The sequence below is a fragment of the Amycolatopsis sp. NPDC001319 genome (assembly GCF_042896185.1).
GTDB lineage: Bacteria > Actinomycetota > Actinomycetes > Mycobacteriales > Pseudonocardiaceae > Amycolatopsis.
Genome location: NZ_JBIAWY010000010.1, coordinates 166,451 through 280,608, shown reverse-complemented (window position 1 = coordinate 280,608; position 114,158 = coordinate 166,451). Strand labels below are relative to the sequence as shown.

Sequence of the window (114,158 nt, the reverse complement as noted above, 5' to 3'; positions counted from 1 at the left end):
GGGTTCGCGGCGCTGGCCGGGATCGTCGCGGCCGCGCTGGCCGGGCCGGTGCTCGGCGCACTGCCCGCGCCGTTCGTGCCGCTCGCGCTGACGCTCGGCCTCCTCTCGGCCGCGACGGCGCTGGCGACCAAGGCGCTCGGCACGTGGTTCGGCGCGATCGGCATCCCGATGTCGACGCTGCTGCTGCTCACCGTCGGCAACTCGACCAGCGGCGGCGTGCTCGGCGTGAACCTCCTGCCGGAACCGGCGCGGTGGGCCTCGGCCGCGCTGCCGCCGGGTGCCGCGGTGCGCGCGCTGTCGGACCTCGACTACTTCCACGGCGCCCACCTGCTGGTGCCGGTCCTGACCCTGCTGGCGTGGTCCGCGGGTGCCGCTTTCCTGATCCACGTGCGGGAACGCGGCCGCGCCACCGCCGCCGAGCCCGGGCAGCCGGCGCCGGCCGGGGAGATCTCCGGGCACGTCAGCGCCCCGGCGGTCCTCGTCGTGACGGATCCGCAGGGCGCCGTCACCGCGCGGTCGGACACCGACGGCCGCGGCCGGTTCCACCTGACCGGCCTGGCACCCGGCGCCGTGACGCTGACCGCCGTCGCCGAGGGGTTCCTGCCGCAGACGCGGGCCCTGACGGTGCCGGCGAGCGGCGCCGCGACCGTGGATCTGGCCCTGGCGCCCGCGTACGCCCGCGCGGCATGAGGCAGCCTGGGGCCATGGACATCGGACCGGACCACGACGTCGAGGACGGCGAGCGCCCGCTCGGCGACGCTCCGCTCTACCTGCTGCGCCAAGCCCTGCGCACCTACACCGCGCACTGGCAGGACACCGTGCGCGAAGTGACGCCGCCGCAGTACGTCGCGCTGCGCGTGCTGCGGGCCTCGCCCGATCTCGACCAGGCGGCGCTGGCCGAGGCGACGCGCATCGACACGGCCACGCTCACGCCGCTCCTCGCGCGGCTCGAGGAGCGCGGTCACGTCGTGCGGCGCGTCGACCCCGGCAACCGCCGGCGCAAGCTGTTGCGGATCACCGAGGACGGCGCCACGGTGCTGCGCCGCGTCGCGCCGCTCGTCGCCGAGACCGAGGACACGTTGCTGGGTGAGCTGAGCGCGGAGCAGCGCACGGCGTTCACCGACGTGCTGCGGCGGATCGCGCTCGCCTGAGCGATGTCCCTATCGGTGGGGTTCGTGGCCGGTCCGGGCACGGCGGAGGAGGGCTCGCACGCGGCAAGCTGCGAGGACCACACCGTTTCTCACCCAGGGAGTCGTGATGACCGAGACGATCGCCGGGATCACCGTGCCGGACACGGAGCTCGTCGCCGAGGTGACGGCGCTGATCCGCGAGAAGTCCACCGAGCTGCTGTTCAACCACTCGCGCCGCGTGTTCCTGTTCGGCAGCCTGCAGGCGCGGGCCCTCGGCATCGACCCCGACCCGGAGCTGCTCTACGTCGCCGCGCTGTTCCACGACACCGGTCTCGTGCCGCCGTGGCGCAGCGAGCAGCAGCGCTTCGAGATCGACGGCGCCGACCAGGCCCGGGAGTTCCTGCTCGCGCACGGCCGTTCGGCCGCCGACGCCGACCTGGTGTGGACGTCGATCGCGCTGCACACCACGCCCGAGGTGCCCTACCGGATGGCGCCCGAGATCGCCGCCACGACCGCGGGCGTCGAGACCGACGTGCTCGGCCTGCACCTGGACCGTGTGTCCGGCGAGGACATCGCCGCCGTCACCGCCGCGCACCCGCGCCCCGACTTCAAGCGCCGGATCCTGCAGGCGTTCAAGGACGGGTTCGCCCACCGTCCCGACTCGACGTTCGGCACGGTGAACGCCGACGTGCTGGAGCACTTCGTGCCCGGCTTCAAGCACACCGATTTCGTCGACGTGATCGAGAACTCCGACTGGAAAGAGTGACGCCGGCCGGCCGCTGCCGTGCGCCCCGAGGACACGGCGGCGGCCAAAACGCTTGCGCGATAACCCCGGCTGCTGTCATGATCGCGGTATGTCTGAAGGAAAGGGCGTGCTCGCCCTCGCGCGGTGACCGCGCCCCGCGGGCCGGGAGCCCGCGCTCCGGAACACCCTGAAATCGTTGACCCGCAACGGGTTCGCCGGCAGCTCGCCGAGGCGGCCCGAGCGGAGTGGCTCGGCCACGCCCTGTCCTGCGAGCCCGCCGACCGGCCGGCCGCGGAAGCGGCGATCACCGCGCTCTACGAGCTCGTCGACCAGCCTCCCCCGACGTTCGTGTGGGTGGATTCTCCTGGCGCGGCAGTGAAACTCGTACCACCGAGCCGGCCGCTGTCGGCCGGGTCGCCGACCTGGCTGGAGAGCCGCCTCGCCAACTCCCTGTCGGGCCTGCGTGCCCGGTTCGACCGCAGGATCCGCTCCTCCGGCAACTCGTGGCGACCGTCCGTCCTGCCCGAAGATCCCCCGGAAGCGCTCGATCGCGGGTCCCTGGACACGTGGCTGTACTCCGGCATCCTCTGGTCGGTGCGGCGCAGCATCCTCGATTCCGTCGCCGGCACGATCAGGGCCGCACTGCGCGCGCCGATCGGGATCGGCTGGTACGGCCAGCACGAGGCCCACTGGGTGGCGCACTACGACGCCCACCGCCGGCTCGGTGTCCACTTCGGACCCGAACCCGAACGGCAGCTGGACCTGTGGGCGGAAACCGTGCGCTCGTGCGGCTGGTGGTGGCCCCGCGACGACGTGTGCGTGCTCACCGAACGCCCGGTCGTCGTCCGCACCGAACCCGTGCCCGGCGCCGCGTACGGCGAGGTGCGGACGCACGCCGCCGACGGACCGGCGATCGCCTACCCCGACGGCTGGCGCGCGTATGCGTGGCACGGCACCCCGGTGCCGGCGTGGGTGATCGAAGACGTGACGGCCGAAGCCATCAACACCGAACGCAACGTCGAGGTCCGCCGGTGCGCCGTCGAACGCCTGGGCTGGGACGCCTACATCGAGCGGGCCGGTCTCACGTTCGTGGCGCGGGCACCGGATCCGGGCAACCGGGACTCCGAACTGGAGCTCTACGACGTGCCCCGGGCGCCCGGCATCATCGCGCGCCGGCTTCTCCTCGCGGTCAACGGATCCGTGGAACGCGACGGCACCCGCCGCCGCTACGGATTGTCCGTGCCGCCGTGGTTCGACGATCCCGTCGACGCCGCCGGCTGGTCCTACGGGCTCACCGGAGCCCAGTACACCGGCCTGCTTCGCCGGACCTGACCCAACCCTGCGAAACCCCAAGGTGATCACCATGACCGAAACATCCACAACGGACACCCGGACCGTCAGCCTCGCCGACCTCCTCGACCGCTCCGGCCTCGACGTGCTCGAGCACCTCGAACGGCAAGTCACCGTTCCCGTGCTCGACGGACTGCAGGCCCAAGGCGACCTCATCGTCATCCCGCACGCCCTTGTCGCCCGTACCGTCGTGCTGCACACCAACGCGTGGTGGCAGGACGTGCCGCGCGGCGGTGTCGAACTGGTGCGCGGCGTGGACGGGCGCAACCCGCACACCCTGGTGGCCGATCCGGACACCTGCCGGTGGACCTCGTCGGTCCGCGACCCGCTGAACCTGGGCATCGCGGTGTTCGAGAACTCCGCGCCCGCCTACCTCATCCACCCCGAGCACGGCGGCAGCGGGGTGGCTCCGGGCCGGTGGCTCGCGCGGCGCCAGCAGGAGCGCGGGGTGGCCTTGACCAGGCTGCTCATCGCCGACTGAACCCGGCCTGGACCTTCGAGTTGTACGTCCCTTGTATCCCGTTCCATGATTCTTTGCCCGGATTCATCCGCGGACGAGAGGACCAGGGATGCTCAGGAAGGTCGTCACACTGACCGCGCTCGCGGCGGCGGCGCTCGGCGTGGCCGCACCGGTTTCGGCCGGTGCGGCCACGCAGGCGCTGCCCGCGGCGAGCATGGAGGCCGTGCTCAAGGCCGCGCAGATCGACCCGCGCCGCGCCGACAGCACGCAGACGCCCGGCGCGCACGACAGCGTGCTGCTGGTGGAGCACGCGCTGCAGGCGATGGGCCTGCTCGACGCGAAGTACGTGGACGGGTACTTCGGCACCACGACCATCACGGCGTACTCGCAGTACCAGAAGTCGCTGGGCTACACCGGGATCGACGCCTCGGGCCTGCCCGGCCGGACGTCGCTGGAGAAGCTGGGCGCGAACCGCTACACCGTCACCGCCGTGATCGCCGCGGGCAGCCACGTGACCTACCACGGCGTCACGCTCAACACCCGCACCAAGGCCATGCTCGTGGCCGCCGAAGGCCTGCTCGGGCGGCAGCTGAGCCTCACGCAGGGCTCGTACAACCCAGGCGGCGTCGACGCCTCCGCCGGCACGCACGACGGCGGCGGCACGTTCGACGTCTCGGTGGCGGGCCTGTCCACCGCGACCCGCACGAGCGTGGTCAAGACCCTGCGCCAGGTCGGGTTCGCGGCGTGGCTGCGCACGCCGGAGCAGGCCGACTGGGGTTACCACATCCACGCCGTCGCGATCTCCGACCCGGACCTGTCCTCGGGCGCCCAGCACCAGACCGGCGACTACTACCTGGGCCTCAACGGCCTGGCCGGACGCGGCCCGGACGACGGCCCGGCGGTGAACCCGAAGAAGACCTGGGAGGAGTACCAGCGCGGCTGACGGCGACGTCCTCGCCGGTTCGCCCGAGAGCCGGCGAGGACACCCGCCGTGGTGGCACCCGCACCCCGGACGGTGGTTGTATCGGCGTCATCGACTACGGGGGTGTTTCCATGGCGAACAAGGCGTTCCGGTTCGGAGTGGTCGCGGCGGCCCAGGGCAGCGGCGCGCAGTGGCAGGCCACGGCGCGGCGCGCGGAGGAGCTGGGCTACTCGACCCTGCTCTCACCCGACAACCTCAACCTGCCCTCGCCCACGGCGGCGCTGGCGATCGCCGCGGCGGTCACCACGACCTTGCGGGTCGGCTCGTTCGTGCTGGCCAGCCCCCTGCGCACGCCGCGCGCGGCCGCGTGGGAGGCCCACAGCCTCACGCAGCTCACCGACGGCCGCTTCGAGCTCGGCCTCGGCACCGGCCTGCCCACGATGCGCCAGGCGGCCGACGAGCTGGGCCTGCCCTACGGCTCCGGCCAGGACCGGCTCGACCAGGTTTCGGAGACCGTCGACCACGTCCGGCGCCTCGACGGAGCCGCGCACACCCCCGTGATGATCGCGGCCGGCGGCCCCAAGGCCCGCCGGCTCGCCGCGGCGAAGGCCGACATCGTCACCCTCGCCGGCGGCGCGCTGACCACGCGCGCGGAGATGGCCGGCCACGTGGCGGAGATCCACGCGGCCGCGGGGGCCCGCGCCGGCGAGATCGAGCTGTCGCACAACATTTTCGTGGTGGGCACCGAGGCGCCGCCGTGGATGAGCGGGTTCCTCGGCGGCCTCGACGCGAAAACCCTCGTCGAACGCGATTCGCTCACGGTGCTCAACGGTGACCTCGACACGATGGCCGCCGAGCTCGAACGCCGCCGCGAAGAGCTCGGGGTGTCGTACTTCACCGTGAACAGCGCGTTCGTCGAGGAATTCGCCCCGCTCGTGGAGCGCCTCACCGGCCGGTGAGTCCACTTCGGACTCCGGCCGGCGGTGAAAACCTCGTGACCGCGTTGTGCCGCTGTGGTGTGTTCCTCTCACTCTTCCCGCTCTAACTTGAGTGGGAGGTGGGTGCCATGTCGATACGTCACCGGTTCGCCGTGCGGGTGGGTGCCGGTTCGCTCCTGCTCGCGAGCGCCGCGGCTTGTTCGGGGCCGGGTTCCGGCGCCGGTCCGGCAACGGAGGTCTCGACCGGCGTCGCGTCGACGGCGTCGTCGGTCGAGACCACCGGCTCGAGCCCGTCGACGGAGGGCACCGGCCCGGAGCCGCCGCGCTCGTCCGAACGCGAGGGCTCGGTGGCGCTGGCCGGCCTGCCGGTCGGGGGCGGCAACGACGCGAGCGGCGCGCAGGACTGCATCCGCGTGAGCCTGCTCGACAGCAACGTCCCCGAAGGCGCCCGGATCGCGGTGGGTGAGGTCGCCGCCGGTCCCGGGGACCTCGTCACCGGCGGCGGGGCCTGCGGCGGCCCTCCCGCGTGTTCGTCGTACACCTTCACGGCGCAGGACAACTCCTGCTCCGTCGCGCTCTCCTGGCACCGGCCCGGCGACGGCGCCACGCTGACCATGAAGGGCAGCTACGCCTGCGGCGGAGACCCGAGCGCGTGTGCGGAGTTCGGCAAGACGCTGCGGACCAACACGATCGACCTGACGAACCCGCTCGAGACCCCGGAAACCACGACGACGACGGAGGAGTCCGCCGTGACGACGACGGAATCCACGACGACGTCGGCCACGTCGGGCTGAGCGAGGTGCCCGAGGAGGGGGACGTCACCGGCCGGTTCGAGCACTGGGTGCGGACGGTCGGGAACGTCGTCGCCCCGGCGACCCTGCTCACCACGCTGCTGTTCTACTTCGGCTACGTCTCCACGCGTTCGCAGTACGAGTACTTCGGCATCGACGTGGACACGATCGGCCTGGCCACGCAGGACTACGTGATGCGCAGCCCGCAGCCGCTGCTGACGCCGTTGCTCGTGCTCACCTTCGCCAGCGTCGGCGCGCTGGCCCTGCATTCGGTCGTGCAGAAGCGGATCGCGGCGGCCGAGGACACCAGCCGGCTCCGGTCCACGGTGCGCACGCTCACCGCGGCGGGGCTGACGGTCCTGGCCGCAGGGGTGGTGTTGCTGCTGCTGTATGCGTTCGTGCGCGACTGGACCTTCTACGCCCTGGTCACTCCCCTGCTCATCGCCGCGGGCGGCGTGCTGGTGGTGTACGGCTTCCGGGTCCTGCGCCGCCTGGCCGGCAGCGCCCCGCCGCCGGTCTCGCCCGTGCGGCGCGTGTCGCTGGCCCTGGTGCTGGTGGTCGTGGCGGTGAGCTTGTTCTGGACCACGGCCACGGTCGCGCAGTGGTCGGGGCGCGGGCTCGCGATGGCGCAAGCGCGGTCGCTGGACCAGCTGCCGAGCGTGATCGTGGACACGAAGGAGCGGCTGTTCCTGCGCAGCCCGGGCATCGAGGAGACCACGCTGCCGTCGGCACCGGGACAGACCTTCCGCTACCGCTACCGCAACCTGCGGCTGCTCGTGCACGGCAACGACCGCATGTTCCTCGTGCCGCGTACGTGGTCGGCCAGCGACACCACGTTCGTCGTCCCGCTCGACGGGCAGGTGCGCGTGCAGTTCCAGTTCCAGAACCAGCAGCCCTAGCAGCGCTTCCCGAATCCCGGTTGTGGAAGCCTTCGCGGCGCGCGCCCGCTAACCTGGTGGGAACGGTGCTGACGCGATGAGGAGAACGAGTGAGCCGGGCGGAAGTTCGCGGGACGAAGCGGCAGTCCTCGCCGTCCGCGCGTCCCAACCGCCGCGCCGAGCTGCTTGCGGCCGCGGCCCGGCTGTTCCGCGAACGCGGCTACGGCGGGGTGTCCGTGGCGGACATCGCCGAGCAGGTCGGCATCACGGCCGGTGCGGTGTACAAGCACTTCCCCGACAAGCGCGCGCTGCTCGCCGAGCCCATCCGCGAGATGGTGCTCACCTGGCGCAACCGCGAGGTGCTCGCGCTGGCGCAGGGCGGCGACACCGACGAGGTGCTGCGGCGGCTCGCGACCTCCGTTGTCGGCGTCGTGCTGGAGCGACCCGACGTGGTGCGCCTGTGGCACCAGGAGGCCCACTACCTCACGAGCGAGGTCCGCGAAGAGCTGGTGGCGGTGCGTGTCGAAGGCGTCGGCCTCTGGCTGCGCGTGCTGGTGGACGCGCGCCCGGAACTGACCACGAGCCAGGCGGAGTTCCGGATCCGCGCCGCGCTGGGCCTGCTCAACAGCGTGCCCGCGTTGCCGCGGCGCCGGCTGTCGGCCCACGCGGCGACGCTGGAAACCGTGCTGCTGGCCACGTTGCTCGCGCCGGAACCGCCGAAGACCCTGCCGGAAATCCGCGTGGTGGACCGGGAATCACCGGCCGTGGCGGAGAACACGCGCAGCCGCGCGATCCTCGACGAGGCGGCGAAGCTGTTCCGCGAACGCGGCTACCACGCCGTGGGCATCGACGACATCGCCGCGGGCGTGGGCATCGCCGGCCCGTCGATCTACAGCCACTTCCCCAGCAAGGCGGCCGTGCTCACCGCCGTGGTCGAGGAGATCGCCGACGAGCTGTGCTGGGGCGGCGCGCTGGCGATGGCCTCGGACGGGACCCCGCACGAGGTGCTGGAGCGGCTGGTGACCACACACGTCCGCACGGCGATCGCGAAGAGCGACCTGATCGCGGTGTGGATGACCGAGGAGCACCACGTGCCCGAGGACCTCGGCGAGGCCGTGCGCCGCGACCGCAAGCGCTACCTGGACTACTGGGTGGGCGCGGTGCTCGCGGTGAACCCCGGCGTCGAGGAAGCGGTGGCGGAGACCGCGAGCCTCGCGGTGATGGAGCTGATCGACGCCGTGGCCCGGTCGAGGCGGTTCGCGGCGGTGCCGGAGCGTCCCGAGTGGACGGTCGGGCTCGCGCTGGCGGCGCTGACGAGCGTGGCGGTCTGACGCGTCCCCGGTTTGTACGGACGCAGTGATCTGTACAGACCGTGATCTGTACAGACAGCGATTTGTACCGACCCTGTTCCATACAGACACAGTGGACGGACACCGAGGGCGGGGGTGGACCTTCCCCCTCGGTCAGGTCCTTCCCCGCCCTCGGTGTTCTCAGCCGGTCGCCCTTCGGCTTTCTCCGGTGGCCGCACCCGTCCGGTTGCGCGGCCACAGGTGTCGCGCGCGCGGCTCAGTCGCTTGCGCGCTCGGTGCCCTTCCAGCGGTCGGAGCCCTTGCGGGCGAACGACCACAGCTGCGCGCTCTGTTCCAGGGGCACGGCCGCCTGCCAGCTCAACGCCGGCGGGCCGACCTCCGCCCGCAGGCTGCGGATCGCCGCCCGCGTGAGGGCCGGGTCGCCGCCGCCGCGAGCCGCGAGCGCGAAGGCCCGGGCCTCGACCTCCTCGTCGGGCTGCGCTTCGTAGGCGAGCCCGAGCTCCACGGCGCGGCGGCCGTTCACCGACTCGCCCAGCACGCCGAGCACCGTCGCGGCCTCCGGCGTGACGACCCGCGTCAGCAACGTGTAGTGCCCGCCGCCGGGGTGCACGCCCAGGCGCGTGAAGCCGGACGCGAGCACGGCGTCCTCGGCGACGACGCGCACGTCGGCGGCCAGCGCGAGGTTCATCCCGGCGCCCACCGCCCCGCCGCGCACGGCGGCGACCGTCGGCACCTTCAGCGCACCGAAACGCAGGAACGCGTCGTAGATCCGTTGCGTGGCGCGGATTCCCTCGTCCGACGCGGGGGCGGCCGAGATCGCCGCCAGCTCGTCGCGGTCGCCGCCCGAGCAGAAGTACCCGCCGGCGCCCTGGATCACGGCCGAGCCGATCGCGAGGTCGGCGTCGATGCGTTCGCACGCCTCGATCAGCGCGCCGGCCAGCTCGCCGTCGATGGCGTTGCGTTTGCGCGGCGCGTTGAGGGTGAGCACGGCGACGCCGTCGGTCACCTCGAACAGCACGGGTTCGGGTTCGGTCATGAGCGGGCTCCGCGGAGGTCGACGTCGTCGGTTTCGTGCGTGCGCAGCAGGGCCGAGCGGACCTTCTGCGTCGCCGTCTTGGGCAGTGCGGGGCGCACCGAGATGTAGCGCGGCCAGGCGAACTTCGGCAGCTTGCCGTCGAGGAACGCGGGCAGCCCGAGCGGGTCGAACTCGCCGCGCGGCACCACGACGGCACGGACCTCCTGGCCCACGACGTCGTCGGGCACGCCGACCACGGCCACCTCGTCCACCGCCGGGTGCTCGGCGATCGCCGCCTCGACGTCGGCCGGGCGCACGTTCTCGCCGGCGCGGCGGATCATGTCGTCGGCCCGGCCGTGGAAGACGAGGTAACCCTCGTCGTCGAGCGCGCCCAGGTCCCCGGTGTGGAACCACAGGTTGCGGAACTTCTGCAGCGTCAGCTCGGCCTTGCCGTGGTAGCCGTCGAAGAGCACGAAGGCCTCACGCGGGCGCACGCAGATCTGCCCGGGCTCGCCGGGTGCCACGGGCACGTCGTTCGCGTCGAGGATCGCCAGGTCCATGTCGGGCCGGACGGTACCGCAGGTGCCGCGGCGACGCTGCCCGGACCGGTTGGCCGTGACCCAGCCGCCGGTCTCGGTCATGCCGTAGAGCTCGTGGACCTCGACGCCCACGTGGTCCTCGATCGTCGTCCACAGCCCGACGGGCGCGCCGCCGCCGGTGCAGAAGCGCAGCTTGTGCGGCGGGATGTGCTCGGGCAGCTTGCGCACGAGCATCGCCAGCATCGTGCCGACGTAGGTGAACCCCGTGGCCTCGTACCGGATCGCCTGCTCCAGGAACTTCGCCGGTTCGAACTTCTCCAGCAGCGCCAGGGAACAGCCCGTGGCGATGGCGGTCATCACCGCGTACACCTGCGGGTTGGTGTGGAACAGCGGCAGCGCCACCATGATCCGGTCGTCGGCGCGGATCCCGATCGCGTCGGCCAGCTCCCGGCCGCCGGCGAGGAACGCGCCGTCGGACAGCACCGCCCCCTTGGGCGGGCCGGTGGTGCCCGAGGTGTAGAGCAGGCTGCTCTCGGCGTCGATCCCGGCCTCGTGCATCGGGTGCGGCGCGAGGCCGGCCACGGCGTGCTCCAGCTCGCCGGCCGTGGCGAAGCCGAGCGTGTGCCCGGGGTCGAAGCCGGCGTCGGCGACCAGGCGCGCGATGCTCGCGGTGTCGCCGACGGCGAACTCGATGCCCGCGTCGGCCACGACCTGGCGGATGTGCGCGCCGGTCGCCTGGTTGTGCAGCGGCACGCACGTGGCGCCGAGCCAGCGCAGCGCGAACCACAGGTAGGGGAACGTCGGCGTGTTGCCGCAGGCGAGCAGCACGCGGTCACCGGCCCGGACGCCGTTGCTCTGCAGCAGCGTCGCGGTGCGGGTGACCACGTCGAGCAGCCCGGCCCAGCTGATCACCTTGTCGTCCTGCAGCAGGAACGGCGCGTCGCCGCTGGTCTCGCACCGCTGCTTCAGTGTTGCCGCGAACATCTACCGATCCTCCACCCTGACGGCCTTGACCAGGCTCTTCGCGACGGTGTTCTTGAGCACCTCGGCCGATCCCCCGGCCACCTCGTACGCCTTGGCGTCGCGCAGGTACCGGCCGAACGGCTGGGTCTCGCGCGTGCCGTGCGCGCCGCACACCTGCACCGCCGTGGAGGCGACCTTCGTGGCGAGCGAAGCCGCCAGCAGTTTCGCCGACGACGACGAGCGCGCGATGTCGCGGCCGGCGTCGAGGTCGCGCGCGGCCTCGTAGGTGAGCAGCCGCGTCGCGTCGATCTGCGCGGCCAGCTCGGCGAAGTACCACTGGATCCCTTGGAAATCCAGGACCTTCGTGCCGAACGCCGAGCGCGTGTCCACGTACTTCAGCGCGCCCTCGAACGCCGCGCGCGCGATGCCGAGACTGATGCCGGCGGCGAGCGTGCGCGAGTTGGCGAGGGTGACCATCACCTGCTTGAGGCCGCGGCCCTCGGTGCCGATGAGGTGGTCGGCGGGCACCTCGACGTCCTCCAGCACCAGGTTGACGTGCGGGCCGTTGCGCAGCCCGAACGTCTCGGCCTCGTGGCCCTGGTAGCTGGACACGCCCGGGGTGTCCTTGGTGACCGCGAACGTCGAGACGCCGACGTCGGTCTCGGCGAGCACCACGAACAGCTCCGCGGCCGCGCCGGAGGTGATGAAGGCCTTCTCGCCGTTGAGGACCCAGCCCTTGTCGGTGCGGTGGGCCTTGGTGTCGAGCGTGCGGATGTCGCTGCCGTGCCCGTCCTCGGTCAGCGCGAACGACGCGGGCAGGCCGCCCGCGTAGCGCGGCAGGTAGCGCTCCTTGAGCGACTCCTCGCCGTAGAGCTCGATGCAGCGCTGGCTCTGGAAGATCGTGATGAGCGAGATGCCCAGGATCGCACTGGCGACCGAGAGTTCCTCCAGCACGGCGAGCAGTTCCGTCATCGGGCGGCCCTCGCCGCCGTAGCGCGGGTCGAGCGTCATCGAGTTCCAGCCGCGTTCGGCGGTGAGCCGCACGAGGTCGAGCGGGTAGCGGTCGTCGCGGTCGAGGGCGTCCGCGACCGGGGCCACGTGCTCGCGCGTGAACTCGCGGGCCTCGAGCGCGAGGCGCTCGTCGACGTGGTCCCTCCAGAGGTGCTGCAAGGCGTTCCCCTTCCTCATTCCGCCGCGGTGATGGCCCGGCCGGAGCGGTCGGCCAGGAACAGCGCGGTGATCATCATCAGTGCCACGGCGAACAGGCCGGTCGAGATGCCGCCGCCGAGGCCGTAGCGGGCGGCGAGCAGGCCGACGATCCCGGGCCCGAAGCTCGCGATGCCGCGGCCCACCGAGTAGCAGAAGCTCGAGCCCGTGGCCCGGATCGGCGTCGCGAACAGCTCGCCGAACCACGTGCCGAACACGGCGAAGTAGCCGAGCCCGAACGAGATCACGAAGTACATCGCGATCACCGACCCGGTCGCGGCGCCGGTGGCGATCAGCACGGCGAAGGCGATGAACGCGACCAGCTGCACCGAGGCGAAGGCGAGCAGCGCCTTGCGCCGGCCCCACCGGTCGCCGAGCGCGCCCGCCGCGACGTAGGAGACGAGCGAGATGGCGGCGCTGACGTAGAGCACCGTCTGCGTCGGTCCCGCGCCCAGGTGCAGGCCGGTCTTGAGGAAGGTCGGCATCCAGGACGAGTAGACGTAGTAGGAGTACTGCGCGCCGAACACCACGACGGTGCCGAGCACGACCATCTTCAGCGCGTTCTTCTTGAACAGCAAGGCGAGTCCGGCGGGCTCTCGGGTTTGCGCCGTGCCGGCCGTCCGGCCCTCCGCCTTGGCGCGCTGCAGTTCCAGCCACTGCTTCGACTCCGGGCAGGCGAGCCGGATCGCCACCGCGGCCAGCGCGGGCAGCGCGCCGATGGCGAAGGCCCAGCGCCAGTTCGGAACCGCGCCGGCGACGAAGATGCCGATCGCGTAAGCGGGCCAGATCGCGGCCTGCACCATGCCGCCGGCGAGCCCGCGGCGCTTGGGCGACCACGCCTCGTTCAGCAGCGCGAACCCGATGGCCCACTCGCCGCCGATGCCGACCCCGGCGAGCATCCGGCACACCACGAACAACCCGAAGTTCGGCGCGAGCGCGCCGAGCCCCGTGCCGATCGCGAAAATCCAGATCGTCCACGTGAGCACGCGGCGGCGGCCGAACCGGTCGGCCAGCGGGCCGAACAGGATGCCGCCGATCGCCGTGGCCGCGAGCTGCGCGGTGAAGACCGCGCCCACCGCGGCCGTGGAGACGCCGAACGTCTTCCCGACGTCGCCGGCCACGAGCGACAGGATCACGAGATCGAAGTACTCCATCCCCCAGCCGCTGACCGCGGCCGCGATGATCAGACCGCGCTCTCTTCGGGTGTAGGCGGACCCGGCCACGCCGGCCGGGGCGTTGGTCGCCACTTCGGACATGGGCCACCTGCTTCTTTGCGGGAGGTGAATACTGGTTAGGCGGACGGTAACTCGTCGTTAGCCAGAGTTCAAGGGGGTTCGCGGTCACGGTCCGGCGGCGCAGCAGCCGGTCACCGCCCCGGTACGCACCGCACCCGCGCCCGCCGGACGGGTTTTCCGGGCGCGCCCGGGCGGACCGGCCCCGGTAGCGTGAGGCCGGTGTCGGAACGGATCCGGGTGGTCGTCGGCGAGGACCAGGCCCTGGTCCGGGAGGGGATCGTGCGCGTCCTCGAACGCGCCGGCTTCGAGGTCGCCGACGTTGCCTCCGACGCGCCCGCCGTGCTGCGCCAGGTCCGCGCGCACCGGCCCGACGTGCTGATCACCGACATCCGCATGCCCCCGGACCTCACCGACGACGGCCTGCGCGCGGCGCTGGAGATCCGCTCCTCCGACCCCGACGTCGGGGTGATCGTCCTGTCGCAGTTCCTGGAGGACCGCTACGCCTTCGAGCTCGTCGGCGACCGCGCGGAAGGCGTCGGCTACCTGCTCAAGGAAAAGGTCGCCGACCCGGCTGTCCTCATCGACGCCGTCCGCCGCGTCGCCGCCGGCGACACGGCCCTCGACCCGGACGTCATCGCCCGCCTCGTCGGGCGCAAACGTGTCGGCAGCCCGCTCGACGACCTCACCCCCCGCGAGCGCGACGTCCTCGCCCTCATGGCCGAGGGCCACTCCAACGTCGGCATCGCGGAGAAGCTCGTGGTCACCGTCCCGGCCGTGGAACGCCACGTGACGGGGATCTTCAGCAAACTCGGCCTGCACCAGTCGGCGAGCAGTCGCCACCGGCGGGTGCTGGCGGTGCTGCGGTACCTGCGGAGCTGACGTCCCGGGGTCGTGCGTTCCGGAGATCGTGCCGAGGAAAATTTCGGCGACGCGGCCCGCCTTCGCCGGAGTCAAGCCGCTGTTCGACGAAGAACTGGAGCTGGTCGAGTCCGGTCTGGACGATCACGTGGAGGCCTGGGAACGGATCCACGAGCGCATCACGGGATCGCTGAGCCTGCTGTCGCCGCGTGGGCCGGTGGCCGAGTTCCTCCTCCACGTCGAGGACGGGAAAGCGTGGTTTCGCTGGAGCGACGAGCCCTTCGACGACCGAGGCTGACGTCCCCGCGCCGAGGGGTCAGGCGGCCGTGAAGCCGAACAGCGCCGGCAGGTCGGCCGTCGCGAGGTGGTCCTTGGCGACGAAGGCGATGATGCCGACTGCGGCGAGGTCGGCGGGGGTGTAGCCGGGCGGCTCGGTCGAGGTGACGAGGATCCGGGGCGCCGGGCCGGGGGCGGCGGTGAGGGCGCGGGCGGCCGAGAGGCCGTCGGTGTCGGGGAGGTGGAGGTCGAGGAGCACGCAGTCGGGGTGGTGGGCCCGTGCGGCTGCCAGGGCTTGCCCCGCGTCGGCCGCCTCGGCGACGACGGCGAAGCCCCGGGCGGCGAGCAGGCGCCGCGCCGCGCGCCGGAAGCCGGTGTCGTCGTCGACGATCAGGGCGGTGGGCGGCATAGCTCAAGGGTCCCCGTCCCGCACCCGGCCCCGCCATGGGGATGTCCCCACAGTTCGCGCGTTCAGAGGGGGAACTCCGCGCGCAGCACGGTTCCGCCGCCGGGCGGGGAGGACAGGGTGAGCCGGCCGTCGAGGGCGTCGACGCGATCGGCCAGGCCGGCGAGGCCGGAACCGGATCCGCCGGCGACGGCCCCGCCGACGCCGTCGTCGCGCACCTCGACCGTGAGCAGGGGCCCGGTCGCCGCCACGGTCACCGTGACCTGCGACGCGTGCGAGTGCTTGACCGCGTTCGTGAGCGCCTCGGCGGCGACGAAGTAGGCGCACGCCTCGACCCCTTCGGCGAGCTCGACCTCGACCGACCCGGTCACCGTCACCGGCAGCGCCGCGCGCGAGGCGAGCGCCTCGACGGCGAACCGGAGCCCGCGCGCGGACAGGATGGCCGGGTGGATCCCGGCGGCGAGGTCCCGCAGCTCGGTGATGGCCGCGCGCGTCTGCTCGACGGCCTCGTCGAGCAGCCCGGGCACCCGCTCCGGCGCGGCGGCGAACTCCTCACGGGCGAGCTGCAGGTCGATGAGCAGCGCGACGAGCCGTTGCTGCGCACCGTCGTGCAGGTCGCGGGCCAGCTGCCGGCGGGCGGCCGTCGCGCTCTCGACGATGCGCCGGCCCGTGGCGCGCGACTCGGCCGCGCGGATCCGCGCGGCGTCCCGCTCGCGCACGGCCTGCTCCGCCGCACGGCGCCGCGTGGTCTCCTCGAAGGCGAGCACCGCGCCACGGCCGCCGGGCAGGTCCAGCGGGGCCGACCACCACTCGATCGGGAACATCGAGCCGTCTCGCCGGAAGAACCAGTCCTCGTCGCTGTGCACGGTCTCCCCGGCCTGGCGCGACCGCAGCATCGGGCACTCCGACGCGGGGAAGGGCGAGCCGTCCGGATAGTGGTGGTGCACCGTCTCGTGGCTCTGGCGCCCGCGCAGCTCGGCGAGGTCGCCGTAACCGAGCGCGCCGACGGCCGCCGGGTTCGCGTAGACGATCGCCCCGCCGTGGTCGATCACCCAGACCGGCTGCGGAACCGTGTGCAGGATCAGCTCGAGCGTTTCACGGGGAGATTCCACGGCGCCCTCCCGACCGGGTCGGAGGCCTTCACCGTACCCACGCCCGCGCCGGTGTGGTCACCGTCGCCGGGCCGGGCGCCGCGAGCCGCGGGCCGGCCATGACGGGGGGGATGGCCGGCCCGCGGGTGCCGCCGCTGTGCGGGAGGGGCGCGGCGGCACGCCCTGTCAGTGCAGGGCCTCCCGCAGGACCGCGATCGCTTGCGCAGCAGCGGCTTTCGTCGCGTGCGTGTCCTGGACCGGGTCGAGCATGGTGAAGCCGGGCGCCGCGGTGCGCAACGGCGGGTTCGCCGTGGCGACGGACTGCGTCTGAGCCGCTCGTTCGAGGTGCGAATCCGGCGTGCGGTGGGTGGCCATCGTTCGCTCCTTTCGTCGGCGCTGCTCGTGTGTTCAAGCCTCGCGTGAGGGGCGCCGCGGAGCCATCGAGCAGCCACCACGGCCGCTCAGCCGCCGGTGTGGGGTAAACCCCACGCCCGGCGGGAGGAAATTCCGGCGGGCAAGGAATAGGGCCGCGGGGGTACGGGATTGCACGAGACATGAAGGCTGTCACGTTCACCCGCCACGGCGGGCCGGAAGTGTTGTCGCTGTCGGAACGGGACGTCCCGGAGCCGGGCGCCGGCGAGGTTCGCGTGCGGATCGTCGTGTCGGCGGTGAACCCCACGGACTGGAAGTCGCGCCGCGGGCCCGGGGAGCTCGCGGGCCCGGCGGTGCCCAACCAGGACGGTGCCGGCGTGGTCGACGCCGTCGGGCCGGGCGTCACGGAGTTCGCGGCCGGAGACCGCGTGTGGGTGCTGCTGGCCGCCGCCCACTCCCCCGCGTCCGGAACGGCCAGGAGTACACCGTGCTGCCCGCCGAGCGGCTCGTACGCCTGCCCGACGGCGTCGGCTTCGACGAGGGCGCCGGCTTCGCGATTCCCGCGCTCACCGCGCACCGCGCCCTGACCGTCGCCGAGGACGGGCCGACGCGGCTCGCCCCGGGCGCGCTCGCGGGCCGCACCGTCCTGGTCACGGGCGGGGCGGGCGCCGTCGGCAACGCCACCATCCAGCTCGCCCGCTGGGCCGGCGCGACCGTGCTCACCACCGTCAGCACCGAGGCCAAAGCCACCCTCGCCCGGGCGGCCGGCGCGGACCACGCGCTGCTCTACACCTCCGGCGACCTGGCGGCCGAGATCCGGGCGATCGCCCCCGACGGCGTGGACCTCGTCGTCGAGGTCGCCGCCGGCACGAACACCGGGCTGCACGCCGACGTCCTGCGCACCCGCGGCACCGTCGCGGCCTACGGCGACGACCGCGGCACCGGCAAGATCACCCTCGAGTTCGGCCGCAACCTGTGGCTGAACTCGCGCTACCAGTTCCTGGTCCTCTACACCGTCGGCCTGGACAAGCTGCGCGCCGGCGCGGAGGACGTCACCGCGGCCCTCGTCGACGGCGCGCTGCGCCTGGGCGAGGAGCGCGGCCTGCCGGTGCACCGCTTCGCCCTGGCCGACACCGCGAAAGCCCACGAAGCCTCGGAAAACGGCGCGACGGGCAAGATCCTCATCGACGTGACACCCGCAGGCTGAACCCCGCGCCGGTCACCGGACCCCGGTGACCGGCGTTTCCCGGGTGATCAGGCCTGGGGCCACCACGCCTGGTAGGGCGTGCCACAGTGCTTTCCGGACAGGACGTACACGCACGGCGTGACCTTGATCCGGTCGATGCCCCCGACCAGGTCGCGATCCTCGGCCACGAACGAAAATTCCTTGTAGACCGCGTACCGGCGCACCGTCCGCGTCTGCGCCGCACCCACCTTCGTGCTGCCCGCGTACGCCTCGAAGACCGCCTGCGTGTAGTCCGGCGCGTCCGACGTGGAGACCTTGCCCGTCGCGGTGCGGATTTCCTCCCCAGGAAAGACAGACCACCCGTCGGCCGGCCTCCCGCCGCCGATCACGTCGGGCACGACCGTAACCGAACCCCGCGCTTCACCGGCGCACATCGGGCAGCACCATCCGAAAGGCCCAATTCCCCTCATCGACCTCCCATCAGGGCGCGGTCACGAAGTCCGGGTCCACGCCCGCGAGTTCCGCGCTCGAGTCCCACAGCCGGCGGCCCGTCGCGGGGTCGGCGAGCGGGCCCTTCGGCGTTTCGAGGCGCGGTTTTCCGCGCAGCCCGAACGACCGCGGGCCCCACAGCTGTCCATTGCGGACGGACGGGTCGAGCGCCGCGTGCACGGCGGACCACGCGCCTGCGTGTTTTCCTTGCAGCAGCAGGCCGGCGGGAAGCGTACGGAGCAGCTGGGCAGTGGTGCGCGAGTGGACCGGCGGCCGCGACGGAGTCAGTGCGTCCAGCGCGCCGCCCGGGTGGACCACGACGCTGAGGGCCCCGCTGCCCGCCTTCTCGAGACGGTGGGCCAAATCGAAACCGAACAGCATCTGCGCGAGTTTGGCGCGCTCGTAGGCCCGCTTGGGGGCGTAGGCCTGAGTGCTCTGCAGGTCGTCGAGGTCGAGACGCGCGGAGCGGGCCGTGAAGCTGCCCGTGGTCACCACGCGACCGGCCGACAACCGCGGCCACAGCAGGGCCGTGAGGGCGAAGTGGCCGAGGTGGTTGGTGCCGAACGTCAGCTCGTGGCCGGCCGGGGTTTCGCGCCGCTCGGGACCGTCGAGGAGCACCCCCGCGTTGAGGACGGCCACGTCGAGCCGAGGCACGTCGAGGGCGTCGGCCGAGGATTTCAGCGAGGCGAGGTCGGCGAGGTCGAGGCGCACGGACGTGACCCGGGCGCCGGGCACCCGCGCCTGGATCGCCGCGGTCGCGGAGGCGGCTTTCACCGGGTCGCGGCTGCCGAGCACCACGGCGGCCCCGGCCGTGGCGAGCTGCTCGGCGACGAAGTAGCCGATGCCGGCGTTGCCGCCGGTCACCAGCGCGATCGTGGACTGGGTCGGCATGACGAGCCCTCGTTTCTGTAGTCACTCTGATTTCAGAGTAACTACAGTTTCGACTATCGTGAGATTCATGCCCGGACGACGCGAACGCAAGAAGGCCCGCACCCGGCAGGCGCTCGACGAAGCCGCCCTGCGCCTGTTCCTGGCACACGGCTACGACCACGTCACCGTCGCGCGGATCGCCGAGGAGGCCGACGTCTCCGTCGCCACGCTGTTCGCCCACGTGCCCGACGGCAAGGAAGCCCTGATCTTCGACGACGGCACCGAACGCCGCGAAGGTCTCGTCGCCGCCGTGCGCGAGCGGGAAGCCGGCGAACCCGTTCTCGCCGCCCTGCGCCGGTTCTTCGCCGGCCGCGGGCCGTTCGCGGCCGAACTGCCGCCGGAGTACGAACGCAAGCGCGCCCTGATCGTCTCCACGCCGGCCCTGCGCGGGTACGCGCGCAAGCTCTGGATCGCGAGCGAAGACGCGTTGGCGGAAGCGATCGCCGAAGCGAGCGACCTGCCTAACACCGAAACGGCCGCCAGGGCCCTGGCCCGCTTCGTGCTGGAGATCCCCGACCTCACGGGCACCGAGCCCGACCCCCTCGCCGCGCTCAACGCCGTGTTCGATCTCCTCGAGTCCGGCTGGCCGCCGCGGCGCGCCTGAGCACCCCGGACGCGCGAGGCCACACTTTCGCAGGTACCGCGCCGGACGGCACTGCCGGTATACCTGGTACCGATAGGTCTGGACCATTACGGCAGCCGACCGGGGTGTCGGCCCGGCCGCGCCCCGGCACCGTCCTTTGTGGAGGTACCATGCACCGGCTGGACGCGATCCGCGACCACGCGATCGGACTCTTCCGCATCGTCGTGGGGTTCCTCTTCACCTGCCACGGCGTGAAAACCCTCTTCGGCCTCCTCGGCGCCCACGCCCCCGCGCAGGTCGGCTCGTGGCCCGGCTGGTGGGCGGCGCTCATCCAGCTCGTGGCGGGCACGCTGGTGTGCCTCGGCATCGGCACCCGCGCGGCCGCGCTGATCGGCTCGGGGTCGATGGCCTTCGCCTACTTCACCGTCCACGCGCCGAATGACGTGCTGCCGATCCAGAACGGCGGTGAGCAGGCCGCCCTGTTCTGCTGGACGTTGCTGGTGCTGGCCTTCACCGGGCCGGGCCGGTTCGCGCTCACCGGGGCACTCGCGGCTTTCCGTGCCGCTCAACGGGAAGACCCCCGCGCACCCGTACGGGGGTGAGGTGCGCGGGGGTCGAGTCGCCCGGATCGGCAGCCCGGACCGAGAACGGATCAGCCGACCGACGGCCCCATCCCGAGCGACTGCGGAGTGCTCGCGTCGGGTGAAGGCTGGTGCAGGCCCTCGTCGAGCGGCCCGAACTCGGTCATCAGCGCCGCGCTGCCGCCCCACGGCGTCTGCTCCTCGGCGATCAGCGAGTTCGTCGTCAGCAGCAGGCCGGCGACCGACGCGCCGTTCTGCAACGCCGACCGGCACACCCGCAGCGGGTCGATGATGCCGAGCTCGACGAGGTCGCCGAAGCGCCCGACCAACGCGTCGAACCCTTCGTCGTCGCCGAGTTTCCGGGTCTGCGCCACGATCTCCTCGGCCGCGTACCCGGCGTTGCTGGCGATCAGCAGCGCCGGCGCGCTCAGCGCGCGCCGCACGATGTCGGCGCCGATGGCGTAGTCGCCTTCGAGGTCGAGACCCTCCAGTACCTTTTCGGCGTGCAGCAGGGTCGCGCCGCCGCCGGCGACCACGCCCTCCGCGATCGCGGCCCGGGTGGCCGAGAGCGCGTCCTCCACGCGGTGCTGCAGCTCCTTGAGCTCGGCCGGCGTCGCGGCGCCGACGCGGATCACCGCGACCTTGCCCGTCAGCGCGCCGATCCGCTCGGTCAGCACGTCGTCGTCGATGCCGAACTGCGCGCGCTCGCGCTCGGCCCGCAGCTGGTTCACGCGGAACTCGATGTCGTCGGCCGACCCCGCGCCCCCGACGATCTGGGTCGCGTTCTCCGTCACCCGCACCTGCTTCGCGCGGCCGAGGTGCTCCAGCTTCATCGTCTCCAGCGTGAAGCCCGAGTGCTTCGACAGCACGGCCCCGCCGACCACGGCCGCGAGGTCCTCCAGCTTGTGCAGCCGGCGGTCGCCGAAGCCCGGCGCCCGGATCGCGACGGCCTGGAACGTGCGGTTCACGTGGTTGTGCACGAGCATCGACAGCGCCGTGCCCTCCACGTTCTCCGCGATCAGCACGAGCGGGCGCGGGTTGCGCATCACCTTGTCCAGCACCGGCATCAGCTGCTGCACGTTGCTGATCTTCTCGCTGCACATGAGGATGTACGGGTCGTCGAGCACCGCTTCCAGGCGCCCGGGATCCGTGACGAGGTACGGCGAGAGGTAGCCGTTGTCGAACTCGAAGCCCTCCACGAACTCCACCGACATGCCGATGCGCGGCGACTCCTCGATCGTGACGACGCCGCTCTCCCCCACCGTGTGCAGCGCCTTGGCGATCACCGAGCCGACGGCCCCGTCGTCGTTGGCGGAGATCGCCGCGACCCGCGCGTAGTCCTCTTCGGACTTCACCGGATGCGCCATCGTCTCCAGGTGCTCGACGAGCCGGCCCACCGCCGCGTCGATGCCCCGCTTGACGAGCACGGGGTTGCCGCCGTGGGCGATCGCCCGCATGCCCTCGCCCACGATCGCCTGGGCGATCACGGTCGCGGTCGTGGTGCCGTCGCCCACCACGTCGTTGGTCTTGATCGCCGCTTCCTTCACCAGCTGTGCGCCCATGTTCTCGAACTGGTTGCGCAGGTGGACTTCACGCGCGATCGTCACGCCGTCGTTGGTGACCACGGGCGAACCGGTGATCTTCTCGATGATCACGTTGCGCCCCTTGGGGCCCAGCGTCGACTTCACGGCCTCCGCGAGTTTGTCCACACCCGCCACCAGCAGGTCGCGGGCTTCCGAGCCGAAGCGAAGTTCCTTGGCCATGCTACTCCTCCTGTGTGATGGGGCTGGATCGGCTAGGGGACGAGAATGGCGCGGCCCCGCACGCGGCCGGCGTCGAGATCGGCCAGCGCGTCGAGTGCCGCGTCGAGCGGGTACTGCCTGGTGTGCAAGGTGACCTTGCCCGCCTGCGCGAGCACCATCAGCTCCACGAGGTCGTTGTAGGTGCCCACCAGGTTGCCCACGATGTTGCGTTCCGTGGAGATGATGTCGATGGTCGGGATGTCGATGTTGCCGCCGTAGCCGATCACGAAGTGCGAGCCGGCCCGGCGCGTCATGGCGAACGCGTCCTGCTGCGCGCCCTGCTCGGCGACGAAGTCGAGCACGACCTCGGCGCCGTGGCCGCCGGTGAGGTCCAGGACCGCGTCGACGTGGCTGCCGTCGGCGACCACGGTGTGGTCGGCCCCGAGGTCGGCGGCCAGCTTCAGGGCGTCGACGTTGCGGTCCACGACCACCACGGTCGTCGCGGTCAGCGCCCGCAGCGACTGGATGCCGATGTGCCCGAGCCCGCCGGCGCCGTTGACGACGCACACCGTGCCCGGGGGCAGCAGCGGCACCGCCTTGCGCACGGCGTGGTAGGCGGTGATGCCGGCGTCGGCCAGGGCCGCGACGTCCTCGGGCCGGGTGTCCGCGTCGAGCTTGATGCACGCGCGGGCGGAGGTGAGCAGGTACTCGGCCATCCCGCCGTCGGTGTCGATGCCGGGGAAGGCGTTGTTCTCGCAGTGCATGTCGTTGCCGGCGCGGCAGGCGTGGCACAGCCCGCAGGTCGGCGTCGGGTGCAGGATCACGGTGTCGCCGACGGCCACGTTGGTGACCGCGGAGCCGATCTCGTGCACCCAGCCCGCGTTCTCGTGCCCGATCGTGTAAGGCAGCGCGACGCCCGACTTCGCGGCCCACTGCTCCTCGATGATGTGCAGGTCCGTGCGGCACACGCCGGCCCCGCCGATCTTCACCACCACGTCGAGCGGACCGGAGACCTTCGGCTCCGGCACGTCTTCGATCACGGGCTGCTGGTGGTAAGCGTGCAACCGGACCGCCTTCATGGCGTCTCCTCCGTATCGGGGTTGTCGGTGGCCTCCGGGTAACGGGCGCGCAGCATCCCGCGGCACACCCCCGAGTTGGCGTCCTGGCTCACGCGCGTGAGCCGCGCGAGGCCGAGGTGCCGGTGCAGCTCGTCGGCCGTCACCGCCCGCCCGGTGCCCGGGTCGAGCACCAGCGGGTCGGCGTCGCCGCCGGGCAGGCCCAGCTCACGGCGGCGCTCCCGCAGCCGCTCGCGGTCCGGCGTCGGCGGCGCGTCGGCGAGCGTCAGGTCGGCCAGGCGTTCGCGGGCCACGCCGCCGGACACCATCGACCGGCACACGCGGTCGGTGCCGGCAAGCACGGCCTTGCGCAGGAAGTCGGCGCGCAGGCCGTCGAGCTCGTCGGCCGCCTCGTCGCCGAAGGAGCCGACGAAACCGGCCCGCGCCGCCACCCCCTTGTTGATCACGTCGGCGGCGAAGTGGTCCTTCAGGCGCACCACGGCCCGGCTGACGCCCGGCACCGCCGACACGGCGTCGTAGGAGTCGGCCACCATCAGGAACGCGAAGTTCGGCGCGCAGAAATACGTCGGCAGGCACAGCTCGACGACCGCCTCCCCACCCGGGTCCACTGTGGAGCTCGCCACGAAACCCAGGTCGGTCAGCGGCCGGTCCAGCTCGGGATCGCGCACGGTCCCCAGCGCCGACCAGACCGCCGCGGTGATCGCGGCGGTCTGGTCGGTGCGCGCGCCGGCGGTTCCGGCTGCCGTCACGGCGACGGAACCCCGACCGCCTCGACGGTCTCGGGATCCTTGAGCCCGAGACCTTCGGGCACGTCGAGCCCGTACAGGCGGGCCGCGTTGAGACCGAGGATCTTCTTCTTGGTCTCGACCGTGAGCTTCCCGTAGTCGGAGAACTCCTCACCGTCGGGCATCTGCCAGTCGACGAAGCCCTCCACCTGCCACTTCGGCTCCCAGATGGCGTAGTCGGCGCCGAAGAGCATCTTGTCCTCACCGACCCAGAACAGCAGCTCTCCCATCACCTTCGCGAAGAACCGCGGCCGCGCGTGCATGAGCCCGCCGATGACCACCGACAGGCCGGCGTAGACGTTGGGCTCCTGCGTGGCCATGAAGCAGAAGTCCTCGATCCGCGGCAGCCCCACGTGCTCGACGATGAAGTTGAGCTCCGGGAAGTTCGTGGCGGCGTAGTCCACGTCCTTCACGTCGAACGCGTCCTTGTCCAGGGGCCAGATCGTCGGTCCCTTGTGGACGTGGATGTTCTTCACGCCGAGCTCCTGGCACTTCTCCAGGTAGCGCGAGGCCTCCGGGTCCCGCAGGCTCCAGCCGCGCGAGTCGCCGTACCACTCGGCGGTGTAGAGCTTCGCACCCTTGCAGCCCCAGCGCTTCACGCGCTCTTCCAGGCCTTTCAGACCCGGGTCGCCGTCCCGGGGGTCCCAGTTCGTGTTGACCACGAACCGGCCCGGGTACTTCTCCGCCAGCGCCCCGTTGGCCTCAGTGGTGTTGAACCCTTCGCGGTACCACTGCCGCAGGCTCGTGGGCTGGAAGATGGCGATGTCGACGTGGCCGGCGTCGAACAGGTCGTACATCATCGTTTCTTCGTCGTACTTCTGGAACTTCTCGATCGGCCAGTGGGTCTCTTTCGGGCCGAGGCTCTGGTACGCGTGGAAGCACTCGATCCAGCCCTTGGCGTACTCCTCCTGACCCGGAACCCAGTTGGCGGGACTGGCATCCCAGAAGTGGGTGTGCCCGTCGACCACGAAGTACTTTTCGCCGTCCTTTTCGTACACGGTGCTCCTCCCGGACTGAATCGAGTGCTTCTGCCGAGTTGTGCTTCTCCGATCTCGGCTACTTGCGCGCCACGAGGTCGAAGTCGAGGTATTCGGCCGCGTCCTCGGGGTTGGCGAACATGATGGTGCGGTCGTCGAGGTGGACCATGCGCCCGTAGTGGGTGGACATGCTCTCCTCGAACTCCGCGGAGTCGAACCAGCCCTCCTCCTCGCCCGCGGCCTCGTCCACGTCGGCGAAGACGAGGTCCATGCGGCCCACGGCGTCCACGCGGATCATCGAGGGCAGGGGCGTCACGGTGACGTTGTCGAGCTTGCCCACGACCTCGGCGATGATGGCGCCGACCTGGTTGTTCATCAGGGTGAAGCCGCACATGTTCGACGCGGTGTTGTCGGACTTGAACGGGCTTTCCGCGGTTTTGAAGACAGTCACTGGCTCAGCTCCTTCGGTGCCTGCAGACCCAGGTCGGACAGGATGCCGCCGAAGCGGCTCTTGGCGCGGTCGAGGCTGTCTTCGAACCGCATGGGCTTGGCGTCGGGCTGCGACCACAGCGGCTGCATCGTGCGTGCGGCCGAAAGGCACTTGGGCACCCACGCCGAGAGCCACTTGTCGATCAGCGCGCGGTTGTGGTCGGCGAACTCGCTGTCGTTGACCAGCAGCTCGAACATCGCCTTCGTGTAGCGCAGGTCGCGCTCGGAGAAGTCGAATTCCTCCGCGCCGATCAGCGTCGGGGTCACGAAGTCGCCGTTGGCCGGCGCCGCCTGCTGCACGAGCCGGCTGCGGAACAGCTCTCCCACGAGGGGCTCGAACACGATGTTCGCGGCGAAGATCGCCTCACACCAGTCCCAGATCTCCGTGAGCGCCTCGGCGGTGTCCCGCACGCCCTGCCACGCGGGGTCCTCGTTCCACGTCGCGAGGTGCGCGGTGCCGTCGAAGCCCTCGATCTCCTCGGACAGAGTGAGGTTGTACAGCGCGAGGTCCTGCGCCGCGCGGATGCGGTGCATGCTGTTCACGGAGATCGCGTTGTTGTGCATGTTGGTGGGAGCGCGCCGGTTGGCGTTGGCGAACAGGTAGAGCCCGAGGCCGTGGTCCACGTGCATCCACGCGCCGATGTGCTGTGACACGAAGCTGACCCAGTTGGGGTTCCACTGCTCGAACGCCTTCGACTGCCGCGCCGCGTCGATGTTCTGGTTGAGCTGGCGCACCACGTTGGCGTTGTAGCGGTAAAGCGTGAGCTCCCACTCCTCGTTGGGGTCACGGAACTCGTGCCAGCCGAGCGCGGGCCACGGGTAGCCCTGGCCACCGGAGCCGGGGCTGCGCACGGGCACGGGCCGGTCGGAACCCCAGGCCTTGAGCGCGGTCCACTCGAGCGGGTAACCGCCCTTGCCATCGGCGAAGCCGTACAGCCAGCCCTGGCTCAAGTAGTGCCGCGGGTCGGGCTGCACCTCGACGGTGACGTCCTCGTAGTGGCTCTGCTTGCGCTTTTTCGGGGTGTAGTAGTTGAATCGCCTCGCCTCGGAGTCCGGGAACTCCTTGGCGCCCGCCTCGGCATCGGTGAAGACGGGCTTGGGAACGCTGCGTTCAGCCGTCGTTGTCATGGGTTTCATTCCTTCGCGTCGGGCACTGGCCTCGTCGTTGCGTCGGTTTCCCAGCCGGACTCACGTCTCGTCCGCATCGCCGGTCGTGGTGAACTTGTCGTAGAAGATCCGCTTCTCCGGCACGCCGAGCGCCGGCAGCAGTTCCAGGGCCGCCTCCACCATGGGCGGCGGCCCGCACACGTAGACGTCGGTGCGGCCCAGGTCGGTCTCGAGCCGCCGCACCACGTCGGTGATCAGGCCGGTCTCGCCGTCCCAGTCCTCACCCGGCTCGGGTTCGGACAGCGCAGGCACGAACCGGAAACCCGGGATCTTGTCCTCGAGAGCCGTCAGCTCGCTCTCGAAACACAGGTCCCTCTTGCGACGGGCGCCGTAGTAGTAGGTCGCCTTCCGCTCGATGCCGCGCTCGGCCATGGACCGCAGCAGCGAGAGGATGGGCGCCATGCCGGCGCCGCCACCGAGGAACACCAGATCCCGCTCGGGCGCGTCCCGCAGGGTGAAGACCCCGAACGGGCCCGACACGTCGAGCCGGTCCCCGACCGACACCGCGGTGTCCAGGAAGTGCGAGAACAACCCGTCCGGGTAGATCCTGATCACGAACTCCAGCAGGCCGGAGTCGCGGCCGGGGGTGTTCGCCATCGAGAACGACCGGGTGGCCTCGTGTCCTGGGACCACGAAGTCGACGTACTGGCCGGGGAAGAACTTGAACGACTCGGCGTCGATGAGCCGGACCACGAGCCGGCGCAGGTCGTGCGTGACCTCCTCGAGGGAAACCACCTCCGCGACCGCCTCCTGGATCGGCAGTCCGGAGTGGATCATCTCCTCGTCGTAGTTGAGCAGTTCGATCGTCAGGTCCTCGTACGCGTGCGCCCGGCACAGCAGCGTGAAGCCCTCTTCCTTTTCGAAGTCGGGCAACGCGAACGTGGAGTACCGGTCGTGGTCGACGTCGTCGCCGTCGAGGATGAACGACTTGCAGGAGGCGCACTGCCCCTCCTTGCACCCGTGCATGAGCATGACGCCCTGCTCGGCAGCCGCTCGCAGGATGTTCTGGTCCTCGTCGACCTCGATCTCGATGCCGACCGGTTCGAAGCGGACGTGGTGCTTGTTTCCCATCGCTTCCCTGCCTGAACGCCGGAGTTCGCACACATCCCGGGTCGCCACCGTCGGCGATCGGGTGCCACGGCGAGAGCGGCACCCGATCGCCGGCGGAGACCGGTTGTCCGTCCGATCAGGACGCTGCCCTTGCGGGCCGTCCTGCCGGACCCTGGCGGTTGTAGTCGTCCTGGAACGCGGCCCGCTGCTCGGCGTTCATCTCGTTGAGCAGCACGTTCGGGCTCTGCAGCGGCGGGCACCGGCGCAGGTGGTCCAGCGTCCACATCTTCTTCGGGTCCAGGTCGAGGTGCGGCTGGGCGACCAGGGTCTTGCCGTCGTCGCGGACGTAGCCCATGTCGGACACCACATCGGCCCAGTTCCAGCCGTGGTAGAGCGTCTCCCACTCGCGGGAACCGATGAGCTGGCCCATGTTCGGGGTCTCGCGGCCCTGGTACGTGGGCCGGAACGCCTCGACGTCGGTCCACCGGCAGGCTTCGTGGCAGTACGTCCGCCACTGCCCGTCGACCTCCGCCATGACCATGTCCTCACGCACGAGGCACGGGACCATGCAGGTCCAGCACCGGTGCGGGTAGACGTAGTCGACGTCTTCCAGCGCGATCGGGTTGTGCCCGTTCGGCACGGACAGGCGGCTGTAGTTCTCCCACCACTTGCCGTACTTGTCGTACCAGCCCGGGTACTTGTACTCGAACCACTCGAAGTCCTCGTCCGTCATCGGGTCGATGCGCCAGTAGTTGGCGAGCCACCCGGTGGCGAAGAACTGCGCGACTTCGTGCACGTAGCCCTTGTCCCAGATCTGCTTCCACGCTTCTTCGATCAAGTCGTGCGGAATGACCAGACCGTACTTCTCGAGCGGGACGAGATAGCTGCGGTAGTAGTCGTCGTAGATCCACCGGCGCCACATCTCCGCGTAGCTTTCCCGGTCCTTGCGGCGGTCCTTCGTGCCGTACTCGATGAAGGTGCCGATGGCCGCGTCGACCACCCGGTGGTTGTTCCACCACGCGTAACGCAGGTCGCGTTCGAGCAACTGGTGGTTGCTTTCGTCGGAAAGTGCCATCAACAGCGTGGCGTAACCGTTGCTGATGTGGCGCGACTCGTCGGACTGCACCGAGTGGAACACCGTCGGCAGCAGGTAGTCGCCATTGGCCGCGGCCTCGGCGGGCATGGCGACGAACAGCGTGTTGGTGAACGCCGTCTCGGCCACGATCGTGAGGTAGATGCTCGCCGCGGTGATGGCGTCACCGGTGATGAAGCCCTCGGCGAACTGCCGGCCGATCGTGCCGCAGTAGTCGTTCTGGAAGTTGCGCAGGCTCGAGTTGAAACCCGCCGGGTCGATGTAGTTGTTCATGTACAGGCGCTTCAGGTTCTGCTGGATCGTCGAGTGGCGTACCTCGTCGATCATCTGGATCGCCTGGCCGTTGTGCAGTTCCGGGTTCGGCACCGTGCGGAACAGCAGTGGCATGGCCCGCGCCGCGGAGATCTCCGGCAACGGGATGATGGACAGGAACAGCTTCTGCCACTCCAGCCACCGTTCCTGGACCTGCCGGAACATGTTGCCTCGGATGGCGCCGTCCTCGGCCCCGTAAACGCGGTGATCCTTTTCCTCTTGCATCGGGAAGTAGGAACGGAGCACCTGCTTGAGCGGGTCCTTCTTCTTGGCCTTGTGGAACGTGTAATCGGTTCCGTAGTGCGACACCGGCTGGTGGTACACCGGTTCCCACGACAGCTCCTGGATCTTCTGGTGGGCTTTCGCCACGCTCTGGCGGCTCATGGTCTCTCCTTACCCGTCGCGCCACGACGGCTGCTGGCTCGCCCTGCCCGTACCTCGGTACCCGGTTCACCCGGTGCGGACCGGGGCGTCAAGTCCTGCGAACACGATTAAGGGGGCGGCCCGCGGAACCGCGAGTCTCAATACGAGACAAGCCGCGGAGATTTTTTCAGCCGTCCTCCATCATCGCGGCCCGCAGCTGGGCCAGCTGCGACTCCTTCTCGTGCTGGATGCGTACGTCTCCTTCCGCCGTAGGGGTGATCCCGAGCGCACGCAGCAGTTCCGCGGCCGGCTCGCCGGGCGGGCCGCCGGAGCCGAGCGTCGGGTGCAGCCCGATGTCCACGAGGTGGCGGAACACCAGGTCGACAACCGTCCAGGGGTTGTACGTCTCCTCGGTTTGTTCATCCATTCGGGTCCTCCTGCGCGCTGGTCCGGACTCCCCCATGAGAACCCCGCGCGCGCGAGGATCGCGTCTCAAGGTGAGACCCGCGCTGGACACGTGTCCTAAGCTGGGCACGACCCGGTACTGCGACACAACGACGTGGGCAGCGACAGGAGGTCGAGCCGTGGTGAAGAGTCCACCCGCCCGCCAGGTCGCACCGAACCCGGCCGCGATCCTGCCCGACGAGGACGGTCTGGCGAGGACCCGGATTCGCTTTCTGACATCGGAAACCATTGAGCCGGACCAAGTCCGCGAGGCGATCCTCGCCTCGTGGTGGCGGTCGCGGCACTTCCGCGTGCCCGCCGATCGCATCGACCTGCCCTACCTCGGCGAGGTCAACCTCGACACTCCCTTGATCCACAGCGCGAAACTCGTCATGCAACGCCTCGGCGACCAGCTGGACGGGCAGCCGATCAGCATGATCCTCGCCGACCCGACCGGCACGGTGCTGAGCCAGCGCACCGGCGACACCGATCTGCACCGCCACCTCGAACGGGTGGAACTGGTCCCCGGCTTCAGCTACGGCGAGAAGTTCGTGGGCACCAACGGCATCGGCACCGCGCTGGAGGACGACCAGCCGACGCACGTGTTCGGCCACGAGCACTACGCCGAGCACCTGGAGAACCTCGCGTGCGCGGGCGTTCCCATCCACCACCCGATCTCCGGGAAGATGATCGGCGCCGTCGACCTGACGTGCTGGCGCAAGGACGCGGGCGGGCTGCTGATCGCGCTCGCGCGCAGCACGGCCGAGCAGATCCAGCAAGCGCTGCTGACGCACAGCAACCTGCGCGAGCTGATCCTCTTCCAGTCCTACCTGCAGGCGTGCCGCCGCACGACCGGCATCGTGATGGCGTTCAACGACGACATCGTGATGATGAACGACAGCGCGCGCCAGCTGCTCAACTCCGCCGACCAGTCGATCCTGCTCGGGCACGCGGCGCAGGCGCTGTCGGAGTACCGGCGCAACACCGCGACCGTGACGCTCTCGGGCGGGGGCAAGGTCAAGATGCACTGCCGCCGCGTGCCGGGCCAGCACGAGGACGACGTCGTGGGCGGCGTGCTCTCGGTGAAGCTGATCGTCTCGGAGGCCGAGTCGAGCGGCGTGCCCGTGCCGATGCTGCCGATGTTCCTGCCGGGCCTGGTCGGTTCGGCGCCGTCGTGGCTGCGCTGCACGCACGACGTCGACGCCGGCTACAGCCGCGGCGAGTGGCTCGTGCTCGCGGGCGAGCCGGGCACCGGGAAGCTGAGCCTCGCCAAGGGCGTGCACCAGCGGCGCAACCCGACCGGCCGGCTGCACACGCTCGACGCGCGCGAGGCGGCGGAGGACGACTGGCTCTGCGACCTCCGGCGCGACCTGATCGACGATCCGGTCGACACGCTCGTGGTGCAGCACCTGGAGTCGCTGCGCGGCGAGCAGCTGAAGGCGTTCTCCGGGGTGCTCGAAGAAGTGCGTACCGCGTACGGCGCCAATGCGCCGTGGCTCGCGGTCACGCTGGCCCCGGAGGCCGAAACGACGCCGGACCTGGCCGAGTCGCTGGCGTTCTTCCCGCGGACGGTGACCGTGCCGCCGCTGCGCCGCCACATCGACGACCTGACCGAGCTCGTGCCGTTCTTCCTCGCGAAGCTCTCGCGCGGCAGCCGGCTCTCGTGCTCGCCGACGGCGCTGCACCTGCTGATGCGCGCCGACTGGCCGGACAACACCGCGCAGCTCTACCAGGTGCTCAAGAAGGTCGCGCAGCACCGGCGGCTCGGGGCGATCCAGCCGAGCGACCTGCCGGCCGAGTACCAGGCCATCGCGAAACGGCCGCTGAAGGGGCTCGAGTCGATCGAGCGCGACGCGATCGTGCGCAGCCTCGAGGAGGCCCACGGCAACAAACCGCGCGCGGCGCAGCTGCTCGGCATCTCGCGCGCGACGATCTACCGCAAGATCCACGAGTACGGCATCGTCACGCCCGACCACTGAGTGGGTGAAACGCTGAGTGGTTGAAACGCTGAGCGCTCGGAACGCTCAGCTCACGGAGGTCCCGCACGCCCGGGATCATCATGGAGCCATGAGGTGGCCGGGTGTGCGAGCGCTGAGCCCGCGGCGTCGGCTGCTCGTCGCTGCCGTGGCGCTCTTCGTGGTGGCCGCCGGCGTGGTCACGGCGGTGTCCGTCGGCGGCGGCTCCGGCGTACCTCGTGCCGGGAGCCCCGCGCAGGACACGCCCGGGCCGGTGCTGCTGGTGCCCGGCTACGGCGGGGGCCGGGACTCGCTCGAACAGCTGGCCGGCCGCATCCACCAGGCCACCGGCCGGGACACCGAGGTGCTCACCCTCGCCGGCGACGGCACCGGCGATCTCCTGCAGCAGGTGGACGTGCTGACGCAGGCCGTCGAACGCGCGTACGCCGGCGGAGCCCCGTCGGTGGACGTGGTCGGCTACTCGGCGGGCGGGGTCGTCGCGCGGCTGTGGGTCGCGCGCGAAGGCGGCGAGCACCAGGCGCGCCGCGTGATCACGCTCGGCGCGCCGATGCACGGCACCACGCTCGCCACCGCCGGCGGCGTGCTCGCGCCGAGTGCGTGTCCCACGGCCTGCCGCCAGCTCACGCCCGGCAGCGCCCTGCTGCGGCAGCTGCCGCCGATCCCGCCGGGCCTGCCGTGGCTTTCGGTGTGGACGCGGCTCGACCGGACCGTGACGCCGCCGGAGTCGGCGCGGCTCGACGGCGCGGTGAACGTGGCACTGCAGCAGGTGTGCCCCGCCGACACCGCCGCGCACGGCGACCTGCCGACGGACCCGGCCGTGACCGGTCTCGTGCTGAACGCGATCGGCACGGCGCCGTTGTCGGTGCCGGCCTCGTGCGCGGCGCTCAGCTCGTGACGTCCTTGGTCGCGAAGTTCGCCCACGCGGCGCCGAAGAACACCACGATGTAGCCGGCCTGCAGCAGCAGCCCGCGGTCGATGTTGTGCCACAGCACGGGATCGCGGAAGAAGTCGAGCCACGACAGCCAGTAGTGCGTGGGCAGGTACGGCTTCACCGGCGCGGCCGCGTCGAGCGTCTCCAGGACCGAGCTCGTGATGAGCACGGCCAGCCCGCCGAGCGCGGCCCCGAGCGCGGAGTCCGCCAGCGTCGACAGGAACATCGTGATCGCCGCGAACCCGAGCATCGACAACACGATGTAGGCCACGGCCCCCAGCAACCGCAACGCGAGCGACGACGAGCTCAGCGACGTGCCCGACAACGTCACGACCTGGGCCGCCTGGCCGCCCGCCCCGACCTCGCCGCCCGTGCCGAACAACAGGATCCCGATCACCAGCGACGTGAGGACCACGATCGCGATCGCCGCCGTCACGTACACCGCGAGCGCCACGAGCTTGGCCGTCAGCAGCCGCGTCCGCCCGGCCGGGCGCGCCAGCAGGTACCGCAGCGTGCCGCCCGAGGCCTCCCCCGCCACCGAGTCCCCGGCCACGACCGCCACCGCGATCGGCAGGAACAGTGGCAGCACCAGCGCGAGCGCGGCCGCCGGGTACAGCGACCCGTCGCTCACCACCGCCGACAGGAACGCCCCGCCCTGCCCCGGCGGCGGCGCGAAGTCCGCGGTCGCCAGGAACACCGCCACGATCGCCGGCAGCAGGCACAACAGCAGCACGCTCACCCACACGCGCGGGCGCAACGCGAGCTTGCGCAGTTCGACTCCGATCACCGCGTGCCTCCGAAGCGGTCCGAGCCGTGGCTCGTCACGTCGAGGACGACCTGTTCCAAGGTGCGGTGCTCCTCCCGCAGGTCGCTCACCCGGACGCCCGCGCTCACGAGACGGGTGTTGAGCTCCGCGGCGTCGGCGTAGCGGACGACGAGGTGTTCGCCGTCGCGGTGTTCGAGGTGTCCGTCGAGCACGGCGGCGGCCGCGGCGGGGTCGGGCGTACGGAGCAGGACGCGCCCGGTGGCGCCGCGCAGAGCGGCGACCTCGCCGTCGAGCACCAGGCGGCCGTGGTCGACGATGCCGACGCGGGTGCACAGCTGCTCGATCTCGGTGAGCAGGTGGCTGGACAGGAAAACCGTGGTGCCATTGCGGTTGAGCTCCAGCAGCAGCTCCCGGATCTCCTTGATGCCCTGGGGGTCGAGACCGTTGGTGGGCTCGTCGAGCACCAGCAGCCGCGGGCCGTCGAGCAGGGCGCCGGCCAGCCCGAGGCGCTGGCGCATGCCCAGCGAGTACGCCTTGACCGGCCGCCGGTCGACGCCGGCGAGACCCACGCGTTCCAACGCCTCCTCGATGCGCCGCCGGCGGGTGCGCCGGCCGCGGTGTCGGCCGGCGGCGTCGAGCAGCGCCAGGTTGCGCCGGCCCGAAAGGTGCGGGTAGGCGGCGGGGCCCTCGACGAGCGCGCCGACGTCGGGCAGCACGTCGGCGAGCCGTTTCGGCACCGGCTGCCCCAGCACCTCGATCTCGCCGCTCGTGGCGTAGACGAGCCCGAGCAGCATCCGCACGAGCGTGGTCTTGCCGGACCCGTTCGGGCCGAGGAAGCCGTAGCGGTCGCCTTCGCGGACCTCCAGGTCGACGGCGTCGACGGCCACGGTCCGGCCGTACCGCTTGGTCAGCCCGCGCGTGACGATCATCGGCCGCTCCGGCGCAGCGTGGCCAGGTCGGCCGCGGCCGCGGCCAGCACCGACGGGGTGACCAGACCGGCGAGCAGGTATCCGCGCCGCGAGCTCGGCGGGCGCACGATCGCGAGCGACAACGGCGTGACCGCGAGCTGCACGGCCGAGCCCTGCGGCAGCGTGATGGCGGTTCCGCCCGCCTTGGCGGCGGCGTCCGCCGCGCCGTCGGCGACCGCGCGCGGCACGGCGACCACGGCGAACGTCGCGAGGCCCGAACCGTAGAGCGCGGCGCCCTGCACGCCGCCGAAGTTCGCGGCGCGCACCGGCCGGCCGCCGAGCGTCGGCGGCAGCCGGACGCGGCCCAGCGCGCCCAGCGCGTTCGACAGGTCCGGCGCATTGGTGGCCGTGAAGCCACTGCCCGGCGCGGGCACCGGCGTGGTGACGACGGGGGCGGTCTGCTCGACGTCCTCGAACTCCGCGGTGAGCATCGGCGCCTGCTGGCCCCGCGCGGTCACCTCGACGCGCAGCGGCAGCCCGGTCCCCGGATCGGCCCACACGTCGACGCCGCCGATCGTCGTCTGCGGGTCGGCGGGCACCAGGCGGAAGCCGGCGGCCGGCACACCCGCGACGTTGCGCGGCGGCAGCGCGCTCACCGGGTCCATGGGCGCGGACCGCAGTGCCCACCGCGCCAGCTCGGGGGGCAGCAGGTCACCCGCGCGCGGCAGCCGCACAGCCGGGTCGCCCGTCAGCTTCGTCAGCATGTTCGCCCCGTAGTCCCAGGTGTATTCGCCTTCGGGCAGGTGGTAGACGTCGTGCTCCCCCGTCGTGGTCAGCACCGCCACGCGGTAGCGGTCGGGCGCGGCGTACCAGGCGCGCGTGGTCGTGGTGGTGGAGAACAGGGCCGACACGTCGGCGAGGTCCGGCAGCTCGGGGATCGCCAGCGAGCCCCGGCTCTGTGCGAGGCCCTGGTACGGCTTTCCGGCCGAACCCAGCACGAGGTCACGCAGGTGCCCGGCGCCGGTGGCCGGCCCGGCGGGCCGCAGCGCGGCGACGAGCGACGGCAGCGCCACCAGCGCGACCGCCACGACGGCGACCACCGCCCAGCGACGACCGCGCTCACGTCGCACGACGGACACCGGCATCACCTCTGGTCCCTTTGTACGCCACGAAACCGCGTGACCCCCGTTTCCGAATCCTTACGCCGGCCCCGTCGCCTTAGGGTGAGGCCCATGGAAGATCTCGCGCAGCGGTACGCGGCGGGCACCCTCGCCGACGTCGTCCCCTCGGCGCTCGCCGGGCTCGGCGTCGCCTGCGAACGGAACGCGCTCGACCTGCCCGCCGCCGACCGCGTGTGCGTGCTGCTCGTCGACGGCCTCGGCTGGACCTCACTCCAGGCGCACGCCGACGCCGCGCCTTTTCTGGCGCGGCTGTCGGCACGCCCGCTGACGGCCGGCTTCCCCAGCACGACCGCGACCAGCGTGGCGTCGCTCGGCACCGGCCTGACGCCGGGCGAGCACGGCGTGGTCGGCTATGCCTTCGAGGCCGGACGGGACGTGCTCAACGTCCTCGGCTGGCGCCGCCACACCGGCGGCAAGCCGATCGACCTGCGCGAGCGGGTCGTGCCGGAGGAGCTTCAGCCGCGCCCGACCGCGTTCGAACGCGCGGCGGCGGCGGGCGTCGCCGTGCGCGTGGTCGGGCCGCGCGACCAGCGCGACAGCGGACTCACGCGAGCCGCGTTGCGGGGCGGGGAGTTCCAGGGCGTGCACGCGCTCGGCGATCTCACGGCGGCCGTCGCCGACGCGCTGGAACGGCCGCGGAGTCTCTGCTACGCCTACCACGCCGACCTCGACCTGCTCGGCCACGTGCACGGCCCCGGCAGCACGCCGTGGCTCTACCAGCTGTCCTACGTCGACCGCCTCGCCGAGACGATCGCCGGCAGCCTGCCCAGCGGCTCGGCACTGATCGTGACGGCCGACCACGGCATGGTCACCGTCGGCGAGCGCGTCGACTACGACGCCGAACCCGTGTTGCAGGCCGGTGTCCGCACCGTCGGCGGCGAAGCCCGCGCGCGCCACGTCTACACGGTCGAGGGCGCGGCACCCGACGTGCGCGCCGCGTGGCGCGAAACCCTCGGCGAGAAGGCCTGGGTACTCGGCCGCGAAGACGCCGTCGCGGCCGGCTGGTTCGGCCCGCGCGTCGCCGACGCCGTGCTCCCCCGCATCGGCGACGTCGTCGTCGCGGCCCGCGGGAGGACGGCCGTCGTCCGCACTGCGGCCGAACCGCGGCTGAGCCGCATGACGGGCCAGCACGGCTCGGTGACCGACGAAGAACTGTTGGTACCGCTGGCGATCGCCCGCGCCTGACCGTCCGTTATGGACGTTCGGGGTGCGGCGGGCCGGTCTCGGCGAGCTGGTCGATGGCGCCCACGAGCTCGGCCAGCGCCGGAATGGCCGACGCGATCAGGTGCCGCCAAGCCGGGTGCAGCCGGTCGATCGCGGCGGCGAGGATCTCGGCGTTGTGGTGCTTGTAGCGGTCCACGGCCGCCTGCCCGCTCTCGGTCAGTTCGAGTTCGACCGTCCGCCGGTCGTCGCTGCCGCTGGTGCGCGTGACGAGGTCGCGCGCCCGCAGGCCGGTGACCATGGTCGTGACGGAGTTCGGCGCCAGCTTCAGCAGCTGGGCAACCCGGCTCGGGCGCGCGCCGGGGTTCTCGGCCAGGCACGAGAGCAGTTCGAGCTGCGCGACCGACAGCGTGTTGTCCGGGTCGGCCGTGCGCGCGGCGCGGCGCATGGCGCGCCGGAGGCGGGCGACGACGTCGGCGAGGTTCGGTTCGGGCGTCATGCGGTACGGGGTCGGGAGCCGGCGGCGAGACCCGTGCCGGCGGCCAGCACCGCCGCCACGGCCAGGGCGGCGAGCGCGAGCGGCCGGCCGCCGGTTCCCCCGGCGTGCAGGCACAACGTCACCAGTGCCACGCCCAGCGCCGTGCCGAGTCCGCGGGCCATGTTCACCAGACCTCCTCCGGTGGCCGACATCCGCGTGGGGATGGCGCCCATGACGGCCGAGTTGTTCGCCGGGATGAACACTCCCAGACCGAGCCCCACCGCGAACAGCGACACGCCTGTTTCCCACGGACCGGACACCCCGGCCAGCACCGCGCAGCCGACCGCCGCCAATGCCGCCCCGGCGCCGATGCGGACGCGGGAGCCGAGCGCCGCGGGCAGCACGCGATCGGCGGCCACGGCGGCGACCGCGAAGCCGGCGGGCAGGCTCGTGAGCACCACGCCGGTCGCGCCGTGCGCGCCCAGGACCTGCGGCAACAGCGCCAGCGGCCCGAACAGCACGAGGTAGCCGCACAGTGCGCCCACCAGCCCGAACGAGACGACCGGCGGCCGCAGCACCGCGAGGCGCAGGATCGGGCTCGCCGCCGAGTTCTCGCGCAGCACGAACGCGCCGGCCGCCACCACCGCCACCACGAACAGCGCCGGCACGGTCCAGCCGGGCAGCGCCAGCCCGGACAGGCCCGAGATCGCCAGCAGCAGCGCGGTCGACGCCGTGGCCAGCAGCGCCACGCCCGCGCCGTCGAAGCGGCCCAGCGGCGTGCGCTCGCGGGTGCGCGGCAGCAGGTACCGCCCGGCGATCAGGCCGACGAGGCCGACCGGCGCGTTGACCAGGAACACCCACCGCCAGCCCACGGTGTCCACGAGCAGCCCGCCGACCGCGGGCCCGAGCGCGAGACCGAGCGCCTGCGCGGCGGCCTGCACCCCGAGCGCCGCGCGCATCTTCTCGCGGCGCACGCTGCCCACCACCAGCGCGACGCTGTTGGCCTGCAGCATCGCCGCGCCGAGCGCCTGCACCACGCGGAACACGACGAGCCACGTCAGCGTCGGCGCCAGCCCGCACGCGATCGACGCCGCGGTGAAGACGCCGAAGCCGTAGCCGTAGGTCAGCTTGCGGCCGTAGGCGTCCGCGAGGCGGCCGACCGCGGCGAGCAGCCCCACCAGCGTGAGCAGGTAGGCCAGCGACACCCACTGCACCGCTGCGAGCGGCTCGCCGAACTCGCGCTGCAGCGCCGGGAACGTGAGCGTGACGATGCTGGCGTCCAGCTGGCCCATGAACGCGCCGAAGCACACCGCGCCCACCGCGAACCACCCGGCGAACCGGTGCTCACGCACCACGCGCGGCCGCGGCCGCTCCACCAGCATCGCCACAGCGGCCCCCTTCTCCGACAGTTCGTTCTCACACAGAACTACTTTGCCGGGAACTTCGCCACCTCGACGCGATCAATGCCACACAACTAACTCTGTACCCGAATGATCGACGCAACCCACCAGCGAGATCGCGTCGGTGTTTCGTCGGGGCGGTCCGATCGGCCGCCAGGCTGATCCGACCGGCCCGACGAAACACCGACTCAAAGGCGATCTCGCACGCCCTGCCGGAGGCGGGGCCAACAACGCTGTCGCACATTGAGACACGCAAGCCGGCCGAGGTGCGGTGTGATGGCGGCAACACTCGCACCGGCAGGACAGGAGCGTCCCGGGATGTCCCAACCCACGGCACCGGTCAAGAACGCGCGCCAGCTCAGGACTCCGCTGGCGCTCGCGCTGGCCGACCTCGCGGCGATCTTCGACGACCTGCAGTTCACGCTGCGCTGTTGCGAGCGCCTGGTCGTCGAGCTCGAACGTGGCGAGGCGCAACGCGACCCCGTGCTGATCGAATCGCTGTGGGTCTCGGCCTTGAACTCGTACGCGCGCTGCTTCCGCCCCGGCGAGCGCGGCATGGGGCTGACCGAGGACGACCTCAAGGCCACCGGTGTGCAGGGCGAGGTGCTCGAGTGGCACGGGCTGCTGCGCAAGATCCGCAAGCACCTGGTGCTCGGCGAGGCCAACCCGCGCGAGGTCTACTCGATCGGGGTCTCGCAGGCGGCCGACGGGAGCCCCGAGGGCATCGTGATCACCTCGGCGATCCACCCGCTCGTCGACGACCTCACCGTCCGCCAGACCGGCCGGCTCGCCTTCGAGCTGAGCCGCCTGCTCGACGAGCGCATCAAGGAGCACCAGAAGAAGGTGTTCGCCGCCGTCGAGGAGCTGCCGAAGGGCAAGCTCGACGAGCTGCCCGACATCGAGATCACCAGCTGAGCCGAGCCCGGACCGGCTGAGACCGGCCAGGACGGCCGCGTGACACCCGGCCGCGAAACGCACGGGCCCATCGGGCACTCAACCGCGAGAAACGGGCACACCGCCGCCGCGGCGGGTGCGCCACGCCGGGCCCGGGCGATGACCTGGTGTGGGCGCGGGTGCGCGAGCCTTCCCTCGCGCACCCGCGCCCTTGCCACGTTCCGGCGTCAGCCGGTGATGCTGTCCGAACCGTCCTCGAGGTGGCCGGCGTAGCGGCGCGCCCAGGACTTGTCGCCGTCCAGGGTCACGGTCACGTCGTACCAGCCGTGGTCCGAACCGCACGGGTCGATCGAGTGCAGCGCGCGGCCGTGCGCGGGCACGCGATAGGTCTTCGGACGGTCGTCGGAGTACTGGTTGTGCTTCACGGTGAAGGTGACCGGCCGCGAGCCGTCGTTTTCCAGCTCCAGCAGCAGCCGCGGCCGCGAGCCGAAGCCGAGGATGCCGTCGAAGTAGGCGGCGGTGACCTTCGCGGTGCGGCCGGCGGCGTCGAGGTCACCGGTGAACTGGCGCAGGAAGCGGTTCGGGCCCACCACGGTGAGGTCGTAGCGGTTGCCGGCCAGCGGCACCGAACCCGGCGTGGTCTTGTCCCAGACCGTGCTCGACGGCGCCACCGTGTACTGGCCCGGGAACTTCGCCGGGTAGTCCTTGAGCGACGGGGTCGCCTGGGTGTTGTCGTACACGGCGAAGTGGCTGGCCTTGCGCACGTGCTTGCCGTTGTTGCTGAACGACAGCTTCGCCTGCGTCGAGCCGAGCGAGGTGGTGAACCCGTCGAGGTTCGCGTTCGGCTGGTACGGCAGCGCACGGGCCTTCTTGGTGCCCGGCTCCTGCTTCGGCATCTTGTTCGTGGTCACCGGCGGCTGGTACGAACCACCCACCGGGTCGCCGATCACGGTGGTCTTCGGCAGCCGCGGCAGGCCGTACACCGGCGAGTGGAAGTCGAACGCGCCCGTCAGGTCGCCGCACACGCTGCGGCGCCACGCGCTGATGTTCGGGCAGTGCGCGGTCTTGCCGAGCGCCTCGGTCCACTTCTCCAGGAACTGGATCACCGACGTGTGGTCGGAGACCTCCGAGGTCACCCAGCCACCGCGCGTCCACGGCGAGATCAGCAGCAGCGGCACGCGGAACCCGAGACCCACGGGCATCGGCTGGGTGAGGCCGGCACTGGCGAGCGCGCCGGAGGCCTCGAGGTAGAACTCGTCGTCGGTGCCGGGCGCGGGCACGGGCGGCGGCACGTGGTCGAACTGGCCGTCGTTCTCGTCGTAGTCGATGATCACGAGTGTCGAGTTGAAGACCTCGGGGTCGGCGTTGAGGGCCTCGAGAACGTTGTTGACGTAGTAGGCGCCGTCGTTCGGCGAACCGTCCGGGTGCTCGGAGAAGGCTTGGTTCGTGACCATCCACGAGACCTTCGCGAGCTTGCCCGCCACCACGTCGGCGCGCAGCGCGTCGGTGAGGTTGTCGGCGTTGGCGCTCAGGCCGGTGTGCGGCTCGGGGACGATCGCCACGCCGTTGTCGTAGAACACGTTGCCGGGCGCGGCGGTGCCGCCCTGCGACGGGTCGAGCTTGGCGAAGGTGTCGAAGTACTCGACACCGTTGTCCCCGTAGTTGTCGGAGCCCTGGTAGACCTTCCACGAGTGGCCGGCCTTCTGCAGCGACTCGGCGTAGGTCTCCCACAGCAGGTGCTTGCCGAGCTCGTCGCCGCCGTTGAAGGCCACGTAGTCGCCGTGCAACTTGTCGGCGTTGATCGAGCCGCTCCACAGGTAGGTGCGGTTCGGGCCGGTCGCGCTGAGCACGGAGCAGTGGTAGGCGTCGCCGACGGTGTAGGTGTCGGCCAGCGCGTAGTGGAACGGGATGTCCGAGCGGTCGAGGTAGCCGAGCGTGGTCGGGCCGCCCTTGGCGTAGTACCAGCCGTTCATGAGGCCGCCGTACCAGGCGCCGTGCTGGTCGTCCCAGCTGTGCGAGGTGCCGCCGTAGCCCTGCGCGCCGACCTCGGAGCTGGGCGGCTGGTGGTTGGCCGGGTACTGCGACACCTTGGCGTCGGACAGCTTCCACGGGTACTGGGTGGTCGTGCCCGGAACGGTGGGCGCCGTCGTGGGCTGCTGGAACACCGAGTTGCCGCCGGGCAGCGTGATCGCCGAGCGGTCGCCGAAGCCGCGGACGCCCTTGAGCGAGCCGAAGTAGTGGTCGAAGCTGCGGTTCTCCTGCATCAGGATCACCACGTGCTTGATGTCCCGCAGGTCGCCGTGCCGCTTCGCCGGCACGGCCGGCCGGGGCGACGCCGCGGCTTCGGTGGCGGCCGGCCCGCCGCCGACGACCGCGGCACCGGTGACCGCCGCGGCTGCGCCGAGGAAACCTCTTCGGGAAAGATCGGACATGGGTGAGAACCTCCGGTAACGGCCGGCACGCGCGAGAGAGCACGTGGGACGGGCGAAACCTACGGTCGCGGAACAGTTTCGGGGCGAACTCGACCTGAACACTCCTCGACGCCTGTCGAAACCGTGGCCGGGTTCGTCCGGCCGGCGCAGTCCACACCGGACAGACCGGACAGCCGGCCACCGCGAGGGCACCCGTGCGTCACGGGTTGATCACAGCCGCAACGCCGGGGACGCACGGCCGTCTTTCCCCGTGACAGCAAGCTTTTCGCGAATCCTGGGGGAATGATCACATGGCGCGGACAACCGTGTTCAGAGGCGCTCTCGCCGCCGCTTCCGTCTCGGCGGCGGTGCTCGCCACCGCGTGCTCGGGCGGGCCCGCCGCACCGCCGGTTCCGTCAGTGCCGTCGGTGCCGTTGTCCACCTCCGTGGCCCCGACCGCGACGCGGGCGTCGGCGGCCCCGTCGTCTTCCGCGCAGCAGCCGGGCCAGTCCCAGCAGCCGGTGGCGGCGGCCGCCGCCGGGCTGAAGTTTCCGGGCAAGAGCCTCGAAGTGCGCTTCACCCGCTTCGACCGCGCGAGCGGGATGGCGGAGTTCTATCTGGTCACGCTCGCCCCGAACGGCGGCGCGGGCCCGCACCTGGTCGACGTGCCCGGGCTGCACCGGCTGCCGCTGGCCCCGAACGCGACGATCGAGTCCGTCGACCCCGCCGGGTTCCCGTTCGAGACCTGCCCGCCGACCGAGTGCTCGACCGGGATCGAGCTGCAGAGCGTGCTGAGCCACTACGGCGGCAGCGGGCTGTTCGCCGACGCCGCCGTGAACGCCGCCGACCGGATCACCGACATCCACGAGATGGCGTACTGACCGCGGCCGGGTTCCCGGGCCGCGGGTCCGGGAACCCGGGTCAGGAGCTCTGCTGGGTGCGCCGGCGGGCGCGGTACGCGCGCAGGTTGACCGCGTTGCCGCACACCTGCACGTTGTGCCACACGCCGCTGTTGTTGCGGGAGCGGTCGTAGAAGGCGACCGCGCAACGCTTGTTGCGGCAGGTCTTCAGACGCCGCCAGCGGTCGGCGCGCTGGGCCTCCAGCACCTCGATGAGCACGATCGACGCCACGCGCCGCCAGCCGGTGCCACGCGGTTCGGGCCGGATCCAGCCGTCGGCGCCGGCCTGCAGGACCACGGGCGCGTTGTGCAGCAGGGCCGTGCCGGCTTCGGCGTCGTGGTCGGTGAAGTCGCGCAGCTCGTCGCGCAGGTCGCGCAGGCGCTCGACGTCGTCGCCGGTCAGCTCGACGCGTTCGGCCGGGCGTTCGGTGGCCTCGGCCCACCGCTCCAGCGCGTCGTCGAGCCACTTCTGCGCGTCGCCGAGCTCGGCGAGCAGGTCCTTCTCCCGGGGCTTGCCGGCCGCGAGGGTGTTGAGCAGGTCGTGCACGAAACCCAGCCCGCCCGGGCTCACCTCGAGCTCGTAGCGATCGGTCGCCGGCCAGTTCATCTCGCACTCCTCCCGGCAGAGTCATCACATCGTCAACTCTGTCGGATCGACTATACCGCCTGTGGCCAGCACGCAAGACGGAAAGGGCAGTCCACCCGGTCCGACGCAGGCGGACGGCTTTCGGCTGCGTCGGGGGCTCGGGAAGGCGGCTCAGGAACAGGCAGCTCGGGAACGGCTCAGCGCCCGTCGAACGTCAGCACCGGCCGCGGCCGGCCCGCCTGGTACGCGGTGATCGCCGACGCCAGGCCGCGGCGGGCGTCTTCGGTCTCGAACAGCGGCATCGACAGGTCGAACAGCACCTGGTCCGCGGCCGCCGTGCCACCGGTCTCCCACGTGCGCAGCAGCGCCTTGTGCACGGCGTGCGCCCGGGTCGGGCCCTGCGCCACGCGGCGCGCGAACGCCAGTGCTTCGGCGAACACCTGCTCGTCCGGGACCACCCGGTTGACCACCCCGGCCTGAGCCATCTCGGCGGCCGGCACCGGCTCGGAGGTGAGCGCCCACTCCATCGCCCGGGCCCGCCCGGCCCGCGCGGCGACGCGGTGGATCCCGCCGAGCAGCGTCACGATCCCCAGCGTCTGCTCGGGGTGGCCGAACCGCGCCGACTCGCCGGCGAAGAGCACGTCGGCCCGCAGTGCCAGCTCGAAGCCACCGCCGAAGCACAACCCGTGCACCGCGGCGATCACGGGCACGGGCAGCTGCTCGACTGCGTTGAACGCGCGCAGGAAGAGCTCGAACGACGCCCGCAGTTCGCGGACGTCCTGCCCTTCCCACGGCACGATGTCGCCGCCGTAGCTGAAGTCGGGGCCTTCGGCGTGCAGCACGACGGCGCGGGCCCCGCGGGCGGTGATCTCGTCGACCGCAGCCAGCAGCTCCGTCGTCATCGGGACGTCGATGCGGTTCTGCGGCGGGTTGTGGAGCGTGAGCACGGCGACGTGCTCGGAACTGTCTCGGCTCAGGGAAAGCTGGGGCACGGCGGGCTCCTCAGGACAGGTGCTGCTCGAACCAGGACCGGGCTGCGGCGCTGGAACGGGCGAACTCGGCGACGTACGGGTCGAAGTGCCCGCCCGGGATCAGTTCGAGCCGCTTCGGCTGCAGAGCGCGTTCGTAGGCGGCGAGCGCCAGGTCGGTCACGGTGACCGTGTCGTTCAGGGCCACGACCAGCAGCAGCGGCGTCGGCGACACCCGGCTGATCCACGAGCCCGGCTCGTACATCCGCGCGGCACGCGTGGAGCGCACGGTGACCTGGTTCTCCCAGATGCCCTCGGGGATGTCCTGCAGGTAGAACCCGACCGCGTCCGGCGCGCGGTAGGAGGCGGGCACGGCCGGGTCCGCGCTCACGATCGTCTGGCTGCGCGGAGGTTCACCCCGCCCCACCGCGCGGTCGTCCTCGGCGAACGCGTGCTCCAGCGCCGCGACCGCGTCCGGCGGCACGCGGCGCAGGCCCTGCTCGACGCCGCTGATCGTCGGCACCTGCGCGACCACGGCCTTGAGCCGCCGGTCGGTGGCGCCCAGCACGATCGCGTGGCCGCCCGCGTAGCTGGTGCCCCACAGGCCGATCCGCTCCGCGTCGACCTCGGGCCGGGCCTCGAGGAAGGTGATCGCGCGGCGCCAGTCGGCGATCTGGCGCCACGGGTCCACGTCCTGGCGCGGCGTGCCGTCGCTGGCGCCGAACGTGCGGTGGTCGTGCACCAGCACCACGAAACCGGCGTCGGCGAACGCCTCGGCGAAGGGTTCGAGACCGTGTTCTTTCACGCCGGCGTAGCCGTGGGCCATGGTGATGGCGGGCCGCGGGCCCGGCTGGTCCGGCACGAACAACCAGCCGCGCAGGGTCACGCCGTCCTCGCCGGCGAACTCGACGTCGTTTCGCGTGGTCATGTCAGGCCTCCTGGTGGAAGTGGGTGGCCGCGAGGTCGGGCAGACGCCGGCCCAGCTCCGCGGAGAACCCGAGCGCGCCGCCGAGCGGGCGGTGGTGGATGGCCGCCCGCACGATCCGGCCGGCCTCGTCCCGGGTGAGCACGGTGACGCCGAGCAGCGTCGTGCCGCCGAACGCCACGGCTTCCCACTCGAGGTACGTGCGCTCGCCGGACTCGGTCTGGTGCGTGAACTTCAGCGACTCGTAGATCGCGCTGGCGGCGGCCATCACGCGCTGCACGTTCTCCCGGCCTTCGACCGGTTCGCGCAACACAGCGGCTTCGAGGACCACGTCCTCGGCGAACGTCTCGCCGAACGCGGCGGCGCTCTTGCGCGAGAACCCGGCGGCCCAGCCGCGCGCCTGCCCGCCGGCGAACCGGGCGATCAGCTCGGCGAGCCGGGCGGGCGCCTCGGCGTGGGTCCAGTGGCCCGCACCGGCGACGACCTCCGTGACGGGCGCGGCGAAGCGCGGCGCGACGGCGCCGGCCACGAGGTCGGCCGTGACGAACGGGTCGTCCCCGCCGCGCACGATGAGCACCGGCCCCGGGTAGCCGCTCGGCGCGTGCCCTTCGGGGGCACCGTTGTTCCAGCAGGAGGCGAACGCGCGCACCACCTCGGGACGCACCCGCAACCCGGCCGCGCCGATGCGTTCGGAGGTCTCGGCGCTCAGGTTCGGCGACAGGTTCGCCCGCGCCGCGCGCTGCGCTTCGGCTCCGGCCTCGCCGAGCGAGCGGAACGGCTCGATGGCCTCGTCCGGCAGGTGCGTGCCGGCCAGCGGCACCGGGTTCACGAGCACCAGCCCGCTGGTCAGCTCCGGTCGTGCCGCCGCGACCAGCTCGGCCACCGCCGAGCCCATGCTGTGGCCCACCAGCAGGAACGGGCCGCCGATCGCATCCACAGTGGACAGCAGGTCGGCGGCGAACCGGTCGTAGGTGAAGGGCCCGGCCTCCGTCGCACGGTAACCGCAGCCGGCGAGGTCCACGGGCACGTACTCACCGCCGGCCGGCAGCGCCGCGACGAGGCCGTCCCAGACCCGGTGGTCGTCGAGGAACCCGTGCACGAAGACGGTCGGCTCGGCCATGGATCTTCCCCGATCAGGTCCTCCCGGCGTCGGGCGACTGCCAGTGTCTGACCCAACCGTAAACCGTTAGCCTCTGTCGTGTCAGGAGCTACGCCGGGTGACGCCGACCACACGGCACGCGTTCAGCGCCCGGAAGTTCCCCATTCAGGACCTTCTTCGTGCCGAGTTACGACAGAAGTGTACGAATTTGGCCGCCGGTCTTCACTGCCGGTACGGCGCGGCGGCCGCCTGCGCGGCTGTGATGAACGCGCCCTTGTTCTTCGGCCAGAACGTGCTGTCCACACAGGAGTACTTCGGCAGGAACCCGCCGCACGTGCCACTCGAGGCACCGACCTCAAAGGTGAAGCTCGCGACGCCGAGGGCGCCGTAGGTGAAGTCGTCGGTGGTGCCGCTCGTGTCGTAGCCGACGGTCTCTCGGTTGGTGCCCACGAGGTAGCCGTTGGAGGCGGTGAACTTCGCGCCGAGCTTGCGGTACTGCGCGTCGTTGGGCGAGTTCGCCTGCGTGAAGCCCCACGGGATCACGATGTCGTTGCCGTAGCTGTGCAGCGTGATCATGCTGCCGCGGGCGGTCGTGGGCGCCGGGTCGTTCGTTCCGGTGCCGCGCTGCACGGGGTAGATCGCGCGGAAGAACTTCTCCAGCGCCTGCGTCTCCGGCTCCGAACCGGCGCTCGCGCCCTGGTAGGTCTCGGCGCACGGCGAGTTCGAGTCCCCGCCCCAGTGGAACGTGGAGTTGCGGTTCACGTCGATGCCGACGTTGGTGCCGGAGCAGCCGCCGCGGGTGTTGTCGGCGTTCTTGCGCTGCAGCTTGGGCGAGTTGCCGCCCGAGGCCACGATGTCCACGCCGTCCGGATTGGCGATCGGGATCACCCACACCTCGGTGGTGTCCAGAATGGACTTCGCGGTCGCGTCGCTCGCGTACCCGTCGGCGAGGTAGTCGATCCAGCGCCACGCGAGCTCGCCGGTCGAGATCTCGCGCGCGTGGATCTGGGCCATCAGCACGAACTTCGGCTTGGCCGACGTCGTGGACAGCGTGCAGTCGCCGGCCTGCTTCTTGCTGAGGCAGATGGCTTTCAGGTCGTGTCCGCCCTGGCCCTTGGTCTTCTTCCACGACGGGCCCAGCGTGTACACGGTCGCGAGGTCCGGGTGCGCGGAGGCGACCTGGGCCAGGTGCGCTTCCTGCGCGGCGACGGTGCGGTAGCCGCCGTAGAAGGTGTCGGCCGCGGCCCGGGCTGACGCGGCGGGCACGTCCTTGTAGACGGAGTCGAAGTACGACGGCCGGTACCCCAGCGTCCGCAGCTGCCGCGCCACGGCCTGGTCACCCACGACGTACGCGGCTTCGCGGTCGGATTCGGCGACGTCGAACCCGGCCCGCGCGAGCCCCGCCGCCTGGTCCGCGGTCGCCGGCACCCGCCAGAACACCGGCGCACCGGACCCGGGCGCGGCAGCCGTGGCGCCGGGGGCGCCGCTCGCCAGGCCCGCCACCAGCACGCCGACCGCCGCCAGCGCGGCCTTCCACGACGACCTGACCTTCATCGGGGCTCCTCACGGGTGCATCGGGGGACGGACCGACGGTGACCGTTCCGCAACGCACAGTGTGGCGGCCCGGGACAAACCCGGCACACCCACGAAAGTCGGAACTCCCGGCTCAGCCCTCCGTGAGGATCGTCGCGAGCAGCTCGGCCGCGATGTTGCGCCCCGACACGACGAGCACGACCGGCCGGTCGAGGGGCACCAGGCCCGCGCGCAACGCGGCCAGCGCGGCGGCCGACGAACCCTCCGCGACCAGCCCCGCCGTGAGCGCGAACTCGCGGACCGACCGGCGGATCGCGGGCTCGTCGACGTCGACCAGCTCGACACCGGCCTCGCGCACGATGTCGGGCGTGATGGTGCCCGGCTCGAGGTTGCCGACCAGCCCGTCCGCGATCGTCTCCCCCACCGGCACCGTGACGAGGTGTCCCGCCGCGACCGCCGCGGACACCGCGTGGCAGGCGGCGGACTCGACGCCGACCACGCGCACGTCCGCTTTGGCGCGGCGGGCGCCGAGCGCCGTGCCGGCCAGCAGCCCGCCCGAGCCCGTGGGCACCACGATCGTGAAGTCCTCGCCGAAGCTGTCGGCGACCTCACCGACGAGCGTGCTCTGGCCTGCGATCACGTACGGGTCGTTGTAGGCGGACACGAACTTCATCCCGCCGGCCGCGAGCTCCAGCGCCTTCGCCTCCGCGCCGTCGTAGCCGCCCGGCGCGAGCACGAGGTCCACCGGGTAGGTGCGCAGGGCCGAGATCTTCGCCGGGGAGCCGGCTTCGGGAACGACCACTGTGGACTTCGCGCCGAGCAGCCGCGACGCGTGCGCGATGCCGAGCGCGTGGTTGCCCGCCGAGGCCGTGACGACCGGCGTGCCGCCGGCGGCGTACGCGGTGAGGGCGGTGACGCCGCCGCGGACCTTGAACGAGCCGGTGGGCTGCGCGCCCTCGTACTTGAGGAACACGGGGACGTCGAGGCCCGCGGCGGGGAACGGCAGCAGCGGGGTCGGCGGGAGGTTCCGCGCGACCGTTTCCCTTGCCTGGTCGAGGATGGCGTCGGCGATCAGGGGCATGGCTCTCCTTCGAGGGGATGGGTCAGGCTTCCGGGGCGAGCTCGCGGCGCAGGCGGGTGAGCAGCTCGTAGGTGTCGACGGCGGGGTCGCGCCCGACGGCCATCGTGGCGAGCACGAGCATGTCGGCCAGCAGCATCCCGCCCAGCGGTTCGGCGGTGAGGCCGCCCGCGGACGCCTCGTCGCGCAGGACGACGTCGACGGCGCCGGTGAGCTCCTCGCCGAGGTTCTCGGTCACGAGGATCGTTCCGGCCCCGGCGGCCCGCGCGTGGGCGACGAGCGTGTCGAGCTCGGGCAACGCGCGGCCGGGCGCGAAGATCACCACGGCGTGGCGGGCCGACAGGCTGAGCAGGTCGTCGGCGAGGGTGAAGCCGGTGGCACCGGAGCAGACCGCGAACTTGCCGATGCGGTTCAGCTTCAGGGCGAGATAGCGGGCGCTCAGCTCGTTGACGCCCCAGCCGTAGCAGAAGACCGTGGCCGCGGGCGCGATCAGCTGCAGCGCCTTCGCCAGCGCGGCAGGGTCGGTCTTGCGGCCGAGCTCGGTGATCCGCTCGTGCGCGTCGGCCAGGACCCGGTCTGCGGTGGCCGAGAAGTCACGCGCGGTACGTGCCAGCTGGAGGCGTTCGCTGATCTGCGGTGGCGTGGCCGGGCCGAAGTTCTCGCCCAGCGCGGCTTTGAGGTCCGGGAGCCCGGCGTACCCGAGCCGGCGCGCGGTGCGGACCACCGTGGCGTCGCTCGTGCCCGTGGTGCGGCCGATGTCGCCGGCGGTGGCCAGCATGATCCGCTGCGGCGGTGACGCGACGAGGTACCGCGCGACGACGCGTTCGGTCTTGCTCAGCCGGGTCCACTCGTGGTTGACCCGGCTGGCGAGGGTGCGTGGTTCTGAAGTATCCAATTCAGCTAGTGCCGTTTCTGTCGTCACTGCTACAGTGACCGCAGCTTACCCCGCCCGGCCGGGACTGCCCCGGGCCTCGCCGCGCACGCCCGCTCGCCGCGAAGAAGGAGCTGCCTTGTCCCCGACCACCGGCGCCATCGCCTCGCCGCACGCCCTCGCCACCCGCGCCGGGGAACAGGCCTTCCGCGCGGGCGGCAACGCGATCGACGCGGCCCTCGCGGCCGCCACGGCGCTCACCGTCGTCTACCCGCACAACACCGCGCTCGGCGGTGATCTCGTGGCGCTCGTGCGCACCCCCGACGGCTCGATCACGTGCGTGAACGCCACCGGCACGGCGCCGGCCGCCCGCGACCTCACCGCACTGCGCGCCCGCCACGGCGAGCGGCTGCCGGAACGCGGGCCCGACACCATCACCGTGCCCGGCGCGGTACGCGGCTGGGAGGCGCTGCGCGGCCACGGTGCCGCGCTGGACTGGGCCGCGCAGTTCGACGCCGCGATCGGGTACGCGGCCGAAGGCGTTCCCGTGGCGCGCTCGCTCGCCGCCGCGCTGGTGACCGACCGGGCGCTCCTCGACACCGACGCCGGTTCGCGGGCGGTGTTCGGTGCGTCGCTTCGCGAAGGTGACCTGCTCGTGCAGCCGAGGCTCGCGGAATCGCTGAGCGCGATCGCGGCCGGCGGGCCCGGCGAGCTCTACGAAGGCGCGGTGGGCGCGGCGCTGGCCCGTGGCCTGCAGGCGCTCGACTGTCCACTCACGACGGCCGACCTCGCCGGGTACGTGGCCCGGGACACGGCCGCGATCTCCGCACCGCTGGGCGGGTTCCGCGTGCATACCAGCCCGCCCAACACGCAGGGCTTCGCGCTCTTGCGGACTGTGCGGGCCCTCACCGAGCTGGGCTTCGCCGCCACGCCGTGGACGGCGCCGGCCGCTGTACTGGGCCGCCTGTTCCACGACGGCACCCGCGTGCGCGACACCCTGCTGGCCGACCCGGCCTTCGCCGCCACGGACGTGGCGAACGACGGGTTCACCGAGCTGATCGCGGGGCTGCGGGACCCGCGCGCCGCCGACGTGGTCGCGGCTCCCTCGATCCCGCGCGGCGACACCGTGGGCGTGGCGGCGGCCGATTCCGCGGGCTATGCCGTGTCGATCATCCAGAGCGTGTTCGACAGCTTCGGCGCCGGCGTGCTGGAACCGGAGACCGGCATCATCCTGCAGAACCGGGGCACGAGCTTCTCGCTCGATCCCCGCTCCCCCAACGTGATCGCGCCGGGCAAGCGACCCAAGCACACGCTGATGCCCGTGCTCGTCACCGGCGAGGACGGCCGCGTCCGCTGGGTGAACTCGACGATGGGCGGGCACGGCCAGCCGCAGATCCACGCGCAGGTGCTGCTGCGGCTGCTGGCCGGCGACTCGCCCGCCGAAGCCGTGAGCGCGCCGCGCTGGGTCGTCGGCGCGCGGGCCGAAGGCCAGGCCTCCGACACCGTGCACCACGAAGCCGACCTCGCGGCCGGGATCGTGGCGGACCTCGCCGCCGACGGCTTCCCGCTGCGGGAAGTCCCGCCACGGACGGAATTCCTGGGGCACACCAACGTCGTCTCGGTCGCGCCGGACGGCACCTTCACCGTCGGCAGCGACCCGCGTTCCGACGGCTCCGCCGCGGTGGTCCGGGCATGAGCGGGCGCCTGCGGCCCGGTTGAAGGGCCCGGGTGGCGAGCCGCCGGCCCGCCACCCCGCCCGGCTCACTCCTGCGCGAGAGCCATGGCGCCCAGGAACGTCTCCAGCGCCACGTTCCGTCCACAGAGGACGACCGCGACCTTCTGGCCCCGGTACTGCTCGGCCGTGCGGATCAGGCCGGCCACCGCGACGCCGGCGGCGCCTTCGACGATCCAGCGCTCGCCGTCGGCGATCTTCCGCATGGCGCGGGCGATCTCCGGCTCGGTGACCGTGACCGTCTCGTCGACCACTTCCTGGCAGATCGGGAACGTCACTGAGCCGGGCTCCACCGCGCCGGCCGAACCGTCGGACAGCGTGGGGAACTCCGGCGTCTCGATGATCTCGCCGGCCTTCAGCGAGTCGAGCATGCAGGTGGAAGCTTCCGGCCACACGCCGACGACCTTCGTGCGCGGGCTCAGCCGCTTCAGCGCGGTGCCTGCGCCGCCGATCAGGCCGCCGCCCCCGGTGCAGATGAACACGGCGTCGAGGTCCGGCGCCTGCTCGGCCAGCTCCACGCCGAGCGTGCCCTGGCCGGCGACGGTGTCGAGGTCGTTGTAGGGCGCCACGTACGGCTTGCCGAGGCGCTCCGACTGCCGGCGCGCCTCCAGCTCGGCGTCGAGCGCGCCGCCCTCGACCACCACGAGCTCGGCCCCCATCGCCCGGATCGCGGCCATCTTGGCCGGTGCAGTGTAGGAAGCCACGTACACCGTGACGGCAACCCCCGCGAAGTTGCCGGCGCGGGCCACGCCCTGGCCGTGGTTACCGGTCGACGCGGTGATCACCCCGGTCCGCTTCGCGCTCTCGCCGAGCACGCGGATCTTGTTGGCCGAGCCCCGCACCTTGAACGAACCGGTGGGCATGAGGTGCTCGGTCTTGAGCCACACGTCGCACCCGAGCTCGTCCGACAGCAGCCGGCTGCGTTCGAGCGTGCTCACCGGCACCTGCGGGCGGATGCCCTGGTGCGCGTCGAGAATGCGGTCGAAGAGGGTGGGCACGCGGGCTCCTCGGGGGGTTCTCCGGATGGGCCCCGGACGCTGCGCCAGGGCCGCTGGTCTCACTTCCGAGCTTATTATAGCCTATAAGCTGTATGGAAGGAGCGCCTTGAGTACAGCGTCGAACACCTCGGCTTCGAACACCGCAGTCACTTCCGCCACCGCGGGGCACGACAGCTTCGGCAGCCTTGCCCGCCTCGACCTCGGCGGCGAGAGCTACCGGGTGCACCGGCTCGACGCCGTCCCCGGCGCCGAGCGGCTGCCCCTGAGCCACAAGATCCTGCTGGAGAACCTGCTGCGGCACGAAGACGGCCACACCGTCACGGCCGACCACATCACAGCGCTGGTGCACGGCGGTTCCGACGCGGCCCACGACGTCGTCGCCTTCTCGCCGTCGCGGGTGTTCCTCCACGACACCAACGGCGTGCCCGTGCTCACGGACCTGGCCGCGCTGCGCGACGCCGTCGCCGCGGCCGGGGGTGATCCCCGCAGCGTGCGCCCGCGCATCCCGAGCCACCTGACCGTGGACCACTCCGTGGCCACGGAGGTGTCCGGCCGCGCCGACGCCTTGCGCCGCAACGTCGAGATCGAGTACCGCCGCAACGCCGAGCGCTACCGCTTCCTCAAGTGGGGCGAGACGCTCGACGGCGTGCACGTGGTGCCGCCCGGCACGGGGATCATGCACCAGATCAACCTCGAGTACCTCGCCAGCGTGGTGGAACGCCGCGACGGCTGGGCGTTCCCCGACACCTGCGCGGGCACCGATTCGCACACGACGATGGTCAACGCACTGGGCGTGCTGGCGTGGGGCGTCGGCGGCGTCGAGGCGGAGGTGGCGCTGCTGGGCCAGCCGCTGAGCATGCTCGTGCCGCCGGTGGTCGGTGTGGAGCTGACGGGCGAGCTCGGCCCCGGCGTGACGGCGACGGACCTCGTGCTCACGGTCGTCGAAACCCTGCGCGCGCACGGCGTGGTCGGGAAGTTCGTGGAGTTCACCGGCGACGCCGTGGCACGCATCCCGCTCGCGCACCGCGCGACGATCTCCAACATGTGCCCCGAGTTCGGCGCCACCGCCGCGATGTTCCCCATCGACGACGCCACGACCGGTTACCTGCGCCTCACCGGCCGCACGCCCGGCCACGTCGCCGCGGTGGAGACGTACGCGAAGGAACAGGGCCTCTGGCACGATCCTTCGGCGGACCTGCGTTACGACGAGCGCCTGCGGATCGACCTCTCAGGTGTGACGCCTTCCCTCGCCGGGCCGCGCCGGCCCCAGGACCGCGTGCCGCTCGCCGCCGTGCCGGCCAACGCCACGGCCGCCATCGACCGCGTGCGCGCTTCGCGCCCGGCGGAGCAACCGAGCGCCCAGATCCCCGATGGTGCTGTCGCCATCGCGGCGATCACGTCGTGCACCAATACGTCCAACCCGCACGTGATGGTCGCCGCGGGTCTGCTCGCGCGCAACGCCCGCGAGCGCGGCCTGACCGCCAAGCCGTGGGTGAAGACGAGTCTCGCGCCGGGGTCGAAGACCGTCACCGAGTACCTGGCGCGCGCGGGGCTGACCGGACCGCTCGACGAGCTGGGGTTCCAGCTCGTCGGCTACGGCTGCATGACGTGCATCGGCAACTCCGGCCCGCTGCTGCCCAGCGCCGCCGAGGCGGTGGCCGAGCGCGGCGCCGTGGTGGCGTCCGTGTTGTCGGGCAACCGGAACTTCGACGGGCGCATCAACAACGACGTCTCGCTCAACTACCTCGCTTCTCCCCCGCTCGTCGTCGCCTACGCGCTGGCCGGTTCGGTGAAGCACGACCTGACGACCGAGCCGCTGGGGGTCGACGCCGACGGGGAGCCCGTGCTGCTCGCGGACCTGTGGCCGGACGACGCCGAGATCGACGAGGTCGTGCGGGCGCACCTCACGCCCGAGCTGTTCCGCGAGGCCTACACCGACGTGTTCGGCGGCGACGAGCACTGGGCCGGCGTGCCCGAGTCCGACGGCCACCACTTCGCGTGGGAGCCGGACTCGACCTACCTGCGCCGCCCGCCGTTCCTCGACGAGGTGAGCGAAACCGTCGCCACGCCGGCGGACGTGACCGGCGCCCGCACCCTGTTGCTGCTGGGCGACTCCGTGACGACCGACCACATCAGCCCCGCCGGCCGCATCCCCGCGGCGAGCAGCGCCGGGCGCTACCTCACGGCCCTGGGCGAGACCGACCTCAACACCTACGCCTCGCGCCGCGGCAACTTCGAGGTGATGGTGCGCGGCGGCTTCGCCAACCCGCGCCTGGCCAACCTGCTCGCGCCGGAGGGCGGCGGCGTCACCCCCGACTTCACCCGCGACGGCGCGCTCGTGCCCATCCACGAGGCTTCGGAGTCGTACGCCGCGGCCGGCGTGCCGTTGATCGTGATCGCCGGCCAGGAGTACGGCACCGGCTCGTCGCGCGACTGGGCGGCGAAGACGACCGCGCTGCTCAAGGTGAAAGCCGTGCTGGCGCAGTCGTTCGAGCGGATCCACCGGTCCAACCTCGTGGCGCTGGGCGTGCTGCCGCTGCAGTTCCTCGACGGCGACAGCGCGGCCTCGCTCGGGCTCGACGGCACGGAGGAGTTCGACCTCGCCGGGATCGCCGGCGTCGTCGAGGATCCGGCGCGGCCGCTGACGGTGCGCGTGCGCCCGGCGGACCGGCCCGCGTTCGAGTTCGCCGTGCGCGCGCGCCTCGACACCCCGCGCGAAGCCGCCTACTACGCGAACGGCGGCGTGCTGCCGTACGTCCACCGGCTGATCCTGCGAGGTGAGCTTGACTGATCCCGCGCCCGTCGTCGAACCGCTGCTGCTCGGCTACGGCCTCTCGTCCGACCAGGGCAGCATCGGGTTCTGCGGCGTCTACCTCGTGCAGACGCCGCGGCGGCGCATCCTGTTCGACTGCGGCCACGCGGGCCGCCGCCGCGCGCTGCACCGGGCGCTGGCGCGCCACGGCCTCGGCGTGCGCGACGTCGACACGCTGGTGCTCTCCCACGCGCACTACGACCACGTGCAGAACGCCGACCTGTTCACCCGCGCCCAGGTGTTCGTGCACCCGGCCGAACGCGCGCCCGCGCCCGGCGACCCCGTCACTCCCCCGTGGACGGACGCGATCTTCGCCGGCCTGGCGCTGCACGACGGCGTCGACGGGCTCGAACTGGCACCCGGCGTCACGATCACCGGGCTGCCCGGCCACACCGCGGGTTCGCTCGGCCTCACCGTCGAAACCGCCGACGGCACGGCGCTGCTCACCGGCGACGCCGTCCCCTCCTCCCGCGCCCTGCGCGCCGGCCGCGCCACGACAGCGGCGAGCGAGGAAGCGGCCGCCGCGTCGATCGAGCTCGTGCGGACGCGGGCCGACGTGGTGTACCCGGGCCACGACCGGCCGTTCACGATCGAGGCCGGGCTGCCCGGCCGGTACCTGTTCCCGCGCGTGGACCTCGAGGTGCTCGCGCCCGACCCGCTGACCGACGACCCGCCCGCGCCGTCCTGAGCGCGGGTCTCCGCCGAAAGGAAGCTCCCCCGCATGACCACCGCCACCGGCATCTTCGCCGAGCCGGCACCGAAGTTCTCCCCCGAGGGCCTTCACGCCGTGCTCCGCGAGCACTGGGCGCTCACCGACCCGGTGCTCGAGCCGCTCGACAGCGAACGCGACCTCAACGTGCTCGTCGACGGCCGGTTCGTGCTCAAGATCTCCAACCCCGCCGAGCAGGCCGACGTCGTGGACATGGAGACCCGCGCGCTGGAGCACGTGCACGCGGCCGACCCGGAGCTGCCGGTGCCGGAGACGGTCGCGACCACCGCGGGCGAACCCGTCGCGCGCCCGCGGGACGACGCCGGACGCGAATGCCTGGCCCGGCTCATCACGCTGCTGCCCGGTTCACCGCTCGAAGGCGGACCGCTCGACGCCGGTCTCGCCGAGCAGGTCGGCGCGGTCGCCGCGCGCGTTTCCGTGGCACTGCAAGGGTTCTTCCACCCTTCGGCCGGCCGGACGCTGATGTGGGACATCCGGCGGATGCCGGAGGTCCTGGCGGCGGCCGGAATCGCGACCGGGCGGCTGGGCGAGCTCGCCGAACGCGTCGCGCCCGCGCTGGCCGCCACGGCCACGCTCCCGGCGGGGGTGCAGCACGCCGACGTGACCCTCACCAACGTGCTGGCCTCGCGCGCGAGCGTGACCGGCGTGATCGACTTCGGCGACATGCACCACACGGCCGCCGTCGCCGACCTCGCTGTGACGCTGACCTCCGTGCTGCGCCTCAGCGGCGGCGACGCGGACCGCCTGTGGCGCCTGACCGACGCCGTGCTGCGTGGCTACCAGCGCCACCGCTCGCTGTCCCCCGCCGAGGTGGCGGTGCTGGGTGAGCTCGTGATCGCGCGCCTGCTCACGACACTCGCGGTGTCGGCGACCCGGCGGGGGCCGCACGCGGACAACCACCGCTACATCACGCAGTACGACACCAACAGCGAGCAGGCGCTGGAGCTGCTGTCGGCGTTGTCCGTGCGCGAGCTCGCCGACCGCTTGGCGCGCCTGGCGGGCACGCGGGACCTCACGGCGGCGATCTCGCCGGACAGCCTCCCGGCGCGGCGCGCGCAGGCCATGGGCGGCAAGCTCGCCCCGCTGTTCTACCGGCGGCCGCTGGAGATCGTGCGCGGCGAGGGGCCGTGGCTCTACGCCCGCGACGGCGCGCGCTACCTCGACGCGTACAACAACGTCGCGGTCATCGGCCACACGCACCCCGCGGTGACGCAGGCGGTAAGCCGGCAGCTGGCCCAGCTCAACACGCACTCGCGCTACTTGCACGCGGGGATCGTCGAGCTGTCCGAACGCATCCTCGCGACGATGCCGGCGCCGCTCGACACGGTCCTGTTCACCACGTCCGGCACCGAGGCCAACGAGCTGGCCTGGCGTCTGGCCACCGAGTACACCGGCGCCGGCGCGGCCGTGATCGCCGAGCACGCCTACCACGGGGCGTCGAAGTGGATGGCGGACCTGAGCTCGAACGAGTGGCCCGCGGGCTACCGGCCGGCGCACGTCGCGACGTTCGAGGCACCGCACGGCCCGGCTGACGAGCTGACGGAGACCGTTGCGGCCGAACGGATCCGCCGGGCGGACGAGACCCTGCGCGCCGCCGGGGAACGCCCGGCCCTCGTGCTCGCGGACTCGCAGTTCACGTCCGAAGGCATCCTCGACGTGCCGGGCGAGTTCGTGACGGGCCTGGTCGCGGGCGCGCACACGGCGGGCGCGCTGTACCTGGCCGACGAGGTCCAGTCGGGCTACGGCCGCAGCGGTCCGCAGCTGTGGCGCTTCCTGCTCGCCGGCGTGACCCCCGACCTCGTGACGCTGGGCAAGCCGATGGGCGCCGGCTACCCGATCGGCGCCGTCGTGACGCGGCGCGAGATCGCCGACGCGCTCGCGGGCAGCTACGAGTACTTCTCCACCTTCGCCGCCACTCCGGCTGCGGCCGCGGCCGGCCACGCGGTGCTCGACGTCCTCAGCCTCACCGACCTGCCCGCCCGCGCCGCCGCGACGGGCACGTTCCTGCGGGAGGGCCTGCGGGCGTTGGCCGCGGAGGAACCGCTGCTCGGCGAGGTCCGCGGCACCGGGCTGCTCGCCGGCGTCGACGTGCTCGGCTCGGGCGCGTCGACGTCCCGCGAAGTCACGCGCGCACTCGTGTCGGAGCTGGTCGGGCAGGGCGTGCTCGCCGGCTCCACCGGCCCGCGCGGTGACGTGCTGAAGGTGCGCCCGCCGCTGGTGTGGGAGGACACGCACGTGAGCCAGTTCCTGGAACGGCTGCGGCGGGCGCTCGCCGCGTTGCGGGCCTGACCAAGTGAAACCGGCCGTGGGGTCCGCCGTCGGTGCGGCAGACCCCACGGCCGGGGCCGGGGGACTACTTGCGGAGCTCGCCGCGCGCCGGCGGCAGGGTCGTCGGCCCGGAGTTGACGTTCGTGGCGTGGCCCACGGTGACCCCGGTGCCGTCGAAGGTCAGGTCGAGCCGGTCGACGAACGGCGACTCCAGGAAGTGCCACGTCAGGTGCAGCTCGTCGGCCGACCACCACTGCCCGGCGGCGAGGACGGCGGCGGTCGGGTCCTGGTAGGAGTGGTGCAGGCGCCACACGCTGACGCCGGTGTCCTGGCGCGTCCAGGTGCCCACGCCGTGGTCGATCGGGTGCCGGCCCAGCTCGTCCTCGACGACGACCTGCACCGACCCGTCGCGGACCTCGACCGCAAGCGACACGAGACCCTGCTCGTTGGGCTCGAAGTCGTACGTCGCCGTGAACCCGGCCCGCTGCACCGCGGCACCGACGGTTTCCGGCTCCCGCACGCGGTCCACCCACGCGCCCAGCGCGTCCACTTCGGACTGTTCCCGGGCCGGGCTCTCGAAGGCCGCGGTGAACGCGGACCGCAACATCCCCGGCAGGTCGTGGTAGCTGCCGTCCCCCATGGCGCCGGTGATCACGACGACCCCGTCGTGGTGCGGGAAAACCATGCACTCCTGGCCGAAAATGCCGGAAGCGCTGTAGATCCCGGCCTCGGTGGTCCAGAACTGGTAGCCGTACCCCTCCTCGGCGACGACGTCGGGCGCGGGCGGCACGAGCTCCTTGCCGTTCCACTCCCCGCTGATCGCGCGGCGCACGTGCAGCGCCGAAGCCTTCTGCACCCAGCCGGCCGGCAGCACGCGAGAGCCTTCCCACACGCCGTCGCGCAGGTGCAGGACGCCGAACTTCAGCAGGTCGCGCGGGCGCAGCGAAAGCCCGTTGCCGCCGCTGGACACGCCCTCGGGGTCGCGTTCCCAGGTGTAGTCCGTGATCCCGAGCGGGTCGAACAGGCGGGGCCGCAGGTACTCGTCGATCGCCTGACCGGAGACCTGCTGCACGATCGCCGACAGCACGTGGCTCGTGGTGCTGCTGTAGGTGAAGTTGCGTCCCGGCAGCTCGACCACGGGCTCCTCGAGGAACTCGTCGACCCAGCCCGTGCGCCGCAGCCGTGTGGTGGCGCCCGACAGTCCGCGCGCGTGGCCCGTGCACATCGTCAGGAGGTCGCGCACGCGCATGCGGCCGAGGTTCTCGCTCGGCTCGCCGGGCAGCCGGTCGGCGAAGAAGCCGACGACCGGATCGTCGAGGGAGAGCAGGCCCTCGGCCTCGGCGAACCCGACAGCCGCGGACGTGAAGCTCTTCGTGGCCGAGTGCACCTTGTGCCGCAGGCCGGGTTCGTGCGGCCACTGCCACAGGTCCAGCACCGTCCGCCCGTGGCGGTGCACGAGCAGGGAGTGCACGCGCATCCCGCGCTCGGCCATGGTCTGCAGCAGGGTGTGGACCGGGCCCGGGTCGAACGTCGGCGCCGGGTCCTCGAAGGCGTTGCTCATGCTCACCGTTCTCGTGCGGAAACTCTTACCGAATCACAAAACTTGCGAAAGGAACGACTTCAGCCGCGGCGTGCGCGGGTCGGTCAGCAGCTGCCGGGCCGGGCCCTCCTCGGCGATCACGCCGCTGTCCACGAACAGCACGCGGTCGGCGACCTCGCGGGCGAAGTTCATCTCGTGCGTCACCACCATCATCGTCATCCCGGACGCCGTCGCGAGGTCGCGCATCACGTCGAGCACGCCCTTCACCAGCTCGGGGTCGAGCGCCGAGGTCGCCTCGTCGAACAGCATGATGTCGGGCTCCATCGCGAGCGAACGCGCGATCGCCACGCGCTGCTGCTGCCCGCCCGACAGGTGCGAGGGCCGCGCCGACGCCAGCGCCCGCAAGCCGACCTTGTCCAGCTGCTGCAACGCGCGTTCCCGCGCTTCGTCGCGCGACATCTTGCGTACGCGCCGCAGCGCGAGCGCGATGTTGTCCACCGCGCTCTTGTGCTGGAACAGGTTGAAGTGCTGGAACACCATGCCGGTGCGCGAGCGCACGGCGTTGAGGTCCACCTTCGGGTCGGTGATCGTCTGCCCGTGCAACCGGATCGTGCCCGACGTCGGCGGGGACAGGAGGTTCACGCACCGCAGCAGGGTCGATTTGCCCGAGCCCGAGGCGCCGATGAGGCACACGGTCTCGCCGCGCGCGACCGTCGCCGACACACCCTTGAGCACCTCGACGGCACCGAAGGACTTGCAGATGTCGACCAGCTCGATGGCGGGGACCTCGGCCTTCGCCTCGTCCGCGGCCTCGGGAGACGTCGTGACCTGGTTCATCTTCACGCTCCCGCTTCGAATCCGGTGGCCCCGACGGGGATCAGCGGCTGCGGCGTCGCGGCCGGGCCACTCCCGCCGCTCGCCGGGCGGCGGCCTTCCCGCAACCGCTTGTCGAACCAGTTCACCAGGTGCGTCAGCGGCACCGTGAACACGATGTAGACCAGGCCCGCGGCCACGAACGACGACGAGTTGTACGAAATGGACTGTGCCTGCTGCGCGATGAAGTACAGCTCGCGCTCACCGACGGCCAGGCCGAGCAGGTACACGAGCGAACTCTCCTTCACCGCCACGATGAACTGGTTCGCCAGCGCCGGCAGCACGTTGCGGATGCCCTGGGGCACCACGACGAGCAGCTGCGTGCTCAGGTGACTCATCCCGAGGCTGCGGCCCGCCTCCGCCTGGCCGGGCGGCACGCTCTGGATGCCCGAGCGGAAGATCTCCGCGATGTAGGCCGCGTTGATCAGGCCCACGGCGAGGATCGCGTAGCCCATCGGCGACTGGCCGAACAAGCGCACACCCGCCGACGGCAGCCCGATGCCGATGAGGCTCACCGTGACGATGGCCGGCAGGCCCCGGAACACGTCGACGTAGACGCGGGCCGGCATCCGCAGCCACCAGCGCGTGGAGATGAGCAGCATCGCCAGCAGCAGGCCCACCACCAGCCCGAGGACCAGCGCGAGCGACGCGATGATCAACGTGTTGCGCAGGCCCTCCCCGAGCAGCGAGGGCAGGACGGCGAGGATCTGGTGGATGTCGAAGAAGGAATGCAGGAAATCGCCCATGGGACCAGGTGTCCTTACCTCGGTTCGGCCGCGGACCGCGGGAGTGCGCGCGGACCCGGGCTCAGCGGGGTCGGCGACGGTACCGGCCGGCAGGTCGTCTTATAGACTATAACTGTGACGTGGCGCTCACGGTAGCAGGTTCGACAAGATAGTCAACGGCTGAAGTGTTCACTTCACACGGTTCGCGAGCAGGCCGGCGAAGAAGTCCTGGACCACGGGGATCACCCGGCTGCCCTGGTGGGCCACCCCGGGCACCACGTCGAACCGCACGGAGAGCCCGCTGCGCTCGAAGCTGTCGCGCAACGTCTCGATGCGCTCGATGCGCGTGCGGCCGGTCTTCTCCACGCCGTCCATCCAGTTCGGACCGCCGGCGTTGTTGATCTCCCACGTCTCCACGTCCGCGGAGCCGACCACCATCTGCACCGGCACGCGCCGCAGCGCCGCGAGGTCGAGCTCGATGCCGAACTTCTCGCGGAACCCGCCGGTGCCGAGCCACCACGGCAGCGAGTCGTCGAGCTGCGTGATGCGGCCCGGCGCGCCGATCGAGATGCCGGCGAGGCGGCCGGGGTGGGCGTAGAAGAACCGGTGCGCGAACTGCCCGCCGCCGGAGAAACCGTGCAGGAAGAAGGTTTCGGTCTCGGTGTTGAACTCCTCGCCGACCTCTTCGACGATGTGCAGCAGCTCCTCGTCGAAGCGGATCCCGTCGTACTCCAGGAACTTGAAGCTGTGCAGCTCGCGCCGCTTGCCGATGCCGGCCGGGAACAGGGGCGCGAGGATCACGCACCGGTGGCGGGTCGCGAAGTCCGCCCACTGGTCGCGGTAGCGCTCGGCCGAGCGGCCGGTGCCGTGCTGCACCACGACCAGCGGCAACGGGGCGGCCTCGGGCGTGTGGTCGGTCGGCACGAACAGCCCGTAGGACAGGCGCTGGTCGTGGCCGGAGGCGAAAAACGGGGTCGCGCCGACGAAGTGGGCTCCCTGCGAGTCGGGCTCGGTGGTGGTGGTCATGGCCGGTGGGGACTCCTCGGGGTTCAGGGGACGGGCACGAGCGGTGTGCTACGGACGAAAACGATATAGGCTATAAACTCGACGAAGGGCTTCTGGACCCTGTGTGATGCGACAACTCCGGCCGGGCGGACCCACGAGGTCGCCTCGTCCGGCCCGACAGGATGCAGGCCGCAGGCCACAGCCTGCCCACCGAGCGGGAGGGAGACCGATATCCTTGCGGTCCCCCTTTGCCCGCGGAGAGAGATGCCAGGCCGATGACCCACCCCCGCCCAGCCCTCACGAAGAACGCGTACGTCTACGAGGAGCTGCGCCGGCGCATCCTGGCCGGCGAGCTGATCCAGGGCCAGTCCATCTCCCAGGAGCAGCTCGCGGCGGAACTCGGCGTGAGCACCACTCCCCTGCGCGAGGCGCTGCGGCGGCTCGACGCCGAGGGGCTCGTGACGATCGACGCGCACCGCGACGCCCGGGTGAGCCGGCTCAACGCCGAGGAGGCCCGCAGCCTCTTCGAGGTCCGCGAACGCCTCGACCCGCTGGCCACCAAGCTCGCCGCTACGCGCCGGACCGACGCCGACATCACGGCGATCGAGTCCGCGCTCAAGGACCTCGAGCCGCTGAGCACGTCCACCGGCTTCGATTCGCTGCTCGTGCACCGCGCGTTCCACCGCAGCATCTACACGGCCTCGCACAACCCGTTGCTGATGACGCTGCTCGAAGGGCTCTGGGACAAGGCCGACCGCTACCGGCTGATCGGCCTGCAGTCCAAACCGGACTCCCCGGCCGACCAGGAACGCGTGCGGCGCGAGCACGTCGAGATCGCCCAGGCCGTGATCGCGGGGGACGCCCGCACGGCCGAGCGGACCATGAAGAAGCACGTGCTCGGCAGCCTCGGCCGCCGGGCGATCGCCGCGCTGGAGGCCTGAGCGCGCTCACAGCAGCGCCAGCGGGTTGGCCGGCGAACCCGTCCCGCCCTCGACCACGAGCGGCGCCACCACGAAGAGGAACTCGTGACGACCTTCCTCGGCACACGCGGCAGCCAGCGGTTCGAGTGCGCAGTTGTCCACCACGGCCAGCCCGTAGGCGAAGATCGCGCCGTGCACGGTCCACGGCACTCCGCCGTCGTTCGGGGCGCGGTCGAGCATGTCCCACGCGAGCGCGGCGCAGTCGTGGTCGCGCAGGAACTCCAGGCAGGAGGCGTGCAGGCCCGGCCGGCTCGCCTCGGTGCCCCACGGCGGGTTCTCGCGGTCCCACGCGTCGCGTCCACAGTGGACGACCACGGCGTCGCCGGGGCCGACGGTGACGCCGTGCGCCTGGGCGATCGCTTCGAGCTCGGCTCCGTGCACCGGCCGGTCGAGCGTCACGTACGGCTCGCCGCGGAAGGCCGGCACGTCGAGCAGGACCCCGCGCGTGACGATGCCTTCGCGCCAGTGGTCCACCGAACCCCAGCGACTGCCTCGCGAGGTGAGTTCCACGTCGGGGTCGCGGCCCTGCCACAGGCCGCGCTCGTCCCAGACGTGACACAGCGCGTCGACATGGGTGGAGGCGACGCCGTGGTATTCGATGCCGTAGTAGTCACCGGAGATCCCACCGGTGCCGCGGGGCGTTTTGGTCGTGTAGTGCGAAGCCGGACGCGGGTTGTCCGCGTTCGGCCGGGTCGGGAACGGCCGGCTCAGCGACACCGAGCGGCCCGAGCGCACCAGCTGTGCGGCTTCGGCCCGCTTGGCGGCGGTGATCAGGTTGACTGCGCCGACCTGGTCGTCGGCACCCCAGCGGCCCCAGTTGCTGCGGCCGTGGAGCTGCTGCTCCACTTCGGCGCGGGTCCAGTCACGCGCCACCGCTTCACCTCTTCCGGCTCGCCTCCGAGTGTTGGTATTTTCTAAGCGACAAGTACCAGATTGTCAACCGTGGAAAGGCGGCGACGAGTGAAGAAGATCGTCCTGTTCGGCGACAGCATGCTGGGCCGGTTCACCAAGCCCCGCATCGACCAGCTCGAAGCCGAGGCCGGCGACGTGGTCGTCTTCAACTGCGCCGCGGGCGGCTGGAAGAGCGACGACGGCGCGCGCCGCGCGGCCACGATCGCCAAGACCGAGCCGGACGTGGTGGTGTTGTCCTTCGGCGCCAACGACTGCGCACCCGACCGGCTGGTGGAGCTCCACGCGTACACCGAGAACCTGCGGGCGATCGCCGATGCCTTCGCCCCGGCCACGCTCATCGGGTTCCTGCCGCCCTCGATCGAGGAGATCGACGGCGTCGGCAGGCGCGGACGCACGAACGCCGTGCTCGACACGTACCGCGAAGTGCTGCGCGAGGTCGTCTCGGCCGCGAACTCGGTGGACACCGACGCCGCGGTGGCGCCGCTCGTCGCCGCCGGAGAGCCGGTGCACGAGGACGGTCTGCACCTCACCGGCGACGCCTACCGGCTCGTGATCTCGGCGCTCGCCGAGCGGATCGCCGCCGTCGGAACCGCCTCCGACCTGCACTGATCTTCCCGAAGACGCCGTGGTGAAGCCGGCACTACACGTCGTTGACGTTCTGAAGTTCTATAGCCTATAGTTCCGCTCCATCGTCAGCGCTCCCCGCTGTCCCCGCTCTCCCCTCCCCTCCCCTCCGCTCCCCTCCCCTCCTGGTCTGGCGAAGGAGACCCATGAACCGACTTCCCCTGCGGCGCGCGCTCGGTGCGCTCGGCCTCGCCGCACTCACCGCCGCCTCGGTCACCGCGTGCGGCGGAGGCGACTCCGCGGCCGGCGACGACTTCGGTCTCGCGCAGCCCGGCACCATCACGGCGGCGGTCACGGCGGGCGACTACCCGTTCGTCTCCCCCGACGCCAGCGGCAAACCGGTCGGCTTGCTCGTCGACCTGAACAACCTCATCGCGGACCGGATGCACCTCAAGATCGTCTACAAGACGACCACCGTCCAAGCCGGACTCCCCGGTCTCACCAGCGGTCAGTACGACCTGATGTCGGTGGGGCTGGTCGCGAGCGACGAACGCAAGAAGAGCGTGGCGTTCACGAAGCCGATCTTCTGGGGCCAGAACGTGGTCGTGGTGCCGGCGAGCTCGACCGCGAAGTCCATCCCGGACCTCGCCGGCAAGCGCGTGGGCGCCGGCGCGAACAGCACGCAGGAGGACTTCGCCAAGAAGAAGATGACCACGTCGCAGCTGGTGTCCGAGGCCACCGACGGCGCGGGCGTGAACCAGCTGCTCGCGGGCAACCTCGACGCGATGGTGCTCGGCTCGACGCACGTCGGGCAGATCTTCACCGAGCACCCGGGCAAGCTCAAGGTCGCGCTGACCTCACCGCAGGACCAGCCGGGCGCCGAGGCGGTCGGCAAGAAGCTGACGAAGTTCCTCGACGCCTACAACACGGAGCTCACCGCTCTCGCGAACGACGGCACGTTCCTCAAGCTGTACCAGAAGTACTTCCCGAACCTGCCGTACCCGACGCAGATGTACCAGTTCTGGCCGTCGATCCAGCAGCAGATCGAGAAACAGGGCAAGCCGACCCCGTAGCCGGGGCCCGTCCGGTGTCCGTCACCCGCTCAGCAGGTGACGGACACCTTCGCGCCGGCCTTGAACGACACGTGCACGTGGTCGAAGTGGTTCGCGGTGGGGCTGCCGCGGTCCTCCATCGGCTCCCAGCCGCTGCCCATGTTGATGCGCTGGCGCCAGATCACGTACGTCACGCCGAACTCGCCCTGGTGGGCCAGCACGTACGCGGCGAGCGCGTTGCCGGTTGCGGTGTCGACCATGAAGTCGAGCGCGAGACCCGTGGGGTGGTCACTCGCGCCCCCTCGGCCGGCGCGGCCGCCGACGGAGCTCACCTTGAACTTGGTCAGGATGTGGTTGCCCACCTGGGCAGCGCCGGGCTGCGCACCGGCCAAAGTGGACGAACACGCCTTACCGGCGGACAGGGTCTTCGTTGCCGCGGGCGGGGGTTTCGGCTTGGTCTTGGCGACCGGCTGCTTCGTCGTCGGCTTCGGGGACGCGGCCGACGTGCTGGGTACGGACGTGCTGGGGGTCGTCTGGGTCGCGCTGCTCGGCGTCGGGCGGCTCGGCGTCGTGCTGTCCGGCACGGGGACGCCGGACAGTGAAGCGCTCGACTGCGGAGCGCTGAGGGCGAGGCGGTCGGCGGCCGAGACCTGCCCACCGCCCTGGGTAGTGCCCGTCAGCCACACGAGGGCGACCAGTCCGAGGGCGGCGAGCACGCCGGCCCCGACTGGCAGCCGCCACGACAGCGACCGGGAGCGATGTCTTCCGGACATCCTGGTGCACCATTTTCTTCGCTCGGGGAACGCGCGCCGCGAATTCGGGGGATACGGCGCACGCAAAGCCGCCCCGACATTACGAATCGGACACGGGAAAGTCACTTCCGAGTGATTGTCCGCACAGATCAACACCGATCGATGCAGGTCAGCCGTGAGGTCAACGTTCCGGCTACCCGCCATTGACAGAACCTCGGCCGCCATTCCGCGCGTTGCCGGTCACGATGGGCGACCCCGCCGTCGCGCATTCCGGCGAAGCGCTTTCCTTGATCACCGGTGCGCGGCCGAGCAGGGCCGGCAGAGCTTCGGAACCGATACCGAAGCGTGGTCCCGGTTGACGAACCGCCGTTTTGGATCCAAACTCTCGGGGATTCCGACCCGACGCATGGAGGCGGCATGACGTTCTCGTTCCTCAGTCACCTGGAGTGTTCCCGGACCGGAGACCGGTACGAGGCGGACCAGGTGGCCGGCACGTCGGCCGCGGGCGCACCGCTGCTCGCGCGCTACGACCTGGAGCGGGTGCGGGAAACGGTGACCCGCGAGGACATCGCGGCCCGGGAACCCAGTCTCTGGCGCTACCACGAGGTGCTGCCGGTGCGTTCGCGCGACAACATCGTGAGCCTCGGCGAAGGCCTGACTCCCCTGCTGCCGCTGCCGAACCAGGGCAAGCAGTCCGGCGTGCCCAAGCTGCTCATGAAGGACGAGGGCCTGGTGCCCACCGGGTCGTTCAAGGCCCGCGGTGCCGCCGTGGGCGTTTCGCGCGCGGCCGAGCTCGGCGTTCGCGGCGTCGCGATGCCGACCAACGGCAACGCCGGTGCGGCCTGGGCGCTCTACGCCGCCCGCGCCGGAATGGACAGCCTCATCGCGATGCCCGACGACGCCCCCGCGATCACCATGAAGGAGTGCCTCGCCGCCGGCGCCGAGCTGTACCGGGTGGACGGACTGATCGGCGACGCGGGCAAGCTCGTCGGCGCCGCCGTGGCCGAACGCCAGGGCTACCAGGACGTGTCCACCCTCAAGGAGCCCTACCGGCTCGAGGGCAAGAAGACGATGGGCTACGAGATCGTCGAGCAGCTCGGGTGGCGCGTGCCCGACGTGATCCTCTACCCGACCGGTGGCGGCGTCGGCATCATCGGCATCTACAAGGCCCTGCTGGAGATGCGGGAGCTGGGCTGGATCTCCGGCGACCTGCCCCGGCTCGTCGCCGTGCAGGCCACCGGCTGCGCGCCGATCGTCGAGGCCTTCAAGTCCGGCGCCGCGGAAAGCACCCTGTTCCCCGACGCGCGCACCGTCGCCTTCGGCATCACCGTGCCCAAGGCGCTGGGCGACTTCCTCGTGCTGGACGCCGTCCGGGCCACCGAGGGCACCGCGATCGCGGTGACCGACGACGAGCTGCTGGCCGCCCAACGACGGCTGGCCACGCTGGAGGGCGCGTTCATCTGCCCCGAGGGCGCGGCCTGCTTCGCGGCGCTGGACCAGCTGCGCGAATCCGGCTGGGTCAGCGAGGACGACGAGGTCGTGGTCCTCAACACCGGCGCCGGAATCAAGTACCCCGAGACCGTGGAGGTCGACGCGCCGCTGCTGGCGAAGACCGACGCGATCCCCGCCCGGGGAGGCATGTTGCGCGCGCGTTAACCCTGCGCGCAGGCCTTTGCCGCCTCGATTGGATCTGATCTGATGTCCCCACCTCAGCAGCCGATCTGACAGGACCGAGCCCATGAACCGACGACGTTTCCGTGCGGCGCTCCTCCTGGCCACCGCCCTCGCCCTGGGTGCCGCCTCGTGCGGCATCCAGCCGGCGAGCGCGGGCCGTGGCCCCGGCACGATCACGATCGACACTGCCAACTACCCGTCCACACTGGACCCCGGCAAGCAGTACGACACCGACACGTACTCGGTGTACCGCAACATCTTCGACCAGCTGCTGCGCCGGAACCCGAAGACGAACGCGGTCGTGCCGTGGCTCGCCACGAAGTGGCGGCAGACCGATCCGCTCACCTGGCGCTTCACCATGCGCCCCGGCGTGACCTTCAGCGACGGCAGCCCGCTCACCGCCGAAGACGCGGCGTACTCCATCAGCCGGATCCTCGACAAGAAGTTCGGCAGCCAGCAGTACGCGAACTTCTCCGTGATCGACAAGGCCACGGCCGACGGCGGCGACCTCGTGGTGCACACGTCGGTCCCCTCCCCCACGCTGCTGAGCTACCTGACCACGCTCTCGGTGGTGCCGAAGGCCTACGTGCAGCGCGTCGGGGACAAGCAGTTCGCCGTGAAGCCGATCGGGTCCGGCCCGTTCGTGCTGCAGTCGGCGACGGCCGGGTCAGAGGTCGTGCTCACGGCCAACCCGAAGTGGTGGGGCCCGCCCACGCAGATCCGCACGGCCGTGTTCCGCGCGGTGCCGAACGTGGCCAGCCGCGTGGCCGACCTGCAGTCGCGCAAGGTCGACCTCGCGACCACGCTCACGCCGGACGCCGCCGACCAGATCCGCCGCGACCCGACGCTGGCGATCCTGTCCACGCCCACCGAGCGCGTCGCCTACCTCGCCTACAACACGATCAAGGGCGGTGCCACCAACGATCCCCGCGTGCGCAAGGCCATCGCCGAGGCGATCGACTACGACGCGCTGATCAAGAACCTCCAGCGCGGGTACGCCAAGCCGATCAACTCCATGGCCACGCCGCTCGCGTTCGGCTACGACAAGTCGTTGCCGAACAATCACCACGATCCCGAGGACGCCAAACGCCTGCTGCAGGAAGCGCACGCGGTCGGCGCGAAGCTGGTGATGGCGACCTCGCCGTCGTTCGACCCGCAGGTGGTGCAGGCGATCCAGGGTGACCTCGCCGCCGTCGGGCTCCAGGTGGAGATCCAGAACAGCGACCAGGCGACGTACCTGAAGAAGGTGCAGGACCCGTCGCACGAGTGGGGCTCGATCCGCTTCGGCAAGTGGTCGTGCTCGTGCCTCGACTCCGACGGCGTGATCTACCCGCTGTTCCACACCGGCGAGATCTGGAGCTCCTACAGCAACCCCGCCTTCGACAAGATCGTGGAGCAGGCGCGCGAAACGATCGACCCCGCGCGGAGGACGGAGCTGTACTCGCAGGCGTTCGAGCTGCTCAACCGCGACCTGCCGGGCATCGGTCTCTTCCAGGCATACGCGGTGTACGGCGCGAACTCGCGTCTGCAGTGGACACCCGACGCGTCGGAAAGCCTGTTCCTCGACCAGATGAAGGTGAGCTGACATGACGGCGATCGCAGTGCCGGCCCGCCGGAGGCGGACGAGGAGCCTGCCGGCGACCCCGCGGTACGTCGCGGGCCGGCTGGGCCAGGCCGTGCTCGCGCTGTTCGGCGTGACCACCATCGTGTTCTTCGCGCTGCGCCTCTCCGGCGACCCGGCGCGGCTGCTCGTGCCCGAGGGCGCCACGGCGGCCGACATCGAGCGGGTGCGCGAGCAGCTCGGCCTGAGCGATTCCCTGTGGCACCAGTACGTTTCGTTCCTCGGCAACGCCGTGCGCGGCGACCTCGGGTACTCCTACGTGCAGAACCGGCCGGCGACGGCGCTGATCGCCGAGCGGCTGCCCTACACGGCGAACCTCGCGGTGGCCGCGCTGATCCTGTCGGTGGTGTTCGGGGTGGTCATCGGGGTGATCACGGCGCTCAAGCGCGGCCGCTGGCAGGAACGCGTGCTCATGCCGATCGTGCTCGTCGGACAGGCGATGCCCGCGTTCTGGACCGGGCTGCTGCTCGTGCTCGTGTTCTCGGTGGCGCTGCGCTGGCTGCCGTCCACCGGGTACGACGGGCCGCTTTCGTTGCTGCTGCCCGCTGTCACGCTCGCCTCGCTGTCCGCCGCGGCGATCGCCCGCGTGACGCGCGGCGCGGTGCTGGAACAGCTGTCACAGGACTACGTGCGCACCGCGCGGGCCAAGGGCTCGAGCACCACGCGGCTCGTGCTGCGCCACCTCGCGCGCAACAGCGCGATCCCGGTGCTCACCGTCGCGGCGCTGGAGCTGGCCAACCTGCTCGGCGGCGCGGTGGTGACCGAGGTGATCTTCGCGTGGCCGGGCATCGGCCAGCTGACGATCCAGTCGGTGTCGGCGCGCGACTTCCCAGTGGTGCAGGCGATCGTGCTGTTCGCTTCCGCGGTGTACATCGTGATCAACCTGCTCACCGACCTGCTCTACGGCGTGATCGACCGGCGCGTCGCCACCGGTGCCCGAGGAGGTGCGGCGTGAAGCGGCGGGCGATCGTCATTCCCCTGGTCGTACTCGCGATCTACGTGCTGGCCGCGGTGTTCGCGCCACTGCTGGCCCCGTTCGACCCGGACAAGGTCACGCTCGCGCAGCGGCTGCTGCCCCCGGGCGCGCACCACTGGCTCGGCACCGACGCGCTCGGGCGCGACGTGGCATCCCGCGTCATCTACGGCACCCAGGTCTCGCTGCTCGTCGCGATCGGTGCCGTCGTGGCCGGCGGGGTGGTCGGCGTCGCGCTCGGCGTGCGCGCGGGCTGGCGCGGCGGCTGGCTCGGCGCGGTGATCATGCGGGTGGTCGACATCGTGCTCTCGGTGCCGTTCTTCCTGCTGGCGATCCTCGTGGTCGCGGTGCTCGGGCCGAGCCTGCTCAACGTGGTGGTGTGCCTGGCGCTCGTGCGCTGGCCGCGCTACGCCCGCGTCGCCCATTCCGCGACGCTGCAGGCGCGCGGCCGCGGGTTCGTCCGCGCGGCCACGGCGACGGGCGCGCCCGCGTGGTGGATCGTGCTGCGGCACGTGCTGCCCGAGGTGCTGCCGGTGTCCATTGTGGTCGCCACGCTGGAGCTAGGCCTGATGGTGATCTACGAGGCCTCGCTGTCGTTCCTGGGTCTCGGCGTGCAGCCGCCCACCGCGTCGTGGGGCTCGATCCTGTCCGACGGCCAGCAGTACATCGCTTCGGCGTGGTGGCTGGCGACCTTCCCGGGCATCGCGTTGTTCCTGCTCGTGCTGGCCGTGAACCTGCTGGGTGATGCGGCCCGCGACCGGCTGGACCCGGCGAAACGCGCCGAGCTGCCGCGCCCGCGGCTCCTTCGACGGATGGCGAGGCAGACCGCATGATCCCCGACTACCGAGGCGAGTTCACCGGCAAGCGCGTGGTCATCACGGGCGCGGCCGGGTTGATCGGCACGTGGACGGCCGAGGCCTTCCACGCCGAGGGCGCCGAGTTGGTGTTGTCCGACAACCGGCCCGAGCCGGTGCGGGAGCTGGCGAAGCGGCTGGGCGCCCACGCGGCGGTGGCCGACCTGACCACCGGCGCCGGCGTGGAAGAACTCATCGCGGCGATCGACGACCGCTGGTCGACGGCCGACATCCTCGTCAACAACGCCGGCATCTACCCGCGCACGCCGGTCGCCACCACCGAGCGTGAGACCGTGGAGACGATCTTCGCCGTCAACGTCCTCGCGCCCTACCAGCTCGCGCGGCACGTGATCGCGACGATGACCGCCACCGGCACGCAGGGCTGCATCGTCAACCTGTCGTCCGGCGCGGCGAAACGCCCGACCCGCACCGGCGGCGTCTACTCCGCGAGCAAAGCGGCGCTGGAGATGCTCACCCGGTCGCTCGCCCTCGAAACGGGTGAGGCCGGGATCCGCGTCAACAGTGTGGGCCCCGGGTTCGCGCCCGGAAGCGAGGTCAGCGAGCTGCCCGACGAGCACGTCGCCAAGATGCGCCGGGCGATCCCGCTCGGGCGCACGTCCGGGCCCGCCGACGCGCCGTCGGCGATCCTCTGGCTGTGCTCCAGCGCCGCGTCGTTCGTCACCGGCACCACCCTCGACGTCGACGGCGGCCGCACCGCCGGCGACTTCACCCCGTCCGGAGGTGCGTCGTGACCTACCCCTGGCCCGGTGGCGCCCGCGCGGCCGTGTGCTTCACGCTCGACTTCGACGGCGAATCGCCCCACCTGTGGCGCACCCGCGAAAACCCGCCCGCCTCCGTCGGTGAGCTGGAGCAGCGGCGCTACGGGCCGCGGCGCGGGATCCGCAACCTGCTGTCCATGATGGACAACCTGCACCTGCGGGCGACGGTCTTCGTGCCCGGCTGGATCGCCGACCGCTACCCGGAGCAGGTGGCCGAGGTCCACGCCCGCGGCCACGAGCTGGCCCTGCACGGCTGGTGCCACGAGGCACCGACCGGCCTGACGCGCGACGAGCTGCGCCGCACGCTGACCCGCGCCGCGGACACGCTCACGGCGATCACCGGCGAACGGCCGGTCGGCTACCGCTCCCCCAGCTGGGACATGACCACCGACGTGTTCCCGGTCCTGCACGAGCTCGGCCTGACGTACGACAGTTCGCTGATGGGCGACGACCGTCCGTACCTCGTCGACGACCTCGTGGAGGTCCCCGTCGACTGGGCCACCGACGACGCGCCCTACTACCGCTACGTCGGCGGGGATCCGCGGCCACCCGCGACCACGCCCGAAGTGCTGGCCGGCTGGGCCGCGGAGATCGCGGCGGCGAAGAAGCTCGGGTCGCTGTGCATGATCACCGTCCACCCATGGCTGTCGGGCCGGCCCGCCCGCGTGGCCGCGCTGGAAGCACTGCTCGCCCCCGTCGTCGCCGACGCCGGGCTGGCCACCCCCACCACCGGTGAGCTCGCCGCGCACCACCGCGAGCACGGCACCGGATACGAAGTCCCCCTCGGAGAGTTGGGCAGGCCCGGTCATGACTGAGCTGCTGGAAGTACAGGACCTGAAAGTGTCGTTCGGCGCGGGCCGTGAAGCCGTGCGCGGGGTCGACCTCACTGTCGGCCGCGGCGAAACCCTCGCCGTGGTCGGGGAATCCGGCTGCGGCAAGAGCCTCACGGCGCTGTCGCTGCTCGGCCTCGAACCGGCCGCCGCGCAGGTGACGGGGTCGGCGACACTCGGCGGCACGGAGCTCATCGGCCGCGGCGAACGCGAGCTGCGGCGCCTGCGCGGCACCCGCGCGGCGATGATCTTCCAGGACCCGATGAGCTCGCTGAACCCCACCACCCGCATCGGCACGCAGATCGCCGAGGTGCTGGCCATCCACACGCCGATGCGGCGCTCGGCCCGGCTGCGCCACGCCGTGGAGCTGATGGAGTCGGTCGGCATCACCGGCGCCGCGGCGCGGGCGCGGCAGATGCCGCACGAGCTGTCCGGCGGCATGCGCCAGCGCGTGATGATCTCGATCGCGCTGGCCGGCAGCCCCGAGCTGCTCATCGCGGACGAGCCCACGACGGCGCTCGACGTGACCGTGCAGGCCCAGGTCCTCGCGCTGCTGCGGGAACGCACGCGGGACACCGCGCTGCTGTTCATCACGCACGACATGGGTGTGGTCGCGGAGATCGCCGACCGCGTCGCGGTGATGTACGCGGGGAAGGTCGTGGAGACCGGCACCGTGCGCGAAGTCCTCGAAGCCCCGCGCCACCCCTACACCGCGGCGCTGCTGCGCTCGGTGCCCGATCCCGACCGCCCGGCGGCCGGGGAACTGCCCACCATCCCCGGGCAGGTCCCCGCCGTCGGCGCGGTGCTCGAAGGCTGCCCGTTCCGCCCGCGCTGCGACCACGCCGACGACACCTGTGCCACGGCCCCGGCGCTCGTCGACGGCGTCGCGTGCTGGCACCCGGTGTCCCGCGAATCCCAGGAGGTGGCGTGATGACGGATCTCGTGGTCGCGGAAGGACTGGTCAAGCGCTTCGCCGTGCGCGGCGGCACGATGGCCGCCGTCGACGGCGTGAGCCTGCGCGTCGAGCAGGGCACCACGCTCGCGCTCGTCGGCGAGTCCGGCTGCGGGAAGTCGACCACCGGGCGGCTGCTGCTCGCGCTGGAGCGCCCCGACGAGGGCAGCGTGGAGGTCGCCGGGCAGGCCGTGCACTCGATCGGCAAGAAGCAGCTGCGCGAGCTGCGGCGCACGATGCAGCCGGTGTTCCAGGACCCCTACGACTCGCTCAACGGCCGCATGACCGTCGGGCAGATCGTCGCGGAACCCCTGCGCGTGCACCACTTCCGCGGCGATCTCGACGCACGCGTGCGGGAGCTGCTCGAAGCCGTCACGCTCGCGCCGGAGCTCGCGCAGCGCTACCCCCACGAGCTCTCGGGCGGGCAGCGCCAGCGCGTGGCGATCGCGCGGGCCATCGCGCTCGACCCGGAGTTCCTCGTGTGCGATGAGCCGGTGTCCGCGTTGGACGTCTCGGTGCAGGCGCAGGTGGTGAACCTGTTGCGGCGCCTGCAGGACGAGCGCGGGATCACGTACCTGTTCATCAGCCACGACCTCGCGCTGGTGCGCCACCTGGCCCACCGCGTGGCCGTGATGTACCTCGGGCGGATCGTGGAGGAGGGCGAGACCGAGGAGCTGTTCGCCGACCCGCGCCACCCGTACACGCAGTTGCTGCTCGCCGCCGCGCCCCGGCCGCGGGTGCGTGACCACGACCGGCAGGAGCCGGTGGAGCAGCTCGGCGAGGCCACGAGCGCACTGTCGCGATCGGACGGGTGCTCGTTCGCCCCGCGGTGCCCGCTGGCGACGGACCGCTGCCGCACCGAGGATCCCGCGCTGCGGCCGCTCGCGGACTCGCGCGCCGCGGCGTGCCACTACGCCGAGACCGCGCGGGTCGGGGTCGCATGATCACTCGCGACGGGTACGGAATCCCTTCGGTGGTGGCGGAAACCGAGGATCAGGCGTGGTTCGAGCTCGGCCGCGCCGCCGCCGAGGACCGGCTGTGGCAGCTGGAGTACGACCGCCGCCGCGCGGCCGGGCGGTGGGCCGAGGTCGTGGGCGAGCCGGCCGTGGCCGCCGACCGGCTCGCCCGCCGGCTGCGCCTCGCCGACGCCGCCGACCGCGACCTGGCCGCCATGGACCCCGCCACGCTCGCGACGTTCGAGCACTACGCGGCGGGCATCAACGCCCACGTCGCCGAGCGCGGCACCGGCGTCGAGCACGACCGCGGCGGCATCGGCTGGGAACCGTGGACACCGCGGGATTCGCTGCTGATGTTCAAGATCCGCCACGTGCTGATGGGCGTGTGGCAGTACAAGATCGCCCGCGCGGTGCTGCGCGCGACGGCCGGCGCCGAGTCGGCCGCGAAGCTGGATCCACGGCCGCTGCCGGGCATGCGCGTGACGGTGCCGCCGCTGGGCCGGGTCGGCGACGCCCGCGCGAACCTGTTCGAGCAGGCCCGCGCCGACGTCGAAGCGGCGGCCGAGCACCTCGGGTTCCTCAGCGAGTCCGAGGGCGGGTCCAACGCGTGGGTGCTCGGACCGAGCCGCACCGCCAGCGGGAAACCGTTGCTGGTCAACGACTCCCACCGCGCGCTGGACGTGCCGAACACCTACTGGCAGGCCCACGTGCGCTGCCCGGATTTCACCGTGTCCGGCGCGACGTTCCCTGGCCTGCCGGGCTTTCCGCACTTCGGCCACAACGGCCGCGTCGGCTGGGCCATCACCAACGCCGCAGCCGACGCGCAGGACCTCTACGTCGAGCACTTCCGCGGCGAGCAGGTGCGCACGGCCGACGGCTGGGCGGAAGCGTCGGTGCGCGACGAGGTCATCCACGTGCGCGACGGCGAGGACCGCGTCGAACGCTGCTGGCTGACCCCGAACGGTCCCGTGGTGCACGGCGACCCCGCGAGCGGGGCGGCCCTGTCACTGCGCTGGACGGCCACCGACGGCGCGTGCGAGCAGTTCGGCGTGCTGCGCCGGATGCTCCTCGCCCCCGACGTGCACACGCTGCTCGACGCGCAGGACGGCTGGGTCGACCCGGTCAACAACCTCCTGGCCGCCGATGGCGACGAACACATCGGTTACCTGCTGCGCGGACAGCTCCCGGCGCGCGACAACCACGCCGCCACGCAACTGCCGGTCCCCGGCTGGGAGACCACCCACCGCTGGCGCGGCCGCGTGCCGTTCGGCGAGATGCCGCGGACGGAGGACCCGCCGGAAGACCTCATCGTCACGTCGAACAACACGGTCACCGCCGCCACGCACCCGGTCATCTCCCACGCGGTCAACGACTCCTACCGCGCCGAGCGCATCCACGAGCTGGCCGCCGCGGCCGGCCCCGCGACGGCCGAGGACATGCGCGTGTGGCAGGGCGACACGACGTCGGTCGCGGCCCGGCGCTGGGCGGAGCTGCTCGACGGACGCGGACCGTTCACCGGCGACGCAGAGCGGGCCCGCGCCGTGCTCGTGGCCGGCCGCGGGGACCTCGGCCCCGGCGAGACCACCGGGCTCGTGCACGCGTGCTTCCGCCGCGAGGTCGCCGCGCGCGTGCTGGACGCCGAGCTCGGCGCGGACACGCGGGCGTGGCTGATGAAGTGCGGACTGCCGGGCATGCCCGTGGTGCTGCGCCGTTGGTTCGCGAGCCTGACCTGGCCGCGCGAGGGCACCTGGCCCGCCGAGCGGCTCGGCGACGACCTGCTCGCCGACGCGCTCGCCGCGGCCTGGCGCCGCGTGGCGGAGACGGGCCCGCGGCCGTGGGGCGAGGTCCACCGCACGGCGGCGAGGCACCCGCTGCACCCCGTGGTCGGCGCGGAGTTCGACCCGCCCGCCGTCGGCATCGGCGGGGACAACGAGACGATCCAGAACGGCGCCTACGGCTGGGCCCCGGGCGGGCGGTTCGACATCACCAACCTGTCGGTGTACCGGCAGGTACTCGATCTGGCCGAGCTCGGCGCCGCCGCCTGGGTGATTCCCGGCGGAGCGTCCGGCTCGCCCGGTTCGGCGCACTATTCTGACCAGCTGGTCGCGTGGCAACGGCACGAGCTCGTCCCGATGCACCCGCCCGCGACCACAGCAGCCGCAACGGACACAGCCACGAACGAGGAGCCGCGACCCGGTGACTGACCAGCCCCCCGAACCGGCCAGCCTGGTCCGCACCGCGTACCGGGCGATCCGCGAGGCTGTGCTGGACCGGCAGCTGCTGCCCGGCGAGCGGGTGACCGTACGGCCGCTGACCGAGCGCCTCGGCATCTCGCCGACGCCGGTCAAGGCCGCGCTGGCCATCCTCGAACGCGAGGGATTCCTCGTGGCGCGGCAGCATTCGGGGTACTTCGTGGCCGAGCTGACCGTGGCCGACATGCGCGACATCTACGAGCTGCGCTCCGCCGTCGACACGCTCGCCGCGCGCGACATCGCCCGCACGCAGCCGGCCGAGCTGCTCGCCCGGCTGGCCGAGCTCGTCGAGGGCCAGCACGCCGCCCTGGCCGCCGGCGACGTGCCACGCTACGCCGAGCTCGACCGGGAGTTCCACGCCCTGATCTGGCAGGGCTCGGCCAACCGCCGCCTGCTGGCCATCGCCGACCTGCTCGGCGCGCAGCTGCAGCTGGGCCAGAACGTGACGATCACCGTACCCGGCCGCCCCGAGGCGAGCCTCGACGAGCACGGGGAGATCCTGGACGCGCTGCGCTCCGGCGACACGGCGGCAGCGGAACAGGCGACGCGCCGGCACGTCACCCAGGTCATCCGGGCCTTGGAGTCGGCGCTCCCGTCCTGACGACACACGGAGGTGGAGCACGTGGACTTCGGGTTGACCGAAGACCAGGAAGCACTGCGCCGCGGCGCCCGCGAGCTGGCGGCGAAGTTCCCCGACGAGTACTGGGCCCGCTGCGACGCCGAGGGTGAGTTCCCGTGGGACTTCTACACCGCGTTCGCCGACGCCGGCTGGCTCGGCATCGCGATCCCCGAGCAGTACGGCGGCGGCGGGCTCGGGATCTTCGAAGCCGCGCTGCTGCTGGAAGAAGTCGCCGCGTCCGGCGCCGGGATGAACGGGTGCAGCACCATGCACCTCACGATCTTCGGCCTCAACACCATCGTGAAACACGGCAGCCCCGCGCTGCGTGAGGAGATCCTCCCCCGCGCCGCCGACGGCTCGCTGCACGTCTGCTTCGGTGTCACCGAGCCCGACGCCGGCACCGACACCACGCGCATCCGCACCTTCGCCCGCCGCGACGGCGGTGCCGACGCGGACTACGTGATCAACGGCCGCAAGGTCTGGATCACCAAGGCCGGCCAGTCGCAGAAGATGGTGCTCATCGCGCGCACCACGCCGCTCGAGGAGGTCGAGCGGCCCACCGACGGCATGTCGCTGTTCCTCGTGGACGTCGATCCCGAAGCGATCACGCTGACCGCGATCCCGAAGATGGGCCGCAACGCCGTCAGCTCCTACGAGGTCGCGATCGACGACCTGCGCGTGCCCGCGTCGGCCCGCATCGGCGAGGAGGGCCAGGGCTTCCGCTACCTGCTCGACGGCCTGAACCCCGAACGCATCCTGCTCGCCCACGAAGCCCTCGGCCTCGGCCGCGCCGCCGTGGACCGCGCCGTGGCCTACGCCCGCGAGCGCATCGTGTTCGACCGGCCGATCGGGCAGAACCAGGGCATCGCGTTCCCGCTCGCCGAAGCCCGGACCCGCCTCGACGCCGCCGAGCTCATGGCCCGCAACGCCGCCTGGCGCTACGACCAGGGCCTCTCGTGCGGGCGTGAGGCCAACATGGCCAAGTGGCTCTGCGCCGACGCCGGGTTCCAGGCCGCCGACCGCGCGATGCAGACCCTCGGCGGCATGGGTTACGCGAAGGAGTACCACGTCGAGCGCTACTTCCGCGAAGCCCGCCTGCTGCGGATCGCGCCGGTGAGCCAGGAGATGGTGCTGAACTACGTCTCCACCCACGTGCTCGGGCTGCCCAAGTCGTACTGACACGCGAAAAGCGGTCCCGCCCGGGTGGCTCCCCGGGCGGGACCGCTTTTCGCTGGTGCGCCTAGATCTTGGGCAGAGCCACGTCGTTCACCGTGGCCTGGCCCGCCATCACCTTCACCTGCCGGAACTGCGGCTGGTACCCGTTGGCGGCCACGGTGACCATCAGCGGGTTGTAACCCTTGTCCAGCCACAGCCGGTAGTGGCCCTGCGCGTCGGTCTTGAGGGTGTACGACACCTCGCCGCACACTCCGTTGTGGACCATCGTGCACACCTGCACCGTGGCGTCGGCCACCGGCGCGCCCGACGCGGAGTCGGTGACCGTACCCGAAAGCTCACCCCAGGCCTTGGGGGCCGCGGCCTGCAGCGTGACGGGCAGGGCCGCCACCGCGTAGGGCGAGTCGGTGTCGAGCGCGATCGTCGCCGTGTACTTGCCGGGCTGGGTGACCTTGCCGGAGTCGACGGTCACCGCGACCTTCGCGATGGCGCCGGGTGCGAGGTCCAGCTCGGTGCTGCCTTCGGAGAGCCAGCCGGCGTCGTCGTCACCGCACTGGTCGTAGCCCGGCAGCATCGCCGTGGTGCGCAGCGCCGGCACGAACGAACCGACCTGGTAGAGCGCACACGCCCCGCGTCCGCCGCCGTAGTACTCCTGCGGCAGGTCCGGCAGCGACGACCACCTGTCGCTCACCGGGTCGTACTCGATGGTGTGCGCGGTCTCGCCGGCCTGGGAGACGACCGTGCCGGTGCCGGTCTCGCCACCGGCGAGCTGCAGGCGGCCGTTCGCCCCGCTGTAGGCCATCTGGGAGACCTCGTACGGTGCGTCGGCCACCTTCGTCCACGCGGCGCTGCCCGGCTTGAACACATAGGTCGACTTGATGTTCGTGACGCCACCGAGGTACCCGCCGGCGCACACGATCTCACCGTGGATCCCGGCGCAGGCCGCGTCGCTCTCGGCCTCCGGGTAGTCGGGCAGTGCCGACCAGGCGTTGCGCACCGGGTCGTAGACGAACGCCGTCTTCACCGGGTCCTTGCCGCACACGCTCGCGCAGCCGCCGACCACGTACAGCTTCCCGCCGAGCGTGGCGGCGGTGGCGCCGTAGAGCTTCGCCGGCAGGTCCGCCAGCCGCGACCAGGTGTTCGTCTGCGGGTGGTAGGCGTACGTCGTGGACAGGAGGCCGGGCATCCCGGCCCCGCCGACGACGTACAGCGAACCGTCCAGGAACGCCGCCGCACCACGCATCACCGGCTCCGGCATGTCCGCGATCGGCGACCACGCGGCGGTGACCGGGTCGTACACGTAGCTGCGGGCCGAGGGCGAGAGCATGTGCATGGGCATGCCGCCCGCGCTGTAGATCTTGCCCTGGTAACCGCCGAGCGCGCTTTGGTAGGTGAACTCCGGGACGTTCGCCATCGGCTGCCAGCCCGCCGCCGCCGACGGGTCGACCCCGGTGAACCCGGTGACGTGCTCGCCGAGCGACACGTGCACCGGTGCCGTGCCGGTGTTGGTGAGCTTCACCGTCTGGTTCGCGACCTGGCCCATCGTCTTGCTCACGGTCAGCGCGGTCGAACCGACCGCCAGTTGCCCGGCCTTGAGCTTGATGTCCAGGCGGGCCACGGAGTTCAGGCCGGTCGTCGTCGACAGCGCCGGTGACGAGTACCGCGGCAGGCTCGCCGTGTACTGGTGCGCACCAGTGGTGTCGAACAGCTCGTAGAAACCGTCCGCCAGGGCGGCGTCGTCCGGGGTGGGCGAGCTGACCGCGGAGCGGGCCGCGGCGGCCGAGTCGGCCACCGTGACGTCGTCGAGCGGCCGGCCGTTGTTGGCGTCGGTGACCACGCCCGCGACCAGGCCGCCTTCGCCGGCCGTGCACGAACCGACGACCACGTCGTCCAGCTCCGCGAGCGAGTTCCCGGCACCCTGGAAGTGGAACCGCACGCGCACGGAGTCCTTGCCCGCGGCCTGCGGCAGCGGGATCGACACCTGCGTTTGCACGAGGTCGGTGGTGTGGTGCGTCAGCGGGCTCCACGTGGCACCGCCGTCGAGGGACAGATCGGCGTCGAACGCGCTGTTCCCGTCCGGCACGTACACGCCGCCGAACGACAGCACCGGAGCGTCGTCGCCGGTCAGGTCGAGGACCGGCGAGAGGAACGTGGTGTCCTCCGCCTTGCCGTCACGGGTGATCGGGCTGGCGAGCGCGTAGTTGCCGCTGCTGATGAAGTTGAACAGCTCGATGCCGTCGTCGAACGTCCAGCCCGTCGAGGCCGGGTCGGCGTTCGTCACGGTCCACCCGTCCTTCGGGGCGGTGCCGAGCCAGCCGTCGAAGTGCGTCAGCGCGGCGTGGCCGTAGCCGAGCGCGGTGCACGCGTTCGGGTCGACGGCGGCGGTGAAGTTCTGCCGCACGCCCGAATCGGCGACGGTCACCTGCTTGTCGATCTGCTGGTAGCCGGGCTGCACCGCGGAGACGTGCAGCTGGTAGGCCGCGCCCTGCGGCAGGTCGACGCTGTACTTGCCGGAGAACGGGTCGGTGTAGATCGCGCCGCCGGGGTAGCCGTCGACGGTGATCTTCGCGTACAGCGGCCAGCCGTGGCCGGAGCCGTCGGTCACGGTGCCCGACACGGCCTGGGTGGCGATCTTCGCGACGGCGTAGTCGGACGTGGCGGCCTGACCGTCCACGATGGACAGTTCGCCGCTGCCGTTCTCGTAGCCGAAGCGGGTGACCGCGAGCTGGTAGGAGTCGGCGGCGACGGCCAGGTGGTAGGCGCCCTGGGCGTCGGTCGTGGCATGGTAGACGTTGCCGGTGGCCTTGCCGGTGGCGGTCACCGTGGCGCCGGCGACCGGCGTGCCCGCGGTGTCGCGGACGTGGCCGTCGACCGTCCCTTGTGGAGTGTAGGCGAGGGTCGCGACGCCGTGGGGCGAGCCGAGACCGGTCGGGCCGTCCCAGCCCGGGCCGGCGGTGCACAGGACCGTGGCGCACGAACCGTTGGTGCCCTGGGTGACGTCGTAGAGGTCGTTGCCGTGGTTGAAGTAGGCGTAGGTCGCGGGGTTCGTGCCCGGCCGCGGGTCGCCGGCGAGGGCGAACATCGAGGCGATCAGCGGCGACGACAGGCTCGTGCCGCCCACCTGGCCCCAGCCGCCGGACTTGCCGGAGTCGTAGATCGCGAAGCCGCTCGCCGGGTCGGCGACGGCAGAGACGTCGGCGATGGCGCGGTTCGCGCAGCCGGTGGCGAGCTCCTGCTGGTACTCGGGCTTCGGCTCGTACGGGGAGCAGCCGGAGCCGGCGTCGGACCAGGCCTGCTCGCTCCAGCCGCGCGGGTTCGCCGGGTCGCGGTAGAGGTTCGTGCCGCCGGCGGCGACGACGTTGGGGTTGGCGGCGGGCCAGTCCTGCAGGCCGTAGGCGTGGTCACCGGTGGAGGCGACCATCGCGACGCCGGGCACGGTGTAGTGCGAGTCGAGCGTGCCCTCTTCGGGGTCCTCGCCGTCGATGCCGTAGGAGTTCGAGACGAACTTCGCGCCCAGGCGCACGGCGGTGTCGACCCCGACCACGATGTCGTACGGGCTCGTGGAAGCGCCCTCGACGAGCAGGATGTGGCACGCGGGGCAGGCGGCCGAGACGGCGTCGAGGTCGAGCGCGGTCTCCTGCGCCCAGCCGTCGTCGTCGGCCGGGTAGTTCACGCCGCCGTTCTGGTCCACCTTGCGGAAGCAGCCGTTGTCCGTGGTGCACGGCGGGAGGCCGTACTGCGCGCGGTACACGGCGAGGTCGGCCTCGGCGTGGGAGTCGCCGAGCGCGTCGATGATGGCGACGGTCTTGCCCGCGCCGCCGTCGGGGAGGTCGTAGGCGGCCTTGATGTCGGCCGGGCCGAGCGAATCCGGCAGCGGGCCGGCGTTGCTGGTCAGGGGGCGCAGGTCCGTGCCCGCCTTGAACAGCGAGTTGCACGTGACGGTGTGCGGCTTCGGCTTGGCGGGGTTGCAGCCGGTCGGGGCGTAGAGCGCCTTGGGCGCCTTCGCGGCGGTCTTGCCCGTGGCCGTCCGGGTGGCCTTGTCGGCGGCGACGGGCTTCGCGTCGCCGGAGGTGTTGGCGGCGTCGAGCACGGCCTGCCCGGCGGCTGCGGCTTGGGCCGGGGCTTCCGCGGACGTCTGCGGTGGGGTTGTGCCGGGTTGGAGGCCGGGTTGGGTGGTGCCGACGACCAGCGCCAGGCCGGCCAGCACCGGGAGGATGAGCGCCAGCAGGCGCCCCCGGGGGACTCTCAAGGGATGACCTTTCCGTTCGCCCGGGCAGTCACAGGGGTTCGTACCCCGCGGGCAGGTCGCGCCCGCCTTCGTCGGCTGCCCGGTCGGACCGATCGCCGGACGCCGGTGCGGCGTCGGCGCGATCCTCGGTGGTGGGGTGGGGATCGGTTCCCGCGCCGGGCCGGGGTTCCGCGCTGCCGTCCACCGGACAGCCATCGCCGGGTCTCGTCGCGTTCACCGGCGAAGTATCGGGGCGCACACGCTCGGTTCGCGATTGGGCGGATGACCTAATCTCGCGGACCGCGCTTGCTTAGTCCACGCCTTGGTTCAGTCCGCCGTCGCCGGGGTGATGCCGGCCTGGGTGGCGCTCACGGCCAGCGCCGTGCGCGAGGAGACGCGGTGTTTGCGCATCGCGGAGTTCAGCTGGGCCGCCACGGTTTTCGGGGAGCGGGACAGGGCCTGGGCGATCTCCGGGGTGGTGAGACCGGTCAGCAGGAGGCGCACGACTTCCAGCTCGCGCGGGGACAGCTGGTCGCCGTAGCCGCGACGGCCGCCGCGCCAGACGGGGGGCGCGGGGAGCTGGGCGCGGATCCGGGAGGCGAGGGCGGAGGCGCCCAGGGCGACGCAGTCGGCGAGCACCGATTCCAGCTGCTCCACCGCGGCGGCGCGAGAACCGCCGGCCGGCAGGCACGCTGCTGCGCGCTCGCGGGCGAGCAGGGCGTCGTACGGGCGCGGCAGAGCGGCCCACGCGGCGGCGGCGTCGGCCCACTCGCGCGCGGCGCCGGCGTGGTCGCCCGTGGCCTCCGTGAGCAGCGCCCGGCAGCAGTGGATCGCGCCCGTCCCGCCGGGGTGACCGGCGGCGAACTCGGCCACCAGCGCCGAGGCCTCGGCGACCCGGCCGGCCGCGAGCAGCGCCTCCACCCGCACCGGCGCCAGTTCGGCCGCCCACAGCCAGATCTGCTTGCGCACCACCACGGCCATCGGTTCCTCGGTGACCGCCAGCGCCCGCTCCGGGCGGCCGGCCGCCAGGTGCAGCCGGGCCAGCGCCGCCGCCGGTTCGAGCGGCATGTCGACAATCCCGCGTTGCCGGGCGGCGTCGAGCACCAGCGTGAGCTTGCGCTCGACCTCGGCCTCGCCGCCGGGCTCGGTGGCCGACTGCAGCAGCGCGCCCACCAACGTCGTGTCCAGCTGGATCAGCGGTTCCTCCGCGAGGTCCGCGAACTCGGCGACCCGGGCGGCCAGCCCGGTCCACGCGCCGGTCAGCCAGTCGAGCCGGATCAGCGTGGCGAGCCCCATGTCGCGCAACCGCTGCAACCCCTGCTGCTCGGCCAGCTCGACGGACCGGGTCAGCTTGGCGCGCGCGTCGGCGTAGCGGCCCCACTGCAGCGCGGCGTCGCCGTAGTTGAGCAGGCCGCGGGTGATCTGCAGCGGGTCGTGGGCGTCGTCCGCAGGCAGGGTGTCCGCGACCGCCCAGCCGGCTTCGTCGCCCATCTCGAGCAACGCCGTCGCGCGGTCGACGGTGAACGACAGCCGCTCGCCCTCCGGCACGGCCGAGCGCACGACGGCGTCGGCGCGGTCGAGCCATTCGCGGTGCGCCTGGAGGGGCCACGACGCTCCGGCGGGCCGGCCGAGCACCGACATCGCCTGCGCCGCGGCGGCCGGGTTGTCCGCCAGATCGGGGATCGCCCTGGCGATTTCGGCGGCACCCTCGGCGTAGTCGCCGGCGTGCATCAGCAACCGGCCCAGCTGGCTGCGGATCTCCGCGCTCTCGCGCCGGTCGAGCACGGCGCTGTCGAGCACCCCGCGCACCGTCCGCACGAGATCGACCCGGCCGAGATAGCCGGTGAACGCGAACAGCGGCGTCTTGCGCGTGAGCCGCGCCACGGCCGTCGGCGGCAGCGCGGGCGAGGCGAGCAGGCCGTGCAGAAAGGACACGGCGGTGTGGTGGTCGCCGGACGCGAGCGCGAGATCCGCCGCGCGTTCCGCGTACTCGCACCACTTCTCCGTCTCGCCGGCTTCGCGGAAGTGGTGCGCCAGCACGGCGACCGGCGCCGGATCCCAAGCGGACAGCGCCTTGCCCGAACGCCGGTGCAGCTCGCGGCGTTCGCGCCCGCCGATGCCGTCGTACACGGCCTTCGCCGCCAGCAGGTGCCGGAAGCCGAGGCGCCCGCGGTCGTCCTCGACGAGCAGCCCGCTGCGCGCCGCCTCGTCGATCGCGACGCCCGCCCGCGTGGCCGGCAGCCCGCAGACCTCGACGACGTCGCGCTCGGCCGCGGGGGTCGCGAGCACCGCGCACGCCCGCAGCACCGCCTGGGCGTCGGTGGTGAGCCGCACGAGCCGTTCGGCCAGCGCGTCGCGGATCGTCGGCGGCACCGCGATCTCGGTGAGCGAACGCCGGATCCACTCGCCGCCCTGGCGGATGAGGTCGGCGCGGTCGCGCAGCAGCCGGACGGACTCCTCGAGCGCGAACGGGATCCCGTCGGTGTGCCGGTGCAGGAACCGCGCGAACGGCTCCGACACGCGCTCGTCGCCCAGCATGGACGAGACCAGCTGCGCGGTCTGCGCCACGTCGAGCGCGCCGAGGGTGATGCGCGGGTAGCGCGAGGAAAGCCGCAGCAGCAGGCTGTCGTCGCCGACCTCGTCGGGCCGGTAGGTGAGCACCAGCCCCGGCCGCGGCTCGTGCCGGGCGGCGAGGAACAGCAGGAACTCCAACGTGGTCTCGTCGGCCCAGTGCACGTCTTCGACCACGAGCACGTCGACGCCGATCCGGTCGAGCAGCTCGGCCAGCGCGCGCAGCAGCCGGTGCCGCGCCGCGCCCGCGTCGGCCAGCGCCTCCGGGGCGGGCGGCAGGTCCCACTCCGGGAACAACGGCCGCAGCGTGCCGGCCAGCGGGCTCAGCCGCAGGCCGGCCACCCCCGGACGCGCCTGGCGCAGCGCGTCGACGATCGGGCCGAGGGTGAGCGCCTCCCGCAGCGGTGGGCAGCGCGCGACGAGGACGCCGGGCTCCGGCAGCAGCTCCCGCACGAGCCGGCTCTTGCCGATGCCCGCCTCGCCCGAGACCAGCACCACGCCCGGCGGCGACGCGAGCGCGGCGGCCAGGCGGGTGAGCTCGTCGTCGCGGCCGATGAGCCGGGGCGTGCCGACCGCGGGGAGATCACGCCCGTCCGCTGCCACGCCTGCCCCCGCTCGCCTCGCCGATCACCGCTGGATTCTCGGCACGTCGGCCCCGCGCGGGCAAGCGATCCGGACCGTGATTCACACTGCTGTCACACGTTTCCGACAAAAACCGACACGACGAGGGCAAGTGGCGCAGGCGGCGTCGGCCGATCGGCGCAACCGTCCGAAGTGGACCGCTCAGGACGAGGGCGCGATCTCCGCGGAGTCGCTGAGCCGCAGCTTGCGCCGCGCCCGCTGGAAGAACGTGGTGCGGCCCAGCCGCACGACGCGGGCCGCGCTCGGGCGGGCGCACAGTTCGATGCACTCGCCGGGCTGCACGTAGCCCTCGACGATCCCGTCGACCTCCACCGCCAGCCGGCCGCTGTTGGGCAGCACCTCGAGCGCCAGCGTGTCGTCGACCGAGAGCACCACGCCGCGGCCGTACGCGGAGTGCGGCGCGGCCGGCGTGACCAGCAGCGCCTCCACGGCGGGGCTCGTGATCGGGCCGCCGGCGGAGAAGCTGTAGGCCGTGGAACCGGTGGGCGTCGCGACGATGACCGCGTCGGCCGCGTAGCTCACGAACTGCTCCTCGTTCACCCGCACCGCGACCAGCGCCGAGCCGTCGCCGGGCACGCGGACCACGGCGACGTCGTTGAACGCCGTCACCGTCCGGCCGCCGATCACCGCGTCGACCGCCAGGCGCGGCTCGACGGTGAACTCGTGCGCGTCGATCATGGACAACGCACCGGGCAGGTCGGGCACGTCGACTTCGGCGAGGAAGCCGAGCTTGCCGAGGTTCACGCCGAGCACCGGGGCGCGCTGCCCGTCGGCCAGGCGCATGGCGCGCAGCATGGTGCCGTCGCCGCCGAGGCTCACCAGCAGGTCGGACTGGGTGGCGAGCTCTTCCGCCGACACCCCCACCGCCTTGCAGTCCAGGCGCACGATCTCCTCGGCGATGCCGAGGATCTTGATGCCGCGGTTCGCGGCCCACCCGAGGACGGCCTCGACCGCCGGGGCGGAGTCCCGCTTGGGGTGCAGGACCAGACCGGCGGAGTGCATGTCAGCGCTCCCGCTGGTCGAGCGGCACCGCGGATCCGGGAAGCACTGGCTGTTCGGGAAGCATGGGCCAAGTCTGCCCGGATCCGACGGCTTTGGCGAGCCCCGCCTAAGCTGGGCGTTCGTGATCGAGAGTGCGCGCGGCGCGGCCGCCAACTGGGCGGGAAACCTCACCTACGGCGCCCGCGAGGTGCTGACCCCGCGGACGCTCGACGAGGCCCGCGAGCTCGTCGCCTCCGCGACGAGGATCAAGGCGCTCGGCAGCCGCCACAGCTTCAACGACGTGGCCGACAGCCCCGGTGGCGTGCAGCTGGATCTTTCCGGTGTGTCCGGTTCGCCGTCGCTGGACGCCCGCGGCGCCACCGTGACCGTGGGCGGTTCGGTCCGCTACGGCGACCTCGTGGCCCAGCTCGACGAAGCCGGCTTCGCCCTGGAGAACCTCGCGTCACTGCCGCACATCACGGTGGCCGGCAGCGTCGCCACCGGTACCCACGGCTCGGGCGAACGCCACCCCGGCCTGGCCGCGGCCGTCTCCGCGCTGGAGTTGCTGACCGCCGACGGCTCACTGCGGACGTTCACCCGGGGCGACGCGGACTTCGCCGGGGTGGTCGTCGGCGTCGGCGCCCTCGGCGTGGTGACCCGGCTGACGCTCGACCTGGTCCCGTCGTTCACCGTGCGCCAGGACGTGTTCGACGACCTGCCGTGGGCCGCCGCCGTCGAGCACTTCGACGAGGTCCAGGCCGCGGGCTACAGCGTCAGCCTGTTCACGAACTGGGCCCGCGACGCCGTCGACCAGGTCTGGCTGAAAAACCGCGGGCCGGCCGAGGCCCCGGGCGCGCTGCCCGCCGACGTCCCTGCGTCACTGTTCGGCGCCGCCCCCGCCGACGGTCCCCGCCACCCCGCCCACGCCGCGGGCGTCCCGGCCGGCAACACCACCGCCCAGCTCGGCGCCCCCGGCCCCTGGTACGACCGCCTCCCCCACTTCCGCCTCGGCTTCACCCCGAGCGTCGGCGCCGAGCTGCAGACCGAGTACTTCGTGCCGCGCGCCGCCGCCCCCGCCGCCTTCGAGGCGCTGCGCGGCATCGGCCACCGCATCGCCCCGCTGCTCCTGGTGTCCGAAATCCGCACCATCGCCGGCGACGACCTCTGGCTCAGCCCCTCGTCGGCCCGTGACAGCGTGGCGCTCCACTTCACCTGGCTCCCCCGCCAACCCGAGGTCGAGGCCCTCCTGCCCACCATCGAAGCCACCCTCGCCCCCTTCGCCCCGCGGCCCCACTGGGGCAAGCTCTTCCACGGCGAGGCCCTCGACCTGGCCTATCCGCGGCTGGCGGACTTCCGCGCCCTGGCTGAGCGCCTGGACCCCACCGGGAAGTTCCGCAACCCGTTCCTGGACCGGCACGTCTTCGCCGACTGACGCTCGGTTCAGCGCACCCATCCCCGGCGTTCTCCTGATCACAGTCGGCAGCCTCAATAGAAGGCGTGTGCAACTATTGCCAGCGACGGTAGTTGTCCACGCTTCAAGAGGAGATCCCATGCCGCTCGCCCTGCTCGCGCTGGCCATCGGCGCGTTCGGCATCGGCACGACGGAGTTCGTGATCGCCGGGTTGCTGCCCGAGGTGGCCGCCGACTTCGGGGTGTCCATCCCGGCCGCGGGGTGGCTGATCACCGGCTACGCGCTGGGGGTGGCGGCCGGGGCGTTGCCCATGACCGCGCTCGGCACGCGGATGCGGCGCAAGCACCTGCTGCTCCTGCTGATGGGGGTGTTCATCGTCGGCAACGCGTTGTCGGCGGTGGCGCCGAGTTACGGCGTGCTGCTGGCCGGCCGGATCGTCGCGGCGTTGACGCACGGGGCCTTCTTCGGGGTCGGCGCGGTGGTGGCCGCGGACCAGGTCAAGCCGGAGAAGAAGGCCAGCGCCATCGCGCTCATGTTCACCGGGCTGACGCTGGCCAACGTGCTCGGCGTGCCGCTGGGCACGTTCATCGGGCAGGGCCTGGGCTGGCGCGCGACGTTCTGGGTCGTCGCCGGCCTCGGCGTGCTGGGGCTGGCCGGAGTGGCGGCGCTGGTGCCGGACACCCCGCGGCCCGAGAACACGAGCATCAAGACGGAGTTCGCCGTGTTCCGCCACGCGCGGGTGTGGCTGGCCGTCGGCACGACGATCCTGGGCTTCGGGGGCGTTTTCGCGAGCTTCACCTACATCGCGCCCATGATGACGGAGGTCGCCGGTCTCCCGAGCGGCGCGGTGAGCTGGCTGCTGGTGCTGTTCGGCGTCGGGCTTGTGCTGGGCAACCTCGTCGGCGGCAAGTTCGCCGACCGCGCCCTGATGCCCACGCTCTACACCGTGCTCGTCGCGCTGGCGGTGGTGCTCGCGGCGTTCGCCTTCACCGCCCACGCGGCCGTGCCCGCGATCGTCACGCTGTTCCTGCTGGGCGGCTTCGGCTTCGCGACGGTGCCGCCGTTGCAGATGCGGATGCTGGCCAGCGCCCAAGCCGCGCCGACCGTCGCGTCCGCCGTGAACATCGGCGCGTTCAACCTCGGCAACGCGCTGGCCGCCTGGCTCGGCGGCGTCGTCATCGCCGCGGGGTACGGCTACGCGTCGACCAACTGGGTCGGCGCCGCCATGACGGTCGCCGCCCTCGCGCTGGCCGTCGTCTCGGGCCGACTGGACCGAGCCGGCACGAAAGCACTCGTGCACTGACCACAGTGGACACCGCGGGCCCGGCACCCGCGCCGGGCCCGCGGCTTCACCGTCACACCAGCTTGCGCAACCGCGGCAGGATCTCAGTGCCGTAGGCCTTCAGGAACCGCTCCTGGTCCGGCCCGGGGGCGTGGAACACCAGGTGTGTGAACCCCAGGTCGAGGTACCGCTTGATCGCCGCCACGTGCTCGTCCGGGTCGGACGACACGATGAACCGGCTCGCGGCCCGCTCGATCGGCAGCGCGTCGGCCAGCCGCTGCATCTCGACCGGGTCCTCGACGCCCGTCTTCTCCTCCGGCTTCAACGCCAGCGCGCCCCAGAACCGCGTGTCCTGCAACGCGCGGTCGGCGTCCGCGTCGAACGAGACCTTGACCTCGATCATCATGTCCACGTCGCCGACCGCCCGGCCCGACTGCTCGACACCTTCGCGCACGGCGGGCAGCAACGTGTCCGTGTACAGCGACGGCGCCTTGCCGCTCGTGGTGATGAACCCGTCACCACGCCGGCCCGCGAGCCGGGTGGCCGCCGGGCCGGAGCCCGCGATGTAGAGCGGCACCGGCACCTCCGGGCGGTCGTACACCGTGGCCTTCTCCGTGCGGTAGTGCGCGCCCTCGAAGTCCACGCGCTCCTCCGTCCACAGGCGGCGGATGAGCTCGATCGCCTCCTTCAGCCGCGCGAACCGCACCTTCGGCTCCGGCCACTCGATGCCGAGCGGCGCCTCGTTCATCGACTCGCCCGAGCCGATGCCCAGCACCACGCGGCCCGGGAACAGGCACCCGAGCGTGGCGAACGCCTGCGCGACCACCGCCGGGTGGTAGCGGAACGTCGGCGTCAGCACGCTCGTGCCGAGCACCACCCGCTCCGTCGCCGAACCGAGCGCGCCCAGCCACGGCAGCGCGGCCGGCGCGTGGCCGCCGTCGTGGCGCCACGGCTGCAGGTGGTCGCTCACGAACACCGAGTCGAACCCGTTCTCCTCGGCCAGCACGCCGTAGCGCAACAGCTCCGCCGGCGCGAACTGCTCCGCCGATGCCTTGTACCCGAACCTCACCACTGGACTCGTCCCTTCTCAGACGCCCGCGTTCACCTTGCCGATGATCTCCGACCCGAGCAGCTCGATCTGATCGAACCACCGATCGAACTTGAACCGGAAGTCGAACACCAGGTGCTCCACCCCGGTCGCGGCGAAGCGGTCGATTTCCTCCAGAGCATCCTCCGGTGTCCCGACGATGAGCTGCCCTGAGAGATCCTTCACGGTCTCGAACTTGCCCGACGGCGGCTTCACCGCGAACTTCGCCTTGTTCGCCCAGGCCAGCAGGCCCGGGACGTTCACGTGCTTCACCGCCTCCTCGTACGTGCGCTCGATCGACGTGGGCGGGATCACGGCCACGGTCGGCATCGTGCGCCCGGCCGTCTCCGACAGCTCCCGCATCGTCGTCACGCGCTTGTCCAGCGTCGCCATCGAGATCCGGCCCGGCATCCAGCCGTCGCAGAACTCCACCGCGAGCCGCGCCGAACGCGGGGTGGCGCCGCAATACCAGAACGGTACCCGCCCGCCCAGCGGCTTCGGCTCGATCGTGATGTCGCTGAACGAGAAGTTCGCGTCCGAGTAGGTCACGTCGTTCTCGGTGAACACGCGCTTGAAAATCTCGGCGTTGGAGCGCACGAGCTCCACCCGGTCGCGCTCGCCCCACTCGATGGCCTCGAACTCGTGGTCGAACGTCCCGGCCCCGAACCCGAGGATCACGCGCGGGCCGAACAGCTGCGTCATCGTGCCCGTCATCAGGGCCGTGACCAGCGGGTGCCGGAACGGGATCAGCGAACCCGTGCCCAGCTCGATGCGCTCGGTCACGGCGCCGATGGCCGTGAGCGTGGTCAGCGCGTCGTAGAACGTGCGGTTGGGCTTCTCCATCTCGCCGTGCGGCTCGAACACCAGGTGGTCACGCACCCAGACCGAGTCGAACCCGGCCTTCTCGGCCATGATCGCGCCCTGGAGCACGTTGTCGCGCGAGGCGTGCTCGCCGAAATGCGGGAGCAGCAGTCCGAACTTCATGCGTTCTGCACCTTTCCTGACACCGCCTGCTTGCCGTGCCCGGCCTCGCCGGTCACCTTGCCGTCCGCGAACACCTCGGTGCCGCGCACGTAGGTCTGCTCGATACCGGCCGTGAGCTGCCGGCCGTCGTACGGGGTCCAGCCGATTTTCGAGAGCACGCCCTCGTTCGTGATCGTCCACGGCGCGTCGAGGTCCGCGATCACGAAGTCCGCGTCGCAGCCCGGGGTCAGCGCGCCCTTCACACCCTGCAGGCCGAACTTCGCGGCCGGCGCGCCGGCGACGAGCTCCACCGCGCGGTCGAGCGTGAGCAGGCCCTTGTTCACCGCGTCGAGCGCGAGCGGGTAGAAGTACTGGATGCCCGGCGTGCCCGTGTGGGAGCTCCACATCTGCGTCCAGCCGATCTCCTTCTCCTCGCGCGTGTGCGGCGCGTGGTCGGAGGAGAACATGTCGATCGTGCCGTCGCGCAGGCCTTCCCACACGGCTTCGCGCCCGTCGTCGGGCACCCAGTAGGACAGCGCGTACGGGCCGAGCTTCTCGACATCGTCCCAAGTGGACAGGAACGGAAGCCAGTGGTTGACCTCGCAGGTCACGTCCACGCCGTGCTCCCGGGCCCGCCGCACGGCCTCGACCGACCGGCGCGTCTGGATGTGCGCGAGGTGCACCTTGCAGCCCGACGCCTCGGCCAGGCGCAGCACGACCTCGATGGCGGTGTCCCAGATGACGCCATTGCGCGCGGCGTAGGCCGACGCGTACCCCTGCGGCGTGTTTTCCCCGCGCGCCAGGTATTCGCCCTCGATGTAGTCCATCAGCGACTGGTCGTGCGGGTGGATGATGAAGCGCTTACCCGTCTTGGCGATGGTGTCCATCATGCGCAGCAGGTCGCCGTGCCCGTGCATGCCGGTGCCGGCCGGGTGCGGGTAGGTGCGGCCGGTGTCCACGACCATGTAGATCTTGTAGGCGTTCACGCCCATCGCGGCCATCGGCGCGATCTCGTCGGGCTGCGTGGCCGCCGGGTTGTGGTTCCAGTCCACGATGGACTTCTCGGCGTAGAGGTCGAACACCTCGCGCAGCGTCTTCGCGGTGGTGGTCGGCGGGTTCAGGTTCGGCATCCCGAAGATCGTGGTGACGCCGCCCGCGGCCGCCTGCAGAGAAGTGGTGTAGATGTCTTCCTTGTGCTCGAACCCGGGCTCACGGGTGTGCACGTGGACGTCGACCATGCCGGGCAGCACCAGCTTCCCGGTGGCGTCGACGGTGCGGCCGACGTCGGCGACCTCGACGGAGCCGGACACGACCCCGACGACCTTGCCCTCGTTCACCAGCAGGTCGCCGTCCACGGCGCCGCCGGGCAGCTGCACCCGGCCGCCGCTCACGCGCAGATCGATGCTCATGCCTTCACCTCCACTACGGCCGGGTGTCCGCCCGGCCGGCTCGAACGCACGACCACATCGGCCGGGCGGAGATACTCCTCGAACCACGCGACGATGCGGGGCGTCGTCGCGGTCCAGTACTTGTCGTAGGCGGCGTAATGGCTCGTGTGCCGCTGCATGATCAGTTCCTTCGGCCCGCGCGCGGCCTCGTAGATCCGCTCCGCGTGGTCGGTGGGCGTGGTGGCGTCGTTCTCCACGCCGATCACGAGCAGCGGTGTGTCGAGCGTCGCCGCCGCCTCGGCCGGGCGGTAGGCGATGATCTCCTCCGCCGCGGCCAGGCGCACCTGCTTCGGCACGCGTCCGTCCACATCGGACTTCACGCTCGTGGCCCGGCGCTCCGAGGTCGGCACCATGATCTCTTCACGCGGGTTCACGAGCTTGCCGGCGCCGTGCAGCGTCCGCTCGCGCCGGTCGGCGTCCAGCTCCGCCAGGAAGTCGAGCCACTGGTACTCGCTGCGCATGCGGTGCAGCCAGTCGCCGCCGTCGGCCACGGGCAGCTGGCTCACCGCCGCCCGCACCCGCGGGTCGACGGCCGCGAGCAGCACCGCGTTGCCGCCGCCCGTGCCGCCGCTGCCGAACACCCCGATCGAGTCGGGCAGCACGTCGGGCCGCGCCTCGGCGTAGGTGACGGCGCTGCGCAGGTCGGCCAGCTGCCGCGCCGGCGACAGCAGCTCCGGATCGCCCTCGGAGTCGCCGAAGCCGCGGTAGTCGAACACCAGCACGGCGAACCCGGCGTCGGTGAGCGCCTGGTGGTAGCGCACGTAGAGCTTCGCGTCCTTCAGGCCCATCCAGCCCGGGCCCTGCACGACGACGCGGTAGGGCCCGTCGCCCTCGTCGGGGGTGCGCCAGAGCCCGCTGATGCGTTCGCCGTCGCTGAACCAGGAGACCTCGTCAGTTCTCATGCCGTTTCCGTTCACTCCTGCCCGCCGGTTTCCGGGCAGGGGGTACCTGCCCGGCGATTCGGCCGGGTTTGCGGACAACGCGGTATTCGATTGAGGGAAAGGGATTCGGTTACGCGGGGAATTCGCTGTCGGGTTCGCGATCGCTTTCGCCGGAAAGGATCTTGGCGACGCCTTCGCTCACTTCGCGGAGGTGATCGTGCAGCGCCGCTTCGGCCTTCTCGACGTCACCGCGCTCGACGTGGTCGACCAGCGTGGTGTGCCGCCCGTGGTGGCTGCGGCTGCCCGACACCCGCCAGCCGAGCAGGTACCGCCCGACACTGCTGCGCAGGTCCTCGATCAGCTCCACCAGCCGCGGGTTGCGCTCGGCGTCGTAGAGCTCCCGGTAGAACCGCACGCGGACGTCGAGGAAGCCTTCGCCCTCCTCCTCGGAGTCGAGCAGCTCCGCGTTGCGGCGCAGGCTCGCGATCCGGTCCGCGGTCATGGTCTTCATCGACTTGCGCAGCGCGTGGGTCTCGAGCAGGTCGCGCAGCTCGTAGATCTCCACGAGCTGCTCGGCCGTCAGCGTCTTGACCACCGCGCCGCGGCGCGGGTGGAACTCCACGAGCCCCTCGGCGTCGAGCCGCAGCAGCGCGGCCCGCACCGGGAGCCGGGACACCCCGATCGCGGTGGCCAGCGCCTCCTGCCGGAGGTGCTCCCCGGGGGCGAACGCCCCGGAGAGCAGCGCCTGGCGCAGGACCTCGTAGACCATGTCGCCGATCGAACGGTAGCCGCTCGACAACCGCGACACGACCTCGTCGAAGCTGGCGCGGCCGGTGATCGCGGACCCCTCCGGGGCGCCGCCTCCCGTACCGCCGCCGGCTCCACCGGACTGACGCTGAGCCATCGTGACCTAGCCTCCCCTCGACCGGCGTGCACCGGCCGTCAAGCGGTTACCATTCGTCGTTAATATCCGGCCAATCGTATCCTGGATCCATTATCGGACCGACCCCGGCGAGTCCTTTCCCGCGGGAGCTTTTCACCGGATCTTTCCGTTGCGGATCAGGTGATCAGCCGAGCTTCATGGCCGCCGTCGCCTTGTCCCACGTGGCGGTGTCGACCCACACGGACGTCGCCGGTGCCTTGGTGATCGCGCCGACCTTGTTCGCCAGATCCTCCTGGACCTTCGCCGAGGCCTCGGAGTAGGCGTCCTTCGAAGCGGGGAACGTGTCCGCCGCCTTGAGGGCGTCGTAGGTGCTCGACGCTTCCTTCTCGTCCGCCTTGGCGTAGGCGACCGCGGCCTTGACCCACTGGTCCTTGTCCGTGTTGAAGATCTGCGCCGCCTTGATCCACGCCTGGTCGATCGCCACGGCCAGCGCGCCGTGGCTCGCCAGCCACTGCGGTGAGGTCGCGAGGAACGAGTCCGCGAGCTCAGGCGCGGTCTTCGACATCGTCACGAGGTCGTGGAAGCCGGCCGAGGTCAGCTTCGACACGTCGGTGGCGTGCGCGAACGTCGCGTCGATGTGGTGGGTGAGCATGGCGCTCACGCGCACCGACGCGCCACCGGCCACGGTCGTGGTGACCGCCTTGGGGTCGATGTTGTTCTTCGCCAGCAGGTCGGCGAACATCAGCGCCTCGACGCCGTGGACGTTCGAGGTGCCGTAGACGTGACCGGGCAGGTCCTTCATCGAGGTCAGCGAAGGGGCGCCGATGAAGTGGTAGTCCAGCCGCGGCTGGCTCGGCCCGAAGATCTTCAGGCCCGAGTTGATCGACGACGAGACGGCGAGCGTGCCGATGTCGGCGTCGCCGGCGAGCAGCACCCGGATGGCGGCGGGGTCGCCGGTCTGGTTCACGATCGACGCGTCGGCGCCCCAGCTCTTGAGGACCTGCGCCATGAGCGCGATCTTGGTGTCCTCGATGGCGGGGGCGGCACCGGTGACGATCCGGATGGTGGTGCCCTTGAGGTTCGGCGTGCCGTCGGCCGAGGTCGGCAGCTTGTCACCGGTGCCGGTGGCCGCGTCGCCGGAGCCGCACGCGGCCGTGAGCGACACGGTGAGCGCGGCGATCGCGCCGACGACGAGCGCCGTGCGGCGCCGCCGCGAAGAGGGAGCGGACATCGCGGACCCTCCTTTCTGGACTGGATCTGACGGTGGGGTGGGGGTTGGGAGTGCGGTTCGAGCAGGAACTTCAGTGCAGTGACTTCAGTGCGGTGACTTCACTGCGGGTACTTCAGTGCAGGCCGAGCACGATGCCCAGCACGTGGTCACGCAGCTTCGCCACCTCGGGATCGCCGAGCAGCTCCGCGTGCGTGCGCGGTTTGGGGAACGGGACCTCGACGACATCGCGGACCGAGCCGGGCGAGGTACCCATCACCACGATGCGGTCGGAGAAGAACACGGCCTCGTCGACGTCGTGCGTCACGAGCACCGTGGTCGCGCCGATGCCTTCGATGATCGTGGCGATGTCCTGCTGCAGCCGGCGCCGGGTGAAGGCGTCGAGCGCGGACAGGGGTTCGTCCATGAACAGCACGTCGGGGTCGCAGGCCAGGGCCCGGGCCAGGCCCGCGCGCTGCTGCATGCCACCCGAGAGCGCCGACGGGTAGTAGCCCGCGAAGTCCTGCAGGCTCGTCATCTCGAGCTTCGCGGCGATCGCGGCGTCGACCTCTTCGGGCGGGAGCTCCTTGGCCTTCAAGGCGAAGGCCATGTTCTCGCGCACGGTCTTCCACGGCAGCAGCGCCGGCTCCTGGAACACGAACCCGATCGACCCCGGCACGCCCTGCACGGGGTTGCCGTTGATGCGGATCTGGCCGTCGTCGACCGGGATGAGCCCGGACATCATCCGCAGCAGCGTGGTCTTGCCGCAGCCCGACGCGCCGATCAGCGAGATGAACTCGCCCTGGCGGATGTCGAAGTGCACGTCGGAGACGGCGAGGAAGCTCTCGGCCTTGCGGCCCGGGCGCTGGTAGCGCTTGGACACGTGCTCGATCTCGATGCACGCCGTGGGTGCGCTCATGGCGGACCTTTCCTAGACGATGCCGGGTTCAGACGCGGGTGTGGGCCGAGCCGGTGGACGACCACGGGGCGAGCTTGCGGCGCAGGACCTCGAGGACGATCGTCCCGATCACGCCGACGATCGAGGAGCTGATGATCGAGGCGAGCAGCGGCGCGGTCTGGAACGAGTCGCCGTAGTTCTGGATCAGCCCGCCGAGACCCTTGAGGCTGATGTCCATCTCGCCGATGATCACACCGATCAGGGCCTTGGCCAGTGCGATGCGCAGGCCGGCGAAGATGTAGGGCACGGCGTTGGGCATCGCGACGTGGCGGACCACCGACCACTCCCCCGCCCGGTAGACCTTCGCCATGTCGAGCAGGATCGCCGGGGTGTTGCGGGTGCCTTCGGCCGTGTTGATGATGATCGACCACACCGCGAGCAGGAAGGTGATCGTGACCTCGGAGGTGAACCCGATGCCCGTCCAGATCACCACGAGCGGCGTGAGCGCGATCAGCGGCGTCGCCTGGAAGAAGCTGACGTAGGGGTTGAGCACGCGCGACACGGTTTCGCGCCGGCCCATCCACACGCCCACCGCGATGCCGACCACGGCCGAGAGCCCGAAGCCCGCGGCGAGCACCTCCATGGCCCGCAGGAAGGCCGCGCCGAGCTCACCGTTGCCGATGATGTCCACAAAGGACGTGGCGACCGCCGACGGAGTGGCCAGCAGGATCGGGTTGACCTGCGCGCCGAAGATCTGCCACACGCCCAGGAACACCACGACCGACGCGACGGGCAGCACCCGGCGGCGGACCTTCGCGTTCCACGGGATCCGGAACTTCCTGGGTGGTGCGGCCGGCGGTCCGGCCCGGTCCGGGGCCGAACTGGCCAAGCTCGTGTCTTCGGTGAGGGACACCGTGACCTCCTCCGGTTGTCAGTTGGAGCCTGGATCCATTCGACATCAAGGTCAAGCAGTCCGGCCGTGAACTGTTCTGTTCGGGGATGACGTACCTGTGCAGCGTGGATTCGTACACTGTGGACACGAGAAGTGCGCACAACGACTGCCACCGGCCGGTTTTCGCGGCCGACGGGGTTCTGTCCAGTGTGGAGCTGTCCGGTGTGGTCAGGCGGCGAGCACGCCGGCGCGGCGGCCGAGGTGCACGTAGTGGTCCCAGAGCTTGCCGGGGCGGTGCCCGCCGCGGTCGTAGCTCTCGGCGACCTGCACGATCTCTTCGGGCGTGAGCGGCAGCGGGGTGCCGAGCTGGCGCGCGAGGAGGAGCGTGCGGGCGTTCTCCTCGAGGTCGAGGCAGTCCATCAGCAGTTCCTGGATGCGGTTCGCGACCACGACCGTGCCGTGCGAGCGCAGCAGGCACGCGCCGGCGTCGCCGAGTGTCTTCGCCACGGCGTCACCCTGCTCGCGCGAGCGGATGTGCGTGGGATCGGGGTGCACGGCCAGGCCGTCGGGGAACTTGTAGGCGAAGTGGCGCATGGGCAGGAACGGGTGGTCGACCATGGTGAAGGTGGTCGACAGCGTGGGGTGGCCGTGGCAGATGAAGTCCACGTCGGGCCGCGCGCGGTAGACGCCGGTGTGGATGGCCGTCTCGGCCGGCGGCGGGAGCTCGCCCTCGACGAGGTTGCCGTCCAGGTCCACGACCAGCAGGTCTTCGGGGCGCAGCGCGGCCCGGCTCGCGTCGCGCGGCTGGATGAAGATGCGGTCGTCGGTGCCCGGGACCCGCGCGGAGAGGTGCCCGCTGTAGTCGAGGACACCTTTGAACACGAGCAGACTGGTGCAGGTGACGAGATCGGCCCGTACTCGGTCGGCGTCGGCCTGGGAATCGATCATGAAAGCCCTTCCTCTCGGATTGGCGATTGGATCCAGGATAAAGGAAACACTTTCACAGCGGAAGTATCTCCAGGTCGCGAACCGGCCACGGAGTTGCGGCCGGCGCGCGGGGTGGGGCTGTTGTTGCGGGAAGGTTAGGCCTCCGCGCCGCCCGGCGCCATCATCTCAGGTAACGCTTCCGATTTTCCCGATCGAGTCCTGGCGCGACAGACGTCAACAGGGGACACGGCCACCGGGACCACGCACGGTGACCGACGTGGGCCCGATGGCCGCGAAGTGATCTTTGTGGACAGTGCCGCTCAGGTGGTGCGCGCGAACTCGCCGATCAGCCGGGCGAGCTCGGCCGGCCGATCGAGCGGCAGCAGGGTGTAGCTGTCGTCCACTTCGGACAGTTGCGACTTGGGCAGCAGTTCCGCCAGCCGCCGCCCGTGCTCCGGTGGCATGACGCGGTCCTCGCTCGCCCACACGACCAGCGCGGGCCGGTCGAACTCCGGCAGGTGCGCCGCGGCGTCGACGAGGATCCCGGGCTCGGCCGCCGCGGCCCGCAGCACGCGAACGGTGTCGCGGCGGATCGCCGGTTGCTCCAGCAGCGGCCGCAGCCACCGGACCACGGCGGCGTCGCCGCGTTTCGTCAGCCACCCGAACGAGATCGGCAAGCGGCGCAAGGCTTTCAGCCGCATCTGCTGCAGGAAAGCGCCGAACAGCCCGGGCGACAACCGGCCCGTGAGGAACAGCGTCTTCCCCGTCAGCCCCGGCGGGAAGTTGTCGAACGCGTCGCACGACGCGAGCACCACCCGCCGCACCCGGCCGGCGTCCCCGGCCATCAGCAGCTGCACGAGCGCCCCGCCGGTGTCCACGCCGACCAGCGTCACCTCACGAAGATCCAAGCGCGCCAGGAACTCCCCGGCCAGCCGCGCAAGCGCCGGCATCGACAGGTCGGCGTCGAGCGGCATCGCCTTGCGGTGCGCCCCGAGCGGCAACGTCGGCGCGACGCACCGGAACTCGCCCGCGAGGTCCGCGATCGTCTCCGCCCACAGCGACGAGTCCATCAGCAACCCGTGCAGGAACACCAGAACGGGCCCGTCGCCGCCCGAGTCCTCGTACTCGACGGTCCCGGCGGACAGCTCGATCTCGGTCATGCGCCCGCCTCTCCCTTGGACGGACCGTGCTCCCCGAACCGCGCTCGTCGACACCCCATGTGGACCTCCCGGTCGTTCGCCCCGGCAGAAGTGAACCACGTGGTTCGCAAACGCGTCCAGTGCCGCTGCCCCCGAAACCTCCCGGGCGGGTCAGTCCCCCGCGGCTTCCTCCCGCTCCAGCGCGCGCTCCAACGCCGCGAAGCCCGCGTCGGCGCCACCGGGATCGTCGCTGGTCAGGCGGTGCACGACGAACCCGCGCAACGTCGCCAGCACGAGCTCGGCCACCTCGCGTTTGCGCTGCTCGGGCCACTGCTCCGGGCAGAACGACACGAGCAGGTGCAGGTACTGGCGTGTCGAACCGCGGCCGAGGTCGGCGTAGCGGTCGGGGTCATACATGGTGAGCCCGACGGCCTGGTCGAGCACGCGGCGCAGGCCGGCCTCCTCGTCGCGCAGCGTCTGCCACGCCACGCGTACGCGGCCGGCGAGCGTGCGCTGCTCGGCGCCACGGGCCATGGCCGCGAGCGCGTTGGCGATCCGGCGGTCGCGCAACGCGAACACGGCCTGGGCGAGCAGGTCTTCCGCGCCGGCGAAGTGGTAGAGCAGCACCTTGTGCGTGGTGCCCGCCGCCCGCGCGGCGCGCCGGAGGGAGAAGTCGACGAGGCCGTTCACGGCGAGGTCGTCCGTCACACGCGCCAGCAGCTCACGCCGCCGCGCCTCCCCGCGCGGCGAGCCCGCCGACCGCCGATAGCCCGCCCGTTCCGCCGAGTCGTCGTCCACCCCGACAGCTTCCCCGATGCCGCCGGGGCGCGCAGCGACCGGCCTCCTCCTTGCCGAACGACGTGCCGAACGACTCGGCGAACGCTTTGCCGATCTACTTGGCGAACGCGGTCAGGAACCGGTCCCGGAAGGTGTCCATGCGCCACACGGGCGCGTTGGCCGCCGGGCGCATGCCGTCGGTCCAGTTCCACGACGACACCCGGTTCAGCACCGCCGGGTCCTTCGCCACGATCGTGATCGGCACCTGGTGCGTCACGCCGGCCGGCGTCACCACGGGCGGCTGGTGGTCGCCCAGGAACACCAGCACCGTGTTGTCGTTGCCGTAGGTCTGCAGGTAGGACGTCAGCGTCGCGAGGGTGTACTGGATCGCCTTGCCGTACGCGGCGCGGATGGCGTTCGGGTCCTTCCACACCTGCTCCGGGTCCTCCCCCATCGCCGGCTGCGGGTCGAAGATCGAGCCGTTGCCGACCTTGTTCCAGTCCACAAGCGACGGACGCGGCGACCACGGCGCGTGGCTGGACACGAAGTCCACCTCGGCCATCACGGGTTTGCGGTTCTGCGCGGCGAGTTCGGTGCGCTGCAGGAAGGAAAGCGTGTACTGATCGGGCATCGTGGCGTACGCGTAACCCGGGCCCTGGTACCCGACGTTGTGGAAGTCGTAGTAGTGCTGGAACCCGTAGTACTTGCCCTCCGGCCACGGCATCGTGTGGGCCGGCACGTCCTGCACCGTCGTCCAGCCCGCCTTGCCGAACGCGCGCGTGAGCGAAAGCCGGTTGCTCGCCAGGAGGTCGTTGTAGCGCTGCTGGTTGTCCACCCACGTTCCCGATTGGACGGTCGAGTGCGCGAGCCAGCTGCCGCCGCCGAAGGTCGAGGAGTCCAGGAACCCGCTCTTCGCCGCGAACCCGGCCGCCTGCAGGCTCTTCGTCTCCTGGTCGAGCTGGGCGTCGATGGCCGGCGCGATGTCGGAGCCCTCGATCGCGAAGCGGCCGTAACTCTCCACAAAGGTCAGCAGCACGTCCTTGCCCTTCAGCCCCTGCAACAGCTGGTCGCCCGGGGTGTTGGCGAAGGGGTCGTCGGCCATCTGCGCGGCGAAGTCCTGCTTGTCGTGCAGGTCGGTCCCGACCTGCCGGATGTCGTCGAAGGCGAGCGCGGCCGCGCTGCGCGACGCGATGGGCTGGCCGGGCGCGAGCTGCACCCCGAACACCGCCGCGACGATCCACACGACGCCGAGCACCGCCACCACGCGCGTCGACGCCGTGCGCCGCCCGGCGGCCAGGCGCGTCAGCCGCATCGTGGCGAGCGTCGTGAACACGACCACCGCCAGGATCAGCAGCACCACGCCCACCGCGGCGGCGATCGCCCCGGCGCCGCCGACCTCACCGCGCAGGAAGTCGAGCCCCGCGCTCACGAAGCTCCAGTCGAAGATCGGGTCGAACGGGCGCGAGAGCACCTCGTTGAACCCCATGTCCACGAGCTTCAGCACCGTGAGCACGCCGAGCACCGCGCCGACCACGCCGGCCAGCACGCGCCGCCACCGCGGCGGCAGCACGAGCGCGAGCGCCGCGACGACCAGCGCCTCCACGGGAATCCGGACGAACGCCGCGGGCGAGAGCTCCCCCAGGTTGTTGGGCGCCACCAACGCGAACAGCACGAGCAGGCACGCCAGTACCGTCAGCACCACCGCCGTCACGCGCCGCGTCCGGCTCCGCTCCGGCGGCGCGGGGTCCGGTTCCTCCACTCCGGACAGCTCGCGGTCGTCGGTGCGCGTGAAGAGTGACACGGGGTTCCTTTCCGCCCGAAACCGGCACGGCGGCCGGTGCTCCTCTTCCTTACACGGACGGAAACGCCGAGCGGTTCAGTGGGTTGCCCCGGATCACACCGAAGTGAGTCCCTCGCGGCACCGCAGCCCCGGCACGAACACGTGAACCACCGACACCCGGCCGGTGTGGTGCTCGCGGAGATAGGCCGTCAGGTCGCGCGCGGCGAGGCTGTCCAGGAGCTCGGCCAGCAGCGCCGGCGCGGTGCCGGAGAGGTTGTTCTCGCGGAACGGCACGAACTCCGCGGCCTCGGCCAGGGCCGGGCAGCGGGCGGCGGGGGTGGCGGCGCGGCGGCGCAGCAGGCCGGTCAGCGCGTCGGTCAGGGCGCAGCGCCGGCTGAACGACACCCCGGCGCCCCAGGCGGCACGGTCGCCGGCCAGGTAGGCGGGCACGCCGAGCTGGGGCGTGAGGTCGGCGACGCGCACGGGCCCGCCCGCGGCGAGCGACGCGGAGGCGAGCAGGGCGGCCAGGTCCGCGGGCAGGCCGGCCGGGTCGAGCAGCGCCGGGCGGGCGCCGGCGAGCATCGACTCGTGGGCGTTGTGGTCGAGCAGGCCGATCAGCGCGCGCACGGTCGCCTCGGCGCTGGTCGTCGCGGCGCCCCACGAGGCCGCGGCCGGGCGGGTGCCGAGGGCGTCGTAGTCCACGACGTCGCCCACGGAGTGGCGCAGCAGCAGGTGCCCGGCGCGGCCGTAGTCGGTGATCGCGAGCACGGCCGGCACGGCCGCCACCGCACCGAGGCCGCTGGGCTGCAGCCGCCGGTACGCGAGCGTGCCGACGGGCAGGTCGGTGTAGCGGGCCAGCGCGCACACGGTGTCGTCCGCGGCCAGCGGGCCCGTCGCCAGCTCCGGCGCCGGCACCGCGCGCACGTCGGCCGGGCGCAGCCAGGCGGCGCCGCCGAAGCGGCGGGTCAGCGCATCGAGCACGGCGTCGCGTTCCGCGGTTTCGCCCGCGCCGTAACCCGGCCCGGCCGAGAGCGCCACGCCGTCGCGCAGCAGATCGCAGCGCCACACGGCGGCGATCCCACCCGCCACGGGAGTCAGCTTCGCGGTCAGCCCCAGTTCGGCCACCTCGGCCAAAACGTCGTCCATCTTGTTCGCACCAGCTCGTCGTCCGGGGTTCCCTCGAGAACCCACCTGCCCCCTGCCCGCATCAAACTCGATCACCGCCGGGGAGTCGAGGACTTTCCCGCACGCGTGACCGAACGGCCACCACCGCGGGGTGCGCTGCGCGGCCACTGAACGACGACTGAACGCGCCCGGAGTAGTTGATCAGTCCATTCGCGCATGCTGGCAGCATGAACCAGACCCTGCGGACCGGAACCGTGCGTACCCTGCTGTCGGTCTCGGACGCGCTCACGCGCGCGTGCCTCGAAAGCTACTTCGACGGCAAGCCCGAAGTGGCCGTGGTCGACCGCACGCGCCCCATGGGCGCCGAGGTCTCGCTCGTGGTCACCGACCGGTTCACCCCGCGCACCCGCGACATCCTCGAACGCGTCGCCGCGACGCTCGACATCCCGTCCGTGCTGGTCATCGGCCGGCTCGACGACCTGCCGATCACCGAGCTCGCCCAGCACCGCGTGGTCACGATCCTGGACAAGACGACCAGCCGCAGCGAGGCCGTCACGCAGGCCGTGATCGACGCGGCCGGCGCGCACCCGGCGGACCCGGTCGAGCGGCTGAGCACGCAGGTGCGCCGGCTGACGCACGCCGCGGCCCGGCAGAACCGCCTCGATCGGCGCGAGACCGACATCCTGCGGTTCCTGGCCGACGGGCTGTCGGCCGGCGAGGTGGCCCACCAACTGGGTTACAGCGAGCGCACGGTGAAGAACATCATCAGCAAGATGACCGTCCGGCTCGAGCTGCGCAACCGGGCTCACGCCGTGGCGTACGCGATCCGCGAAGGCCTGATCTGACCGGTCACGAACCGGGCGACGCCACCCGGGGATCCGGTTCTCCGAGGCGCAGGCGCACCTCGTCCGCCGCGGGCATGCCGAACGTGTCGAGCACGTGGAGCGCCTCGCGCCACGCCTTCTCCGCGCCTTCCGGGTCGCCCGCCGCGCTGAGCGCGTCGCCGAGCGCCACGAGGGAGTCGGACTCGTCGGAGCGGTTCCCGAGCTCGCGGTAGTAGGTCACGGCGCGGCGCCACGCGTCGATCGCCTGGTCGAGGTGCCCGAGCGAGCCGTACGCGGTGGCCAGGGTGCTCCAGCAGTTGCCCTCGCCGTTGCGGTCGCCGATGTCCTCGTACAGCTTCATCGCGCGCAGGATCAGCGGCACGGCCTCGGCGTTGCCGCCCATCTCGCTGAGGCAGCGGCCGATGCCCTCGAGCCCGATCGCCTCGCCCTTGACGTTGCCGCTGGCCCGGTAGAGCTCGAACGCGCGCTCGTGGTGCTCCAGAGCCGCGTTGAACCGGCCCAGCTTGGCGAACACCGTGCCGAAGTTGCTGTGCACGTACGCCTGATCCGCCGCCAGACCGAGCTGCCCGAACAGTTCGGCGGTGCGGTTGAGGTGCTCGAGCGCTTCGTCGTAGCGCTCGACGAAGTGGTAGGCGCCCGCGAGGCTGCGGTGCACGTTGGCCTGCGCCACCAGGTCGCCGGTACCGGCCGCGACGCGCAACGCGAGCTCCGCCTGCATGAGCCAATCGTGGTAGAGCGCGCTGCGCTGGTAGTACGGCTGCAGGCTCAGCACCAGCTTCCACACGTTCCCGGCCAGCCGCGGCACCCCGGCGATCTGCCGGATCAGCAGCGTCAACGCGGGCAGCTCGGCCTCGAACCACTCCATCGCCTCGCCGTAGCCGCGCGCGAGGTCGGCGGTCACGCCCGGTTCGAGCACCGGCGGGTCGATCGGGAGCTGGTGCGGGTTCAGCGCGAGGTACGCGCCGTGGGTGCTGCACAGGTAGTGGTTCACCAGCCGCGCGAGGGCGTCGGCCTGCTCGTCGGCCGGGTCGGTCTGCTCACGCAGCTCCATCGCGTACGAGCGCACGAGGTCGTGGGCGAGGTAGCGGCCCGGGCGGTGCTCGCTGAGGTAGCGGATGCGCGTGAGCTCGTCGAGCAGGTCCTGCGCCTGCGGCAGCGGCACGCCGGCGAGGCTCGCGGCCGCGGCGGTCGAGAAGTCGGCGCCGCGGTGCAGCGACAGCAGCCGGAACAGCCGCGCCGCACCGGGTTCGAGCACGCGGTAGGACCAGGAGAACACCGTGCGCACGTCGCCCGCGCTGTCACCGCGGAACGCCTCCAGCGTCCCCTGCGTGGCGCGCAGCTTCGCGGTGATGTCGGCGAGCGAGAACTGCGGGTGCGTCCGGGCGCGCGCGGCGACGATCGCCAGCGCGAGCGGCAGCCGCCCGCACAGCTCGATGATCTCCTCCACCGCTTCGGGTTCGGCCGACACCTTCTCTTCGCCGAGCCGGCGCACGAGCGTCTCGCGGGCTTCCGACGACGAGAGCGTGTCGAGCGTCAGCAGGTCGGCGTCCTCGGTGGCGACCAGGGCGCTGAGGCGGTTGCGGCTGGTCACGATCACGGCCGAGCCCGCGCTGCCGGGCAGCAGCGGGCGGACCTGTTCGGAGTCGCGGACGTTGTCCAGCACCACGAGCATCTGCCGCCCGGCGAGCAGGCTGCGGTAGAGGCCGCTGCGCGCGTCGAGACCGGAGGGCGCCTGAGTGGCCTCGATGCCGAGCACGTCGAGGAACCCGCGCAGCGCGTCGGCCGGGTCCACGGTGGCGCCCGTGGGGTCGAAGCCGCGCATGTTGACATACAGCTGCCCGTCGGGGAAGCGGTGCGCGACCTGGTGCGCGAGGTGGATGGCCAGCGAGGTCTTGCCGGTGCCGGCCAGGCCGTCGATCACCGCGACGGTGACGCGCCGGCGCTCGGCGGCGCCGTCGAACAACCCGGCGAGCCGGGTCAGCTGGTCGCGGCGGCCGGTGAACGTCGGCAGGTCCGGCGGCAGCTGCGCGGGGCGCACCACGGGCCGGGCCTGTGGCGCGCGGATCTCGGGCACGTCCTCGGCCTGCTGTGCCAGCACGTCGTGCTGCATGCGGGTGAGTTCCACGCCGGGCTCGACGCCGAGCTCGTCGACCAGCCGCTTGCGGATCTCGCGGTACACCTCGAGCGCGGCGGCCCGGCGGCCGACCGAGTCGAGCGCGAGCATGAGCCGCGCGTGCACGGTCTCGTTGAAGGGATCGGCTTTCACGGCCCGCTCCAGGTGCAGCAGCAGCGGCTGCAACGGGCGGCCGGCCGCGTGCGCGACGTCGGCGGCCTCGACGACCGTGGCCAGGCCCTCCTGGTCGATGCCGGCCAGCAGCGCGCGGGCGCGTCCGGGCATCATCAGCCCCGCCGCGCACGGGCCGCGCCACAGCGCGAGGGCGGCGTTGAACTCGGCGAGCGCGTCGTCGGCGTGCTCCGCGCGGCGCGCCCGCTGCACGCGGGTGCGGAACTCGACGAGGTCGGAGGACGCGGCGTCGACCTGCAGTCCGTAACCACCGGGGTGGCGCACGAGCCAGTGGCCGGGCGAACGCGCGGGCAGGTCGGGCTCGACGAGCCGGCGGAGCGCGCCGACGTAGCGCTGGATCACGTTCACGGCGCTGGCCGGCGGCTGGTCGTCCCACAGCAGGCCCACGAGCTCGTCGACCCCGGTCGGCTGGCCGGCGCGCGCGAGCAGCACCGCCAGCAGCAGGTTCTGCGCCGGCGAGCCGATGGCGAGCTCGTGGCCACCGCGCCAGGCGCGCAGCGGTCCCAGCAGCTCGAACCGGACACCGACGGGGGCACCGGGTTCGCTCACCGGTTCCTCCCTCGTTCACCGGTTGCGGGCACGTCTCCTCTTGAGCGTAGCGCCCGCTACAGCACGGGTCCGCGAGAGCGCCCTGCGGACAGGACACCGGTCCCGCAGGTAGGACGTGGGACGATCACGGCCAGGTCACCGCCGGGCAAACAGTTCTCCTTGGTACAAAAGCGATTGTGCGTGCGGTTGTACGCCGTGTGTACGACCGCGCCGGAGCCTGGGAGCACTTTCGGCAGCCGCCCCGCGATCGCGGGGACGGCCCCCAGGACGGAGACCGACAGTGAATCTGAGACGTGTCGCACGAGGACTGCTCACGGCGTTGGCCGGGGCGACGGCGTTCGCCGCGGCGGCCGTGGTGCCGGGCACGACCCCCGCGGCATCGGCCGACGCGGCCAGCACGGTGGTGTACCAGGCCGGCACCGGCGGTTACTCGTGCTTCCGCATCCCCGCCATTGTCAAGGCCAACAACGGCGACCTGCTTGCGTTCGCCGAGGGGCGCAAGAACAGCTGCGCCGACGCGGGTGACATCGACCTGGTCATGAAGCGCCAGGCCAAGGGCAGCTCCACGTGGGGGCCGCTGCAGATCGTGATCCAGGGCTTCGGCGACACGAAGGGCAATCCGACACCCGTCGTCGTGCCGCCGACCGCGGACGAGCCCGACGGCCGCGTCGTGCTGCTCTCGGTGATGCAGTGCATCGCCCCGCACGCCTCGTGCGGCCGGACACCGCGCGTGAGCATCAGCAAGGACAACGGCTCCACGTGGGCCGCGCCCCAGGTCCTGACCACGCAGCTCGGCTTCACGGCGCCGCCGAGCTGGCTGGCGACCGGGCCGTCGCACGCTTCGGTGCTCACCCGCGGTGCGCACAAGGGCCGCCTGGTCGCCGGCATGAGCTACCAGGTCAACGGCTCCGCGCCCGACACCGGCGCCATCGTCTACAGCGACGACCGCGGTTCGACGTGGCACCTCGGCGCCCACGACGCGAGCACGAACAACAGCACCCTCAACCCGCAGGAGATCAGCCTCACCGAGCTGCCCGACGGCAAGATCTACGCCTCGGCGCGCAACAACGCGGGCACGATGTGCTCCACCGTCGAACGCGCGTACGCGATCAGCTCCGACGGCGGCCAGACGTTCAGCCAGAAGTTCGTGACCGAGCCGGGCCTGGCGAAGACGCCCGACGTGCAGGGCTCCACGCTCGCGATGAGCGCGACGGACACGGGCGGCGCCTACACGCGGCTGATCTTCGCGGGCCCCTCGGTGTGCGACCACCGGCACGCGCTGCGCATCCGTTCCTCGTTCGACGAGGGCGGCAGCTGGCAGGGTGACACCGACGGGTTCCTGGTGTGGAGCCAGGACGCGGCGTACTCCGACCTCGTCTCGCTCGGCACCGGCTCGGCCGGCGTGCTCTTCGAGGGCGGCCCGCAGGGCAACTCCAGCGCGGCGATCCGCTGGGCGAAGTTCACCGACGCGAACCTGGGCGCCCCGGCGTGCGGCTCGGGTTACGGCGTGATCGACCAGGGCTCGCTCGGCACCGCGGGCACGGTGTACCTGTCCTACAACGCGGCCACCGGCAAGAACTGCGTGAGCACGATGAAGAACGCCGCCGCGGGCACGCCGTCGCAGACCACCGCGTACCTGCAGGTGCAGGGCAGCACGAAGCAGACGGACTCCGGCTCGTTCTCCTGGTTCGCCGGCCCGGTCACGGCCTCGGCCGCCGGCAAGTGCGTGACCTGGGGCGGCTCGGTCGGCACCGCGAAGTTCGACGCCCCGCTCGGGCACTGCGGCTGACCGTTCTTCCGGCGCTGACAGCGAAAAAGGGCTGAGGGTGGTCGTGACGACCACCCTCAGCCCTCGGTCCTGCTCGGTGTCAGCGCTCTTCGCGGAAGTCCACGTGCTCGCGGACGACCGGGTCGTACTTGCGCAGCACCATCCGATCCGGGTCGTTGCGGCGGTTCTTGGTCACCACATACGTGTACCCCGTGCCGGCGGTGGAACGCAGCTTGATCACCGGGCGCAAAACGCTCTTCGCCATCGGTTCTCACCCCTTCCTGCTCGTGGCGGTCACCGGGTTCGTCCGGCTTCCGCAGTGGGTGTAACGGTGGGAGGGGGCGGAAAAGTCCCGGGGTGAAGTGGGCGGGGTCACGTCCCGTTGCGGCAGCCTGGTGTCCGTCCATTTCGGACGCGCGCGCTGGGGATGCGGTCCTCGCGGGGCGGCTTGCGTTGGGGAAGCACCCCGAAGCCGGATTGTGCTGACGGCCACGACACCTGTACTCCACCGCGATGGCCCCTCACCCGCCGAGGAAGTCCGCCTTCCGGATGGTCGCATGAACGCCCTTGACGACGTCGACGACCTGGGAGATGCGGAAATCGGTGGCGGCCGACAGGTAGGCGTACGCGTTCGGTGCGTCCATGCCGTAGCGAATGCCGAGCAGGGCGATCGCGGCCCGGACGGCGTTCTGCATCGCGACGTCGAGGTCCTCGTCCAGGCCGGTGGGGATGAGGAACTCCGCTGTCTCCGCGATCGGGGCCACGAGGTCGCCGAAGTCCCGTACGGCGCTCTCGCGGGGGATCACGTCGAAACGCACGGTGGCGCGCAGGCTGGCTTCGAGCGCGGTGAGGCTGACCTCGCCGTCGCCCTGGGCGAAGTGGGGGTCGCCCACGTAGGCGAGGGCCTCGTCGACCTGCACCGGGAGGTAGAGGGTGGCGCCGGTGGTGAGCATCCGGATGTCGAGGTTGCCGCCGTGTGACCCCGGGGGGACGCTGTGGGGTCGTTGGTTGCCGGCCACTGCGACGCCCATGATCCCGAGGAAGGGGGCGAGGTCGAAGCGGGCCGGCCCGATGACCCCTTTCCCGTCGACGACGGGGGTGAAGACGCTGTGCACCTGCTGGTCGCCGAGCGGGTAGGTGCCGGGGAGCGCGCCCTTCGCGTGGCGGTTGCTGACCACGCCGTAGGGCACGCGGGGCAGGGTGTCCTCGACCGTGATCGCCAGCAGGTCGCCGGGCAGCGCGCCGCTGACAGCGACCGGCCGCGACACCACGTGCGGCCCGTCGACGCCGAACGCATGGTCGGGCTCTCCCGCGGGGCCGCTGGCCGCCAGCGAAATCGCGTCTTCGAGCACCTCGGCGACGCCGTACGCACTGAAGAACGCCTTCGGGTCGCGCCCCTGGTCCTCGAGGATGCCCTCGTGGCTGATCGTGTCGAACGTGACGCTGGAGCCACTGTCGACCGTGAGCACAGGGCTGTCGGTGGCGCACGGCAGCCGGCCCCACAGGACGTGGTCGAGCGTGCTCGGCAGGTATGCCGCCGCCCGGATCGGCCCCGTGCCGGGCTGCAGCGCCGGCATCGGATCCCCGGTCACCGCCCTGCGCCTTCCCGCGACTGACCCGACGTCGCTCCGACGGCAGCGGTGGCGAAGTCGACCGATTTGGCCAGGCGCAAGAGATCGTGGTCGCGGCCGGGAGAAGCGACCAGACACAGGCCGCACGGCAACCCCTCGCTGGTTCTCAGAGGAATGCTCAAAGCGGGCGCGCCCGCTATCGACGCGAGGCAGGTGAGCCGGAGCGTTGCTTGCCGCACAGACTGGATCTCGGCATGCCTGAGCGGAGCCACGGTGGGGGTCGTCGGCAGAATCAGCACCCGGCCGGCGAGGGTCTCTCGGATCTCGGTCCGCGCCGAGGAGACCACCTCGGCCGCCGCGAGGGCTTCCTCGGAAGTGACGGTGCTCGCGTAGGCGAACCGGTCGCGTACGTCGGCGCCGAGATGCTCTTCTCGCCCCTGGATCCAGTCGCCGTGCGACTGCCATGCCTGGAACGCCTGGAGAGTGCGGAAGGCCTCGCTCCAGACGTCGAGTGGTGGCCGCCATTCGTCGTCCATCCGAGCGCGGCTCGGCAGGACCGCCAGGACCGCGGCGGCGACGCTGGGCTCCGCCTGATCGATGAGCGCGGTGGCGGCGACGTAGGCCGTCTCTCCCGTCGCCTGCTCCCGCGTCTGACTCCTGGTCTGGCGTGGTGGCAGCAGCACGCCGCCGACGCGGGCCAGGGTCTCGGCGTCGCGGGCCAGCCACCCGACGGTGTCGAAGGCGGGTGCCAGCGGCATCATGCCCTCGACCGGGACGGCGCCGTGCGTCGTGCGAAGGCCGTAGAGCCCTTGGTAGGAGGCCGGCACCCGGATGGAGCCGGCGGTGTCCGACCCGAGACCCACGGTCGCGTGTCCCAGGCTGACCGCACTCGCAGGCCCGCTCGTCGAGCCTCCCGGGTGTCGACGCGGCGCCCGGGGGTTGGGCGGGGTGCCGTAGTGGTGGTTGTCGCCCGCGATGGAGTACGCGAACTCGTCGGTCTGGGCGATCCCCTTGAGAGAGGCGCCGGCGTCGAGGAGCCGCTGCACGGCCGGAGCGTTGACCCGCGCCGGCGAGGCCTGGGCGAGCCTGGTGGGGTTGCCCGCCCCGACGGGGAAACCGCGGACTTCGAAGATGTCCTTGATCGCCACCGACTCGCCGGCGAGCGGCCCGTCTTCGCTTCCGTCCGCGCGAGCGACCAACGGATTGCCGACGATGCGCCAGATCCTCGTGTCAAGGGCCGGCGCCGGCTGATGGACGTGGGCGACGGTCACCCGCCACGCTCCGTCGATGCGTTGCCACAATTGAGTCTGCTGGCCCCGTCCCCCGGCTTCGAACTCGGTGACGGCCACGACCATCGCATGGCTTTCGTCGATCGGCCGTACGTGGATCCCGACGATGGAGCGGCGTGCGGCACCGCCACGCGCGGCTCGGAACGAGCTGATCTCGTGGTGACCGACCAGCAATCCTGCCGCATCGCCTCGAAGCGTTGCGCTGCCCGGAGCGAAGAGCCGAGCCAAGCCGGCCAGATCGTTGTCCATGAGTGCGTGTTCGTAACTCCAGAACGCCTGCACCAGACCGTCCTGGGGAGGAATGGGGATGCTGGATATCAACGTTGCCTCTCTTGCTGTTCGATCCCGTCTCGGAGCTCAGCCGATGACCTGGGTGTCAGTGCGGTGACGAGCCCTGCGCTCAGCCGGGAGCGGCTCGCACCGGATCCGGCCTCCCGAGGTCCCGCCGGGACGTGTCGAAGTTGGGTGGGGTCTGGAGTACGGGGCGGAGTCTGGTGAAGGTGAGCCGCCCGCGCTTGAGGCCCCACAAGGGCTCGGCGATGGTGGCGACCGCATTGGCCGCGCTGTCGGCCGGCAGACAGATCAGGTCTGCCGGCGCTCCTTCGACCAGGCTTGCCGCGCTGCCGGGGTCGACCACCCGGGCCGCGCCACCGGTCACCAGTGAGAAGGCCTGTTCGAGGCCCTCCCCTGCCAGGTGGGTGATGTTGGCGTAGAGGTTGGCCATCCGGATCAGCGACCCATCCCCGTAGGGAGTGAAGGCGTTCAGGACGTTGTTGGTGGCCACCGAGCATCGCAAGCCGTTGCCGATGAGGGATTTCACGTCGAGCACTCCGCGGGGCTTGGCGTGACCGAGTGCCCTGCCCATGAGGAACAGGTCGGTGGCCGGCAGCACGGTGAAGGCGAGGTCGGCGTCGACGGCCAGCGCCGTCAGTTCGGCGAAGCGTTGCGGCGTCACGAAACTGAGCTGGGTGACATGCCCCACCGTCACCCTGCCCTGCATCCCGTGCTGGACGGTGCGCCGGCAGACCTCCTCGAGGAGCATGCCGTCGGCGGTCTCGGCGAGGTCGAGATGGAGGTCGATGGGGACGCCGAAGTGCCGCGCCCGCTCGAAGATCCAGTCGAGCTGGCCGAGCGGGTCCACGTCGGCGTACGGCGCACCACCGAGGACGGGGGCCCCCTGTTCCAGAGCGGCCTCGATGAGCGCCTTGGTCTCCTCCGACCGGGTGAGGCCCTCTTGAGCGAAAACACAGACCTCGACGTCGACGT

General features: G+C 71.7%; 101 protein-coding genes and 1 pseudogene (2 of these 102 running past the window's edge). 42 read left to right on the top strand and 60 right to left on the bottom strand.

From position 1 onward, the window contains the following. From ACFY1H_RS34615 to ACFY1H_RS34570, 10 genes are all read left to right on the top strand, one after another. A protein-coding gene (locus tag ACFY1H_RS34615) for a carboxypeptidase-like regulatory domain-containing protein (RefSeq protein ID WP_386953517.1) crosses the window boundary here: on the top strand, positions 1 to 690 show its 3' portion. It extends 534 nt beyond the left edge of the window; only the last 690 of its 1,224 coding nucleotides appear in the window; its start codon lies off the left edge, out of view; the stop codon is at positions 688 to 690. Between the two features lie 14 nt (positions 691 to 704). After that, positions 705 to 1,151: a MarR family winged helix-turn-helix transcriptional regulator gene (locus tag ACFY1H_RS34610; RefSeq protein ID WP_386953514.1), complete on the top strand. Its 447-nt coding sequence runs from the start codon at positions 705 to 707 to the stop codon at positions 1,149 to 1,151. A gap of 106 nt (positions 1,152 to 1,257) precedes the next feature. Next, positions 1,258 to 1,896 carry an HD domain-containing protein gene (locus ACFY1H_RS34605; protein ID WP_366578135.1) on the top strand — a complete coding sequence of 213 codons (639 nt, stop codon included), beginning with the start codon at positions 1,258 to 1,260 and terminating at the stop codon, positions 1,894 to 1,896. A 123-nt stretch (positions 1,897 to 2,019) separates the two neighbouring features. Next, complete coding sequence (locus tag ACFY1H_RS34600; RefSeq protein WP_386953510.1) at positions 2,020 to 3,207, top strand: DUF6745 domain-containing protein; 1,188 nt, start codon at positions 2,020 to 2,022, stop codon at positions 3,205 to 3,207. A gap of 31 nt (positions 3,208 to 3,238) precedes the next feature. Then, complete coding sequence (locus ACFY1H_RS34595) at positions 3,239 to 3,706, top strand: hypothetical protein (RefSeq protein WP_366578131.1); 468 nt, start codon at positions 3,239 to 3,241, stop codon at positions 3,704 to 3,706. A gap of 88 nt (positions 3,707 to 3,794) precedes the next feature. Beyond that, positions 3,795 to 4,628 carry a peptidoglycan-binding protein gene (locus tag ACFY1H_RS34590; protein WP_386953507.1) on the top strand — a complete coding sequence of 278 codons (834 nt, stop codon included), beginning with the start codon at positions 3,795 to 3,797 and terminating at the stop codon, positions 4,626 to 4,628. A 110-nt stretch (positions 4,629 to 4,738) separates the two neighbouring features. Then, positions 4,739 to 5,566, top strand: coding sequence for an LLM class flavin-dependent oxidoreductase (locus ACFY1H_RS34585; RefSeq protein ID WP_386953504.1), 828 nt, complete (start codon positions 4,739 to 4,741; stop codon positions 5,564 to 5,566). Between the two features lie 107 nt (positions 5,567 to 5,673). Next, positions 5,674 to 6,339 (top strand): hypothetical protein, encoded by a 666-nt coding sequence (locus ACFY1H_RS34580; protein WP_386953502.1) that lies wholly within the window; start codon positions 5,674 to 5,676, stop codon positions 6,337 to 6,339. Positions 6,340 to 6,344: 5 nt separating this feature from the next. Then, positions 6,345 to 7,235 carry a hypothetical protein gene (locus ACFY1H_RS34575; protein WP_386953499.1) on the top strand — a complete coding sequence of 297 codons (891 nt, stop codon included), beginning with the start codon at positions 6,345 to 6,347 and terminating at the stop codon, positions 7,233 to 7,235. 89 nt (positions 7,236 to 7,324) lie between these two features. Further along, complete coding sequence (locus tag ACFY1H_RS34570) at positions 7,325 to 8,545, top strand: TetR family transcriptional regulator (RefSeq protein ID WP_366578122.1); 1,221 nt, start codon at positions 7,325 to 7,327, stop codon at positions 8,543 to 8,545. A gap of 235 nt (positions 8,546 to 8,780) precedes the next feature. On the opposite strand, the gene ACFY1H_RS34565 is transcribed toward ACFY1H_RS34570, so the two are convergent. Genes ACFY1H_RS34565 through ACFY1H_RS34550 form a run of 4 tightly spaced genes read right to left on the bottom strand, consistent with a single transcriptional unit; the run spans position 8,781 to position 13,503 of the window. After that, positions 8,781 to 9,560, bottom strand: coding sequence for an enoyl-CoA hydratase/isomerase family protein (locus tag ACFY1H_RS34565; RefSeq protein WP_366578120.1), 780 nt, complete (start codon positions 9,558 to 9,560; stop codon positions 8,781 to 8,783). Further along, positions 9,557 to 11,062 carry an AMP-binding protein gene (locus tag ACFY1H_RS34560; protein ID WP_366578118.1) on the bottom strand — a complete coding sequence of 502 codons (1,506 nt, stop codon included), beginning with the start codon at positions 11,060 to 11,062 and terminating at the stop codon, positions 9,557 to 9,559. Before ACFY1H_RS34560 ends, ACFY1H_RS34565 begins: the two co-directional genes overlap by 4 nt. After that, complete coding sequence (locus ACFY1H_RS34555; protein ID WP_366578117.1) at positions 11,063 to 12,211, bottom strand: acyl-CoA dehydrogenase family protein; 1,149 nt, start codon at positions 12,209 to 12,211, stop codon at positions 11,063 to 11,065. A gap of 14 nt (positions 12,212 to 12,225) precedes the next feature. After that, on the bottom strand, positions 12,226 to 13,503 hold the full coding sequence (locus tag ACFY1H_RS34550; RefSeq protein ID WP_366578115.1) for an MFS transporter: 1,278 nt from the start codon (positions 13,501 to 13,503) through the stop codon (positions 12,226 to 12,228). Between the two features lie 210 nt (positions 13,504 to 13,713). On the opposite strand from ACFY1H_RS34550, the gene ACFY1H_RS34545 reads away from it, so the two are divergent. Together ACFY1H_RS34545 and ACFY1H_RS34540 are read left to right on the top strand one after the other, a co-directional pair. Continuing rightward, the gene (locus tag ACFY1H_RS34545) at positions 13,714 to 14,361 is read left to right on the top strand and encodes a response regulator (RefSeq protein ID WP_386953785.1); all 648 of its coding nucleotides are present in this window, start codon (positions 13,714 to 13,716) and stop codon (positions 14,359 to 14,361) included. A gap of 28 nt (positions 14,362 to 14,389) precedes the next feature. Then, entirely contained in the window at positions 14,390 to 14,638 is a 249-nt protein-coding gene (locus tag ACFY1H_RS34540; protein WP_386953494.1) for a hypothetical protein, read from the top strand. Between the two features lie 18 nt (positions 14,639 to 14,656). Here ACFY1H_RS34540 and ACFY1H_RS34535 read toward each other — a convergent pair whose 3' ends face one another. From ACFY1H_RS34535 to ACFY1H_RS34525, 3 genes are all read right to left on the bottom strand, one after another. After that, entirely contained in the window at positions 14,657 to 15,025 is a 369-nt protein-coding gene (locus tag ACFY1H_RS34535; protein WP_386953492.1) for a response regulator, read from the bottom strand. A gap of 62 nt (positions 15,026 to 15,087) precedes the next feature. Continuing rightward, the gene (locus ACFY1H_RS34530) at positions 15,088 to 16,134 is read right to left on the bottom strand and encodes a histidine kinase (RefSeq protein WP_386953489.1); all 1,047 of its coding nucleotides are present in this window, start codon (positions 16,132 to 16,134) and stop codon (positions 15,088 to 15,090) included. A 165-nt stretch (positions 16,135 to 16,299) separates the two neighbouring features. Continuing rightward, positions 16,300 to 16,488 (bottom strand): hypothetical protein, encoded by a 189-nt coding sequence (locus tag ACFY1H_RS34525; protein ID WP_386953486.1) that lies wholly within the window; start codon positions 16,486 to 16,488, stop codon positions 16,300 to 16,302. A 179-nt stretch (positions 16,489 to 16,667) separates the two neighbouring features. On the opposite strand from ACFY1H_RS34525, the pseudogene ACFY1H_RS34520 reads away from it, so the two are divergent. Beyond that, positions 16,668 to 17,692, top strand: a pseudogene (locus tag ACFY1H_RS34520) (NADPH:quinone reductase). A gap of 47 nt (positions 17,693 to 17,739) precedes the next feature. Here ACFY1H_RS34520 and ACFY1H_RS34515 read toward each other — a convergent pair. Both ACFY1H_RS34515 and ACFY1H_RS34510 read right to left on the bottom strand, forming a co-directional pair. Then, the gene (locus ACFY1H_RS34515; RefSeq protein ID WP_386953483.1) at positions 17,740 to 18,069 is read right to left on the bottom strand and encodes a hypothetical protein; all 330 of its coding nucleotides are present in this window, start codon (positions 18,067 to 18,069) and stop codon (positions 17,740 to 17,742) included. Positions 18,070 to 18,151: 82 nt separating this feature from the next. Continuing rightward, positions 18,152 to 19,051 (bottom strand): SDR family NAD(P)-dependent oxidoreductase, encoded by a 900-nt coding sequence (locus ACFY1H_RS34510; RefSeq protein WP_386953480.1) that lies wholly within the window; start codon positions 19,049 to 19,051, stop codon positions 18,152 to 18,154. Positions 19,052 to 19,118: 67 nt separating this feature from the next. Here ACFY1H_RS34510 and ACFY1H_RS34505 point away from each other — a divergent pair, with 67 nt between their 5' ends. Together ACFY1H_RS34505 and ACFY1H_RS34500 are read left to right on the top strand one after the other, a co-directional pair. Then, positions 19,119 to 19,694 (top strand): TetR/AcrR family transcriptional regulator, encoded by a 576-nt coding sequence (locus ACFY1H_RS34505; protein WP_386953478.1) that lies wholly within the window; start codon positions 19,119 to 19,121, stop codon positions 19,692 to 19,694. 149 nt (positions 19,695 to 19,843) lie between these two features. Continuing rightward, positions 19,844 to 20,275 (top strand): DoxX family protein, encoded by a 432-nt coding sequence (locus tag ACFY1H_RS34500; RefSeq protein WP_386953475.1) that lies wholly within the window; start codon positions 19,844 to 19,846, stop codon positions 20,273 to 20,275. Positions 20,276 to 20,325: 50 nt separating this feature from the next. Here the strand turns inward: ACFY1H_RS34500 and groL are convergent, their stop codons facing one another. From groL to ACFY1H_RS34455, 9 genes are all read right to left on the bottom strand, one after another. Then, positions 20,326 to 22,017, bottom strand: a complete 1,692-nt coding sequence (groL, locus tag ACFY1H_RS34495; protein WP_386953472.1) for a chaperonin GroEL — start codon at positions 22,015 to 22,017, stop codon at positions 20,326 to 20,328. Positions 22,018 to 22,049: 32 nt separating this feature from the next. Next, positions 22,050 to 23,075 carry an NAD(P)-dependent alcohol dehydrogenase gene (locus ACFY1H_RS34490; protein ID WP_366578095.1) on the bottom strand — a complete coding sequence of 342 codons (1,026 nt, stop codon included), beginning with the start codon at positions 23,073 to 23,075 and terminating at the stop codon, positions 22,050 to 22,052. Further along, positions 23,072 to 23,821, bottom strand: coding sequence for an iron-sulfur cluster assembly protein (locus ACFY1H_RS34485; protein WP_386953469.1), 750 nt, complete (start codon positions 23,819 to 23,821; stop codon positions 23,072 to 23,074). The genes ACFY1H_RS34490 and ACFY1H_RS34485 overlap by 4 nt, the downstream gene beginning before the upstream one ends. Then, positions 23,818 to 24,855: an amidohydrolase family protein gene (locus ACFY1H_RS34480; protein WP_386953466.1), complete on the bottom strand. Its 1,038-nt coding sequence runs from the start codon at positions 24,853 to 24,855 to the stop codon at positions 23,818 to 23,820. Before ACFY1H_RS34480 ends, ACFY1H_RS34485 begins: the two co-directional genes overlap by 4 nt. Before the next feature lie 58 nt (positions 24,856 to 24,913). Then, a complete protein-coding gene (gene mimD / locus ACFY1H_RS34475; protein ID WP_366578090.1) occupies positions 24,914 to 25,285 on the bottom strand; it encodes a propane 2-monooxygenase effector subunit MimD in 372 nt (123 codons plus the stop codon). After that, positions 25,282 to 26,451, bottom strand: coding sequence for a toluene hydroxylase (locus tag ACFY1H_RS34470; RefSeq protein WP_386953463.1), 1,170 nt, complete (start codon positions 26,449 to 26,451; stop codon positions 25,282 to 25,284). The genes mimD and ACFY1H_RS34470 overlap by 4 nt, the downstream gene beginning before the upstream one ends. Before the next feature lie 60 nt (positions 26,452 to 26,511). Beyond that, positions 26,512 to 27,561, bottom strand: coding sequence for an NADH:ubiquinone reductase (Na(+)-transporting) subunit F (locus ACFY1H_RS34465; RefSeq protein ID WP_386953460.1), 1,050 nt, complete (start codon positions 27,559 to 27,561; stop codon positions 26,512 to 26,514). A 115-nt stretch (positions 27,562 to 27,676) separates the two neighbouring features. Beyond that, positions 27,677 to 29,329 (bottom strand): methane monooxygenase, encoded by a 1,653-nt coding sequence (locus ACFY1H_RS34460; RefSeq protein WP_366578086.1) that lies wholly within the window; start codon positions 29,327 to 29,329, stop codon positions 27,677 to 27,679. Between the two features lie 166 nt (positions 29,330 to 29,495). Further along, positions 29,496 to 29,735 carry a hypothetical protein gene (locus ACFY1H_RS34455; RefSeq protein WP_366578084.1) on the bottom strand — a complete coding sequence of 80 codons (240 nt, stop codon included), beginning with the start codon at positions 29,733 to 29,735 and terminating at the stop codon, positions 29,496 to 29,498. A 160-nt stretch (positions 29,736 to 29,895) separates the two neighbouring features. Here ACFY1H_RS34455 and ACFY1H_RS34450 point away from each other — a divergent pair, with 160 nt between their 5' ends. Together ACFY1H_RS34450 and ACFY1H_RS34445 are read left to right on the top strand one after the other, a co-directional pair. Further along, complete coding sequence (locus tag ACFY1H_RS34450; RefSeq protein ID WP_366578082.1) at positions 29,896 to 31,731, top strand: helix-turn-helix domain-containing protein; 1,836 nt, start codon at positions 29,896 to 29,898, stop codon at positions 31,729 to 31,731. 88 nt (positions 31,732 to 31,819) lie between these two features. Next, positions 31,820 to 32,623: a lipase gene (locus ACFY1H_RS34445; RefSeq protein WP_366578080.1), complete on the top strand. Its 804-nt coding sequence runs from the start codon at positions 31,820 to 31,822 to the stop codon at positions 32,621 to 32,623. On the opposite strand, the gene ACFY1H_RS34440 is transcribed toward ACFY1H_RS34445, so the two are convergent. From ACFY1H_RS34440 to ACFY1H_RS34430, 3 genes are read right to left on the bottom strand one after another with little or no spacing between them, the layout of a single operon-like run. Then, positions 32,613 to 33,446 (bottom strand): ABC transporter permease, encoded by an 834-nt coding sequence (locus ACFY1H_RS34440; protein WP_366578078.1) that lies wholly within the window; start codon positions 33,444 to 33,446, stop codon positions 32,613 to 32,615. The two genes, ACFY1H_RS34445 and ACFY1H_RS34440, sit on opposite strands and share 11 nt — an antisense overlap. Further along, complete coding sequence (locus tag ACFY1H_RS34435; RefSeq protein WP_366578076.1) at positions 33,443 to 34,354, bottom strand: ABC transporter ATP-binding protein; 912 nt, start codon at positions 34,352 to 34,354, stop codon at positions 33,443 to 33,445. Before ACFY1H_RS34435 ends, ACFY1H_RS34440 begins: the two co-directional genes overlap by 4 nt. Beyond that, positions 34,351 to 35,478, bottom strand: coding sequence for a hypothetical protein (locus ACFY1H_RS34430; protein WP_366578074.1), 1,128 nt, complete (start codon positions 35,476 to 35,478; stop codon positions 34,351 to 34,353). The genes ACFY1H_RS34435 and ACFY1H_RS34430 overlap by 4 nt, the downstream gene beginning before the upstream one ends. Positions 35,479 to 35,565: 87 nt before the next feature. Here ACFY1H_RS34430 and ACFY1H_RS34425 point away from each other — a divergent pair, with 87 nt between their 5' ends. Next, positions 35,566 to 36,699, top strand: a complete 1,134-nt coding sequence (locus ACFY1H_RS34425; protein ID WP_366578072.1) for a nucleotide pyrophosphatase/phosphodiesterase family protein — start codon at positions 35,566 to 35,568, stop codon at positions 36,697 to 36,699. Positions 36,700 to 36,706: 7 nt separating this feature from the next. Here the strand turns inward: ACFY1H_RS34425 and ACFY1H_RS34420 are convergent, their stop codons facing one another. Together ACFY1H_RS34420 and ACFY1H_RS34415 are read right to left on the bottom strand one after the other, a co-directional pair. Next, positions 36,707 to 37,174, bottom strand: a complete 468-nt coding sequence (locus ACFY1H_RS34420; RefSeq protein ID WP_366578071.1) for a MarR family transcriptional regulator — start codon at positions 37,172 to 37,174, stop codon at positions 36,707 to 36,709. Next, a complete protein-coding gene (locus ACFY1H_RS34415) occupies positions 37,171 to 38,535 on the bottom strand; it encodes an MFS transporter (protein ID WP_386953783.1) in 1,365 nt (454 codons plus the stop codon). The genes ACFY1H_RS34420 and ACFY1H_RS34415 overlap by 4 nt, the downstream gene beginning before the upstream one ends. A 336-nt stretch (positions 38,536 to 38,871) precedes the next feature. On the opposite strand from ACFY1H_RS34415, the gene ACFY1H_RS34410 reads away from it, so the two are divergent. Beyond that, a complete protein-coding gene (locus ACFY1H_RS34410) occupies positions 38,872 to 39,468 on the top strand; it encodes a hypothetical protein (protein WP_220239294.1) in 597 nt (198 codons plus the stop codon). 206 nt (positions 39,469 to 39,674) lie between these two features. Here the strand turns inward: ACFY1H_RS34410 and ACFY1H_RS34405 are convergent, their stop codons facing one another. Further along, positions 39,675 to 41,879 carry a phosphocholine-specific phospholipase C gene (locus ACFY1H_RS34405; RefSeq protein ID WP_386953452.1) on the bottom strand — a complete coding sequence of 735 codons (2,205 nt, stop codon included), beginning with the start codon at positions 41,877 to 41,879 and terminating at the stop codon, positions 39,675 to 39,677. A gap of 290 nt (positions 41,880 to 42,169) precedes the next feature. On the opposite strand from ACFY1H_RS34405, the gene ACFY1H_RS34400 reads away from it, so the two are divergent. After that, the gene (locus ACFY1H_RS34400; RefSeq protein WP_386953449.1) at positions 42,170 to 42,739 is read left to right on the top strand and encodes a hypothetical protein; all 570 of its coding nucleotides are present in this window, start codon (positions 42,170 to 42,172) and stop codon (positions 42,737 to 42,739) included. Positions 42,740 to 42,779: 40 nt separating this feature from the next. Here the strand turns inward: ACFY1H_RS34400 and ACFY1H_RS34395 are convergent, their stop codons facing one another. From ACFY1H_RS34395 to ACFY1H_RS34365, 7 genes are all read right to left on the bottom strand, one after another. After that, the gene (locus ACFY1H_RS34395; RefSeq protein WP_386953446.1) at positions 42,780 to 43,364 is read right to left on the bottom strand and encodes a CGNR zinc finger domain-containing protein; all 585 of its coding nucleotides are present in this window, start codon (positions 43,362 to 43,364) and stop codon (positions 42,780 to 42,782) included. A gap of 176 nt (positions 43,365 to 43,540) precedes the next feature. Then, the gene (locus ACFY1H_RS34390; protein WP_386953443.1) at positions 43,541 to 44,335 is read right to left on the bottom strand and encodes an enoyl-CoA hydratase/isomerase family protein; all 795 of its coding nucleotides are present in this window, start codon (positions 44,333 to 44,335) and stop codon (positions 43,541 to 43,543) included. A gap of 10 nt (positions 44,336 to 44,345) precedes the next feature. Next, the gene (locus tag ACFY1H_RS34385; RefSeq protein ID WP_366578064.1) at positions 44,346 to 45,239 is read right to left on the bottom strand and encodes an alpha/beta hydrolase; all 894 of its coding nucleotides are present in this window, start codon (positions 45,237 to 45,239) and stop codon (positions 44,346 to 44,348) included. A gap of 1 nt (position 45,240) precedes the next feature. Beyond that, positions 45,241 to 46,356, bottom strand: a complete 1,116-nt coding sequence (locus tag ACFY1H_RS34380) for an alpha/beta fold hydrolase (RefSeq protein WP_386953440.1) — start codon at positions 46,354 to 46,356, stop codon at positions 45,241 to 45,243. Positions 46,357 to 46,557: 201 nt separating this feature from the next. Continuing rightward, on the bottom strand, positions 46,558 to 47,889 hold the full coding sequence (locus ACFY1H_RS34375) for a M14 family zinc carboxypeptidase (RefSeq protein WP_386953437.1): 1,332 nt from the start codon (positions 47,887 to 47,889) through the stop codon (positions 46,558 to 46,560). Between the two features lie 112 nt (positions 47,890 to 48,001). Further along, complete coding sequence (locus tag ACFY1H_RS34370) at positions 48,002 to 48,949, bottom strand: threonine/serine dehydratase (RefSeq protein WP_386953434.1); 948 nt, start codon at positions 48,947 to 48,949, stop codon at positions 48,002 to 48,004. 22 nt (positions 48,950 to 48,971) lie between these two features. Beyond that, complete coding sequence (locus tag ACFY1H_RS34365) at positions 48,972 to 49,841, bottom strand: MurR/RpiR family transcriptional regulator (protein WP_366578058.1); 870 nt, start codon at positions 49,839 to 49,841, stop codon at positions 48,972 to 48,974. Positions 49,842 to 49,956: 115 nt separating this feature from the next. Here ACFY1H_RS34365 and ACFY1H_RS34360 point away from each other — a divergent pair, with 115 nt between their 5' ends. Then, entirely contained in the window at positions 49,957 to 51,513 is a 1,557-nt protein-coding gene (locus ACFY1H_RS34360; RefSeq protein WP_386953431.1) for a gamma-glutamyltransferase family protein, read from the top strand. Between the two features lie 65 nt (positions 51,514 to 51,578). Here the strand turns inward: ACFY1H_RS34360 and ACFY1H_RS34355 are convergent, their stop codons facing one another. Further along, entirely contained in the window at positions 51,579 to 52,547 is a 969-nt protein-coding gene (locus ACFY1H_RS34355; protein ID WP_386953429.1) for a threonine/serine dehydratase, read from the bottom strand. 106 nt (positions 52,548 to 52,653) lie between these two features. Here ACFY1H_RS34355 and acnA point away from each other — a divergent pair, with 106 nt between their 5' ends. From acnA to ACFY1H_RS34340, 3 genes are read left to right on the top strand one after another with little or no spacing between them, the layout of a single operon-like run. Beyond that, positions 52,654 to 55,338: an aconitate hydratase AcnA gene (gene acnA, locus ACFY1H_RS34350; protein ID WP_386953426.1), complete on the top strand. Its 2,685-nt coding sequence runs from the start codon at positions 52,654 to 52,656 to the stop codon at positions 55,336 to 55,338. Continuing rightward, the gene (locus ACFY1H_RS34345) at positions 55,331 to 56,047 is read left to right on the top strand and encodes an MBL fold metallo-hydrolase (protein ID WP_386953423.1); all 717 of its coding nucleotides are present in this window, start codon (positions 55,331 to 55,333) and stop codon (positions 56,045 to 56,047) included. The genes acnA and ACFY1H_RS34345 overlap by 8 nt, the downstream gene beginning before the upstream one ends. Positions 56,048 to 56,080: 33 nt before the next feature. Further along, positions 56,081 to 58,378, top strand: coding sequence for an aminotransferase class III-fold pyridoxal phosphate-dependent enzyme (locus ACFY1H_RS34340; protein ID WP_386953420.1), 2,298 nt, complete (start codon positions 56,081 to 56,083; stop codon positions 58,376 to 58,378). 64 nt (positions 58,379 to 58,442) lie between these two features. On the opposite strand, the gene ACFY1H_RS34335 is transcribed toward ACFY1H_RS34340, so the two are convergent. From ACFY1H_RS34335 to ACFY1H_RS34320, 4 genes are all read right to left on the bottom strand, one after another. Then, on the bottom strand, positions 58,443 to 59,918 hold the full coding sequence (locus ACFY1H_RS34335) for a serine hydrolase domain-containing protein (protein ID WP_386953417.1): 1,476 nt from the start codon (positions 59,916 to 59,918) through the stop codon (positions 58,443 to 58,445). Positions 59,919 to 59,951: 33 nt separating this feature from the next. Further along, positions 59,952 to 60,734 (bottom strand): amino acid ABC transporter ATP-binding protein, encoded by a 783-nt coding sequence (locus ACFY1H_RS34330; protein WP_386953414.1) that lies wholly within the window; start codon positions 60,732 to 60,734, stop codon positions 59,952 to 59,954. 2 nt (positions 60,735 to 60,736) lie between these two features. Next, on the bottom strand, positions 60,737 to 61,516 hold the full coding sequence (locus tag ACFY1H_RS34325; RefSeq protein WP_366578046.1) for an amino acid ABC transporter permease: 780 nt from the start codon (positions 61,514 to 61,516) through the stop codon (positions 60,737 to 60,739). A gap of 168 nt (positions 61,517 to 61,684) precedes the next feature. Continuing rightward, positions 61,685 to 62,521, bottom strand: coding sequence for an alpha/beta hydrolase (locus ACFY1H_RS34320; protein ID WP_366578044.1), 837 nt, complete (start codon positions 62,519 to 62,521; stop codon positions 61,685 to 61,687). 254 nt (positions 62,522 to 62,775) lie between these two features. Between ACFY1H_RS34320 and ACFY1H_RS34315 the strand changes: the two genes are divergently transcribed. Continuing rightward, positions 62,776 to 63,441 carry a GntR family transcriptional regulator gene (locus tag ACFY1H_RS34315; RefSeq protein ID WP_386953412.1) on the top strand — a complete coding sequence of 222 codons (666 nt, stop codon included), beginning with the start codon at positions 62,776 to 62,778 and terminating at the stop codon, positions 63,439 to 63,441. A gap of 6 nt (positions 63,442 to 63,447) precedes the next feature. Here the strand turns inward: ACFY1H_RS34315 and ACFY1H_RS34310 are convergent, their stop codons facing one another. Beyond that, positions 63,448 to 64,353 (bottom strand): cyclase family protein, encoded by a 906-nt coding sequence (locus ACFY1H_RS34310; RefSeq protein ID WP_386953409.1) that lies wholly within the window; start codon positions 64,351 to 64,353, stop codon positions 63,448 to 63,450. An 87-nt stretch (positions 64,354 to 64,440) separates the two neighbouring features. On the opposite strand from ACFY1H_RS34310, the gene ACFY1H_RS34305 reads away from it, so the two are divergent. Together ACFY1H_RS34305 and ACFY1H_RS34300 are read left to right on the top strand one after the other, a co-directional pair. Then, positions 64,441 to 65,001: a GDSL-type esterase/lipase family protein gene (locus ACFY1H_RS34305; protein ID WP_366578038.1), complete on the top strand. Its 561-nt coding sequence runs from the start codon at positions 64,441 to 64,443 to the stop codon at positions 64,999 to 65,001. 161 nt (positions 65,002 to 65,162) lie between these two features. After that, on the top strand, positions 65,163 to 66,029 hold the full coding sequence (locus tag ACFY1H_RS34300) for an ABC transporter substrate-binding protein (protein WP_366578036.1): 867 nt from the start codon (positions 65,163 to 65,165) through the stop codon (positions 66,027 to 66,029). A gap of 29 nt (positions 66,030 to 66,058) precedes the next feature. Here ACFY1H_RS34300 and ACFY1H_RS34295 read toward each other — a convergent pair whose 3' ends face one another. After that, positions 66,059 to 66,781 carry a hypothetical protein gene (locus tag ACFY1H_RS34295; protein ID WP_386953405.1) on the bottom strand — a complete coding sequence of 241 codons (723 nt, stop codon included), beginning with the start codon at positions 66,779 to 66,781 and terminating at the stop codon, positions 66,059 to 66,061. A gap of 396 nt (positions 66,782 to 67,177) precedes the next feature. On the opposite strand from ACFY1H_RS34295, the gene ACFY1H_RS34290 reads away from it, so the two are divergent. The 11 genes from ACFY1H_RS34290 to ACFY1H_RS34240 all read left to right on the top strand — a co-directional run bounded on the left by ACFY1H_RS34290 (position 67,178) and on the right by ACFY1H_RS34240 (position 79,449). Further along, a complete protein-coding gene (locus ACFY1H_RS34290; RefSeq protein ID WP_366578033.1) occupies positions 67,178 to 68,416 on the top strand; it encodes a threonine synthase in 1,239 nt (412 codons plus the stop codon). Between the two features lie 82 nt (positions 68,417 to 68,498). Then, positions 68,499 to 70,019: an ABC transporter substrate-binding protein gene (locus ACFY1H_RS34285; RefSeq protein WP_386953402.1), complete on the top strand. Its 1,521-nt coding sequence runs from the start codon at positions 68,499 to 68,501 to the stop codon at positions 70,017 to 70,019. Between the two features lies 1 nt (position 70,020). Further along, complete coding sequence (locus tag ACFY1H_RS34280) at positions 70,021 to 71,010, top strand: ABC transporter permease (RefSeq protein ID WP_366578030.1); 990 nt, start codon at positions 70,021 to 70,023, stop codon at positions 71,008 to 71,010. Next, a complete protein-coding gene (locus ACFY1H_RS34275) occupies positions 71,007 to 71,861 on the top strand; it encodes an ABC transporter permease (protein WP_386953399.1) in 855 nt (284 codons plus the stop codon). The genes ACFY1H_RS34280 and ACFY1H_RS34275 overlap by 4 nt, the downstream gene beginning before the upstream one ends. After that, positions 71,858 to 72,634 carry an SDR family NAD(P)-dependent oxidoreductase gene (locus ACFY1H_RS34270; protein ID WP_386953396.1) on the top strand — a complete coding sequence of 259 codons (777 nt, stop codon included), beginning with the start codon at positions 71,858 to 71,860 and terminating at the stop codon, positions 72,632 to 72,634. Before ACFY1H_RS34275 ends, ACFY1H_RS34270 begins: the two co-directional genes overlap by 4 nt. Beyond that, positions 72,631 to 73,476: a polysaccharide deacetylase family protein gene (locus tag ACFY1H_RS34265; RefSeq protein WP_366578024.1), complete on the top strand. Its 846-nt coding sequence runs from the start codon at positions 72,631 to 72,633 to the stop codon at positions 73,474 to 73,476. The genes ACFY1H_RS34270 and ACFY1H_RS34265 overlap by 4 nt, the downstream gene beginning before the upstream one ends. Continuing rightward, positions 73,469 to 74,422, top strand: a complete 954-nt coding sequence (locus ACFY1H_RS34260; protein WP_386953391.1) for an ABC transporter ATP-binding protein — start codon at positions 73,469 to 73,471, stop codon at positions 74,420 to 74,422. Before ACFY1H_RS34265 ends, ACFY1H_RS34260 begins: the two co-directional genes overlap by 8 nt. Continuing rightward, positions 74,422 to 75,387 carry an oligopeptide/dipeptide ABC transporter ATP-binding protein gene (locus ACFY1H_RS34255; protein WP_366578020.1) on the top strand — a complete coding sequence of 322 codons (966 nt, stop codon included), beginning with the start codon at positions 74,422 to 74,424 and terminating at the stop codon, positions 75,385 to 75,387. The genes ACFY1H_RS34260 and ACFY1H_RS34255 overlap by 1 nt, the downstream gene beginning before the upstream one ends. Beyond that, the gene (locus tag ACFY1H_RS34250; protein WP_386953389.1) at positions 75,384 to 77,603 is read left to right on the top strand and encodes a penicillin acylase family protein; all 2,220 of its coding nucleotides are present in this window, start codon (positions 75,384 to 75,386) and stop codon (positions 77,601 to 77,603) included. Before ACFY1H_RS34255 ends, ACFY1H_RS34250 begins: the two co-directional genes overlap by 4 nt. Next, complete coding sequence (locus tag ACFY1H_RS34245) at positions 77,596 to 78,252, top strand: GntR family transcriptional regulator (RefSeq protein ID WP_366578017.1); 657 nt, start codon at positions 77,596 to 77,598, stop codon at positions 78,250 to 78,252. Before ACFY1H_RS34250 ends, ACFY1H_RS34245 begins: the two co-directional genes overlap by 8 nt. 21 nt (positions 78,253 to 78,273) lie before the next feature. Then, positions 78,274 to 79,449 (top strand): acyl-CoA dehydrogenase family protein, encoded by a 1,176-nt coding sequence (locus tag ACFY1H_RS34240; RefSeq protein WP_386953386.1) that lies wholly within the window; start codon positions 78,274 to 78,276, stop codon positions 79,447 to 79,449. 61 nt (positions 79,450 to 79,510) lie between these two features. On the opposite strand, the gene ACFY1H_RS34235 is transcribed toward ACFY1H_RS34240, so the two are convergent. From ACFY1H_RS34235 to ACFY1H_RS34220, 4 genes are all read right to left on the bottom strand, one after another. Next, a complete protein-coding gene (locus ACFY1H_RS34235; RefSeq protein WP_386953382.1) occupies positions 79,511 to 83,692 on the bottom strand; it encodes a carboxypeptidase regulatory-like domain-containing protein in 4,182 nt (1,393 codons plus the stop codon). A 28-nt stretch (positions 83,693 to 83,720) separates the two neighbouring features. Beyond that, positions 83,721 to 83,909: a hypothetical protein gene (locus tag ACFY1H_RS34230; RefSeq protein WP_366578011.1), complete on the bottom strand. Its 189-nt coding sequence runs from the start codon at positions 83,907 to 83,909 to the stop codon at positions 83,721 to 83,723. A gap of 89 nt (positions 83,910 to 83,998) precedes the next feature. Further along, the gene (locus tag ACFY1H_RS34225; protein ID WP_386953379.1) at positions 83,999 to 86,845 is read right to left on the bottom strand and encodes an ATP-binding protein; all 2,847 of its coding nucleotides are present in this window, start codon (positions 86,843 to 86,845) and stop codon (positions 83,999 to 84,001) included. 180 nt (positions 86,846 to 87,025) lie between these two features. Then, a complete protein-coding gene (locus ACFY1H_RS34220; RefSeq protein ID WP_366578007.1) occupies positions 87,026 to 87,886 on the bottom strand; it encodes an NAD(+)/NADH kinase in 861 nt (286 codons plus the stop codon). Between the two features lie 121 nt (positions 87,887 to 88,007). Between ACFY1H_RS34220 and ACFY1H_RS34215 the strand changes: the two genes are divergently transcribed. Both ACFY1H_RS34215 and ACFY1H_RS34210 read left to right on the top strand, forming a co-directional pair. Next, positions 88,008 to 89,297, top strand: a complete 1,290-nt coding sequence (locus ACFY1H_RS34215; RefSeq protein WP_386953376.1) for an FAD-binding protein — start codon at positions 88,008 to 88,010, stop codon at positions 89,295 to 89,297. Positions 89,298 to 89,415: 118 nt separating this feature from the next. Then, positions 89,416 to 90,579, top strand: coding sequence for an MFS transporter (locus tag ACFY1H_RS34210; protein ID WP_386953373.1), 1,164 nt, complete (start codon positions 89,416 to 89,418; stop codon positions 90,577 to 90,579). A gap of 52 nt (positions 90,580 to 90,631) precedes the next feature. Here ACFY1H_RS34210 and fgd read toward each other — a convergent pair whose 3' ends face one another. The 13 genes from fgd to ACFY1H_RS34145 all read right to left on the bottom strand — a co-directional run bounded on the left by fgd (position 90,632) and on the right by ACFY1H_RS34145 (position 104,586). Beyond that, complete coding sequence (fgd, locus tag ACFY1H_RS34205) at positions 90,632 to 91,630, bottom strand: glucose-6-phosphate dehydrogenase (coenzyme-F420) (protein ID WP_220239253.1); 999 nt, start codon at positions 91,628 to 91,630, stop codon at positions 90,632 to 90,634. A 15-nt stretch (positions 91,631 to 91,645) separates the two neighbouring features. Then, positions 91,646 to 92,629: an LLM class flavin-dependent oxidoreductase gene (locus ACFY1H_RS34200; protein ID WP_386953370.1), complete on the bottom strand. Its 984-nt coding sequence runs from the start codon at positions 92,627 to 92,629 to the stop codon at positions 91,646 to 91,648. Then, entirely contained in the window at positions 92,626 to 94,017 is a 1,392-nt protein-coding gene (locus ACFY1H_RS34195) for a dihydroorotase family protein (RefSeq protein WP_366577999.1), read from the bottom strand. The genes ACFY1H_RS34200 and ACFY1H_RS34195 overlap by 4 nt, the downstream gene beginning before the upstream one ends. Beyond that, positions 94,014 to 94,958 (bottom strand): alpha/beta fold hydrolase, encoded by a 945-nt coding sequence (locus tag ACFY1H_RS34190; protein WP_366577997.1) that lies wholly within the window; start codon positions 94,956 to 94,958, stop codon positions 94,014 to 94,016. The genes ACFY1H_RS34195 and ACFY1H_RS34190 overlap by 4 nt, the downstream gene beginning before the upstream one ends. A 109-nt stretch (positions 94,959 to 95,067) precedes the next feature. Then, complete coding sequence (locus ACFY1H_RS34185) at positions 95,068 to 95,841, bottom strand: GntR family transcriptional regulator (RefSeq protein WP_386953367.1); 774 nt, start codon at positions 95,839 to 95,841, stop codon at positions 95,068 to 95,070. Between the two features lie 163 nt (positions 95,842 to 96,004). Continuing rightward, positions 96,005 to 97,051 carry an ABC transporter substrate-binding protein gene (locus tag ACFY1H_RS34180; RefSeq protein ID WP_366577993.1) on the bottom strand — a complete coding sequence of 349 codons (1,047 nt, stop codon included), beginning with the start codon at positions 97,049 to 97,051 and terminating at the stop codon, positions 96,005 to 96,007. Positions 97,052 to 97,163: 112 nt separating this feature from the next. After that, positions 97,164 to 97,946: an ABC transporter ATP-binding protein gene (locus tag ACFY1H_RS34175; RefSeq protein ID WP_366577991.1), complete on the bottom strand. Its 783-nt coding sequence runs from the start codon at positions 97,944 to 97,946 to the stop codon at positions 97,164 to 97,166. Between the two features lie 28 nt (positions 97,947 to 97,974). Continuing rightward, entirely contained in the window at positions 97,975 to 98,838 is an 864-nt protein-coding gene (locus tag ACFY1H_RS34170; protein WP_366577990.1) for an ABC transporter permease, read from the bottom strand. 207 nt (positions 98,839 to 99,045) lie between these two features. After that, a complete protein-coding gene (locus ACFY1H_RS34165) occupies positions 99,046 to 99,765 on the bottom strand; it encodes a class II aldolase/adducin family protein (RefSeq protein WP_366577989.1) in 720 nt (239 codons plus the stop codon). 299 nt (positions 99,766 to 100,064) lie between these two features. Continuing rightward, positions 100,065 to 100,904 carry an alpha/beta fold hydrolase gene (locus ACFY1H_RS34160; protein ID WP_386953363.1) on the bottom strand — a complete coding sequence of 280 codons (840 nt, stop codon included), beginning with the start codon at positions 100,902 to 100,904 and terminating at the stop codon, positions 100,065 to 100,067. A 150-nt stretch (positions 100,905 to 101,054) separates the two neighbouring features. Further along, positions 101,055 to 101,681, bottom strand: coding sequence for a TetR/AcrR family transcriptional regulator (locus ACFY1H_RS34155; protein WP_386953361.1), 627 nt, complete (start codon positions 101,679 to 101,681; stop codon positions 101,055 to 101,057). Between the two features lie 94 nt (positions 101,682 to 101,775). Further along, on the bottom strand, positions 101,776 to 103,461 hold the full coding sequence (locus tag ACFY1H_RS34150) for a sulfatase-like hydrolase/transferase (protein ID WP_366577983.1): 1,686 nt from the start codon (positions 103,459 to 103,461) through the stop codon (positions 101,776 to 101,778). 93 nt (positions 103,462 to 103,554) lie between these two features. After that, entirely contained in the window at positions 103,555 to 104,586 is a 1,032-nt protein-coding gene (locus ACFY1H_RS34145; RefSeq protein WP_386953358.1) for a hypothetical protein, read from the bottom strand. Between the two features lie 206 nt (positions 104,587 to 104,792). Between ACFY1H_RS34145 and ACFY1H_RS34140 the strand changes: the two genes are divergently transcribed. After that, on the top strand, positions 104,793 to 105,410 hold the full coding sequence (locus ACFY1H_RS34140; protein WP_366577979.1) for a LuxR C-terminal-related transcriptional regulator: 618 nt from the start codon (positions 104,793 to 104,795) through the stop codon (positions 105,408 to 105,410). 4 nt (positions 105,411 to 105,414) lie between these two features. Here the strand turns inward: ACFY1H_RS34140 and ACFY1H_RS34135 are convergent, their stop codons facing one another. Further along, positions 105,415 to 108,264 carry a tetratricopeptide repeat protein gene (locus ACFY1H_RS34135; protein ID WP_386953355.1) on the bottom strand — a complete coding sequence of 950 codons (2,850 nt, stop codon included), beginning with the start codon at positions 108,262 to 108,264 and terminating at the stop codon, positions 105,415 to 105,417. A gap of 280 nt (positions 108,265 to 108,544) precedes the next feature. Here ACFY1H_RS34135 and ACFY1H_RS34130 point away from each other — a divergent pair, with 280 nt between their 5' ends. Then, entirely contained in the window at positions 108,545 to 110,053 is a 1,509-nt protein-coding gene (locus tag ACFY1H_RS34130) for an exo-alpha-sialidase (RefSeq protein WP_386953353.1), read from the top strand. A 79-nt stretch (positions 110,054 to 110,132) separates the two neighbouring features. Here ACFY1H_RS34130 and rpmG read toward each other — a convergent pair whose 3' ends face one another. The 4 genes from rpmG to ACFY1H_RS34110 form a co-directional block, all read right to left on the bottom strand. Continuing rightward, positions 110,133 to 110,297: a 50S ribosomal protein L33 gene (gene rpmG, locus ACFY1H_RS34125; protein ID WP_220239238.1), complete on the bottom strand. Its 165-nt coding sequence runs from the start codon at positions 110,295 to 110,297 to the stop codon at positions 110,133 to 110,135. A 256-nt stretch (positions 110,298 to 110,553) separates the two neighbouring features. After that, positions 110,554 to 111,624, bottom strand: coding sequence for an acetamidase/formamidase family protein (locus ACFY1H_RS34120; protein WP_386953350.1), 1,071 nt, complete (start codon positions 111,622 to 111,624; stop codon positions 110,554 to 110,556). Continuing rightward, positions 111,621 to 113,174: an amidase gene (locus tag ACFY1H_RS34115; protein ID WP_386953348.1), complete on the bottom strand. Its 1,554-nt coding sequence runs from the start codon at positions 113,172 to 113,174 to the stop codon at positions 111,621 to 111,623. Before ACFY1H_RS34115 ends, ACFY1H_RS34120 begins: the two co-directional genes overlap by 4 nt. A 118-nt stretch (positions 113,175 to 113,292) precedes the next feature. Continuing rightward, on the bottom strand, positions 113,293 to 114,158 hold the 3' portion of the coding sequence (locus tag ACFY1H_RS34110; RefSeq protein ID WP_386953345.1) for an amidohydrolase family protein. It continues 457 nt past the right edge of the window; the window shows 866 of its 1,323 coding nt (coding positions 458-1,323); its start codon lies off the right edge, out of view; it ends in the stop codon at positions 113,293 to 113,295.

Coding starts and splice junctions, on each gene's coding strand:
- ACFY1H_RS34410 (WP_220239294.1), top strand. CDS start 38,872: ATGTCCCAACCCACGGCACCGGTCAAGAACGCGCGCCAGCTCAGGACT.
- ACFY1H_RS34145 (WP_386953358.1), bottom strand. CDS start 104,586: ATGGACGACGTTTTGGCCGAGGTGGCCGAACTGGGGCTGACCGCGAAG.
- ACFY1H_RS34470 (WP_386953463.1), bottom strand. CDS start 26,451: ATGACAACGACGGCTGAACGCAGCGTTCCCAAGCCCGTCTTCACCGAT.
- ACFY1H_RS34400 (WP_386953449.1), top strand. CDS start 42,170: ATGGCGCGGACAACCGTGTTCAGAGGCGCTCTCGCCGCCGCTTCCGTC.
- ACFY1H_RS34270 (WP_386953396.1), top strand. CDS start 71,858: ATGATCCCCGACTACCGAGGCGAGTTCACCGGCAAGCGCGTGGTCATC.
- ACFY1H_RS34330 (WP_386953414.1), bottom strand. CDS start 60,734: ATGAACCAGGTCACGACGTCTCCCGAGGCCGCGGACGAGGCGAAGGCC.
- ACFY1H_RS34525 (WP_386953486.1), bottom strand. CDS start 16,488: ATGGCCACCCACCGCACGCCGGATTCGCACCTCGAACGAGCGGCTCAG.
- ACFY1H_RS34455 (WP_366578084.1), bottom strand. CDS start 29,735: ATGGATGAACAAACCGAGGAGACGTACAACCCCTGGACGGTTGTCGAC.
- ACFY1H_RS34465 (WP_386953460.1), bottom strand. CDS start 27,561: ATGGGAAACAAGCACCACGTCCGCTTCGAACCGGTCGGCATCGAGATC.
- ACFY1H_RS34610 (WP_386953514.1), top strand. CDS start 705: ATGGACATCGGACCGGACCACGACGTCGAGGACGGCGAGCGCCCGCTC.
- ACFY1H_RS34510 (WP_386953480.1), bottom strand. CDS start 19,051: ATGCCGACCCAGTCCACGATCGCGCTGGTGACCGGCGGCAACGCCGGC.
- ACFY1H_RS34590 (WP_386953507.1), top strand. CDS start 3,795: ATGCTCAGGAAGGTCGTCACACTGACCGCGCTCGCGGCGGCGGCGCTC.
- ACFY1H_RS34180 (WP_366577993.1), bottom strand. CDS start 97,051: ATGTCCGCTCCCTCTTCGCGGCGGCGCCGCACGGCGCTCGTCGTCGGC.
- ACFY1H_RS34185 (WP_386953367.1), bottom strand. CDS start 95,841: ATGGCTCAGCGTCAGTCCGGTGGAGCCGGCGGCGGTACGGGAGGCGGC.
- ACFY1H_RS34190 (WP_366577997.1), bottom strand. CDS start 94,958: ATGAGAACTGACGAGGTCTCCTGGTTCAGCGACGGCGAACGCATCAGC.
- ACFY1H_RS34140 (WP_366577979.1), top strand. CDS start 104,793: ATGAACCAGACCCTGCGGACCGGAACCGTGCGTACCCTGCTGTCGGTC.
- ACFY1H_RS34550 (WP_366578115.1), bottom strand. CDS start 13,503: ATGTCCGAAGTGGCGACCAACGCCCCGGCCGGCGTGGCCGGGTCCGCC.
- ACFY1H_RS34295 (WP_386953405.1), bottom strand. CDS start 66,781: ATGTCCGGAAGACATCGCTCCCGGTCGCTGTCGTGGCGGCTGCCAGTC.
- ACFY1H_RS34320 (WP_366578044.1), bottom strand. CDS start 62,521: ATGACCACCACCACCGAGCCCGACTCGCAGGGAGCCCACTTCGTCGGC.
- ACFY1H_RS34280 (WP_366578030.1), top strand. CDS start 70,021: ATGACGGCGATCGCAGTGCCGGCCCGCCGGAGGCGGACGAGGAGCCTG.
- ACFY1H_RS34460 (WP_366578086.1), bottom strand. CDS start 29,329: ATGAGCCGCCAGAGCGTGGCGAAAGCCCACCAGAAGATCCAGGAGCTG.
- ACFY1H_RS34160 (WP_386953363.1), bottom strand. CDS start 100,904: ATGACCGAGATCGAGCTGTCCGCCGGGACCGTCGAGTACGAGGACTCG.
- ACFY1H_RS34415 (WP_386953783.1), bottom strand. CDS start 38,535: ATGCTGGTGGAGCGGCCGCGGCCGCGCGTGGTGCGTGAGCACCGGTTC.
- ACFY1H_RS34195 (WP_366577999.1), bottom strand. CDS start 94,017: ATGAGCATCGATCTGCGCGTGAGCGGCGGCCGGGTGCAGCTGCCCGGC.
- ACFY1H_RS34315 (WP_386953412.1), top strand. CDS start 62,776: ATGACCCACCCCCGCCCAGCCCTCACGAAGAACGCGTACGTCTACGAG.
- ACFY1H_RS34580 (WP_386953502.1), top strand. CDS start 5,674: ATGTCGATACGTCACCGGTTCGCCGTGCGGGTGGGTGCCGGTTCGCTC.
- ACFY1H_RS34490 (WP_366578095.1), bottom strand. CDS start 23,075: ATGAAGGCGGTCCGGTTGCACGCTTACCACCAGCAGCCCGTGATCGAA.
- ACFY1H_RS34220 (WP_366578007.1), bottom strand. CDS start 87,886: ATGCACTCCGCCGGTCTGGTCCTGCACCCCAAGCGGGACTCCGCCCCG.
- ACFY1H_RS34505 (WP_386953478.1), top strand. CDS start 19,119: ATGCCCGGACGACGCGAACGCAAGAAGGCCCGCACCCGGCAGGCGCTC.
- ACFY1H_RS34370 (WP_386953434.1), bottom strand. CDS start 48,949: ATGCCCCTGATCGCCGACGCCATCCTCGACCAGGCAAGGGAAACGGTC.
- ACFY1H_RS34405 (WP_386953452.1), bottom strand. CDS start 41,879: ATGTCCGATCTTTCCCGAAGAGGTTTCCTCGGCGCAGCCGCGGCGGTC.
- ACFY1H_RS34300 (WP_366578036.1), top strand. CDS start 65,163: ATGAACCGACTTCCCCTGCGGCGCGCGCTCGGTGCGCTCGGCCTCGCC.
- rpmG (WP_220239238.1), bottom strand. CDS start 110,297: ATGGCGAAGAGCGTTTTGCGCCCGGTGATCAAGCTGCGTTCCACCGCC.
- ACFY1H_RS34420 (WP_366578071.1), bottom strand. CDS start 37,174: ATGACGCCCGAACCGAACCTCGCCGACGTCGTCGCCCGCCTCCGGCGC.
- ACFY1H_RS34605 (WP_366578135.1), top strand. CDS start 1,258: ATGACCGAGACGATCGCCGGGATCACCGTGCCGGACACGGAGCTCGTC.
- ACFY1H_RS34585 (WP_386953504.1), top strand. CDS start 4,739: ATGGCGAACAAGGCGTTCCGGTTCGGAGTGGTCGCGGCGGCCCAGGGC.
- ACFY1H_RS34210 (WP_386953373.1), top strand. CDS start 89,416: ATGCCGCTCGCCCTGCTCGCGCTGGCCATCGGCGCGTTCGGCATCGGC.
- ACFY1H_RS34340 (WP_386953420.1), top strand. CDS start 56,081: ATGACCACCGCCACCGGCATCTTCGCCGAGCCGGCACCGAAGTTCTCC.
- ACFY1H_RS34435 (WP_366578076.1), bottom strand. CDS start 34,354: ATGATCGTCACGCGCGGGCTGACCAAGCGGTACGGCCGGACCGTGGCC.
- ACFY1H_RS34260 (WP_386953391.1), top strand. CDS start 73,469: ATGACTGAGCTGCTGGAAGTACAGGACCTGAAAGTGTCGTTCGGCGCG.
- ACFY1H_RS34385 (WP_366578064.1), bottom strand. CDS start 45,239: ATGACCACGCGAAACGACGTCGAGTTCGCCGGCGAGGACGGCGTGACC.
- ACFY1H_RS34335 (WP_386953417.1), bottom strand. CDS start 59,918: ATGAGCAACGCCTTCGAGGACCCGGCGCCGACGTTCGACCCGGGCCCG.
- ACFY1H_RS34445 (WP_366578080.1), top strand. CDS start 31,820: ATGAGGTGGCCGGGTGTGCGAGCGCTGAGCCCGCGGCGTCGGCTGCTC.
- ACFY1H_RS34395 (WP_386953446.1), bottom strand. CDS start 43,364: ATGAACTGGCCGGCGACCGATCGCTACGAGCTCGAGGTGAGCCCGGGC.
- ACFY1H_RS34290 (WP_366578033.1), top strand. CDS start 67,178: ATGACGTTCTCGTTCCTCAGTCACCTGGAGTGTTCCCGGACCGGAGAC.
- ACFY1H_RS34535 (WP_386953492.1), bottom strand. CDS start 15,025: ATGCCGCCCACCGCCCTGATCGTCGACGACGACACCGGCTTCCGGCGC.
- ACFY1H_RS34200 (WP_386953370.1), bottom strand. CDS start 92,629: ATGAAGTTCGGACTGCTGCTCCCGCATTTCGGCGAGCACGCCTCGCGC.
- ACFY1H_RS34285 (WP_386953402.1), top strand. CDS start 68,499: ATGAACCGACGACGTTTCCGTGCGGCGCTCCTCCTGGCCACCGCCCTC.
- ACFY1H_RS34560 (WP_366578118.1), bottom strand. CDS start 11,062: ATGTTCGCGGCAACACTGAAGCAGCGGTGCGAGACCAGCGGCGACGCG.
- groL (WP_386953472.1), bottom strand. CDS start 22,017: ATGGCCAAGGAACTTCGCTTCGGCTCGGAAGCCCGCGACCTGCTGGTG.
- ACFY1H_RS34250 (WP_386953389.1), top strand. CDS start 75,384: ATGATCACTCGCGACGGGTACGGAATCCCTTCGGTGGTGGCGGAAACC.
- ACFY1H_RS34565 (WP_366578120.1), bottom strand. CDS start 9,560: ATGACCGAACCCGAACCCGTGCTGTTCGAGGTGACCGACGGCGTCGCC.
- ACFY1H_RS34425 (WP_366578072.1), top strand. CDS start 35,566: ATGGAAGATCTCGCGCAGCGGTACGCGGCGGGCACCCTCGCCGACGTC.
- ACFY1H_RS34255 (WP_366578020.1), top strand. CDS start 74,422: ATGACGGATCTCGTGGTCGCGGAAGGACTGGTCAAGCGCTTCGCCGTG.
- ACFY1H_RS34430 (WP_366578074.1), bottom strand. CDS start 35,478: ATGCCGGTGTCCGTCGTGCGACGTGAGCGCGGTCGTCGCTGGGCGGTG.
- ACFY1H_RS34380 (WP_386953440.1), bottom strand. CDS start 46,356: ATGGCCGAGCCGACCGTCTTCGTGCACGGGTTCCTCGACGACCACCGG.
- ACFY1H_RS34325 (WP_366578046.1), bottom strand. CDS start 61,516: ATGGGCGATTTCCTGCATTCCTTCTTCGACATCCACCAGATCCTCGCC.
- ACFY1H_RS34500 (WP_386953475.1), top strand. CDS start 19,844: ATGCACCGGCTGGACGCGATCCGCGACCACGCGATCGGACTCTTCCGC.
- ACFY1H_RS34595 (WP_366578131.1), top strand. CDS start 3,239: ATGACCGAAACATCCACAACGGACACCCGGACCGTCAGCCTCGCCGAC.
- ACFY1H_RS34375 (WP_386953437.1), bottom strand. CDS start 47,889: ATGAAGGTCAGGTCGTCGTGGAAGGCCGCGCTGGCGGCGGTCGGCGTG.
- ACFY1H_RS34165 (WP_366577989.1), bottom strand. CDS start 99,765: ATGATCGATTCCCAGGCCGACGCCGACCGAGTACGGGCCGATCTCGTC.
- ACFY1H_RS34175 (WP_366577991.1), bottom strand. CDS start 97,946: ATGAGCGCACCCACGGCGTGCATCGAGATCGAGCACGTGTCCAAGCGC.